This window comes from Nocardia sp. NPDC057668, from assembly GCF_042799795.1.
In the GTDB taxonomy this organism is placed as follows: Bacteria; Actinomycetota; Actinomycetes; order Mycobacteriales; family Mycobacteriaceae; genus Nocardia.
The window spans coordinates 2021156-2136498 of record NZ_JBHVIC010000001.1 but is presented as its reverse complement, the minus strand read 5'-3'; the positions used below and the strand labels follow the sequence as shown (position 1 = coordinate 2136498).

105 protein-coding genes, 2 tRNA genes and 1 riboswitch (2 of these 108 running past the window's edge) are annotated in these 115343 nt (G+C 69.5%); of the genes, 68 read left to right on the top strand and 39 right to left on the bottom strand.

Going from position 1 to position 115343, the window contains the following annotated elements:
* Positions 1-774: the 3' portion of a 3-isopropylmalate dehydrogenase gene (locus ACFVBH_RS09850; RefSeq protein WP_354988509.1), read on the top strand. Its footprint begins 234 nt before the window's first position; 774 of the gene's 1008 nt are visible here — the last part of the coding sequence; its start codon lies off the left edge, out of view; it ends in the stop codon at positions 772-774.
* A 431-nt stretch (positions 775-1205) separates the two neighbouring features.
* Here the strand turns inward: ACFVBH_RS09850 and ACFVBH_RS09845 are convergent, their stop codons facing one another.
* The gene (locus ACFVBH_RS09845; RefSeq protein ID WP_354988508.1) at positions 1206-2384 is read right to left on the bottom strand and encodes an MFS transporter; all 1179 of its coding nucleotides are present in this window, start codon (positions 2382-2384) and stop codon (positions 1206-1208) included.
* 327 nt (positions 2385-2711) lie between these two features.
* Between ACFVBH_RS09845 and ACFVBH_RS09840 the strand changes: the two genes are divergently transcribed.
* The 4 genes from ACFVBH_RS09840 to ACFVBH_RS09825 all read left to right on the top strand — a co-directional run bounded on the left by ACFVBH_RS09840 (position 2712) and on the right by ACFVBH_RS09825 (position 5328).
* Entirely contained in the window at positions 2712-3485 is a 774-nt protein-coding gene (locus ACFVBH_RS09840; protein ID WP_354988507.1) for a fumarylacetoacetate hydrolase family protein, read from the top strand.
* A gap of 13 nt (positions 3486-3498) precedes the next feature.
* Positions 3499-4971 carry a glutamate--tRNA ligase gene (gltX, locus tag ACFVBH_RS09835; RefSeq protein WP_379001071.1) on the top strand — a complete coding sequence of 491 codons (1473 nt, stop codon included), beginning with the start codon at positions 3499-3501 and terminating at the stop codon, positions 4969-4971.
* 137 nt (positions 4972-5108) lie between these two features.
* Positions 5109-5180: transfer RNA gene (locus ACFVBH_RS09830), tRNA-Gln, on the top strand.
* 75 nt (positions 5181-5255) lie between these two features.
* Positions 5256-5328, top strand: a tRNA-Glu gene (locus tag ACFVBH_RS09825).
* 86 nt (positions 5329-5414) lie between these two features.
* Here the strand turns inward: ACFVBH_RS09825 and ACFVBH_RS09820 are convergent.
* Positions 5415-5915 carry a PPOX class F420-dependent oxidoreductase gene (locus tag ACFVBH_RS09820; protein ID WP_379001070.1) on the bottom strand — a complete coding sequence of 167 codons (501 nt, stop codon included), beginning with the start codon at positions 5913-5915 and terminating at the stop codon, positions 5415-5417.
* A gap of 203 nt (positions 5916-6118) precedes the next feature.
* Positions 6119-6820, bottom strand: coding sequence for an IclR family transcriptional regulator (locus ACFVBH_RS09815; protein WP_354990302.1), 702 nt, complete (start codon positions 6818-6820; stop codon positions 6119-6121).
* Between the two features lie 163 nt (positions 6821-6983).
* On the opposite strand from ACFVBH_RS09815, the gene leuC reads away from it, so the two are divergent.
* The 3 genes from leuC (at position 6984) to ACFVBH_RS09800 (ending at position 9898) form a co-directional block, all read left to right on the top strand.
* The gene (gene leuC, locus ACFVBH_RS09810) at positions 6984-8408 is read left to right on the top strand and encodes a 3-isopropylmalate dehydratase large subunit (protein WP_354990301.1); all 1425 of its coding nucleotides are present in this window, start codon (positions 6984-6986) and stop codon (positions 8406-8408) included.
* Between the two features lie 77 nt (positions 8409-8485).
* Positions 8486-9094: a 3-isopropylmalate dehydratase small subunit gene (gene leuD / locus ACFVBH_RS09805; protein ID WP_354990300.1), complete on the top strand. Its 609-nt coding sequence runs from the start codon at positions 8486-8488 to the stop codon at positions 9092-9094.
* A 156-nt stretch (positions 9095-9250) separates the two neighbouring features.
* A complete protein-coding gene (locus tag ACFVBH_RS09800) occupies positions 9251-9898 on the top strand; it encodes an HU family DNA-binding protein (RefSeq protein ID WP_354990299.1) in 648 nt (215 codons plus the stop codon).
* A 326-nt stretch (positions 9899-10224) separates the two neighbouring features.
* On the opposite strand, the gene ACFVBH_RS09795 is transcribed toward ACFVBH_RS09800, so the two are convergent.
* The 3 genes from ACFVBH_RS09795 to cofC all read right to left on the bottom strand — a co-directional run bounded on the left by ACFVBH_RS09795 (position 10225) and on the right by cofC (position 14113).
* Positions 10225-11181 carry an NUDIX domain-containing protein gene (locus tag ACFVBH_RS09795; RefSeq protein WP_379001069.1) on the bottom strand — a complete coding sequence of 319 codons (957 nt, stop codon included), beginning with the start codon at positions 11179-11181 and terminating at the stop codon, positions 10225-10227.
* Positions 11178-13358 (bottom strand): RNA degradosome polyphosphate kinase, encoded by a 2181-nt coding sequence (locus tag ACFVBH_RS09790; protein WP_354990297.1) that lies wholly within the window; start codon positions 13356-13358, stop codon positions 11178-11180. The genes ACFVBH_RS09795 and ACFVBH_RS09790 overlap by 4 nt, the downstream gene beginning before the upstream one ends.
* A 62-nt stretch (positions 13359-13420) precedes the next feature.
* Positions 13421-14113, bottom strand: coding sequence for a 2-phospho-L-lactate guanylyltransferase (cofC, locus tag ACFVBH_RS09785; protein ID WP_354990296.1), 693 nt, complete (start codon positions 14111-14113; stop codon positions 13421-13423).
* A gap of 238 nt (positions 14114-14351) precedes the next feature.
* Between cofC and ACFVBH_RS09780 the strand changes: the two genes are divergently transcribed.
* From ACFVBH_RS09780 to ACFVBH_RS09770, 3 genes are all read left to right on the top strand, one after another.
* Positions 14352-15347, top strand: coding sequence for an NAD(P)H-dependent glycerol-3-phosphate dehydrogenase (locus ACFVBH_RS09780; RefSeq protein ID WP_354990295.1), 996 nt, complete (start codon positions 14352-14354; stop codon positions 15345-15347).
* A 65-nt stretch (positions 15348-15412) separates the two neighbouring features.
* Complete coding sequence (locus ACFVBH_RS09775) at positions 15413-16513, top strand: D-alanine--D-alanine ligase family protein (protein ID WP_354990294.1); 1101 nt, start codon at positions 15413-15415, stop codon at positions 16511-16513.
* 102 nt (positions 16514-16615) lie between these two features.
* Positions 16616-16954: a DUF6191 domain-containing protein gene (locus ACFVBH_RS09770; RefSeq protein WP_379001067.1), complete on the top strand. Its 339-nt coding sequence runs from the start codon at positions 16616-16618 to the stop codon at positions 16952-16954.
* Between the two features lie 9 nt (positions 16955-16963).
* Here the strand turns inward: ACFVBH_RS09770 and ACFVBH_RS09765 are convergent, their stop codons facing one another.
* On the bottom strand, positions 16964-17590 hold the full coding sequence (locus ACFVBH_RS09765) for a DUF3515 domain-containing protein (RefSeq protein ID WP_379001677.1): 627 nt from the start codon (positions 17588-17590) through the stop codon (positions 16964-16966).
* Between the two features lie 308 nt (positions 17591-17898).
* Here ACFVBH_RS09765 and ACFVBH_RS09760 point away from each other — a divergent pair, with 308 nt between their 5' ends.
* The 3 genes from ACFVBH_RS09760 to ACFVBH_RS09750 are packed head-to-tail and all read left to right on the top strand — an operon-like array spanning position 17899 to position 19961.
* Positions 17899-18918 carry a thiamine-phosphate kinase gene (locus tag ACFVBH_RS09760; RefSeq protein ID WP_379001675.1) on the top strand — a complete coding sequence of 340 codons (1020 nt, stop codon included), beginning with the start codon at positions 17899-17901 and terminating at the stop codon, positions 18916-18918.
* A gap of 47 nt (positions 18919-18965) precedes the next feature.
* On the top strand, positions 18966-19643 hold the full coding sequence (locus tag ACFVBH_RS09755; protein ID WP_354990291.1) for a uracil-DNA glycosylase: 678 nt from the start codon (positions 18966-18968) through the stop codon (positions 19641-19643).
* Positions 19644-19700: 57 nt separating this feature from the next.
* Positions 19701-19961 (top strand): hypothetical protein, encoded by a 261-nt coding sequence (locus ACFVBH_RS09750; RefSeq protein WP_354990290.1) that lies wholly within the window; start codon positions 19701-19703, stop codon positions 19959-19961.
* A 4-nt stretch (positions 19962-19965) separates the two neighbouring features.
* On the opposite strand, the gene ACFVBH_RS09745 is transcribed toward ACFVBH_RS09750, so the two are convergent.
* Together ACFVBH_RS09745 and rpmB are read right to left on the bottom strand one after the other, a co-directional pair.
* Positions 19966-20475, bottom strand: a complete 510-nt coding sequence (locus ACFVBH_RS09745; RefSeq protein ID WP_354990289.1) for a GNAT family N-acetyltransferase — start codon at positions 20473-20475, stop codon at positions 19966-19968.
* Between the two features lie 121 nt (positions 20476-20596).
* Positions 20597-20788 carry a 50S ribosomal protein L28 gene (gene rpmB / locus ACFVBH_RS09740; protein WP_354990288.1) on the bottom strand — a complete coding sequence of 64 codons (192 nt, stop codon included), beginning with the start codon at positions 20786-20788 and terminating at the stop codon, positions 20597-20599.
* Positions 20789-21057: 269 nt separating this feature from the next.
* Here rpmB and ACFVBH_RS09735 point away from each other — a divergent pair, with 269 nt between their 5' ends.
* Entirely contained in the window at positions 21058-22869 is a 1812-nt protein-coding gene (locus ACFVBH_RS09735; RefSeq protein WP_379001066.1) for a DAK2 domain-containing protein, read from the top strand.
* Positions 22870-25152, top strand: a complete 2283-nt coding sequence (recG, locus tag ACFVBH_RS09730; protein ID WP_379001065.1) for an ATP-dependent DNA helicase RecG — start codon at positions 22870-22872, stop codon at positions 25150-25152.
* Positions 25153-25373: 221 nt separating this feature from the next.
* Here recG and ACFVBH_RS09725 read toward each other — a convergent pair whose 3' ends face one another.
* Complete coding sequence (locus tag ACFVBH_RS09725; RefSeq protein ID WP_354990285.1) at positions 25374-26795, bottom strand: short-chain fatty acyl-CoA regulator family protein; 1422 nt, start codon at positions 26793-26795, stop codon at positions 25374-25376.
* Positions 26796-27054: 259 nt separating this feature from the next.
* On the opposite strand from ACFVBH_RS09725, the gene ACFVBH_RS09720 reads away from it, so the two are divergent.
* Positions 27055-27957 (top strand): helix-turn-helix domain-containing protein, encoded by a 903-nt coding sequence (locus tag ACFVBH_RS09720; protein ID WP_354990284.1) that lies wholly within the window; start codon positions 27055-27057, stop codon positions 27955-27957.
* Positions 27958-27967: 10 nt separating this feature from the next.
* Here the strand turns inward: ACFVBH_RS09720 and ACFVBH_RS09715 are convergent, their stop codons facing one another.
* The 4 genes from ACFVBH_RS09715 to metE all read right to left on the bottom strand — a co-directional run bounded on the left by ACFVBH_RS09715 (position 27968) and on the right by metE (position 31921).
* Positions 27968-28138 carry a DUF1737 domain-containing protein gene (locus ACFVBH_RS09715; protein ID WP_354990283.1) on the bottom strand — a complete coding sequence of 57 codons (171 nt, stop codon included), beginning with the start codon at positions 28136-28138 and terminating at the stop codon, positions 27968-27970.
* 9 nt (positions 28139-28147) lie between these two features.
* Positions 28148-28708 carry a hypothetical protein gene (locus tag ACFVBH_RS09710; RefSeq protein ID WP_379001064.1) on the bottom strand — a complete coding sequence of 187 codons (561 nt, stop codon included), beginning with the start codon at positions 28706-28708 and terminating at the stop codon, positions 28148-28150.
* A complete protein-coding gene (locus ACFVBH_RS09705; RefSeq protein WP_379001063.1) occupies positions 28705-29271 on the bottom strand; it encodes a TetR/AcrR family transcriptional regulator in 567 nt (188 codons plus the stop codon). The genes ACFVBH_RS09710 and ACFVBH_RS09705 overlap by 4 nt, the downstream gene beginning before the upstream one ends.
* A 388-nt stretch (positions 29272-29659) precedes the next feature.
* Positions 29660-31921, bottom strand: a complete 2262-nt coding sequence (metE, locus tag ACFVBH_RS09700; RefSeq protein WP_379001062.1) for a 5-methyltetrahydropteroyltriglutamate--homocysteine S-methyltransferase — start codon at positions 31919-31921, stop codon at positions 29660-29662.
* A gap of 142 nt (positions 31922-32063) precedes the next feature.
* A riboswitch (cobalamin riboswitch) is annotated at positions 32064-32261 on the bottom strand.
* 268 nt (positions 32262-32529) lie between these two features.
* On the opposite strand from metE, the gene ACFVBH_RS09695 reads away from it, so the two are divergent.
* The 3 genes from ACFVBH_RS09695 (at position 32530) to coaD (ending at position 37223) form a co-directional block, all read left to right on the top strand.
* Positions 32530-35934 (top strand): pyruvate carboxylase, encoded by a 3405-nt coding sequence (locus tag ACFVBH_RS09695; RefSeq protein WP_379001061.1) that lies wholly within the window; start codon positions 32530-32532, stop codon positions 35932-35934.
* A complete protein-coding gene (gene rsmD / locus ACFVBH_RS09690) occupies positions 35931-36515 on the top strand; it encodes a 16S rRNA (guanine(966)-N(2))-methyltransferase RsmD (protein WP_379001060.1) in 585 nt (194 codons plus the stop codon). The genes ACFVBH_RS09695 and rsmD overlap by 4 nt, the downstream gene beginning before the upstream one ends.
* Before the next feature lie 216 nt (positions 36516-36731).
* Complete coding sequence (gene coaD / locus ACFVBH_RS09685; protein WP_379001059.1) at positions 36732-37223, top strand: pantetheine-phosphate adenylyltransferase; 492 nt, start codon at positions 36732-36734, stop codon at positions 37221-37223.
* 70 nt (positions 37224-37293) lie between these two features.
* Here coaD and ACFVBH_RS09680 read toward each other — a convergent pair whose 3' ends face one another.
* On the bottom strand, positions 37294-38250 hold the full coding sequence (locus ACFVBH_RS09680) for a hypothetical protein (protein WP_379001057.1): 957 nt from the start codon (positions 38248-38250) through the stop codon (positions 37294-37296).
* Between the two features lie 292 nt (positions 38251-38542).
* The gene (locus ACFVBH_RS09675) at positions 38543-39061 is read right to left on the bottom strand and encodes a GtrA family protein (RefSeq protein WP_379001056.1); all 519 of its coding nucleotides are present in this window, start codon (positions 39059-39061) and stop codon (positions 38543-38545) included.
* A 316-nt stretch (positions 39062-39377) separates the two neighbouring features.
* On the opposite strand from ACFVBH_RS09675, the gene ACFVBH_RS09670 reads away from it, so the two are divergent.
* The 7 genes from ACFVBH_RS09670 to ACFVBH_RS09640 all read left to right on the top strand — a co-directional run bounded on the left by ACFVBH_RS09670 (position 39378) and on the right by ACFVBH_RS09640 (position 44278).
* A complete protein-coding gene (locus tag ACFVBH_RS09670) occupies positions 39378-40133 on the top strand; it encodes a DivIVA domain-containing protein (RefSeq protein WP_354989854.1) in 756 nt (251 codons plus the stop codon).
* Positions 40134-40220: 87 nt separating this feature from the next.
* Complete coding sequence (locus ACFVBH_RS09665; RefSeq protein WP_354989855.1) at positions 40221-40820, top strand: DUF177 domain-containing protein; 600 nt, start codon at positions 40221-40223, stop codon at positions 40818-40820.
* A gap of 108 nt (positions 40821-40928) precedes the next feature.
* Positions 40929-41111 carry a 50S ribosomal protein L32 gene (rpmF, locus tag ACFVBH_RS09660; protein ID WP_354989856.1) on the top strand — a complete coding sequence of 61 codons (183 nt, stop codon included), beginning with the start codon at positions 40929-40931 and terminating at the stop codon, positions 41109-41111.
* A gap of 19 nt (positions 41112-41130) precedes the next feature.
* Positions 41131-41901, top strand: a complete 771-nt coding sequence (gene rnc, locus ACFVBH_RS09655; protein WP_379001055.1) for a ribonuclease III — start codon at positions 41131-41133, stop codon at positions 41899-41901.
* A gap of 24 nt (positions 41902-41925) precedes the next feature.
* Positions 41926-42783, top strand: coding sequence for a bifunctional DNA-formamidopyrimidine glycosylase/DNA-(apurinic or apyrimidinic site) lyase (gene mutM, locus ACFVBH_RS09650; RefSeq protein ID WP_379001054.1), 858 nt, complete (start codon positions 41926-41928; stop codon positions 42781-42783).
* Between the two features lie 149 nt (positions 42784-42932).
* Entirely contained in the window at positions 42933-43514 is a 582-nt protein-coding gene (locus ACFVBH_RS09645; protein ID WP_379001053.1) for a dihydrofolate reductase family protein, read from the top strand.
* A gap of 26 nt (positions 43515-43540) precedes the next feature.
* Entirely contained in the window at positions 43541-44278 is a 738-nt protein-coding gene (locus ACFVBH_RS09640; RefSeq protein WP_379001052.1) for a helix-turn-helix domain-containing protein, read from the top strand.
* On the opposite strand, the gene ACFVBH_RS09635 is transcribed toward ACFVBH_RS09640, so the two are convergent.
* Both ACFVBH_RS09635 and ACFVBH_RS09630 read right to left on the bottom strand, forming a co-directional pair.
* On the bottom strand, positions 44233-44808 hold the full coding sequence (locus ACFVBH_RS09635) for a dihydrofolate reductase family protein (protein WP_379001051.1): 576 nt from the start codon (positions 44806-44808) through the stop codon (positions 44233-44235). The two genes, ACFVBH_RS09640 and ACFVBH_RS09635, sit on opposite strands and share 46 nt — an antisense overlap.
* Before the next feature lie 302 nt (positions 44809-45110).
* Complete coding sequence (locus ACFVBH_RS09630; RefSeq protein ID WP_379001050.1) at positions 45111-46124, bottom strand: Rpn family recombination-promoting nuclease/putative transposase; 1014 nt, start codon at positions 46122-46124, stop codon at positions 45111-45113.
* Positions 46125-46518: 394 nt separating this feature from the next.
* Between ACFVBH_RS09630 and ACFVBH_RS09625 the strand changes: the two genes are divergently transcribed.
* Positions 46519-46908 (top strand): hypothetical protein, encoded by a 390-nt coding sequence (locus ACFVBH_RS09625; protein ID WP_379001049.1) that lies wholly within the window; start codon positions 46519-46521, stop codon positions 46906-46908.
* On the top strand, positions 46905-47450 hold the full coding sequence (locus tag ACFVBH_RS09620) for a hypothetical protein (protein ID WP_379001048.1): 546 nt from the start codon (positions 46905-46907) through the stop codon (positions 47448-47450). Before ACFVBH_RS09625 ends, ACFVBH_RS09620 begins: the two co-directional genes overlap by 4 nt.
* On the opposite strand, the gene ACFVBH_RS09615 is transcribed toward ACFVBH_RS09620, so the two are convergent.
* From ACFVBH_RS09615 to ACFVBH_RS09590, 6 genes are all read right to left on the bottom strand, one after another.
* The gene (locus ACFVBH_RS09615) at positions 47451-47903 is read right to left on the bottom strand and encodes a DUF350 domain-containing protein (RefSeq protein WP_379001047.1); all 453 of its coding nucleotides are present in this window, start codon (positions 47901-47903) and stop codon (positions 47451-47453) included.
* A 19-nt stretch (positions 47904-47922) separates the two neighbouring features.
* Positions 47923-49089, bottom strand: a complete 1167-nt coding sequence (locus ACFVBH_RS09610) for a glutathionylspermidine synthase family protein (protein ID WP_379001046.1) — start codon at positions 49087-49089, stop codon at positions 47923-47925.
* A complete protein-coding gene (locus ACFVBH_RS09605) occupies positions 49089-50624 on the bottom strand; it encodes a hypothetical protein (protein WP_379001045.1) in 1536 nt (511 codons plus the stop codon). Before ACFVBH_RS09605 ends, ACFVBH_RS09610 begins: the two co-directional genes overlap by 1 nt.
* Positions 50625-50651: 27 nt before the next feature.
* Positions 50652-50927 carry an acylphosphatase gene (locus tag ACFVBH_RS09600; protein WP_354989866.1) on the bottom strand — a complete coding sequence of 92 codons (276 nt, stop codon included), beginning with the start codon at positions 50925-50927 and terminating at the stop codon, positions 50652-50654.
* Complete coding sequence (locus ACFVBH_RS09595; RefSeq protein WP_354989867.1) at positions 50924-51388, bottom strand: OsmC family protein; 465 nt, start codon at positions 51386-51388, stop codon at positions 50924-50926. Before ACFVBH_RS09595 ends, ACFVBH_RS09600 begins: the two co-directional genes overlap by 4 nt.
* Positions 51389-51595: 207 nt before the next feature.
* Entirely contained in the window at positions 51596-52270 is a 675-nt protein-coding gene (locus ACFVBH_RS09590; RefSeq protein ID WP_379001044.1) for an HAD family hydrolase, read from the bottom strand.
* Positions 52271-52452: 182 nt separating this feature from the next.
* On the opposite strand from ACFVBH_RS09590, the gene ACFVBH_RS09585 reads away from it, so the two are divergent.
* The gene (locus ACFVBH_RS09585; protein ID WP_379001043.1) at positions 52453-53646 is read left to right on the top strand and encodes a cytochrome P450; all 1194 of its coding nucleotides are present in this window, start codon (positions 52453-52455) and stop codon (positions 53644-53646) included.
* A 115-nt stretch (positions 53647-53761) separates the two neighbouring features.
* On the opposite strand, the gene ACFVBH_RS09580 is transcribed toward ACFVBH_RS09585, so the two are convergent.
* The 5 genes from ACFVBH_RS09580 to ACFVBH_RS09560 all read right to left on the bottom strand — a co-directional run bounded on the left by ACFVBH_RS09580 (position 53762) and on the right by ACFVBH_RS09560 (position 59202).
* Positions 53762-54925 carry a cytochrome P450 gene (locus ACFVBH_RS09580; protein WP_379001041.1) on the bottom strand — a complete coding sequence of 388 codons (1164 nt, stop codon included), beginning with the start codon at positions 54923-54925 and terminating at the stop codon, positions 53762-53764.
* 46 nt (positions 54926-54971) lie between these two features.
* On the bottom strand, positions 54972-55673 hold the full coding sequence (locus tag ACFVBH_RS09575; protein ID WP_354989871.1) for a response regulator: 702 nt from the start codon (positions 55671-55673) through the stop codon (positions 54972-54974).
* Positions 55670-58231, bottom strand: a complete 2562-nt coding sequence (locus tag ACFVBH_RS09570; protein ID WP_379001040.1) for an ATP-binding protein — start codon at positions 58229-58231, stop codon at positions 55670-55672. The genes ACFVBH_RS09575 and ACFVBH_RS09570 overlap by 4 nt, the downstream gene beginning before the upstream one ends.
* Positions 58228-58380, bottom strand: coding sequence for a hypothetical protein (locus tag ACFVBH_RS09565; RefSeq protein WP_354989873.1), 153 nt, complete (start codon positions 58378-58380; stop codon positions 58228-58230). The genes ACFVBH_RS09570 and ACFVBH_RS09565 overlap by 4 nt, the downstream gene beginning before the upstream one ends.
* 114 nt (positions 58381-58494) lie before the next feature.
* Positions 58495-59202: a hypothetical protein gene (locus tag ACFVBH_RS09560; protein WP_379001038.1), complete on the bottom strand. Its 708-nt coding sequence runs from the start codon at positions 59200-59202 to the stop codon at positions 58495-58497.
* Between the two features lie 209 nt (positions 59203-59411).
* Here ACFVBH_RS09560 and kdpF point away from each other — a divergent pair, with 209 nt between their 5' ends.
* Genes kdpF through ACFVBH_RS09540 form a run of 4 tightly spaced genes read left to right on the top strand, consistent with a single transcriptional unit; the run spans position 59412 to position 64309 of the window.
* The gene (kdpF, locus tag ACFVBH_RS09555; RefSeq protein ID WP_379001037.1) at positions 59412-59609 is read left to right on the top strand and encodes a K(+)-transporting ATPase subunit F; all 198 of its coding nucleotides are present in this window, start codon (positions 59412-59414) and stop codon (positions 59607-59609) included.
* Positions 59610-61280, top strand: a complete 1671-nt coding sequence (kdpA, locus tag ACFVBH_RS09550; RefSeq protein ID WP_379001035.1) for a potassium-transporting ATPase subunit KdpA — start codon at positions 59610-59612, stop codon at positions 61278-61280.
* Position 61281: 1 nt separating this feature from the next.
* The gene (gene kdpB, locus ACFVBH_RS09545; RefSeq protein ID WP_379001034.1) at positions 61282-63429 is read left to right on the top strand and encodes a potassium-transporting ATPase subunit KdpB; all 2148 of its coding nucleotides are present in this window, start codon (positions 61282-61284) and stop codon (positions 63427-63429) included.
* A 1-nt stretch (position 63430) separates the two neighbouring features.
* On the top strand, positions 63431-64309 hold the full coding sequence (locus ACFVBH_RS09540) for a potassium-transporting ATPase subunit C (RefSeq protein ID WP_379001033.1): 879 nt from the start codon (positions 63431-63433) through the stop codon (positions 64307-64309).
* 73 nt (positions 64310-64382) lie between these two features.
* Here the strand turns inward: ACFVBH_RS09540 and ACFVBH_RS09535 are convergent, their stop codons facing one another.
* Complete coding sequence (locus ACFVBH_RS09535) at positions 64383-65918, bottom strand: PstS family phosphate ABC transporter substrate-binding protein (protein WP_379001032.1); 1536 nt, start codon at positions 65916-65918, stop codon at positions 64383-64385.
* A 133-nt stretch (positions 65919-66051) separates the two neighbouring features.
* Positions 66052-68148 (bottom strand): acyltransferase family protein, encoded by a 2097-nt coding sequence (locus ACFVBH_RS09530; RefSeq protein WP_379001031.1) that lies wholly within the window; start codon positions 68146-68148, stop codon positions 66052-66054.
* 391 nt (positions 68149-68539) lie between these two features.
* Between ACFVBH_RS09530 and ACFVBH_RS09525 the strand changes: the two genes are divergently transcribed.
* On the top strand, positions 68540-69100 hold the full coding sequence (locus tag ACFVBH_RS09525; RefSeq protein ID WP_379001030.1) for an AAA family ATPase: 561 nt from the start codon (positions 68540-68542) through the stop codon (positions 69098-69100).
* Between the two features lie 206 nt (positions 69101-69306).
* On the opposite strand, the gene ACFVBH_RS09520 is transcribed toward ACFVBH_RS09525, so the two are convergent.
* The 3 genes from ACFVBH_RS09520 to ACFVBH_RS09510 all read right to left on the bottom strand — a co-directional run bounded on the left by ACFVBH_RS09520 (position 69307) and on the right by ACFVBH_RS09510 (position 72315).
* Positions 69307-69744, bottom strand: coding sequence for a carboxymuconolactone decarboxylase family protein (locus ACFVBH_RS09520; protein WP_354989881.1), 438 nt, complete (start codon positions 69742-69744; stop codon positions 69307-69309).
* 211 nt (positions 69745-69955) lie between these two features.
* Entirely contained in the window at positions 69956-71080 is a 1125-nt protein-coding gene (locus ACFVBH_RS09515) for an acyl-CoA dehydrogenase family protein (protein WP_379001029.1), read from the bottom strand.
* 2 nt (positions 71081-71082) lie between these two features.
* Complete coding sequence (locus ACFVBH_RS09510; protein ID WP_354987378.1) at positions 71083-72315, bottom strand: acyl-CoA dehydrogenase family protein; 1233 nt, start codon at positions 72313-72315, stop codon at positions 71083-71085.
* Positions 72316-72481: 166 nt separating this feature from the next.
* Here ACFVBH_RS09510 and ACFVBH_RS09505 point away from each other — a divergent pair, with 166 nt between their 5' ends.
* Complete coding sequence (locus tag ACFVBH_RS09505; protein WP_379001028.1) at positions 72482-72910, top strand: DUF1707 domain-containing protein; 429 nt, start codon at positions 72482-72484, stop codon at positions 72908-72910.
* Positions 72911-73008: 98 nt separating this feature from the next.
* Here the strand turns inward: ACFVBH_RS09505 and ACFVBH_RS09500 are convergent, their stop codons facing one another.
* A complete protein-coding gene (locus ACFVBH_RS09500) occupies positions 73009-73212 on the bottom strand; it encodes a cold-shock protein (protein WP_354987380.1) in 204 nt (67 codons plus the stop codon).
* A gap of 292 nt (positions 73213-73504) precedes the next feature.
* On the opposite strand from ACFVBH_RS09500, the gene smc reads away from it, so the two are divergent.
* Both smc and ACFVBH_RS09490 read left to right on the top strand, forming a co-directional pair.
* Positions 73505-77113, top strand: coding sequence for a chromosome segregation protein SMC (gene smc / locus ACFVBH_RS09495; protein ID WP_379001027.1), 3609 nt, complete (start codon positions 73505-73507; stop codon positions 77111-77113).
* A 90-nt stretch (positions 77114-77203) separates the two neighbouring features.
* Entirely contained in the window at positions 77204-77866 is a 663-nt protein-coding gene (locus ACFVBH_RS09490; protein WP_354987382.1) for an HAD family acid phosphatase, read from the top strand.
* Between the two features lie 95 nt (positions 77867-77961).
* Here the strand turns inward: ACFVBH_RS09490 and ACFVBH_RS09485 are convergent, their stop codons facing one another.
* A complete protein-coding gene (locus ACFVBH_RS09485) occupies positions 77962-78861 on the bottom strand; it encodes an NmrA family NAD(P)-binding protein (RefSeq protein ID WP_379001026.1) in 900 nt (299 codons plus the stop codon).
* A 104-nt stretch (positions 78862-78965) separates the two neighbouring features.
* Here ACFVBH_RS09485 and ACFVBH_RS09480 point away from each other — a divergent pair, with 104 nt between their 5' ends.
* Together ACFVBH_RS09480 and ACFVBH_RS09475 are read left to right on the top strand one after the other, a co-directional pair.
* Positions 78966-80015, top strand: a complete 1050-nt coding sequence (locus tag ACFVBH_RS09480) for a TetR/AcrR family transcriptional regulator (protein ID WP_379001025.1) — start codon at positions 78966-78968, stop codon at positions 80013-80015.
* A 108-nt stretch (positions 80016-80123) separates the two neighbouring features.
* The gene (locus ACFVBH_RS09475; RefSeq protein WP_354987386.1) at positions 80124-81029 is read left to right on the top strand and encodes a hypothetical protein; all 906 of its coding nucleotides are present in this window, start codon (positions 80124-80126) and stop codon (positions 81027-81029) included.
* Positions 81030-81038: 9 nt separating this feature from the next.
* Here the strand turns inward: ACFVBH_RS09475 and ACFVBH_RS09470 are convergent, their stop codons facing one another.
* The gene (locus ACFVBH_RS09470; protein ID WP_379001024.1) at positions 81039-81617 is read right to left on the bottom strand and encodes a TetR/AcrR family transcriptional regulator; all 579 of its coding nucleotides are present in this window, start codon (positions 81615-81617) and stop codon (positions 81039-81041) included.
* 95 nt (positions 81618-81712) lie between these two features.
* Here ACFVBH_RS09470 and ACFVBH_RS09465 point away from each other — a divergent pair, with 95 nt between their 5' ends.
* The gene (locus ACFVBH_RS09465; protein ID WP_379001023.1) at positions 81713-82813 is read left to right on the top strand and encodes an FAD-dependent monooxygenase; all 1101 of its coding nucleotides are present in this window, start codon (positions 81713-81715) and stop codon (positions 82811-82813) included.
* A 54-nt stretch (positions 82814-82867) separates the two neighbouring features.
* On the opposite strand, the gene ACFVBH_RS09460 is transcribed toward ACFVBH_RS09465, so the two are convergent.
* Entirely contained in the window at positions 82868-83257 is a 390-nt protein-coding gene (locus ACFVBH_RS09460; RefSeq protein WP_354987389.1) for a DUF2237 domain-containing protein, read from the bottom strand.
* 215 nt (positions 83258-83472) lie between these two features.
* Between ACFVBH_RS09460 and ftsY the strand changes: the two genes are divergently transcribed.
* The 6 genes from ftsY to ffh all read left to right on the top strand — a co-directional run bounded on the left by ftsY (position 83473) and on the right by ffh (position 91786).
* Positions 83473-85125 carry a signal recognition particle-docking protein FtsY gene (gene ftsY / locus ACFVBH_RS09455; protein ID WP_379001022.1) on the top strand — a complete coding sequence of 551 codons (1653 nt, stop codon included), beginning with the start codon at positions 83473-83475 and terminating at the stop codon, positions 85123-85125.
* Between the two features lie 264 nt (positions 85126-85389).
* Entirely contained in the window at positions 85390-86700 is a 1311-nt protein-coding gene (locus tag ACFVBH_RS09450; protein WP_354987444.1) for an ammonium transporter, read from the top strand.
* Positions 86701-86703: 3 nt separating this feature from the next.
* Positions 86704-87042 (top strand): P-II family nitrogen regulator, encoded by a 339-nt coding sequence (locus ACFVBH_RS09445; RefSeq protein WP_067827260.1) that lies wholly within the window; start codon positions 86704-86706, stop codon positions 87040-87042.
* A 168-nt stretch (positions 87043-87210) separates the two neighbouring features.
* Complete coding sequence (locus ACFVBH_RS09440) at positions 87211-89679, top strand: [protein-PII] uridylyltransferase (RefSeq protein WP_354987391.1); 2469 nt, start codon at positions 87211-87213, stop codon at positions 89677-89679.
* 198 nt (positions 89680-89877) lie between these two features.
* Positions 89878-90153 (top strand): hypothetical protein, encoded by a 276-nt coding sequence (locus ACFVBH_RS09435; RefSeq protein ID WP_354987392.1) that lies wholly within the window; start codon positions 89878-89880, stop codon positions 90151-90153.
* Positions 90154-90217: 64 nt separating this feature from the next.
* Positions 90218-91786: a signal recognition particle protein gene (gene ffh / locus ACFVBH_RS09430; RefSeq protein ID WP_354987393.1), complete on the top strand. Its 1569-nt coding sequence runs from the start codon at positions 90218-90220 to the stop codon at positions 91784-91786.
* A 75-nt stretch (positions 91787-91861) separates the two neighbouring features.
* Here the strand turns inward: ffh and ACFVBH_RS09425 are convergent, their stop codons facing one another.
* Positions 91862-92575 (bottom strand): GntR family transcriptional regulator, encoded by a 714-nt coding sequence (locus tag ACFVBH_RS09425; RefSeq protein ID WP_379001021.1) that lies wholly within the window; start codon positions 92573-92575, stop codon positions 91862-91864.
* 116 nt (positions 92576-92691) lie between these two features.
* On the opposite strand from ACFVBH_RS09425, the gene ACFVBH_RS09420 reads away from it, so the two are divergent.
* The 21 genes from ACFVBH_RS09420 to dprA all read left to right on the top strand — a co-directional run.
* Complete coding sequence (locus ACFVBH_RS09420) at positions 92692-94545, top strand: ABC transporter ATP-binding protein (protein WP_379001019.1); 1854 nt, start codon at positions 92692-92694, stop codon at positions 94543-94545.
* Positions 94546-94787: 242 nt separating this feature from the next.
* Positions 94788-95843: an ABC transporter permease gene (locus ACFVBH_RS09415; protein WP_379001018.1), complete on the top strand. Its 1056-nt coding sequence runs from the start codon at positions 94788-94790 to the stop codon at positions 95841-95843.
* On the top strand, positions 95840-96760 hold the full coding sequence (locus tag ACFVBH_RS09410) for an ABC transporter permease (RefSeq protein ID WP_379001017.1): 921 nt from the start codon (positions 95840-95842) through the stop codon (positions 96758-96760). Before ACFVBH_RS09415 ends, ACFVBH_RS09410 begins: the two co-directional genes overlap by 4 nt.
* Positions 96760-97731 (top strand): ornithine cyclodeaminase family protein, encoded by a 972-nt coding sequence (locus ACFVBH_RS09405; protein WP_379001016.1) that lies wholly within the window; start codon positions 96760-96762, stop codon positions 97729-97731. Before ACFVBH_RS09410 ends, ACFVBH_RS09405 begins: the two co-directional genes overlap by 1 nt.
* A 46-nt stretch (positions 97732-97777) precedes the next feature.
* Entirely contained in the window at positions 97778-98755 is a 978-nt protein-coding gene (locus ACFVBH_RS09400; protein ID WP_379001015.1) for a BMP family ABC transporter substrate-binding protein, read from the top strand.
* A 111-nt stretch (positions 98756-98866) separates the two neighbouring features.
* A complete protein-coding gene (locus ACFVBH_RS09395; protein WP_379001013.1) occupies positions 98867-99967 on the top strand; it encodes an amidohydrolase family protein in 1101 nt (366 codons plus the stop codon).
* A gap of 502 nt (positions 99968-100469) precedes the next feature.
* Positions 100470-100916 carry a 30S ribosomal protein S16 gene (gene rpsP, locus ACFVBH_RS09390; protein ID WP_354987402.1) on the top strand — a complete coding sequence of 149 codons (447 nt, stop codon included), beginning with the start codon at positions 100470-100472 and terminating at the stop codon, positions 100914-100916.
* The gene (locus tag ACFVBH_RS09385) at positions 100916-101158 is read left to right on the top strand and encodes an RNA-binding protein (RefSeq protein WP_354987403.1); all 243 of its coding nucleotides are present in this window, start codon (positions 100916-100918) and stop codon (positions 101156-101158) included. Before rpsP ends, ACFVBH_RS09385 begins: the two co-directional genes overlap by 1 nt.
* A complete protein-coding gene (gene rimM, locus ACFVBH_RS09380) occupies positions 101159-101695 on the top strand; it encodes a ribosome maturation factor RimM (RefSeq protein ID WP_379001012.1) in 537 nt (178 codons plus the stop codon).
* 3 nt (positions 101696-101698) lie between these two features.
* Entirely contained in the window at positions 101699-102388 is a 690-nt protein-coding gene (trmD, locus tag ACFVBH_RS09375; RefSeq protein ID WP_379001011.1) for a tRNA (guanosine(37)-N1)-methyltransferase TrmD, read from the top strand.
* Between the two features lie 185 nt (positions 102389-102573).
* Positions 102574-104922, top strand: coding sequence for a Tex family protein (locus ACFVBH_RS09370; RefSeq protein ID WP_379001010.1), 2349 nt, complete (start codon positions 102574-102576; stop codon positions 104920-104922).
* 432 nt (positions 104923-105354) lie between these two features.
* Positions 105355-106185: a hypothetical protein gene (locus ACFVBH_RS09365; protein WP_379001673.1), complete on the top strand. Its 831-nt coding sequence runs from the start codon at positions 105355-105357 to the stop codon at positions 106183-106185.
* A gap of 42 nt (positions 106186-106227) precedes the next feature.
* Positions 106228-107895 carry an alpha-keto acid decarboxylase family protein gene (locus tag ACFVBH_RS09360; protein WP_379001009.1) on the top strand — a complete coding sequence of 556 codons (1668 nt, stop codon included), beginning with the start codon at positions 106228-106230 and terminating at the stop codon, positions 107893-107895.
* Between the two features lie 176 nt (positions 107896-108071).
* On the top strand, positions 108072-108413 hold the full coding sequence (rplS, locus tag ACFVBH_RS09355; RefSeq protein ID WP_354987409.1) for a 50S ribosomal protein L19: 342 nt from the start codon (positions 108072-108074) through the stop codon (positions 108411-108413).
* A 143-nt stretch (positions 108414-108556) separates the two neighbouring features.
* Positions 108557-110374 (top strand): transposase, encoded by a 1818-nt coding sequence (locus ACFVBH_RS09350; RefSeq protein WP_379001008.1) that lies wholly within the window; start codon positions 108557-108559, stop codon positions 110372-110374.
* Positions 110375-110391: 17 nt separating this feature from the next.
* Positions 110392-111213, top strand: a complete 822-nt coding sequence (lepB, locus tag ACFVBH_RS09345; protein ID WP_379001007.1) for a signal peptidase I — start codon at positions 110392-110394, stop codon at positions 111211-111213.
* Positions 111214-111249: 36 nt separating this feature from the next.
* Entirely contained in the window at positions 111250-111999 is a 750-nt protein-coding gene (locus ACFVBH_RS09340; protein ID WP_354987410.1) for a ribonuclease HII, read from the top strand.
* Between the two features lie 43 nt (positions 112000-112042).
* Positions 112043-112348, top strand: a complete 306-nt coding sequence (locus ACFVBH_RS09335; RefSeq protein WP_067514125.1) for a DUF2469 domain-containing protein — start codon at positions 112043-112045, stop codon at positions 112346-112348.
* Positions 112349-112434: 86 nt separating this feature from the next.
* Positions 112435-112794, top strand: coding sequence for a YraN family protein (locus ACFVBH_RS09330; RefSeq protein WP_354987411.1), 360 nt, complete (start codon positions 112435-112437; stop codon positions 112792-112794).
* Positions 112794-114302, top strand: a complete 1509-nt coding sequence (locus tag ACFVBH_RS09325; protein ID WP_354987412.1) for a YifB family Mg chelatase-like AAA ATPase — start codon at positions 112794-112796, stop codon at positions 114300-114302. Before ACFVBH_RS09330 ends, ACFVBH_RS09325 begins: the two co-directional genes overlap by 1 nt.
* 941 nt (positions 114303-115243) lie before the next feature.
* Positions 115244-115343, top strand: partial view of a DNA-processing protein DprA gene (gene dprA, locus ACFVBH_RS09320; RefSeq protein WP_379001006.1) — the start only. The gene runs 953 nt beyond the window's last position; only the first 100 of its 1053 coding nucleotides appear in the window; the start codon lies at positions 115244-115246; its stop codon lies beyond the right edge, outside the window.

Below are 115343 nucleotides of genomic sequence, written 5' to 3'. Positions count from 1 at the left end.
GAGCGCGGGCTGCTGCTGCGCACCCGCTTCGAGCTCGACCACCATGTGAACCTGCGCCCGTCGCGGCTGTACTCCGGTGTCACCAGCCCGCTGGCGGGCAACCCGGACATCGACTTCGTGGTCGTGCGCGAGGGCACCGAGGGCCCGTACACCGGAACCGGTGGTGCGATCCGGGTGAACACCCCGCACGAGGTCGCCACCGAGGTCTCCACCAACACCCGCTTCGGCGTCGAGCGCGTGGTGCGCTACGCCTTCGAGAAGGCCCGTGCGCGCCGCAAGCACCTGACCCTGGTGCACAAGAACAACGTGCTCGCCTTCGCCGGCTCGCTGTGGACCCGCACCGTGGCCGAGGTCGCCACCGAGTACCCGGACATCGAAACCGCCTACCAGCACATCGATGCCGCCACCATCCACATGGTCACCGACCCGGGCCGCTTCGACGTGATCGTCACCGACAACCTGTTCGGCGACATCATCACCGACCTGGCGGCCGCGGTCTCCGGCGGCATCGGCCTGGCCGCCTCGGGCAACATCGACGCCTCGGGCGCCAACCCGTCCATGTTCGAGCCCGTGCACGGCAGCGCCCCGGATATCGCGGGCCAGTCCAAGGCCGACCCGACCGCCGCCATCCTGTCGGTGTCGCTGCTGCTGAACCACCTCGGCAACGCCGAGGCCGCCGCGCGCATCGAGACCGCCGTCGCCAAGGATCTGGCCTCGCGCACCGCGCCGGCCTCGACCGTCGCGGTCGGCGATCGCATCGCCGCCGCTCTCTGACACCGGCTTTCGCCGTTTCGGCCCCGCTCCCGAGTCCCGGGGAGCGGGGCCGAACTCTGCGCCGGGCGCGTTCGGGGCGCATGATGGGGGAGTACGGGCGCGCAGGGGCGTCTCGAACGCTCGAACCGTGCTCAATCCGGCTGCCGCACAGGGCGACAAAGGCGGCAAAAGGCTCAGAATTTCCAAACCTACTGTGCCAGTGAGCTATATCGCATTCATGCATTCGGATGCGAAAACGTAACGGGCGCAGACATTCCTGATTTGCGGGAAATCCGCGAAAGGGACGCGACGGCTCCGGGGAGCCCCGAAGATAACGGCGCCGAGCCGCCCGCCGGGGTGCGGCGGGCGGCCCGGAACCGGGTGTTCCAGTGCCTCGGAACCGCCGGTTCGGTGCTTCGGAACCGGCGGTTCAGTGCTATGGAACCGGCGGTTCAGTGCGCCGTGCGCGGCACCAATGGGACTGCGGCCACGGCGATCACGGCCGTCAGCGCGTAGGTGACGGGGAACCCGGCGACGGTGATCAGCGCGCCGAAGGTGGGCGCCAGCGCCGCCATGACCAGGTTCTGCCCGGTGTTCTGGATGCCCAGCCCGCGCCCGGACCAGTACGGTCCCGCGATCTCGGCCACCGCCGTGAAGGCCAGGCCGTTGTCGGTCACGGTGATGACCGAGGCCACGATCAGAATCGGAATCGCCAGCCACCACCACTGCACCCAGGCCGCGAAGGCCAAGGCGGCCATGGAGATTGCGGCCGCGACGGCGATCGTGCGCAGCGGTCCCAGCCTGCTCGCGACCCGGTCGGACCAGATGCCCGCGCCGATACGCCCACCCGCACCCAGGATCTGGGTGACCGTGACCAGCACGCCCGCCGCCGCCAGCGACCAGCCGACATCGGTGTGCAGCCACAGCAGGGCGAAGGTCCACAGCGTGCCCTGCGGAATGGCCAGCAGGATCGAGACCAGATGGATGCGCCACAGGGTGGAATCGCCCCGGTACGGATTGGCGGGACGACCTGTCTCGCTGGTGGATTCGGGGCGCGGCGGGTCGATGATCCCGAACAGGCAGGCCACCGCCGCCAGGCCGGCCATGACGGCGGGCACCAGGATCGCGGTCGAGAACCCGTGCGCCGCAGCGACGGCGGGAATGCTCAGGGCGCCGATGCCCACGCCCAGCGGCTGGGCGGTCTGGCGAATCCCCATGGCCAGCCCGCGTTTATCGGGCGGGAACCAGCCGACGATGACCCGCCCGCTCGCGCCGTTGGTGCTGGCCGCGCCCATTCCGCCCAGAAACAGCAGAATGCCCAGTGCCACATAGTTGGTCACGGTGGCCGCGGCCACGCCCGCGATCAGCATCAGCGCCGGACCGGCGACCAGCACCTTGTGCTCCCCGATGCGATCCACCACGTAGCCCCAGGCGATCAGCGTGCAGACCAGCCCGACCGTCGGCATGGAGACCAGCAGGCCGGCGGTCGCCAGTGACATCCCGCGCCCGGTCAGCGCGGGCAGCAGGAAGGGCGTGCCGTGTACGAAGACCGCGCTCGAGCTCTGCGCGAAGACGCCGAGGGCCAGCATGCTCCACCGTTTGGCCGAACTCAGCTGTGTCACGGTGGCCATGACCCTCACCTCACGTCTCACTATGTGGAACTGATATCTTATTCCTTGAACATCGGGTCTCACGGTACACCTGATGCAGCTGAGTATTTCCGGGGCACGCTGTCTGTTTGCTCACACCTCCGGGAGGTCCGTCGCGGGCCCGTCCTCGGGGGCGAGTTGTCTTGCGTGCAAGCTCTTTACACATTCCCGGCAGCCCGGATCTCAGGTGGATGCCGCGCGCGTCCCCGGCCGGTCCCGCCCGCCCGCCCCGCGGCCGTCCCGGGTCCGTCCGTGCCCCGTGGTCGGGCGCGTTCGGGCAGGTGGCGACCGGTCGATAGGATGCGGTTCATGCGCCTAGGTCGAGTTGCCAGCCCAGATGGTGTCGCTTTCGTCAGCGTGGAAGGAGACGGCGGTGACGCCGTCGTCCGTGAGATCGCCGAACACCCGTTCGGCACGCCGACGTTCACCGGCCGCAGCTGGCCGCTGGCGGACGTGCGGCTCCTCGCTCCGATCCTCGCCAGCAAAGTGATCTGCATCGGTAAGAATTACGCCGCTCACGCCGCGGAAATGGGTGGGCCCGCGCCCGCCGAACCGGTCATCTTCATGAAGCCCAATACCGCCATCATCGGCCCCAACGTGCCGATTGTGTTGCCGCCCAGTTCCTCTCAGGTGGACTACGAGGGCGAGCTGGCCATCGTCATCGGCCGCCCCTGCAAGGACGTGCCCGCCGCCCGGGCGCACGAGGTCATCCTGGGCTACACCGTCGCCAACGACGTCACCGCCCGCGACCAGCAGAAGATCGACGGCCAGTGGACCCGCGCCAAGGGGTACGACACGTTCTGCCCGCTCGGACCGTGGATCGAGACCGCCCTGGACCCATCGGATCTGGAGATCAGCACCGAGCTCGACGGCGAGGTCAAGCAGCGCAGTCGCACTTCACTTCTGCTGCACGATATTCCGAAGCTGATCGAATGGGTCACCACCGTGATGACGCTGCTGCCCGGCGACGTCATCCTGACCGGCACCCCCGAGGGCGTCGGGCCGGTGCAGGCCGGTCAGAACGTGTCGGTGACCGTCCAGGGCATCGGCACCCTCACCAATCCCGTTGCCGCCAAGCGCTGATCGAGAGAGAGACATGACAGACGTCCGGGTCCGATTCTGCCCCTCACCCACCGGCACACCGCATGTCGGGCTGGTGCGGACCGCCCTGTTCAACTGGGCCTACGCGCGCCACCACGGCGGGAAATTCGTCTTCCGCATCGAAGACACCGACGCCGCACGCGATTCCGAGGAGTCGTATCAGGCGATTCTGGACGCGCTGCACTGGCTCGGGCTGACCTGGGACGAGGGCCCGGAGGTCGGCGGCCCCTACGGCCCCTACCGGCAGTCCCAGCGCCGTGAGCTTCATCTCGATGTCGTGCGCAAGCTATTGGCAGCGGGGGAGGCCTACGAATCCTTCTCCACCCCTGAAGAAGTCGAAGCCCGGCACAAGGCCGCCGGCCGCGATCCGAAATTGGGGTACGACAACTTCGATCGGGACCTGACGCCCGAGCAGATCGCCGCCTACAAGGCCGAGGGGCGCCCGGCGGTCATCCGCCTGCGGATGCCCGACGAGGATCTGTCCTGGGTCGATCTGGTGCGCGGGGAGACCACCTTCCGCGCGGGCGTCGTGCCGGACTTCGCGCTCACCCGCGGTAATGGCGATCCGCTCTATACCCTGGTCAATCCCGTCGACGACGCGTTGATGAAGATCACCCACGTATTGCGCGGTGAGGATCTGCTGTCCTCCACGCCGCGCCAGCTCGCGCTTTATGCGGCGATGCGCCGAATCGGCGTCGCCGAGCACACCCCGGAGTTCGGGCATCTGCCGTTCGTCATGGGCCAGGGCAACAAGAAGTTGTCCAAGCGGGATCCGGAGTCCAATCTCTTCCTGCATCGGGACCGAGGCTTCATTCCCGAGGGTTTGCTGAATTATCTGGCGCTCCTCGGCTGGAGCATCGCCGATGATCGTGACCTGTTCTCCATGGCCGAGATGGTCGCGGCGTTCGATATTTCGTCCGTTAATTCGAATCCGGCGCGTTTCGACCAGAAGAAGGCCGACGCCCTGAACGGCGAACATATTCGGCGGCTGGAGTCCGGTGATTTCGCTCACCGGTTGCGGGAGTATCTCACCCTGCACGGGCATATCGGCGCCGAGATCGACGAGAAGCTGTTCGCCACGGCCGCAGATTTGGTGCAGACCCGCATCGTCGTTCTGGGTGATGCATGGGATCTATTGAAGTTCCTGTTCGTGCCCGCCGCGGAGTTCACCGTGGACGAGGCGGCGGCGCAAAAGAATCTGGGTGCGGACGCGGCGCCGGTATTGGAAGCGTCCATTACCGCGCTCGAGGGTGTTTCGGCCTGGACAGCGCCCGCGATCGAGGAGGCGCTCAAAACCGCGCTCATCGATGAACTGGGTCTGAAGCCGCGCAAGGCGTTCGGCCCGGTGCGCGTGGCCGTCACCGGTTCGCACATCAGCCCGCCGCTGTACGAGTCCCTCGAGCTGCTGGACCGCGATACCGCCATGGATCGCCTGCGGGCGGCCCTGACGGCGGCCTCCGCGCGCTGACCGGCATCGGAAAAGGGTACAAAACCGGCCTCTGACCAGCCGATTTGTATAACCCCGGCATCGGCCTGCTAATCTCTTCTCGGCTCGGAAAGCGGCTGGGAAGTCCCCACAAGGGACAGGCCGAATGCCCAGGTCAATGGGGTATGGTGTAATTGGCAACACAGCTGATTCTGGTTCAGCCATTCTAGGTTCGAGTCCTGGTACCCCAGCTGAGAGAGCCCTCGGGCTCTCGAAACAGTTGGAGATTCGGTGGTCCGGCCACCAAGGTAATCGCCAACAATCCTGGTCCCGTCGTCTAGCGGCCTAGGACGCCGCCCTCTCAAGGCGGTAGCGCGGGTTCAAATCCCGTCGGGACTACAAAGCGAAGGCCCCCAGCCCAACGGCTGGGGGCCTTCGCTTTTCCCGTGTACCGGGCGCCGGGGTTTTCGGCCCCGGCGCGGATTTCAGTCCAGCGCCCCGGCGGTGCTGCCGCCCAGCGGGATCGCGGGCATCCCGAGTTTGCGGTGGTCCCAGCTGCGCACGCGTTCGGGGACGATGCGAATCGCGATGCGCTTGTTCAGCATCTGTTCGACGAACGGCTTCATCTCTTCGCTGTACGGGCCGGTGTACCGCTCCCACACGCTGATACCCACCTGGAACAGGGCGTCGGCATCGTCGATGATCTCCGCGCGGCCCTCGATGGACACCCCGCGCAACTGGTCGTAGGTATCGCCGGCCTCGACCAGGACGGTCACCCGTGGATCACGCCGCAGATTCACCGCCTTCTGCGATTTGGCCTTGGTCTCGAACCAGATCTCGCCGTTGATCAGCCCGAACCACATGGCGGTCAGATGCGGGGTGCCCGCGGGACCGAGGGTGGCGAGGGTGGCGATTCGGCTGCGCTGCAGGAATTCCGCGATCTCCGGGTCGGACATCGTGATCTGAGCGCGTTGATTAACTCCCATGGGCCGACTGTAATTTACGCCGTATGAGGCGGGTCACAGTGCCCGTCCGGCACCGCCGTACCCGATCCCGCCGAACGCCGATACGGCTGATCCGCGCTGAACGCCGCCGTGCCCGATCCCGCTGAACGCCGCTGTGCGGCCCGAAAACGCCGACGCCCCCACCGGATTCCCGGCGGGGGCGTCGAAAGCGCTGTGCGGGCCCGTCAGAGGCGCTTGTGCAGGGCGTCGGCGGCGGCCACGAGGTCCGCGGCCCAGCGGGCGCCCGGGCGCCGGCCCATGCGATCGATCGGGCCGGAGACCGACACCGCCGCGATGACCGCGCCCCCGGTGTCGCGCACCGGCGCCGAGACGCTGGCCACGCCCGCCGCGCGCTCGGCCGCGCTCTGGGCCCAGCCGCGCCGCCGCACCTCGGCCAGCGCGCGCTCGCCGAATACCGCCTCCGGCAGCACGGTCCGCTGAAGTTCGGGATCGGCCCAGGCCAGCAGCACCTTCGCGGCCGAGCCGGCGGTCATCGGCATGCGCGCGCCGACCGGCACGGTGTCGCGCAGTCCCGAGGCCGGTTCCATCGAGGCGACGCAGACGCGGGCGTTGCCGTCGCGCCGATACAGCTGCACGCTCTCGCCGGTGATCTCGCGCAGGCGCGGCAGGATGCCCGCGGCGGCGTCGAGCAGCGGGTCGCTGGCGGTGGTAGCCAGCTCCGACAGGGCCGGGCCCGGACGCCACAGTCCCTGGCTGTCGCGGGCCAGCATGCGATGGGTCTCCAGGCCCACGGCCAGGCGATGCGCGGTCGCGCGGGGCAGGCCGGTGCGGGCGCAGAGCTCGTTGAGGCCGCAGGGTTGCTCGGCGACGGCGTGCAGGACCGCCATGGCTTTGTCCAGAACACCGATACCGCTATGCTGTCTCATAGAACGATATTAGCGTCTCGCATGTTGGGAATGCCAAATCGCGGATCGCAGCGTGCGAACGCATATGGGCATCTTCGGCATCAGGGCTCACCGGCCCGCGCGGCGCGTTCCCCGCGTCACCAGCCCGGGCGTGGGTTATGTCCTATCGAGAGGTGATGCAGTTATGGCCGTTCGGCCACGCACTCTGGCGGAGAAGGTCTGGGACCAGCACGTCGTCGTGAAAGGCGAAGGTGAGGGCGCGAACCGCGAACCCGATCTCATCTACATCGATCTGCACCTGGTCCACGAGGTCACCAGCCCCCAGGCCTTCGACGGCCTGCGCGCGGCCGGGCGCCCGGTCCGCCGCCCCGATCTCACCATCGCGACCGAGGATCACAACGTCCCGACGATCGACATCGATCAGCCGATCGCCGATCCGGTGTCCCGCCTGCAGGTCGAGACGCTGCGCAAGAACTGCGCGGAGTTCGGGATCCGCCTGCACCCCATGGGTGATCTGGACCAGGGCATCGTGCACGTCGTCGGACCGCAGCTGGGCCTGACCCAGCCCGGCACCACGGTGGTCTGCGGTGACTCGCACACCTCCACCCACGGCGCATTCGGCGCGCTCGCAATGGGTATCGGCACCAGCGAGGTGGAACACGTGCTGGCGACGCAGACTTTGTCGCTGCGCCCCTTCAAGACCATGGCCATCAACATCGAGGGCGCGCTGCCCGAGGGCGTGACGTCCAAGGACGTGATCCTCGCGGTCATCGCCGAGATCGGCACCGGCGGCGGTCAGGGCTACGTGCTCGAGTACCGGGGCGAGGCCGTGCGGGCCATGTCCATGGAGGCCCGGATGACCATGTGCAACATGTCGATCGAGGCCGGTGCGCGCGCCGGGATGGTCGGCCCGGACGCGATCACCTACGAGTTCCTGAAGGGCCGCCCGCACGCCCCCGAGGGCGCGGACTGGGATGCCGCCGTGGCGGCCTGGGACGAGCTGAACGGCGACCCGGACGCGGTTTTCGACGCCGAGGTCACCATCGACGCCACCGCGCTGACCCCCTTCGTCACCTGGGGCACCAACCCGGGACAGGGCCTGCCCCTGGGCGCTTCGGTGCCCGACCCGGAGCAGATCCACGACGAGAACGAGCGCGCGGCCGCGGAGAAGGCGCTGCAGTACATGGGCCTGGAGCCGGGCACCCCGCTGCGAGACGTCACCGTGGACACCGTTTTCGTGGGGTCCTGCACCAACGGCCGGATCGAGGATCTGCGTGCGGTGGCAGGCATTCTGGACGGCCGCAAGGTCGCAGCCGGTGTGCGGATGCTGATCGTGCCGGGCTCGATGCGGGTCCGCCTGCAGGCGGAAAACGAGGGTCTGGGCGAGATTTTCACCGCCGCGGGCGCGGAATGGCGGCAGGCGGGCTGCTCGATGTGCCTGGGCATGAACCCCGATCAGCTTTCGCCCGGTCAGCGTTGTGCCTCCACCTCGAACCGGAACTTCGAAGGGCGACAGGGCAAGGGCGGTCGCACGCACCTGGTCTCGCCGCTGGTCGCGGCGGCCACGGCCGTGCGCGGAACCCTGTCCTCACCTGCGGATCTCGGCTGATTCCAGCTGATCGATCCCCGGCGGGCCGGACGACCCGCCGGCGCCGGGCAACTCACACAGACTCGAGGAGAAACACGATGGAAGCCTTCAAGGTCCACAAGGGGATCGGCGTTCCGCTGCGCCGATCCAATGTCGACACCGACCAGATCATCCCGGCCGTCTATCTGAAGCGCGTAACCCGAACGGGTTTCGAGGACGGCTTGTTCGCGGGCTGGCGAACGGATCCGAACTTCATTCTCAACGTCGAGCCCTACAACCGCGCCAGTGTGCTGGTGGCCGGTCCGGATTTCGGTACCGGTTCCTCACGCGAGCACGCCGTTTGGGCGCTCAAGGACTACGGCTTCCGGGTCGTGATCTCCTCGCGCTTCGCGGACATCTTCCGGGGCAACGCCGGTAAGGACGGTCTGCTGACCGCCCGGATGGCCCAGAGCGATGTGGAATTGCTCTGGAAACTCATCGAGGAACAGCCCGGTTTGGAATTGACGGTGGACCTCGAGACACGCACTGTCGCCGCCGGAACCGTTGTGTTGCCGTTCGATATTGACGACTACACCCGGTGGCGTCTGCTGGAAGGGCTGGACGACATCGGCCTCACGTTGCGCCGGTGCGACGACATCGACGCCTTCGAAAACGCAAGGCCGAGTTGGAAACCCGCCACCATTCCGGCTCGTATTTCGCAGACGTAATCATTGGGGGGCGTTAGCTGAACGCCCCCTAACGCGGTTGCTGGGCGTGTGCGGTGTCTCATCAAAATGGGTGTGGCAGATAGACTCTTGCCCAAAGAAGGTTTACCGTGGTACCTAGTCGGTCCGACGACGGGCCATTAGTCTGCGGAGGATTCAATGAACAAGGCGGAACTGATCGATGTTCTGACCGAGAAGTTGGGTACTGACAGGCGCACGGCAACCGCTGCGGTTGAGCAGATGGTCGACACCATCGTGCGCGCTGTGAACAAAGGTCAGAGCGTCACCATCACCGGGTTCGGCGTCTTCGAACAGCGCAAGCGCGCCGCTCGTGTCGCCCGTAACCCGCGCACCGGCGAAACCGTCAAGGTGAAGCCGACTTCGGTGCCCGCATTCCGTCCCGGCGCTCAGTTCAAGGCGATCATTGCGGGTAAGCAGAAGATCGCCTCGAGCGGCCCGGCCGTGAAACGCGGTGTGGCTGCTCCGGTGTCGGGCAAGCCGGGTGCGAAGAAGACCACGGCCAAGAAGACGGCCAAGAAGGCCGCCACCAAGGCGCCGGCCAAGACCACGGCGAAGAAGGCCGCCACCAAGGCCCCCGCCAAGAAGGCCGCCGTCAAGAAGGCAGTCGCGAAGAAGACGGTCGCCGCCAAGAAGGCGCCGGCCAAGACCACCGCCAAGAAGACCGCGGCCAAGAAGACCGTCGTCAAGGCCACCGCGGCGAAGAAGACCACGGCTGCCAAGAAGACGACCGCCGCCAAGAAGGCGCCGGCCAAGAAGGCCGCCGCCAAGCGCACCGCCCGTCGCTGACGGGTCGAACCGCCCGTCACTGACGGGTTTTCGGCGCAGTACGACATGTGAGACGGCCCGGCTCCGCCGGGCCGTTTCGCATGTGGACCCCAACAAATGCACTCGCGCCCCGGCCGTTCCCGGCCGGGGCGCGATTTGCTGTCCGGAAGTTCCCGTGCCCCTTACCAACCCGGCCAATCCCACCGTGGGGGCCGGGTCCGCCCCCGCGGACCCCGCGGCGTTTCGGTTCGGAAAAGGCTTGCGGCGCCAGCAAAATGCGCCTCTGACCGGCCGAACGTGAATTACCGCAATGGTTTGATGCTAATTCGGCACGACTGCGAAATGTCCTACTGCTGAATGTCCACCGGCGTCAGCGCCCGGTCGAGGTGGTCGGCGGCCACGAGTCGATCTTTGTGCACCGACAGCACCCAAACGCTGCCCTTGCGATTACGGGCCGCGGGCAGGGTGATCCCGTCCCGGTCGGCCCACCAGCCGAGCAGATCCGGAATCACCTTGCCCTGACTGCAGATCACCGGCACCGAATCGGCGGCGACGAGCTTGCGGGCCCGTTTCCGGGCCGCCTCGATCGCCGTCTCGTAGCCCGAATCGCTGAACAAAGGCTCCAGTTCGATGTCCACGCCGAGCTTTTCCGCCAGCGGGGTAACGGTTTGGACACAGCGCAGCGGTGGGGCGGAGTGGATTTCGGTCGCGCCGAAGGCGAGCAGATTCGCCGCCAGCGCCTGAGCCTGTGCGCGACCGGCCTTTTCGAGCGGGCGCTCGTCGTCGGGGCCGGTGTAGCGCTCGCGCCGGCCCGCCTTGCCGTGCCGCACCAGCAGCAGCGTCTCGGTATCGGCCGGTAGACGCAGGAAATTGCGGATGATGTGGCGATCCATGGGGTAGGACAGCGCGTCCATCAGCCCCTCGATCCGATGCCACACCAGCACATCGACTTCGGAGTTGGACTCGAACGCCCCGGCTACCGCCTGGGCCGCCCAGTAGTCCACCCGCTTGAGTTTGCGGTGCCCGGGTATCGGATAGGTCACGTGGCCCAGATAGCGCCCCAGGCGGCAATGTACGCCCGTTTCCTCGGTCACCTCGCGCACGGCCGTGATGACGGGCGTCTCACCGGGATCCAGCTTGCCCTTGGGCAGCGACCAGTCGTCGTACTTGGGCCGGTGCACCATGGCGATCTCCAGCTCGCCGCCCGGACCGTGGCGCCACAGCACCGCGCCGGCCGCCGGGATGTTCGGCTTGACGCGGGGATCGGAGAATTGGGCCTGGTGCGCGGATTTACCCGCGCTCATCGGCGGTCCGGACGGCGCAGTCGCATGAGGTATTCCTGGTGATCGCGGATCTCTTCGCCGGGGACGTCGCCGCCGGGCTGTGCGTCCCAGCTGCCGTCCGGGCGCAGTACCCAGCAGCGGGTGTTGGGGTAGAGGGCGGAATCGAACATCTGTCCCAATCGCTCGGACAGGCGCGGATCCTTCACCTGCGCCAGCACTTCCACGCGCCGGTCCAGATTGCGGTGCATCATGTCCGCGCTGCCGATCCAGTACTCGTTCTGCGCCTGGAAATGCAGCACCCGCGAATGTTCCAGGTACCGGCCGAGAATCGAGCGCACCTCGATGTTCTCGCTCATGCCGGGCACGCCCGGGCGCAGCCCGCAGATGCCGCGGACCACGATCTGCACCGGGACGCCCGCCTGCGAGGCGCGGTAGAGCGCGTCGATGATCTGCTCGTCGACGATGGCATTGGCCTTCAGCCGGATTCGCGCCTCCTTGCCCTCGGCGGCGAGTTCGACCTCGCGTTCGATGCGCTCGACGATGCCCTGGCGCACCCCGCTCGGGGCCACCAACAGGTTGCGGTAGCTGGCTTTTCGGGAGTACCCGGTCAGCGAGTTGAACAGGTCGGTCAGGTCGGCGCCGATCTCCGGTGCGGCAGTGAGCAATCCGACGTCCTCGTACAGGCGCGCGGTCTTGGGGTTGTAATTGCCGGTGCCGATGTGGCAGTAGCGGCGAATGGTGGCGCCCTCGCGGCGCACTACCAGGCAGGTCTTGCAATGGGTTTTGAGGCCGACGAGGCCGTAGACCACGTGCACCCCCGCCTGTTCCAGCTGGCGCGCCCACTTGATGTTGGCCTGCTCGTCGAAGCGGGCCTTGATCTCGACCAGCGCCACCACCTGCTTGCCCGCCTCGGCGGCGTCGATCAGGGCGTTGACGATGGGGGAGTCGCCCGAGGTGCGGTACAGGGTCTGCTTGATCGCCAGCACCTGCGGGTCGGCGGCGGCCTGTTCGATGAAGCGCTGCACGCTGGTGGAGAAGGAGTCGTACGGGTGGTGCACCAGCACGTCGCCCTCGCGCAGGGCGGCGAAAACGTTTCGGGGCGTTTCGCGTTCGCCGAACGCCGGCGGGGTGGCGGGGACGTAGGGCGCGTCCTTGAGCACGGGCCGGTCCACGCCGTACACCTGCCACAGGCAGGACAGGTCGAGCAGGCCCGGCACCTGGATGACGTCGCCGGGGTCGACGTCGAGTTCGCGCAACAGCAGATCGAGCATGTGCTCGGTCATGTCGTCGGAGACCTCCAGGCGCACCGGGGATCCGAAGCGGCGGCGGGCGAGTTCGCGTTCCAGGGCCTGCAGCAGGTCCTCGTCGCGATCCTCCTCGACCTCGAGGTCGGCGTTGCGGGTGATGCGGAACGAATGGTGTTCCACCACTTCCATTCCCGGGAACAGCTGATCGAGGTGAGCGGCGATCAACTCCTCCATGGGCAGGAAGGGCGCCAGGGGCGAGCTCGCGCCGGAGTCGCGGCCCGAGGGCGAGCGGCGCACCCGGACGAAGCGATCGACGTTGTCCGGCACCTTGACTCGGGCGAAGTGCTCGCCGCCGGTCACCGAATCCTTAACCGTCACGGCGAGATTGAGACTCAGGCCGCTGATGTACGGGAACGGGTGCGCGGGATCCACGGCCAGCGGGGTCAGCACCGGGAAGACCTGATCCTGGAAATGCTGGGACAGGCGCTGGCGCTCACCCTCGTCGAGGTCGGCCCAGCGGATGATGGCGATGCCCTCGTCGGTCAGCGCGGGCAGCACCTGATCGAGGAAGACCCGCGCGTGCCGGGCCGCGATCTCCTGGGTGCGGGCGGCGATCATCTCCAGCTGTTCGGTGGGTGAGAGCCCGTCCGCGGACCGGACCGACAGGCCGGTCTCGGCACGGCGTTTGAGACCGGCCACGCGCACCATGTAGAACTCGTCCAGATTGGACGCGAAGATCGCCAGGAACTTCGCCCGCTCGAGCAGCGGCTGGGAGGTGTCCTCGGCCAGCGCCAGGACGCGGGCGTTGAAATCGAGCCAGCTGAGCTCTCGATTCACGTATCGATCGGCGGGCAGCCGGGCGGGGGTGGGCGGTGGGGTGGCCGCGGGCGGCGCCGCGGGTAGTAGCGGCGGTTGCTTGACGGTATCCGTATCGCTCACTCTCACGATCATTCCTTATGTCGCGGGTGGGGGCCTGATCTGACACTGCCCATTGCAGCGCAGATCACGCCCGGTCAGCACAGTGAAGAACGGGCCCGGTGTACTTGTTCCGCTCCTCGACACGCGTGAGACACGCCGATTTCACGCAGTAGCGCGGTGGTGGCCGCGCCGACACCGAGCGCGGCCGCCCGGTCGAGATCGGCGGTGGTGTCCACGTCCTGTCGTAAACCCGGCCACTCCCCGAGGAGTTCCACCGCACCGGCGGATATATGCCTGCGCGCGGAATCGGGCCCGAAGAGCGGATCGAGCTCGTTGCGGCGGCCGCGCACCAGCAGGGCGACGGTGCCGCTGCCTTCGTGATCGGTCACCACCGTGCGGGGCCGGGTGGCCACGCGGAGCACCCCGGACAGTTCATCCGGGCGGAGCGCGGGCAGATCCGCTTGCAGGGCAAGCAGATCTACCGGGCCGTGCCGGCGGCGGACGGCGGCGGCCCCGGCCGCCAGCGCCGCGTTCAGTCCGCCCGTGCCGCGGGCGGGTTCGGGTTGGACGTGCGCGCCCAGTTCGCGCACCAGTTCGGTGACCACCGGATCCGGCGTCACCACCGTCACCGAGGCGATCCCCGGCGTGACCACCGCGGCGGTCACCGTGTCGGTCAGCATGGCCAGCACCAGCCGCGGCCGATCCTGCGGGCGCAATCCATCGGCGAGCCGGCTCTTGGCGAGCCCGAGACTCTTCACGGCGATAACCGTGTGCACGGACGGGCGCATGTCCGAATCCTCCCACTCGAATCCGAAGGCCGCGCGCGCGGCCATCCGGGTGCAGCGAGATCGGGCGGCCGGGGTATTCCGCGGGCGCCCCGGATGCCGGTCTGCTACGGCTGCGCACGACCTTCAGTGTGCGTGCCCGAGCCGGTGTGTCGCGACGGGTCACGGGGGTTTGCATGCTCAGCCGGTGTGCCGTGGCGCGCTCGGCGTGGTGGGTTGCGGCGCCGCATATATTGGGCTGATGGCGAGGGCAGCAGTACTGGGAGCGGGTTCTTGGGGGACCGCGTTCGCGAAGGTGTTGGCAGAGGCGGGGACCGAGGTCACCATGTGGGCCCGGCGGCCGGAGGTGGCCAAGGTGCTGGCCGACGAACACCGCAACCCCTGGTATCTCCCCGAGGTCGAACTGCCGCCCATCGCGGCCACCCATGATCACCGCGTCGCGCTGGCGGGGGCCGACATCGTGGTGCTGGCGGTGCCGTCGCAGACGCTGCGGATCAATCTCGCCGAATGGCGCGACGACATTCCGGCCGAGGCCACCCTGCTGAGCCTGGCCAAGGGCATCGAGACCGGCACGCTGCTGCGCATGAGTCAGGTGATCGCCGAGGTGAGCGGCGCGGATCCGAGCCGGGTCGCGGTGCTCTCGGGCCCCAACCTCGCGCACGAGGTCGCCGCGCGCCAGCCGACCGCGACCGTGGTCGCCTGCACCGACACCGCTCGCGCGGAGGCGGTGCAGCACGCCAGCGCCACCGGTTACTTCCGGCCGTACACCAACAGCGACGTCGTCGGCTGCGAGATCGGCGGTGCGTGCAAGAACGTCATCGCCCTGGCCTGCGGCATCGCGTCGGGAATGGGATTGGGCGACAACTCCATTGCCAGTCTCATCACCCGCGGGCTGGCCGAGATCATCCGCCTCGGCGTGGCCGTGGGGGCCGAACCGGTCACCCTGGCGGGCCTGGCCGGGGTCGGCGATCTCGTCGCGACCTGCACCTCGCCGCTGTCGCGCAACCGGTCCTTCGGGTTCGCGCTGGGCCGGGGCGGCAGCATGGAGACCGCGCAGCGCGCCACCAATGGCCAGGTGGCCGAAGGTGTGAAGTCCTGCACATCGGTGCGGGCACTGGCCGCCGCGCACGGGGTCGAGATGCCGCTGACCAATGCCATGCATCAGGTCTGTCACGAGGGTCTGCCCACCTCCGAGGCCGTCGGGCAGTTGCTCGGGCGCCGTTTGAAATCGGAATGAAGCAGGTCCGAGTCGAGCCGACCGCGTAACACGATCGCCACCGCCGACCCGCTAGGGTTCCGGGCATGACCAACAGGATCCGGGTGGCGGTGGTTTTCGGCGGCCGCAGCAATGAGCACGGCGTCTCGTGCGTGTCGGCTCGCACTGTGCTGAGCAGCCTCGATCCGCAACGGTACGAGGCGGTTCCGATCGGCATCACCCGCGACGGCACCTGGGTGCTCAGTGCCGCGGACTCTGCGGTGCTGACCGCGGACGCCGGACGGGAACTGCCCTCGGTCGGCGTCGAGGGCACCACCCTGACCCTGGCCGCGGATCCCAGCCGCTCCGGCAGCCTGGTGCCGCTCGACGGCGCGGACGCGGTGCTGGACAGCGTGGACGTGGTATTCCCGGTGCTGCACGGCGCTTTCGGTGAGGACGGCACGCTCCAGGGCCTGCTCGAGCTGGCGGGACTGCCGTACGTGGGGCCGGGCGTGCTGGCCAGCGCGGCCGGCATGGACAAGGAGTTCACCAAGAAACTCCTTGCCGCCGAGGGGCTTCCGATCGGCACCCAGGTGGTGCTGCGCCCGGGCGTGCCGACGGTGAGCGAGGCCGACCGGGCCCGGCTGGGCCTGCCGGTGTTCGTCAAGCCCGCACGCGGCGGATCCTCCATCGGCATCACCAAGGTCGACAGTTGGGACCGCCTCGACGAGGCCATCTCCGCCGCGCGCCTGCACGATCCGAAGGTGATCGTGGAGGCCGGGATCGTCGGCCGCGAAGTCGAGTGCGGCGTACTGGAATTCCCGGACGGCCGGGTGGAAGCCAGTGTGGTGGCGGAGATCCGCATGCCCGAGGAAACCCCGGAGGGCCCCGAGTTCTACGACTTCGACACCAAGTACCTCGACGACGTGTGCGAGTTCGACGTGCCGGCCAAGCTGGACGACGATGTGGCACAGCAGATCCGCGAGACCGCGGTGGCCGCGTTCAAGGCACTGGACTGCCAGGGGCTGGCTCGGGTCGACTTCTTCGTGACCGCGGACGGGCCGGTCATCAACGAGATCAACACGATGCCCGGGTTCACGGCCATCTCCATGTACCCGAAGATGTGGGAGGCCACCGGGCTGGACCGGCAGACGCTGGTGAGCACGCTGGTCGAGACCGCGCTGGCGCGGGGCACCGGCCTGCGCTGATTGCTGTCCGGGGCGCCGAATTCTCGCAAGGCGCCGAATTCTCGCAACGGGCCGTGCCGCGTGGCGGCGCGGCCCGAGGTGTGTCCGTAGTACCGCTGGGGGATGGCGGCGGCCGCCGCGCTGGGTACCCTCGACGGGGTGATCATGGCGATGACGATCCCGGGCCTGGCCATCCTGATAATCGCGGTGGCGTTCGCCGAAGTGGCCTACCGCAGGGTCACCGGCCGCACCGGGCTGCCGTGGATGCGCGGGGACGAGGACGAGCAGCGCAGCGCCGCCGCCATCGGGTTCGAGCAGTTCGACGCCATCTTCAGCAACGGCAAGCGCGCCGAGTTCGAACAGCGCCAGTCCGTGCTCATGCACCGGGAGAACCCGGGCGACGGCACCGACGGCTTCGCCGTGGATCTCACCTCGGGCACCGCGAAACTACGCCGGGCCTGACCGTCCGGCTCAGTTGGGGAGGGGGTTCGGGTCCAACGGCTGCTGGGGGATCGTCTTCGTGATCGCGTCCGAAACCTCTTGCAGGGGAGTGGGTCCCGCCGTGTTCGGCATCGTCAGGGCGATGTAGGTGCCGCGGTCCACGGCGAACCAGGTGCCGGAGGTCGCGCCGCTGGTCTCGTCGCGGACCTCGAACCAGTTCACGCCGTTCACCACCTGTAGCGGGGAGGCGCGGTTGAACTCCAGGGGGCGGTCCAGGCCGCAGCGCAGGACCAGGGGCTCGCCGCCGTCGGGGAGCTGCCACGCCTTGGTGGCCTGCGGTGCGGGCTCGACCAGTTCGGCGGTCGTGTAGTCGCCGATGGTCTGCGGCAGTTCGGGGAGCAGCGCCGTGCACTGCGGGCCCGGCGCGCCCGGCGCGGGGACCGAGCCGAGGGCCAGGGGCTCGCGGGCCGGATTGCGGTTGGCGATGACGCCTGCGACGAGCACGCCCACCACGAGCGCTACCGGCAGCGCGACGGCCGTCGCGATCAGCGCGGGGGAGCGGCGGGTTTCGTAGTCGGCCTCGTTGTCGGCCTCGGCTTCGGTGGTATCGCCGGGATCGGCCGGGGCCGCGCTCTTTCCGGAGGTGCGTTTGCCCAATTCGGGCTTGGATACGGCCGAATCGCCCGCGTCGGTCTCGGGCTTCGCCGGGGTGGCCGGAACAGGGGTGGCCGGATCGGCGGCGGCGTCCGGCGTGGTGCCGTGGGCTTCCGTGCCGCTGGTGTCGTTGCTCATCCGGTCGTCGGTCCCCGATCGTGCCGTGCCGGGCACAGCGCGTCCCGGCTGGTGGTCGTCGATTGCGTGTCCGAGGGTACCGTCGATGCGTCCGCCGCCCGCAGCCACTCACCCGCGAGGAGACCCCCATCACCACCAGCAGCAATTCGCCCGCGGGCGCCGGCGACGCGCGGTTGTCCGCTCCGGGCGCGGAGACCTCGGCGACCGGCCGTGATCCGCGCACGGTGCGCGACGCCGGGGAGTTCGCGCTGATCGAGGCGATCAACGCCGGGCGCGTGCAGGCCCCGGGTGTGCTGCTCGGTCCGGGGGACGACGCGGCGGTGCTGGCCGCGCCCGCCGGGCGCTACGTGGTGACCACCGACATGCTGGTGCAGGACCGGCATTTCCGGCTGGACTGGTCCGGGCCGCGGGACATCGGGCGCAAGGCCATCGCGCAGAACGCGGCCGACGTGGTGGCCATGGGCGCGGCCCCGAGCGCGTTCGTGGTGTCGCTGGGCTGTCCGTCGGACACCCCGGTCGACTTCATCACCGAACTGGCCGACGGCATGTGGGCCGAGGCCGCGCGCGCGGGCGCCTCCATCGCGGGTGGCGATTTCGTGCGCAGCCCGCTGCTGGTGATCTCGGTGACCGCGTTCGGGGATCCCGTTGCGCGGGAACCGATTCTGCGTTCGGGTGCGCGGCCGGGGAATGTGGTCGCCGTGGCCGGGCTGCTCGGCTGGTCCGGTGCGGGACTGGCGGTGCTGTCGGCCGGAGGGCACCCCGAATCGGTGGATCCGGCCGCAGCCGACGCCGGTCTGCTCGCCGATGCCGTTGCCGTGCACAGGGTTCCGCAGCCGCCGTACGACGCGGTGCTCGGACTGCCGGGCGATGCGGGCATCACCGCCATGACCGATGTGTCGGACGGACTGCTCGCCGATCTCGGCCACATCGCCCAATCCTCGGGCGTCGCCATCGATCTCGACTCCGCGTCGCTGGGCGATCCGGCGCTCGACATCATCGCGAAAACGCTCGGCGGGGACGCGCTGGAGTGGATTCTCGCTGGTGGGGAGGACCACGCGTTCGCCGCGACGTTCGCCGATGCCGCCGCGGTGCCGCCCGGCTGGCTGGTCGTCGGGCGGGTGCTCGCCGGGGCGGGCGTGACGGTGGACGGCGCGGTGCGAACCGGACCCACCGGTTGGGAATCCTTCACATAGCCGGGTGCCATTCCGCCGGGATTCCGGGCACGATATGTTCTCCCGACATGGGCAACAAACCACTTTCGGAAGTCGTGGATTCGGGTTGGGCGGAGGCCCTCGAACCGGTGGCCGACAACATCGCCGCGATGGGCGAATTCCTTCGCACCGAAAACGCCGAGGGGCGTGGCTATCTCCCCAAGGGGGACGATGTGCTGCGCGCGTTCCAGCGGCCTTTCGACAAGGTGCGGGTGCTCATCGTCGGCCAGGATCCCTATCCGACCCCGGGCCATGCCATGGGGCTGAGTTTCTCTGTGGCGCCGGATGTTTCGCCGGTGCCGCGGAGTTTGAGCAATATTTTCTCCGAGTACACCAAGGATCTCGACCTCCCCACCCCGTCCAACGGCGATCTGTCGCCGTGGTCGGATCAGGGCGTCCTCATGCTGAACCGAGTGCTCACCGTGCAGCCGGGCCAGGCGGCCTCGCATCGCGGTAAGGGCTGGGAGAAGGTGACCGAGCAGGCGATTCGCGCGCTCGTCGCCCGCGATCAGCCGCTGGTGGCGATTCTGTGGGGCCGGGACGCCTCCACCCTCAAGCCGATGCTGGGCGGCACCCCGTATCTCGAATCCGCCCATCCCTCACCGTTGTCCGCTTCGCGCGGATTCTTCGGATCTCGTCCGTTCTCCCGCGCCAACGAATTGCTCGGTACATTGGGTGCCGCGCCGGTGGACTGGCGACTGCCGTAACGGCATTCGCCGGGTCCATTGATTCGGCGGGGATTCGATAGCAATAGGAGCTTGCGTATGCAGAACAAGACCGCCCGTGGTGTTTTCGTCACGCTCGTCGCGGGTGCGGCCCTCGCCGTCCCGGCGGCGGCCAATGCCGCGCCGCTGACCCTGGAGCCCGCGGCTCCGGCGGCCACGACCACCACCAACACCACGCCGGTGGCCAGCCTGTTCGACACCAACAGCGCGACGACCGCCTCCTCGGGCGTGACCTCGCGGGTGGCGTGCATCTTCCAGTCGCTGAGCCAGCAGCTGGACTGCTTCACGGGTCACAACTAGAGCCTCATCGGCTCGCGCGGCGCACCATGCGTACTTCGATTGCGGGAGTGAAGGCTTCGACCCGGCGTTCGCCGTCGAGCCGGAAACCGCAGGTGCGGTAGAAGGCCAGGGCGCGCGGATTCTCCTCGAACACCCAGAGGTAGGTATCGGCGTCCTCGGCCAGCACCGCGCGCATCAGATCGTGGGACACACCGGTCCCGTACCACCGGGCACGCACGTACATGGCGCTCAGTTCGTGTGCGGCGACCGGTGACTCGTCTCTGGCGGGGCCGGTGCTCGCGAAACCGATGACGGTATCCCCGTGCACGGGATCGGTGTGCACCGCGACCATGATCCGGAGGATGCCCGCGGCGCGGGTTCGCTCCCATCGCGCCGCCCCGCGCCGCACGTCGAAGGCGGCCAGCACGTGCGCGGGCACGAGTTCCCGGTACGCCTCGCGCCAGCACGCGATATGGCATTCGGCCAGGCTGTCGACGTGCTCGGGACCGAGCGGTACAACGCGCCATTCGTTCATCGGGCGGCTTTCATCGGGCCGGGAGCGATCGTCGCGGGTGGCGCGGGCGCTCGATGCCGGGGACAACAAAAACCCCGATCATCCGAAGGCTCGAATGATCGGGGTTCTCGAAAGCTGGAAATCAGCCGCGGACGACCTTGCCCGCCTTGAGGCAGGAGGTGCACACGTTCATGCGCTTGGTGTTGCCGGGGGCAGCCAGGGCGCGCACGGTCTGAATGTTCGGGTTCCAGCGACGGTTGGTGCGCCGGTGCGAGTGCGAAACCGACTTACCGAAGCCGGGGCCCTTGGCGCAAACGTCGCAGACGGCAGCCATAGTCGCGAGCTCCTTCATGTCATGTGAGGACCCACTGCGATAGCGTGTCCGGAATCTAATGTCTTGGTACGTGCCTGCCAGCGATCCGCTGGCGAACGCGTTTCTGAGACCTGAGAGGTTCAGTGCCCGCGTCGGGCAACCGCACAAGACTAACGTCCCCTCGCCCGGCGTGTCCAATTGCCCCCCGCGTACGCCCGTGGGAACACAGACGAACGGCAGGTGAGCGCCGGGTGTCGGCATCGCGGACTAGGCTGGCTGCCGGGGTGGACATGGACACGACGTGTGGTGGAAGGACGGTGCCGGTGCCCGGGGTAGGGGACGCGCTCGACGGATCTGCGCTGCTGCTGTGGGGCCGGCGCTGCCTGGAAAGTCTGGAACGCCATCGCGACGAGATCAACGCCCTGAATGTGTTCCCGGTCCCGGATTCCGATACCGGCACCAATCTGTTCAGCACGATGCGCGCCGCGGTGCGCGCGGCGAACGAACTCGCCCCGCCCGAACTCGCGCGGAGCGTGATCGCGGGTGAGCGCGCGGACGGCCCCGGCGCGGCCACCATGCCCGGCACTGCCGACCGGCTCGGCATCGGTGACATCGCGGATGTCCGGGCGACCGGCCGGCACACCGCGCCGGCGGCGTGGGAGGTGGCCGGTGCGATGGCTCGCGCGGCGACCATCGGGGCGCGCGGGAACTCCGGGATCATCCTGTCGCAGGTGCTGCGCGGGGTGGCCGACGCGGTGCGCGAGGGTCCGCTCACCGCGATGAGTCTGCGGGTCGCGCTGCGCCGGGGCGCGTTCCTGGTGCGGGAGGCGCTGAGCTCGCCGGTCGAGGGCACGATGCTCACCGTGCTCGATCGGGCGGCCGAATGTGCGCAGCAGTGCCCGCAGCCGAGTCTGGCGGCGGTGGCGCTGGCGGCGGCGGACGGTGCGGCCGAGGCGCTGGGCGAGACGCCGGCGCAATTGGGTGTGCTGCGCCAGGCCGGGGTGGTCGATGCCGGAGCGCGCGGGCTGCTGGTGCTGCTGGACGAACTCGTCGCCGTGAGCGGCGGGCAGGCCACGGCTCGCCCGCGGTACGTACGTGATACTGCCGGGGCCGCCGCGGTGGAATCGTCGCGGGACGGTGCCGCGAGCATCGCCGGAAGCGTCGCGGCCGGAGCTGCCCCGGGGTGGGCCGGCTCGCTCGGCCTCGCTCCCCAGTACGAGGTCATGTATCTGCTGCGCGATTCCGACGCCGAACGCATCCGGGTATTGCGGGACCGGCTCGGGGAACTGGGCGATTCGGTCGTCGTGGTGGGCGGCGGCGACGATATGTGGTCCGCGCACGTGCACTGCGCCGACGCGGGCGCGGCCGTGGAGGCGGGCCTGGAAGCCGGGCGGCTCAGCGGGATCCGTGTCGAGACGCTCGAGACCTCCGCGCACGCGCGGACCGGTCCGGTGGACCGCGCGATTCTGGTGGTGGCCTCCGGCGCGGGCACGGTGCGCCTGTTCGAGCAGGCGGGCGCGGAGGTGCTCGAGGGCGAGGTGACCGTGGCCGCGCTGCTCGCCGCGATCCGCAAACTGCCGCATCGGGAGGTGCTGGTGCTGCCCAACGGCGCGCTGCCCGCGCCCGAACTGGTGGCGGTGAGCGTGGCCGCGCGGGACGGGGTGCGCGAGGTGCTCATGCTGCCCAGCGGTTCCATGGTGCAGGGCCTGGCGGCGCTGTCCATGCACGACAGCGGCCGCAAGGCGGTCGACGACGCGTTCGCCATGTCCGAGGCAGCGGCCGGAACCCGTTGGGGCGCTGTGCGAATCGCGCCGCAGCGCGCACTCACCATGGTCGGCACCTGCGAGGCGGGCGACGGCCTCGGGCTGGTCGGCCACGACGTGGTGGTGATCGATCGCGACGTGCGCGCCACCGGTCGCATCCTGCTGGACCGAATGCTCGGTCTCGGTGGGGAATTGGTCACCATGCTCATGGGAGCCGATGCGCCGCAAGGACTTTCCGAAGAATTGACCGAGCACATCGCCGGGGCCTTCCCGGGCGTCGAGGTGGTGGTCTATCCCGGCGGGCAAGCCCGGGATCTGGTGCAGATCGGGGTGGAATAGATGGCGACACTGGGTGATCGGCTCGACCACGTGCTCGGGGTCAAGGCCGCCGAACCGCTGCTCGAATCCTTCGACATGCACACCGTCGAGGATCTGCTGCGGCACTACCCGCTGCGCTACGCCACCCAGGGCCAGCCCCTCACCGAGGAGGCCCCCGAGGAGGGGCAGCACATCACCGTCATGGGCCGGGTGACCAAAACCGAACTGCGCCCGATGAAGAACCGGCGCGGCAGCCTGCTCAAGGTGAACCTGGACACCGGTTCGGCCCGCCCGATCGAGGTGACCTTCTTCAACGGCGACAAGGTGCGCTACCTGGTGAAGGAGGGGGGGCGCGCCATGATGTCGGGCACCGTGCACTGGTGGCGTCCCGATCGCTGGAACCTCTCGCACCCGGACTACCTGATCCTGCCCGACAAGGGCGACGGCTCCCTGGAGAGTTTGACCAGCGTGCGCGGCGGCGGGGCGCTGCGCGGACTCGCGCAGAGCGCGAAGGGCGCGGGCGGGGTGGACGTCTCGTTCTTCGAGCGCGAGTTCATCCCGGTGTACCCGGCCACCGCCAAGGTGCAGAGCTGGGATCTGCTGCGCTGCGTGCGGCAGGTGCTCGATCAGCTCGATCCCATCGAGGATCCGCTGCCGCAGGAGCTGCGCGACGAACACGGGCTGCTCGGGGTGTCCGAGGCGCTGCGGCTCATTCATCTGCCCGAGAGCAAGACCGATATCGAACAGGCCCGGGGGCGACTGCGTTTCGACGAGGCCCTGGCCCTGCAACTGGTGCTGGCCGAACGGCGGCACCGGACCGAGGGGCGCGCCGCCAAACCCAGCCCGCCGCGCAGCGACGGCATCGCCGCCGCGTTCGACAAGCGCCTGCCCTTCGAACTGACCGAGGGACAGCGCACGGTCATCGAGGAGATCTCCGCGGATCTGTCCCGCACCCACCCCATGCACCGGCTGCTGCAGGGCGAGGTCGGCTCGGGCAAGACGATCGTCGCGCTGGAGGCGATGCTGCAGGTGGTGGACAACGGTCAGCAGTGCGCGCTGCTCGCGCCGACCGAAGTTCTTGCCGCACAGCACTATCGCTCGCTGAAGAACATGCTCGGTGATCTCGGCAACGCCGGGGAACTCGGCGCCGAGGACAACGCCACCAAGCTGGTGCTGGTCACCGGTTCCATGTCCGTCGCGCAGAAGCGCGCGGCGCTGCTGGACGCGGTCACCGGCGACGCGGGCATCCTCATCGGCACGCACGCGCTCATCCAGGAGTCGGTGGAGTTCTTCGATCTGGGCATGGTGGTGGTCGACGAACAGCACCGCTTCGGCGTCGAACAGCGGGACGCGTTGCGCGCCAAGGCCAAGAACGGCATCAGCCCGCACCTGCTGGTGATGACCGCGACCCCGATCCCGCGCACCATCGCCATGACCACCCTCGGCGACCTGGAGACCTCCACCCTCACCCAGCTGCCGCGCGGGCGCTCACCCATCACTTCGAAGGTGGTGCCCGCCAAGATGAAACCGGCCTGGGTGGACCGGGCGTGGGAGCGGATCCACGAGGAAGTGGGCGCCGGCCGGCAGGCATACGTGGTGTGCTCGCGCATCGGCGACGAAGAGGAGAAGGACGCCACGGGCGGAAAGACCAAGGCGCGCAAGGCCAAGGACGAACCGGAGAAGGAGGGGCCGACCACGCATTCGGCCGTGGACATCTACGAGATGCTGCGGACCGGGGCGCTGGCGGATCTGCGGGTCGGGCTGCTGCACGGCCGGCTGCCCACCGACGAGAAGGACCGGGTCATGCGGGCCTTCAACGACGCCGAGATCGACGTGCTGGTGTGCACCACGGTCGTCGAGGTCGGCGTGGACGTGCCCAACGCCACGGTGATGGCGATTCTGGACGCCGACCGGTTCGGCGTCAGCCAGCTGCATCAGCTGCGCGGGCGCGTGGGCCGAGGCAAACACGCGGGACTGTGCCTGCTCATCACCGAGACCAATCCGGTCGGCACCGCCATGGCGCGCCTGGAGGCGGTAGCCGCCACCACCGACGGTTTCGAACTGGCGGTCCTGGATCTGCGCCAGCGCCGCGAGGGCGACGTGCTCGGTTCGGCGCAGTCCGGCACCGCCCGCAGCCTGCGCCTGCTCTCGCTGCTGGACGACCTCGAAGTCATCACCGCCGCACAGCAGTTGGCGCGCGAGGTGGTGGCGTCCGATCCGGGCCTGACCGAGCATCAGGGGCTGGCGAGAATGATGCGGGCCGCGGTCGACGGTGAGCGGCTGGAGTACCTGGCCAAGTCCTGAACGCCCGGTGAGCGTTCGGTGCACTCGGCCGGGTTCGCGCTCGCGTGCGTGTGCCCCGCGGCCGCGATCGGGCGTGAGCGAGCGGTGGGCGGCCGCGAACTGGCGCGCGGCGCCGATCGCACGACCGCTGTCGAATCGTTCGGTCGCGATGTGATCTCTTGTGCCCGAGTGTGTTCCACGGGACGGCGGATGCCCGCCGCCGATGCGGCAACGTGCGGTGGTCAGCGCGGTATTCGCGGGTACGGGAGATCGGTGCTGGTGTTCTCGGTGATCGCCAGCGGGCGGCCGATCTGCGGGAAGGCGCGCTGGGTGCACTGGGCGCGCTCGCAGACCTTGCAGCCCGCGCCGATGGGGGTGGCGGCGGCCGGGTCCTCCAGCGGCAGGCCCGTCGAATAGGACAGCCGGTCGGCGTATTCGATGTCACAGCCCAGGCCGATGACGAAATCTTTTCCGGCGGAACCGAATCCGGTCGGGGTGGGAGTGGTGGTCCGCGCTATCCAGAGATAGCGGCGGCCGTCCGGCATGACCGCGATCTGGGTGAGCATGCGGCCCGGATGGGCGAAGGCGTCGTGCACCACCCAGAGCGGGCAGCTGCCCCCGACGCGGGAGAAGTGAAAGGCGGTGGCGGACTGGCGTTTGGAGATGTTGCCCGCGCGATCCGCACGGATCAGGAAGAACGGCACCCCGCGCTGGCCCTGGCGCTGCAGCGTACTCAGGCGGTGGCACACGGTTTCGAAGCCGACTTCGAAACGTAGGCTCAGCAGGTCGATGTCGTACCGCAATTCCTCGGCCGAGCGCAGGAACTTGCTGTAGGGCAGCACCAGCGCGCCGGCGAAGTAGTTGGCCAGGCCCACCCGGGCCAGGGTGCGCGATTCGCCGGTGAGGGTGGGGGTTTCGTCGAGCACCTCGTCCAGCAGATTGCCGTGCAGCAGGAACGCCAGGGTGGTGGCGATCTGGAAGGCGCGCTGTCCGGGCCGGAGTCTTCGGGCCAGGGTCAGGGTCCGGGTCTCCGGATCGTAGTGGCGTTTGGGCACATTCGGGTCCGCGCCGTCGCCGCGCACCAGCACGGTGACGCCCGCGCGTTCCTCGGCCACCCGGGCGAGCTGGCGGTCCAGCGAGCCGATGGTGAGTCCGCAGTCCTCGAACAGGCGCTCGGCGGCCAGGTCGAGCTGGGCTATGTGGTTGTGATGGTCGTAGAAGAAGTCGCGCACGTCCTCGTACGGCATCGGCACGCCCGGCGCGCCGGCCGGGGTGGCGACCTTCGCGGAGAGGAGGTCGAGTTGATCGGTGGCCGCGCGTAGTCGGCGATGCATGGCCACAACGATTTTCGCGACCTCGGGCATGCGGGTGGCGAGATCCTCCACCTCGGCCACGGGGGCCGCGTTGCCGCCCGCGGCCTCGACCAGGATCTCGTGTAGGTCCGAGACGAGGCGAGCGTCGGAGTCGGCGGCGAAGAACTGAACATCCAGATCGAACGTCGAGTTCAGCTTCAGGAGCACCGGAATGGTGAGGGGCCGCTGGTCACGCTCGAGCTGGTTGAGGTAGCTGGGGGACAGATCCAGGGATTTGGCCAAGGCCGCCTGGGTCATCCGCCGTTCCTCGCGCAACCGCCGTAGTCGAGCACCCGCATACATCTTGCGCACAGTGCAGGATCGTACCGATCCTGCTTCGCAAACATCGCAGTATTGGCCGGACTGCCTATTACTTCTTATTCCTGCGAGCGGTTTCCCGTCCCCAGCGCGGCTGCGTAGCATGCGAATTCGGTGTTTGGGCACCATGCTCACTGGGCACTCATCGTACGCGGGGCGTACGTTCGCCGTGGCCGAACCGGGCGTCGAAAACCGACCGGCATCACCCCAGCAGCGGAGTGACCTGAAGTTCGCCGACGACTAGGAGACCCGCGTGCCCGCTGGCAAGACGGCCGACAGCTCCCCACCCACCCAGCGCGTGATCTCGATCGTGGAACTGCTCGCCGCCCGGCACGGGCCGCTGACCTCCGCCGAGATCGCGGACCGGCTGGAGCTGAATCGTTCCACGGCCGGGGCGATTCTGGCCGCGCTGGTCGAACGCGGCTGGGCGCGGCGGCGGCCCGACCTCGGGTACGAGCTGGGCCCGGCGCTGGCCGCGCTCGGGTTGCGCGCGGCCGATTCGCGCCGGGATCGCGCGTGGCTGAACGCCGAACTGGAACGGCTGGCCGAGCGCATCGACTGCGGCGCGGCGCTGACGGCCCTCGACGGCGAGTACCTGGAATTCCTGGCGGTCACCCGGGACCGGGTGACGGTCGGCATCGAATCCGGGGCCCGGATTCCGCTGCTGGCCCCCGCGGGCGCGGGCATCATCGCGCACGCCAGTGGTGTGCGACAGCGGGATTGGCTCGGCACCCGCGGGCCCGAACGCCGCGAGGAGTTCCTGGCCGTGCTGGACACGGTGCGCGAGAGCGGGCACTGCGCCTGGCGGCTGGAGGCGGACAGCATGCCCGCGGTCCGGGTCCTCACCGAGGTGGTCGACCACCTCGCCGAAATCCCCACCAGCAGTGAACTGCGCGGTCGTGTCCTGGCGCAGCTGGCCACCATCATCGGCAGCGCCTACGACCAGCCCACCCTCGACCGCGACATCCCCCTGCCGGTGAGCTACATCAGCGCCCCGGTCTTCGACGCCGCCGGCCGCGCCGTCATGGAGCTCCAGATCGGGCCGCTGCGCGTGGCGGTGACCCGCGCCGAGCGCCGTCGCTATCTCACCGAACTCGCGGACACGGCGGGCCGGATCGGCGCGGGCCTCGAACACCATCGACTGCCCCGCGGCTGATTCGCGGCGATCATTCCCCGGGGAGAACCACGGCCTGGGCGGCGATCACGCGGGCGCCGTCGAAGGTGATCGCGGGCGATCCGTGCAGGTGATAGCCCTCGGCGAGGAGAGCGCTGACGCGCTCGCAGAAGGTCGCGTCATCGGGGCCGGTGACGAGTCGGTAGCGCAGTGGCTCGGTCATGGCCCGAGCCTAGGCGGCGGCCGGGGCCGGCGACCCGGGGAGCGGATGCGGGTCCACCGGGAGCAGATGCGCCAGTAGCAGTTTGATCAGCAGGACCGGGGCGAACCAGGCCAGCGCCTGCGGGACCGTGAGCAGGGCGGTCACGCAGACCAGAGCGAAGGTCGTGACGGCGAATGCGCTGGGGCGGCGCAGGTTCGGGGGCGAGGAGGTGATCAGGAGGGCGCAGCACAGGGCCGTGGCGTAGATGGCGGCCGCGGTGGCCCAGGTGAAGCCGGGGGTGACCCAGGCCAGCAGGAAGGGCTGGACGTGGATGGCCACGAAGCCCAGGCGGTGGCGCGCGGTGCGGGAGTCGCGGTGGAAGTGGTGTTTGGCGGAGGTGGTGGCGTTCACGACCGCGCCGCCGAACATGTCGAAGGCGACGAAGGTGATCACCGCGATGGTGAGCGCCGTGTACCCGGCGTGCACCGCGAGCGCGAAAGCCGCTGCCGCGCCGAGGAATGCGGCTCCCAGGGCGAGGCCGGTCTCACCCCGGGTGGCGCCGGGGGCGATGAGGTGGTCGGTGATGGTCATCCGCGTATTCCTTCCACGCAGAGCTGGACCAGCGGGGTGGCCAGATCGTTCAGGTCGAGTTCGGGGTCGAGCAGGGTCTGAATGAGGCAGCCCTCGATCGCGCCGACGATCACGGCCGCGTGCGCCGAATCGATCCCGGCGCGCAGGGCGCCTTCCGCCCGTGCGCGCGTGAGCAATTCGGCGATGATCGCGCGGTAGTCGCGGTACATGGCCGTCATGTCCAGGGGCGGGTTGGCCCACACGTCCAGCAGCACCCGGGCGTGATCCGGGTGGGCGGCCAGCAGCTCGACGGTGCCGCGCACCAGGCGCTCCAGCTGATCCAGCGCGTGGCCGTCGCCCAGATCCGCGAGGGTCTCCGCGGAACGGGCGGCGTAACTGTCGAATACGCCGGTCAGGAGTTCGTCTCGACTGCCGAAATACAGGTACACGCTGCCCTTGGCGATACCGGCCGCGGCCGCCACGTCCTCGATGCGTGAGGCGGCGAAACCCTTGCGGGCGAACACCTTCGCTGCGGCATCGAGGATCTGTTCCCGTCGTGCGGCCTTGTCGACCATCTTCGGCATGCTCTGATTATGAATGACCGGTCAGTCATAAACAACCCCTCGCGCCGGGTTCGCGTGGCGCGTTCGGATGCGGCCTGCCCGTGCGGCGTCGGCTGTCGAGTCGTGAAACATGCTGCGGCACAGATGAATATCGAAACGCGAAAGGCCCGCAGTCGAGACTGCGGGCCTTTCCCGTTCACTCGGCGGCCGAGCGGCCGCGACTGCCGGACGGGCCTCGTGCGACCCGCCCGATCGGCAGCGCGCTGGCCGGTCCGCCGGCGATCACCGGACCGGCTCCGGCCCGCGCGTACCGGCCGGGACCAGCGCACGGGTCCCGTGCGACCCACCCGATCGGCATTCCAGCGGCCGGTCCGCCCGCGATCACCGAACCGGCGCGTACCGGCCGGGGCTAGCGCACCGCCTGTGCCGCCGCGACCATGTTGCGCAGCGACTCCTCCACCTCGGCCGGTCCGCGGGTCTTCAGGCCGCAGTCCGGGTTCACCCAGAGCCGTTCGGCCGGAACGGCTTCCAGCGCCTCGCGCAGCGAGGTGGTGATCTCCTCGACGCTCGGGACGCGGGGGGAGTGGATGTCGTACACGCCCGGCCCGACGCCGAGCGCGAAGCCCGCCGCGTTGAGGTCGTCCAGCACCTCCATGTGCGAGCGCGCCGCCTCGATCGAGGTCACGTCCGCGTCCAACTCGGCGATCGCCCCGATGACCTCGCCGAACTCGGAGTAGCACAGGTGCGTGTGGATCTGGGTGGCGTCGGAGACGCCCGCGGTGGACAGCCGGAACGCCGACACCGCCCACTCCAGGTAGTTCGCCTTGTCTTCCGCGCGCAGCGGCAGCAGCTCGCGCAGGGCGGGCTCGTCCACCTGGATGACCCGGATGCCCGCGGCCTGCAGATCCACCGTTTCGTCCCGGATCGCCAGCGCGACCTGGCGCGCGGTGTCCTCGATCGGCTGATCGTCGCGCACGAACGACCACGCCAGAATCGTCACCGGCCCGGTCAGCATGCCCTTGACCGGCTTGTCGGTGAGCGACTGCGCGTACTCGATCCATTCGACCGTCATCGGCCGGGTGCGGGTGACGTCGCCGAACAGGATCGGCGGGCGCACACAGCGGGTGCCGTAGGACTGCACCCACGCGTTGGCGGTGGAGTGGAAGCCGTGCAGCTGCTCGGCGAAGTACTGCACCATGTCGTTGCGCTCGGGCTCACCGTGCACCAGCACGTCGATGCCCAGCTTCTCCTGCAGCGCGATCACATCGGCGATCTCCGCGCGCATGCGCTCGCGGTACTGCTCCGGGGTGATGTCGCCCTTGACCAGCGCGGCGCGCTCCTTGCGGATCGCCGGGGTCTGCGGGTACGAGCCGATCGTGGTGGTCGGCAGCAGCGGCAGCGGCAGCCGCTCGGCCTGCAGCACCCGGCGCTCGGCCGCGGGGGAGCGGCGGGTCGCCGACTCGCCCAGCGCGGACAGCCGCGCGCGCACGGTGTCGTCGCGCAGGCGCGGATCGGCGGCGCGCGAGGCCAGCGCGGCGCGCGCGGTCGCCAAATCCGCTGCGACGACGGCGGTCCCCTCATGGAGCGCCGTCGCCAGCAGTCGAACCTCGGCGATCTTCTCCGCGCCGAAAGCCAGCCACGACCGCAGCGTGGGGTCGATATCGGATTCCGCGTCCAGCGAATACGGCACGTGCAGCAGCGAACTGGAGGTCGAGACCACCAGCGCGCCGGTGCTGCCCAGCAGCGTGGCCAGGGTGCCCAGCGCCTTGTCCGGGTCCGCCCGCCACACGTTGCGGCCGTCGACCACCCCGGCCACCAGGACCTTGGTTCCGAGGGTGGTCACCGCGGCGACCTCGTCGACGGTCGTACCGGCGACGAAGTCCACGGCGATGCCCTCGACCTCGGTGGAGGCCAGCACCGGAAGTGCCGCGCCCGGGGTGCCGAAGTAGGTCGCCACCAGGATCTTCGGACGGTCCGCCGCGGCGGACAGCTCGCTGTAGACGCGCCCGGCCAGTGCCAGCTCGTCCGCGCTCAGGTCGGTGACCAGCACCGGCTCGTCGAGTTGCACCCAGCCCGCGCCCGCGGTCGCGAGCTGCCGGAGCAGTTCCACGTAGTGCGGCAGCAGCGCGTCGACGCGGGCCAGCGGATCACCCGCGGCGTCCTTGGCCAGCTTCAGGAAGGTCAGCGGCCCGATGACCACCGGGCGCGCGGGCACCCCGAGCTGGATGGCCTCGGCCAGTTCGGTCAGCAGCTTGTCCGGGTGCAGGGAGAACTCGGTCTCGGCGCCCAGCTCCGGAACCAGGTAGTGGTAGTTGGTGTCGAACCACTTGGTCATCTCCAGCGGTTCGACCGTCGCGTTGCCGCGCGCGGCGGCGAAGTACGCGTCCAGCGGATCGTCGATGCCGGCCACCCGGGGCGGCAGCGCACCGAAGAGCACGGCGGTGTCGAGCATCTGGTCGTAGTAGGAGAAGGTGCCGACCGGCACCGAGTCCAACCCGGCCTCGACCGCGGCGGTCAGCTGAGCGGTGCGCAGATCGCGCGCGACGCGCCGCAGCTCGCCGGCGTCGACGCGTCCCGCCCAGTAGGACTCGACGGCCTTCTTGAGTTCACGCTTGGGCCCGATGCGCGGTAGCCCGAGAACCGTTGCGGTGAACGGTGCAGTGCTGGTCACAGGTGTGTCTCCAGTGTTGGAAAGCCACTGGCCACCGCCGCGGGTAGGAATCGAACCCGGGCATCCGAGAGCACGCCGGTACACGGCGTGCGGGAACCGCCGGTCCGTCCACCCAATCCACGAGGCGGAGACCGCCGGATACGGCGTATCCGGCGCATTCGGCAGGTCTTCGGACTCGCGGGCACCGGCCGAATCGGCCGACCTACTGGCCGTCGCTTCCCAGGAGGCTTCCCAGTGCTCATGACGGCGGTCGTTCCTGCATACCGCTGCGGGACAGTCCCGGATTCTCACCGGGTTCCCTCTCACCGAGCCGCCCGAGATCGAGAGGTTCGGCTTCGACGCCGGCCGCGATCGCTGGATCGCACCCGGCGAACCGATTGCCCCGCGAGCATATCGGCACCTCGGGGCCGGTCGGTGCGGGGCGGTCGTTCACTGCCTCGGGTTAGCAAGTCGGCGAATCCGGCGGACCGCGGCGCGCGGACCTCACGATCGGCTATGTGTCCAGGTGATGAACACAAATTCGCAACCGACCGGTATGTGACTGTGAAGATTGCTGCGAACCGTACTTCGATGCTCGTTCGGCTTGCCGGGGCAGGTACCTTAGGCGAATGTTCTCCAAAGTCCTGGTCGCCAACCGCGGCGAGATCGCCATTCGCGCCTTCCGCGCGGCCTACGAACTCGGCATCGGCACCGTCGCGGTATTCCCCTATGAGGACCGCAACTCGGTGCACCGGTTGAAGGCCGACGAGGCCTATCAGATCGGCGAGCCGGGTCATCCGGTGCGCGCGTACCTGTCGATCGAGGAGATCATCAAGGCGGCCAAGACTTCCGGCGCCGACGCGATCTACCCGGGTTACGGTTTTCTTTCCGAGAACCCGGATCTCGCGGCCGCGTGCGCCCGCGAGGGCATCACCTTCATCGGGCCGTCGGCGGAGATCCTCGAATGGACCGGTAACAAGGCCACGGCCATCGCCGCGGCCAAGGCAGCCGGACTGCCCGTGCTGGCCTCGAGCAAGCCGTCCGCGGACGTGGACGAGCTCCTGAAGGCGTCGGAGTCCATGGAGTTCCCGGTCTTCGTCAAGGCCGTGGCCGGCGGCGGCGGGCGCGGCATGCGCCGGGTCGGGGACCCCGCGCAGTTGCGCGAGGCCATCGAAGCGGCTGCGCGCGAAGCGGAGTCGGCGTTCGGCGATCCCACGGTGTTCCTCGAGCAGGCGGTCATCAACCCCCGCCACATCGAGGTGCAGATCCTGGGCGATCAGCAGGGCAACGTCATTCACCTCTACGAGCGCGACTGTTCGCTGCAGCGCCGCCACCAGAAGGTGATCGAGATGGCGCCCGCCCCGAACCTGGATCCCGCATTGCGGGACAAGATCTGCGCCGACGCCGTCGCGTTCGCGAAGCAGATCGGGTACAGCTGCGCGGGCACGGTGGAGTTCCTGCTCGACGAGCGCGGCAACCACGTGTTCATCGAGATGAATCCGCGTATCCAGGTGGAGCACACGGTGACCGAGGAGATCACCGATGTGGATCTGGTGCAGTCGCAGATGCGGATCGCCGCCGGTGAATCGCTGGAAGATCTCGGCCTGAGCCAGGAGTCGATCGTCATCCGGGGCGCGGCGCTGCAGTGCCGCATCACCACCGAGGATCCCGCCAACGGCTTCCGGCCGGACACCGGCCGCATCACCGGCTACCGCTCACCCGGTGGCGCGGGCGTGCGCCTGGACGGCGGCACCAACGTCGGCGCGGAGGTCGGCGCGTACTTCGACTCCATGCTGGTCAAGCTCACCTGCCGGGGCCGGGATTTCCAGACCGCGATGGCGCGCTCGCGCCGCGCGGTCGCCGAGTTCCGCATCCGTGGCGTGACGACCAACATCCCGTTCCTGCTGGCTGTGCTGGACGATCCGGATTTCCGGGCGGGCCGGGTCACCACCTCGTTCATCGACGAGCGCCCGCAGCTGCTCACCCTCAAGAGCTCCGCCGACCGCGGCACGAAGATCCTGAACTACCTGGCCGACGTCACGGTCAACAAGCCGCACGGCTCCCGGCCCACCGCCGTCTACCCGCACGACAAGCTGCCCGCCCTGGACATGACCGTGGCGCCGCCCGCCGGTTCGCGCGATCGGCTCCTGGAGCTCGGGCCCGAGGGGTTCGCGCGGGCGCTGCGCGAGCAGAAGGCCCTCGCCGTCACCGACACGACGTTCCGCGACGCGCACCAGTCGCTGCTCGCCACGCGCGTGCGCACCAACGGCCTGCTCGATGTCGCGGGGCACGTGGCGCGCATGACGCCGGAGCTGCTGTCCATCGAATGCTGGGGCGGCGCAACCTATGACGTGGCGCTGCGGTTCCTGTACGAGGACCCGTGGGAGCGGTTGGCCGCGCTGCGCGAGGCCGTACCGAACATCAACCTGCAGATGCTGCTGCGCGGGCGCAACACCGTCGGCTACACGCCGTACCCCGAAAAGGTAACGCGCGCTTTCGTTTCCGAGGCCACCGCGACCGGCATCGACATCTTCCGCATCTTCGACGCGCTCAACAACGTCGATCAGATGCGCCCGGCGATCGACGCCGTTCGCGAAACCGGTACTGCCCTGGCCGAAGTCGCGCTCTCCTACACCGGCGACCTCTCGAACCCGGACGAGGATCTGTACACCCTCGACTACTACCTGAAGCTGGCCGAGCAGATCGTGGAAGCCGGTGCGCACGTCATCGGCATCAAGGACATGGCCGGTCTGCTGCGCGCTCCGGCCGCGACCACTTTGGTGACCGCGCTGCGCCGCGAGTTCGATCTGCCCGTGCACGTGCACACCCACGACACCCCCGGCGGCCAGCTCGCGACCTACCTCGCCGCCTGGCAGGCCGGAGCCGACGCGGTCGACGGTGCGAGTGCGCCCATGGCGGGAACCACCAGCCAGCCCGCGCTGTCGGCGATCGTCGCCGCGACCGCGAACTCCCCGCACGACACCGGTCTGAACCTGCAGAACGTGTGCGACCTCGAGCCGTACTGGGAGGCGCTGCGCAAGGTGTACGGGCCGTTCGAGTCCGGGCTGCCCGGCCCGACGGGTCGCGTGTACACCCACGAGATTCCGGGTGGTCAGCTCTCGAATCTGCGGCAGCAGGCCATCGCGCTGGGTCTGGGTGATCAGTTCGAGCAGGTCGAGGCGAAATACGCCGCAGCGGATCGACTTCTGGGCCGGCTGGTCAAGGTCACCCCGTCCTCGAAGGTCGTCGGCGATCTCGCCCTCGCCCTCGTCGGCACGGGCGTGGACGTCGAGGACTTCGCCACCGATCCGGGCCGCTACGACATCCCGGATTCGGTGATCGGTTTCCTGCGCGGGGAACTCGGCACCCCGGCGGGCGGCTGGCCCGAGCCCTTCCGCAGCCGGGCCCTGGCCGGGCGCGGCCCGGCCAAGCCGGAGACCCGGCTCACCGCCGAGGACGAGGCCGGTCTGAACGGCAGTTCCGAGGAGCGCCGCGCCACCCTCAACAACCTGCTGTTCCCTGGGCCCACCTCCGAATTCCTCGCGCACCGCGAGAAGTACGGCGACACCACCAACCTGTCCGCGAACCAGTTCTTCTACGGCCTGCGCCACGACGAAGAGCATCACGTGCAGCTGGACAAGGGCGTCACCCTGCTCATCGGGCTCGAAGCGATCTCCGAGCCGGACGAGCGCGGCATGCGCACCGTGATGTGCATCCTCAACGGCCAGCTGCGCCCGATCACCGTGCGCGACAGGTCCATTGCCAGCGAGGTGCCCACCGCGGAGAAGGCCGACAAGAACAACGCCGGTCATATCGCAGCGCCGTTCGCCGGCGTGGTCACCCTCGCCGTGGGCGAGGGCGACACGGTGGCCGCGGGCGACACCATCGGCACCATCGAGGCCATGAAGATGGAGGCCGCCATCACCGCGCCGCGCTCGGGCCGGGTGCGCCGGGTCGCCATCGGCAAGGTGCAGCAGGTGGAAGGCGGCGATCTGCTGGTGGAGGTCAGTCTCACCGAGGCCGCGGCCGAGTGACCCGCATCGTCGCGGGCACCGCGGGCGGACGCCGGTTGCGCGTTCCGCCCGCGGGCACCCGCCCCACCTCCGATCGGGTCCGCGAGGCGCTGTTCAATCTCGTCTTCTCGCGCATGGACTTCGACGGCCTGCGGGTGCTGGACCTGTACGCCGGATCCGGCGCGCTGGGCCTGGAAGCGCTGTCCCGCGGCGCATCCCACGCCCTGCTGGTCGAAGCCGACCGCAAGGCCGCCGCGGTGATTCGCGGCAATATCGACGACCTCGCCCTGCCGGGGGCGGACCTGCGCATGAACAGCGTCGCCGCCGTCGTCGGCAGGCCGGGCCACGTCGCCACCCCGCCCGGCGGGCCCTACGATCTCGTGTTCTCCGACCCGCCGTACGACGTGGACGTGGCCGAGGTGCAGGCAGATGTCCGGGCACTGGCGGAGGGCGCGTGGCTGACCCCCGGTGCGCTCCTGGTCATCGAACGTTCCACCCGGTCACCGCAGGTGAGCTGGCCCGCCGGTTTCACCCCCGAGAAGTCCCGCAAGTACGGCGAAACCCGTTTGGACATAGCCGAATACACCCCGGGTACCGACTAGCGCGACGCCGTGGGCGGGCAGCGCCGCGAGACGTTCCCGAATGCCGGTGTGGCGATCAAGGCTTCCGGGCGGCCCCCGAAAAGCGGTGCCGATGTGCGCCGTCGCCGGGACGCGCGAGCCGCGATGTCGTGCGGCGGTGCGAACTTCGCGGCCGGGCGGGCCGCCGGGCACGGGCCGTGCCCGAACCGGCGATGCGGTCTGCGGTAGCGTGCGGCCATGGCTGGAGCATTGTGCCCGGGTTCGTTCGACCCGGTGACCAACGGACATCTCGACGTGTTCAACCGGGTGGCCGAGCAATTCGACGACGTCGTGGTGACGGTGGTGATCAACCCCAACAAGCAGGGGATGTTCACCGTCGAGGAGCGGATGGATCTCATTCGCGAGGTCACCGCGCACCTGCCCAACGTACGGGTGGAATCCTGGCGCGGCCTGCTGGTGGACTTCGCCAAGGAGCAGGGGATCAGCGCCATCGTGAAGGGCCTGCGGGACGCCACCGACTTCGGGTACGAGCAGCAGATGGCCCAGATGAACCGCAAGCTCACCGGGGTCGACACCTATTTCATCGCCACCAACCCGCTCTACGGGTTCGTCTCCAGTTCCCTGGTGAAGGAGGTCGCCACCCTCGGCGGCGACGTCACCGACCTGCTCCCGCCCGCGGTGCACAAGGCCCTGCTCGCGCGTATCGCCGAACGACAAGCGGCCAAGTAGCTCGGCAGCGCGCGAGCCGCCCTCCCGGACCCGCACGAGCGTTGCTCCCGGCGCTCGTGCGGGGACGACCTCACAGCGGGTGCAGCGTTGTTCGCCGGGGCTCCGGGACGGCGGCGGGCTCGATCCGGCCGTCGAAACGGTGCGTGCCGGGGCGTGCGAGGGCCGCGCACAGGCGGTGCGCGGGACCGCTGCCCGCCAGGTCGGCCCACGTCCAGCGGACCACGCGCACACCGAGCGCCCGCAGGTAATGCTCGCGAATCATCTCCCGCCGCACCACCTCCGGGACGTCGTCGCCGTGGCGTAGCCGCCGCCCGTACCGGACCGGGCCGTCGAATTCGCAGACCACGCCGGTGTTCTCGTAATAGAACCCGACCCGCGCCACGAAGCGGCCGTCGGCGGTCAGCACGTTGCCGCGGGTACGCGGGACCGGTAGCGCCATCCGGCGCAGCATGATTCGGCTCAGCGACTCGCCCGCGCCGCCGCTGCGGCCGTCCAGGAAGGCCACCACATCCTTGGCCTGGGCGATGCCGTGCCTGCCCCCGGCCAGGGCGAGCTCCCGCGCCAGTTCACCGCCGCCGATGCCGAACATGCCCACCAGGGCGTCGCCCGCCACCACCGCGGACTCGAACGGCAGACTCAGCGCCAGGTCGACGACCGTGCGCGCGGGCGGGGTCAGCAGCAGCCCGTGCCAGCGCACGGCCGCGTGCAGGGGCGAGCCGTGCACGCGGGTCAGCGGCCGAGTTCTGCCCCCGCCCCGGCGATTTCGCGTGACGCACACCCGATCCAGGGGCGTGCGCCACAGCGGCGCGCCGTACAGCAGCGCCGCGGACTGATGGCTCACCACCGTCTCCCCGGCCATGTCCGGCAGCACCGCTTCGATCAGCATCCGGTGCCGCGCCCGCGAATCGGGCACGGTGGTGTGCGGGCCCCGGCCCTGCGGCCGCCACCCGAGTCCCCTTGTCGCGCAAGCGCCCGCTCCCGCGTGCACCACGTCACCGTCCGCGCCGTCCGGGCGCCGGGACCTCATTCCCCCTCCTCTTTCCGCGGCCGTCCCGGCCGTCGATGGTGTCGCACACAGCAATCGCGTTCCCGGCCCACCGGCCGCCACGGACCAGGTCCGTGCGCGTCCCGCCGTCCGCCGAGGCATCCGTGCCCGTGCCGCATAGCGAAAACCCCTCTCGTAGGTCGATGCTGGTTTTGACGCAGCACCGATCGAGACGGTTCCACCGGCCCCGGAAATGCCGAATCCCCGTACCACTTGCCGGATTTCGACCGGATCGTGGTGACGGGGATTCGTGTGTCGGACGCGGGGGAGGGTGTCAGAAGACCCAGAGTCGCAGGGTCAGGAAGCGCATGGTGCCGACTGCGGCGGTGATCGCCAGGACCGCGCCGGCCTGGGCGAAGCCGCCGAGTCCGGGGGCGGTGTTCTGCAGGATCGCCAGCCCGCCCGCGGTGATGGCGAGCCCGGCCAGGGCCAGCCCGCCGCCCTCGAGCTGCGCGGTGAACCAGCGCACCCGGCCGGCCGCGTGGAAGGTCAGGCGGCGGTGCAGTTCGTTGGCGACGGCGGTGCTCACGATGGATCCGGCCAGATTGGCCAGCTGCGGCCCGCCGCCGTAGAAGGCGAGGAACAGCAGTAGGTAGCCGATATTGCTCAGCCCGCCGACCGCGGCGAAGCGCACCAGCTGGGCCAGGGCGTGATCGCTGCGGATCCAGGCGCCGAACTGTCCGGTCCAGCGTGCCCCGACGCCGCGCACGACGTCGGCGCCGTACGCATAGGTATCGATCAGGGTGGGCACGGGCAACATGGGGGCCCGCTGCGGGATGTCCAGGACAGCCATTGTCTTTTCCCATCGAACACGTCGGGCCCGGCCCGGCGGAGTGTCCCTCTACGCTTCAAACACTCGGTACTATGTGTTCAGTATCGACTGAACAAAACGAACAGTCAATGCCCCGGGGCTCCGCTGCCCCGCCAACACTTTCTTGCTCAATGAATGTAACACCAACTGGAGGCGTTTCCTCCACTTCTTTTTGTGGTCTATGAAACAGCAACGCGACACGCCGTGTCGCACGTGTTGACAGCCGCTCGGCAGGCAGACTGGCAAGAACGGAGAACCTCGCCGTGGGAGTCCTGGCAGGAAAGAGGGGATAGCAGGCATGTACCGGGTATTCGAAGCGCTCGACGAGCTCGTGGCCATCATCGAGGAGGCGCGGGGCATCCCCCCGACCCGAAACTGCATCGTGCCGCGCGGTGAGGTGCTCGAACTACTCGACGACGTCCGCGAGGCCCTGCCCGGCGAGCTGGACGACGCCCAGGACGTGCTCGATCATCGCGACAAGATCGTCACCGACGCCCGCGACGCCGCCGAGACCGCCGTGACCGGCGCGAACGAGCAGGCGCACAACACCATCACCGGCGCCCGGGACGAAGCCGACCGCATCCTCGCCGATGCCAAGGCCCACGCCGACCGCATGGTCGCCGAGGCTCGGGCGCACGCCGAGCACCTGGTCAGCGACGCCGAGGCCGAAGCCGAACGGGTCGTCACCGAGGGCAACCAGGAATACGAGATGGTCACCGGCCGCGCCCGCAGCGAAGCCGACCGCATGACCGCCGCCGGCCAGGCCTCCTTCGATCGGTCGGTCGCCGACGGCAAGGCCGAACAGGAACGCCTGGTCTCGGCCACCGAGGTGGTCCGGGCCGCGCACGTGGAGTCCGCGCGGCTCATCGACTCCGCCCAGGCCGACTCCGATCGGCTGCGGATCGAATGCGACGAATACGTCGACGGCAAGCTCGCCTCCTTCGAGGAGACCCTGAGCAACACCCTGCGCATCATCGGCAAGGGGCGCAGCCAGGTTCGCCCGCCCGCGCCGACCTCGCACATCCCCGACTACGCCGCTGAGTTCGGCCGCTGATCGGCCGCACCCCGATTGGGCCCTGAGCGTGCGCTTCGGTATTGTGGGGTGGTTGCCCATTCCACACCCGAAGGTGAGTGAACCCTGATGTCCGCCGATTCCGGTTCCACGCATCGTCACCGTCGTACGACGGCCGACGACGCGGGCTTCAATCTGGATACGCGACGTCTGGGCCGCAAGCCCGGATCGATCCTGCCCGTGCGGCGAACCTTCGCCACCGGCGATCGCATCGGCCTGGAAATGGTCGGCATCCCGGCGGGCGCCGAGGTCGAACTCGACGTCAACCTGCAGTCGGTGTCCGAGGGCGTCCTGCTCATGGGCACCCTGCGCGCACCCGTCGAGGGCGAATGCTCGCGGTGCCTCGAATCGTTCACCGATTCGATCGAACTGCAGCTCACCGAACTGTTCGCCTACCCGGACAGCGCGACCGAGCAGACCACCGAGGAAGACGAGATCCATCGCCTGGTGGACGACATGATCGAGCTCGAACCGGTCGTCATCGACGCCGTCGGGCTGGAACTGTCGCTGCAGCCGGTGTGCGAGCCCGATTGCCCGGGATTGTGCGCCGAATGCGGCGTCCGGCTGGCGATTGCGGAATCCGGCCATGGTCATGAGATACTTGACCCTCGCTGGGCCGGGCTCGCGAAACTCGACGTCACGGATGGCGACAAACCGTCCATGAATTAGCCCCTCGGCTGCGGTGTCCTCGCACATCGCGCCGAACCCATCAAGCACAGATTTCACCCTTGCGGACCACGGTGGTTCCGTGAGTATGAGGACAGAGGAGAAGTAGTCGTGGCCGTTCCGAAGCGCCGGATGTCCCGTTCCAACACCCACTCGCGCCGGAGCCAGTGGAAGGCCAGCGCGCCTACCCTGATCACCTGCCCGAACCGCGCCTGCGGCCAGGCCACCCTGCCGCACATCGCGTGCCCCTCCTGCGGCACCTACAAGGGCCGTCAGATCACCGCCGCGGTCTGATTCTCTGATCCAGCCGATCGTGACCGCCAGCAAGGACGCGGCGGAGGCGCCCGCCGTGGGTGACTCCGCCGACCATTCCAGCCTGCTCGAAGCGCTCGGCGTCGGCCTGCGACCGGACCTGTTGCGCCTCGCGCTCACCCACCGGTCGTACGCCTACGAGAACGGCGGGCTGCCGACGAACGAGCGCCTGGAGTTTCTGGGCGACTCGGTGCTCGGCCTGAGCATCACCGAACGCCTGTACCTGGAGCATCCGGATAAATCCGAGGGCGAACTCGCCAAGCTGCGCGCAAGTGTGGTCAACATGCATGCGCTCGCGGAGGTGGCTCGCACCCTCGGCGCCGGTGGTCTGGGCCGGCATCTGTTGCTCGGTAAGGGCGAAGAGCTCACCGGTGGCCGGGACAAGCCCAGCATTCTCGCCGACGGTATGGAGTCGCTGCTCGGGGCAGTACACCTCGAGCACGGAATCGATACCGCGCGGACCGTGGTGCTGCGGCTGTTCGCCGAGCTGCTCGAGCGCGGCCCCCGCATGGGCGCCGGACTCGACTGGAAGACGAGCCTGCAGGAGCTGACCGCCGAGCGTGGCATCGGCGTCCCCAGCTACGAAATCACCTCTACCGGACCGGATCACGACAAGGAGTTCACCGCGACAGCGGTGATCGGTGGCCGGTCGTACGGACAGGGCGTGGGGCGTTCCAAGAAGGAAGCCGAACAGAAGGCCGCGGGCGCCGCGTACCAGGCTCTGAATGATCAGAACGCCGAAAACGGTACCGCCGCCGACGGTTCGGCGTAATCGGGTCGGGACTATCATTCTCCCGTGCCCGAGCTGCCCGAAGTAGAAGTCGTACGGCGCGGTCTCACCGAACACGTGGTGGGCCGCGTCGTCACCGCTGTCACGGTCCGCCATCTGCGTTCGGTCCGGCGGCACCTGCCCGGGGGCGATGATCTCGCCGCCCGGTTGACCGGCCTGCGGGTCGAATCCGCGCAGCGGCGCGGCAAATTCCTGTGGCTCACCTTCGACGAGCCCGACACCTCGCTCGTCGTCCATCTCGGCATGAGCGGGCAGATGCTGGTGCAGGCCGCCGATTCCCCGCGGGAGAAGCACGCGCACATCATCGCGACCCTCGATTCGGGGGACGAACTGCGGTTCGTCGATCAGCGCACCTTCGGCGGCTGGCAGCTGGCCGATCTGGTCGAGGTGGACGGGACGCTGGTGCCCGAGCCGGTCGCGCACATCGCGCGCGACCCCCTGGATCCACTCTTCGACGGCGACGCGGTCGTCAAACGCTTGCGCGCCAAGCATTCCGAGATCAAGCGACTGCTGCTGGATCAGACCGTGGTCTCCGGCATCGGGAACATCTACGCCGACGAGGCGTTGTGGCGGGCCGGAATCCACGGCGAGCGGGTCGCGGCCAAGCTGACCCGCCCGGCGCTCAATACCCTTCTGACCGAAGCGAGTTCGGTCATGAGCGATGCGCTGCTGGCCGGGGGGACCTCGTTCGACGCGCTCTACGTGAACGTCAACGGGCAGTCCGGCTACTTCGAGCGATCGCTCAATGCCTATGGCCGCGAACATGAACCGTGCCGGCGCTGCGGTGCGCCGATGGCGCGGGAGAAGTTCATGAACCGCTCGTCGTTCTCCTGCCCGCGCTGCCAGCCGCGGCCGCGCGGCTGACGGTCCGCGACACTCATCGCCACCGCATCGACGGTCCGCGCCCCGCTGGGGTCGCTGACCGTCCGCTCTTCGGAAGAGCGTCCCCGCGCGCGCCTGTGAAGCGCTACCGTTTTCAGTAGCGGCACGCGTGGTGTCGGCTGGAGGGATCAATGCGCAAACTGACCTACTATGTGGCGGCCACCATCGACGGTTTCATCGCGTCGGAAGACGGTGCGGTCGACTTCTTCCCCGTCGGGGGTGATCACGGTCCCGCGATCACCGCCCAGTATCCCGAGACCCTGCCCACCAAGGTGCGGGAGGCGCTGGGCGTCGCACACCGCAGCACCACCTTCGACACGGTGATCATGGGCCGCAAGACCCACGATTTCGGGGTTCGTACCGGCACCTCCAGCCCGTACTCCCACCTACGCCAATTCGTGGTCTCGCAGGCCCTGCCCGAGAGCCCGGATCCCGACATCGAACTGATCTCCGGCGACCCGCTGGCCCGGGTGCGCGAGCTCAAGCGGGAGAAGGGGCTCGGCATCTGGCTGTGCGGCGGCGGCGAGCTGGCGCAGACGCTGCTGCCCGAGATCGATCAGGTGTTCCTCAAGCTGTACCCGATCGTCCTGGGCCGGGGCAGGCCGCTGTTCGGGGCGGGAGCGCGGCTGCCGGAGGCGACCCGCTTCCGGGTGCTCACCAGCCGCGTGTTCGAGGACGGCGTGGCGTTCCTGAAGTACAGCCGTATTCGCTGAACGCCGTCCGCACTAGGATTGCGGCGGTGGGATTGTCGTTCGAGACCCGTGAGTCGGATTCACCCTGGATCGACATCGTGTGGACCTGCCGCAGCGAGGAGGTCACGGAGATGACCTCCGTGGCCTCGGAGACCGTCGGCCTGGTGTTCTGGGAGCAGCGGGGCGTGGCGTACGCGAGTGTGACCGGGCCCGAGAACAAATGCGGCACCGCGCCCGTGCCCGAGGGCGCGCATTTCGTGGGGATCCAGTTCGCGGTCGGCACCGCGCTGCGCATGGTGGCCACGCCGGAACTGGTGAACGGCGGTGTGCTGCTACCGGATGTCGGCAGCCGCACCTTCGCCCTGGACGGCGAGCATCGGGAGACCCCGGCCGCCGATGACGCCGAGGCGCTGGTGCGGCGGCTGGTGCGCGACGGTGTGCTGGTGCGCGATCCGCTGGTGGCCGATCTGCTGCGCGGGCGTCGGCCGGCGGCCGCCGAGCGCACGCTGGAGCGGCGTTTCCGGGCGGCGACGGGGTTGACGCAGGGCGCGGTGCGCCAGATCGGCCGCGCGCGCACGGCCGCGGTGCTGCTCGCCGGCGGGGAGACGGCGAGCGCGGTGGTGGACAAGCTCGAGTACTACGACGAACCCCATCTGGCCCGCGCGCTGCGCAAGTACGTCGGGCGTACCGCGCAGCAGTTGCGGACCGGCGGTGGCGGGGACATCGCGCTCGACCCGGATCAGCGCACGACCTCGTACACCAGCTTGTTGACGCCGTTGGAGTAGCTCGCGGATTCGCGCAGGCGCAGTTGCTGCTTGTCCCGGTCCGAGTGGCTGAACAGGCTCTTGCCCGCGCCCAGCAGTACCGGGAAGACGAGCAGGTTGTAGCGGTCGATCAGGTCGGCGTCGGCGAGGTTGCGCGCGAGTTCGGCGCTGCCGTGGATGAAGATCGCGCCGCCCTCGGTCTCCTTGAGCTTGGCGACGTCCTCGACCGAGCGCAGGATCGTGGTCGGGCCCCAGCCGTCGAGCAGATCGTCCTCGCCGAGTCCGGTGGAGAGCACGTACTTGGGCAGGTCCTTGTACGCGGCGTGGTCCTCGGACTCGCGCCAGAACGGCGCGAACGCCTCGTAGCTGCGCCGCCCGAACAGCAGCGCGGTGGTGTCGGCGAGCTCCTCGCCCTTGAGCGAGTACGCCTCGGGCACGAACTCGGTCTCCATCACCCACCCGCCGCTGCGGTGCCCCTCGACCTTGCCGCCGGGCGAGTCCACGACGCCGTCCAGCGACATGAACCCGGTGTAGACCAATTCGCGTGCCATGTTGTCCTCCTGAGGTCCGGGGCGGAATGTCCGCCGCCGTGCTTGTGATGATCAGCCTAGGAGGGCGGCACACCCGGAGTCTTGGACGAAACCGGCACGGTTTGTATGCCGTGTTCCGGGCCGGGCCGGGCCGGGCCGGGCCGAGCCGTGGACAGCCGCGTGAAGGGCTTGTAGTTGCCTGCAGACGCACGATGCCGAGATTGCGCAGCACTCGTCGTGCAATGGTCGATGGCGGTGTCCACGACCCCGGCGGGGGTGCTCTCGAAGACCCCCACGCGCTCGCCGATGGAACAGCCGACCGGCTATTCGGCGATTACCTCATCCAAGCTGGCCGCGGTAAGGACGCGGCGACCCATCTCCTGCAACCGCACCGAACTCTGCGCACGAATCGCGTCGGCCACAGCAGTCGGCACGGGCCCGAACCGCTGCGACAACAGCTCGATCAACATCTCGGCCCGGCCTGCGGTGCGGCCCTCGGCAAGGCCCTGGACGCGGCCCTCGACCCGGCCTTCGACGCGGAGCCGATCTGCGGTCGTCACGAATGCCTCCTTGATTTCAGGTCCGAGCTGATCGATGACAGGCAGTAGATCGCCCACAACAGTATCGCTCACCACCAGGATGTACTCCAGCACACGATCGACCTCCGCCGAGGTCAGAGTGATCAGGTCCGCGATCAACGCCGACAAGTCCCGTTCGAGATGCTGGTTTCCCGGCGCGCTCTTGAGCAGCATCAACACCACTCGAACCCGCGCCGGACGTCGGGCCAGCAGCGCGGCCGCGTCGACCGTGGCCAGATCATCGAGCAGAAACCCCATCCGCGGCAACACCCCGGACAGCGCCGCCGCCATCGCGGGCTCGACATCGATCAAATCCGCCACCTCGACCGAGTGACTCCACGGCTTCCCATCGGTGCCCGCGTGCACCACTACCGGTATCACTGCAGGCAGTCGCTTCTCGTCGGGGTTCGTTTCCAGGTGCCGCTCCCAGATCCGCACCACGTACGCCAGCATCCGGAAGGCCATGAGGGGATCGGACCTGCGCTGATGCTCGAGCAGCACGTATACCAACGCGTCCCGGCCCGCCCAACGGGTCGCGAACAGGACATCACTGAACCGAGCCCGCAGTTCCGCCGAGACGAAACTGCACGACTGCGGCTGCATCCACGTCCAATCAATCTGCGCGGCAACCTCTTCCGGTAGCACCGCCCGCAACTCCCCGGCGACGGCATCGGGATGAGACATCATCTGCCGGAACAGTGCATCGTGCGGTTTGTCCGGTCGCTTCGGATCCCCCGACCCCTTCGGCGTCTTGGCCATGGCGGGAAACTACCCGCAAACAGGCACCCGCACAGGCGGTTACATCGAAGCGGCAACCCTCGCTGAGCATTCGGGCGCGTCGAGCGAATCGGCGATCTGTCGGTTGTTGAGGGGCCATCGGACCCGCTTCGGCACAGTGACTACCGGATGATCACTCCGCCTCAGCTCTCGACGCCACGGACCAACCCCGGGGGCGCATCAGCTGTTCCTGAGAGTGGCCTGAGCTTTTGGCTTGTGGCGCAACCTGATTCGGTCTTCGATCGTTGAAGGAGTAGCAGCCGGTCGTGGTGGACCGGGCGGAGCGGGGGAGACGCCGATGGTCAGGGCCGACCAGACTTCGCGTTCGAGCGGACTACTCGAACGAATCCGTAGCGACCTTGCCCTCGTCAGGTTCGTGTGCACGAACCCGGTGCGGCGGGCGCTGTTCGACGTGCGTGCGGCCACCCCCGAAATGTTTCGCGGGCAGACGGTGGCGGGCCTGCGTGAGATATTCCTGTTGATGCGTGCCGGCTGCGGGGAGCAGGTGGACGGGAGCGAAATCCGCTGTGGCGGTGCGGTGTTGAGCGACGCCGAGCTGGCCGTGACCGCGGCGGCGTATTACCGTGCCCGATCCTGCGCACCGGGGGAGGACCGGCACGGCGGGTTCGACCACGACCGGCGGGGCGACATCGGGTACATCACCGGATATCTGGAACGGCTCAACGCCGGGCGGGAGGTCACGCCGCGGGCATCGCCGGGGCGATCGCGGAGCGCATCGGCGGGCGGTTCGAGCAGCGCCCCGTGAAGATTCCGGCGGCGGGATTTCTCAAGGCCGTGGGCAAACTGAACGGGGACCCGACGCGGGTGCTCGATCTGGCGGGGGTGCGGATCGTGCATCGGGATCGGTCCGCGCTCTACCGGGCGGTCGGGGAACTGCTGGCCGATCCGCACCTGCGCGTGGTGCGATACGTGGACCGGTTCGCCGCGCCCGAGGTGATCGCTGCGGTGGGCGCGCCCGCGAACGGGCCGGATGCCTGGGGTCCCAAGAGTAATGGTTACCGCGACCTCATCCTCATCTGCCGCTGGGTGCGCGATGAGCCGGCGGCAGCGCCGGTGCTCGAGTTCTTCGAAGTGCAGCTCGTAACCGAACGCGTTGCCGCCATCATGGTTCGGGAGCATCCGCTCTACGCGTGGCGGCGGCTGATCATCGCCGAGATCACCCGGCGGGGACGGCCCGCGCGCGAGTGCGACCGGGCGTTTCTGCGTGCGTGCGAGGAGTGGAGCCGCCGGTGGTACGCGTGCGACGACGCGCCGATCGGGTGCGCCGACCGGCACGTCGCGTCGTGATCAGAGAATGGCCACCGCGACCACCAGGCCCAGGGCGAAGTGGGCGGCGGCCACCACCAGGGCCTCGGTGGTGAAGGACGGCTTGTGCAGGACCTCACCGATGTTGATGCCGAAGGCGTGTTCGAGGATCCGGACCGAGATCACCTGGGCGATGATGCCGACCAGGCCGTAGATCGCGGCCGCGATCAGGCCCTCGGAGAGCTTGCCCGCCGAAGAGTAGATGGCCAGCACCACGATGAACGCCATGCTGAGCATGCCGGCGGCGCTGACCACCACGGCGTTGGGCAGACCCTGCGCGACCAGGGCGCGCAGCGAGCCGGGGGTGGTGAGGTCGACGGCGTAGAAGCCGATGAGCATGAGTACCAGGCCGACCAGGGCGTAGAGCAGGATGGCGCCTACGCCACGGCCGAGGGAACTCCAGTACCCGGCTTCGAGCGCGAGAGTGGTCGTCATCTGCGGGTCCTCCGGGGAGTCAGGGTTGGGGGATGCGGTGCGGGACGAAGGCGGCGCCGTCGTCGGTGATCAGGCCCGCGGTCTCGCGAATGCCGAGGCCCGCGGATTCGTCGCCGACCATCCACGCGCCCAGGACTGGGCGCATGTCGTCGAATACCGGGAGCGGGTCGAGCAATTGGTAGACATAGCCCTCCTCGCCGTAGACGCCGCCGGTCGCGGTCTCCATGCCCGCGCCCACGATCGTCATGTTCGCGCCCTCGCGCCCGAGCTTGGGTTTGCGGATGTACTCGGTGAGCTCGTGTGGATCGTCGAGGTAGGTGGGCAGCAGGTTCGGGTGGCCGGGGTACATCTCCCACAGCACCGCCAGCATGGCCTTGTTCGACAGCAGCGACTTCCACAGCGGTTCCAGCCACATGGTGCCGGGCAGTGAGCCCGTCACGCGCTGTCCGAACTGGTCGCCGAGCACCCATTCCCAGGGGTAGAGCTTGAAGATCGATTGAATCGGCGCTTCGGCCAGGTCCACGAAGCGTTCGAGTTCGGTGTCGAAACCTATGTCCTCCACCGGAAGTGCGATGGTGTCGAACCCGGCCTCGGCCGCGGTCTCCTGCAGGTAGGCGGTGGTGACGTTGTCCTCGCCGGAGGCGTCCGCGCCGGACCACGAGAAGTGCAGCTCGGTGCTGGGCAGCAGCTCGCGCAGCTCGCCCCAGCGCTCGACGAGCTTCTCGTGCAGGGAATTCCACTGGTCGTCGTCGGGGTGGGTGTCGGTGAGCCAGTGCCACTGCACGATTGCCGCTTCGACCAGGGAGGTGGGCGTATCGGCGTTGTACTCCAGCAGTTTCGCCGGGCCGCGGCCGTCATAGCGCAGGTCGAAGCGGCCGTAGATGTGCGGGTCGGACCGCTTCCAGGAGGCCGCGATCGGCTCCCAACTCCATTGCGGCAGACCGAAATCGGCGAAGCGCTCGGTCAGGATGATGTTCTCCACGGCGTGCAGGCACATGGTGTGCAGCACCTCGACCTGGGCCTCGAGGGCCAGGATCTCGTCCATGTCGAACTCGTAGTGCACCGATTCGTCCCAGTACGGGCGGGGTGCGCCCTGGGCGTCGCGGCCGGGCTTGCCGTAGACCAGGCCCTGGCTCTCGACGATCCGCTCCCAGCCCGGGCGCGGTGTGCCGCGCATACGGCGCATTACGATCCGCTCCCGCCGCTGCTCTTGGAACCGAGCCCGCCGCGCTGAATGCTGGTGCCGCTCTTGGTGGTGATGGTCGCGCCCTTGGGTTTGACGGTGGTGCCGCCGGTCGGCGCCTTGCCCACGGTCTGGTTCTTGCCGCCGTAGTAGTAGCGGTACTGGTTGCCGTTGAGGATGAAGATGCCCGCGGCCCCGCCGTGCCCGCCGCCGGTGGCGCGATCGGCGTCGTCGCAGTCCTTGTCCGGGATGACGATTTCCTGGTTGTCCTGGGTGGCGGTGACGGTCTGGCCGTTGCCGAGCGAGACGACCTGCCCCTTCTTGGCGATGATCGTGCAGTAGGCGGTGACCTCCGGGGAGGTCAGCGCGCTGTAGGCCAGGTAGCCGCCGCCGATCAGACCCGCGACGCCGACCACGGCGGCACCGCCGATGAGCAGCTTCTTGCGCTTCTTGCGCTTGGCCTCGGTCGCGTCGGCTTCGGCCTGCGCCGCCTGCGCGGCCCGCTCACGTGCCTTGTCCCGGGCGCGCGCCTCGGCCACCGTGGGCGGTCGCGGGGTGGTGACCCCGGCTTCCTGACGGGCCACCTTGCCACGCCGAGGACCCTGCGCGGCAGCGGGTTCCGCCGGTGCGGCGGGCGGCCACGCCGGGGGCACGTGTGCGCCACCGGATTCCGGGGTACCGGGCGGTGGCCAGGGCGGCGGGACCGCGGAGCCCGCGGCGAACGGTGTCGTCGCGCCTGCGGCGAACGGTTCGGTCGGCGCGGTCGCGGCGGGCGGCGGCCACGGCGGCGGAGTGTGCGAGACGGTGGGGTCGGTGGCTCCGGTCTCGCCGGGTGCAGCGGCGGCTGGCGGCCACGCCGGGGGCACGTGCGCGCCGCCGGGTTCCGGGCTGCCCGGGGACGGCCACGGCGGGGGTGCCTGTGGCGCACCGGTTTCCGGCGACAGGGGCAGCTGAGGTGCCGACGGCGGCGGGTACACCGGCTGTCCGGAGGGCGCGCTCGGGTCCGGCTGCGCCGCCGTGTCACCGGGTTCGCCGTCCCGCGACTTCGGCTGCAACGGCCGTCCGCCCGCGCCGAAGACCGTGGGCGCGTCGTCGGCGGAGCCGCCGCCGGGCGTGAGCGGCCGGCCACCGGAGCCGTAGACCGGCGCCGGGTCCGGTTCGCCCGCAGCGGATCCGGGCGAAGGGTCGTCGGTATCCCGTGAAGTCGGTTGCAGTGGACGCCCGCCCGAGCCGTACACGGGCGTCGATTCGGTGTCGGGGGACGACGGGGTCAGGGGACGGCCGCCGGAGCCGTAGACCGGTGTCCGATCGGGTTCGGGCGTCGAAGAACCGGGGGTTTCGGTGGATTCGCCCGACTTGGGTTGCAGGGGACGGCCGCCGGAGCCGTACACCGGGGGCCGGTCGTCCGCGTCGGCCGGGGGCGTGCCGCCCCGGGGGGTGAGGGGGCGGCCGCCGGAGCCGTAGACGGGGGGTTGGGTGGAATCCGGTTCGTCCGTGGGGGATTCGTCGGGGGTGTCGCCTGGGCGTTCAGTGGCCAACTATCGACTCCTTGAACTCCGCGCGCACTAGCGCTCCTCGAAACCGGACATGCCTCCTTGGGGGGCGCCCCAGTCTTCCACAACCAGATCCACCCGGCCAGGCGTATCGCCCGAACGTAGCAGGTCGAGCAGCGCTTCGCAGTCGGCGCGCGGACCTTCGGCCACCACGTGTACCCGGCCGTCGCGGTGATTGCGGGCGTAGCCGGTCAGGCCCAGTTCCAGTGCGCGCGAACGGGTCCACCAGCGGAACCCGACGCCCTGGACCCGACCGTGCGCCCAGGCGCTGAGCCGGGCCGGGTTCACTCGTCGACGCGGAAGGTCAGATTGACGGTGGTGCCCGCCTTGAGCGTGCGGCCCACGGTGCAGACCTTGTCGATGGCGCGCTGGGCCGCGACCATCACGCGCTGGCGGGTCTCCTCGTCGAGTTCGCTCAGGTCTAGTTCGAAGCTCTCGTTGAGTTCGGGGTAGGTCTCGTTCTCGCGGTCGGCGTCGCCGGAGACGCGCACGGTGGCGTCGAAGTTCTCGCCGAGCTTGCGGGCGAGGGTGAAATCGGCGCTGAGGCCGGTGCAGCCCGCGAGGGCGATCTTGAGCAGCTCACCCGGGGTGAACGCGCCGGGGACGCCCGCCGAGGCGATGAGCACCTCGCCGCCGCGGTTGTTGCGGCCGGTGTAGGCGCGGGTGCCGGTGCGCTCGGCCCACAACTCCACCGGTTCTACGGTCTGGGTGCCGGCGGCGGTCTGCGGTGCGGCGGTCTGTTCAGCCATGTCAAGATCCTCCCATTCGTCCCGCGCACGCCGCGCGAGCCCTCACCCGGATGTGACACACGGCCCATCCGGATCATGCGGAACGCGGGAGCCGGCCCCCGAATTCCGCCGGCCGAGCCGCGTGGCAAGACGGGGCGGCGCGTTCCCCCGAGGGGTACGAGCAGCGGTTGCCTTCCGGACTCGGCCCGGATCCGGACAACCCGGAGGCTATGCGGTGCGGCGGGGAAGGGAGTCGATCAGTTCGGGGGTCAGGGAAGGCAGGCCGTCGGTCACCACGTGGGCGGCCAGGGCGAGGGCGTCGGGGGCCGGGGGATAGCGGGGGTGGGGGACGGCGATCACCGTCATGCCCGCGGCGGCGGCCGAGCGCAGACCGTTGGAGGAATCCTCGATGGCGACGCAGTCGCGCGGGTCGACGCCGAGTCCGGCGGCCGCGGCCAGGTAGCCGTCGGGGGCGGGCTTGCCGCGCTCGACCTCCTCGGTGGAGACGGTCGTGTGGAACAGGTCGGTGACGCCCATATGGGCCAGGACCACGTCGATCAGGCGGCGCGGGGAGGAGCTGGCCAGGCCCAGGGTGTAGCGGGCGGCGAAGCGGCGCACGGTCTCGGCGGCGTCGGGCATGAGCGGCAGGTGCTCGGCGTAGCGGGCGCTCATGCGGTCGATGACGTCGGTGGCGACCTGTTCGGGCGTGCGGCTGCCGTCGATCAGGTCCCTACTGATGTATTCGGACCATTCGGCGGTGCTCATACCCATGAACCGCTCCTGGGTGTCGGGCAGCATGCGCCCGCCGAGCTCCTCGATGTAGGCGGTGCGGACTTCTTCCCAGATGGGCTCGGTATCGATGAGCACGCCATCCATGTCGAAGACGATTGCGGCGACAGACATGGCTCCCATGGTTGTGCATCGCGGGACCGGCGCGCGCTCCGGGGTACGGCCCGAACCCGATGCGGCCGCCACCGATGTCCACTGACTGGGATCGGGGACCCGAACCCGGCCGTCCGGTTCGCCCCCGTGGTTACCGTCCGAAGGGAAAGACGAACACCCGCAAGCGAATACCGAGGTGGGCCGTGAGCACGGTCAAGGACATCTACGACCCGCAGCTGTACGTGGACGGGCCGATTCACGAGATCTTCGCCGAGCTGCGGCGCACCGAGCCGGTGTACCGGCAGGACATGCCCGGCGAGCCCGGTTACTGGGCCGTTCTGACCCATGCCGGGGTCTCGCACGTGGCGCGCAATCCCGGGCTCTTCTCGGCCGAGATCGGTGGGGTGGTGCTGGAGAACCAGCCGCCCGAGCGGCTCGAGACCACCCGCAACATGCTGCTCATGATGGACCCGCCCCGGCACACCGACTACCGCAAACCCCTTGCCGAGCATTTCAAGTCGCGGGTCATCGGCGAACTGGAGGATCGCGTCCGTGCCCTGACCCGGCAGCTGCTCGACGGCGTCGAGGGCGACGTGGAATTCGTGCACGACGTGGCGGGGGTGCTGCCGAGCCAGGTGGTGGGCGGCCTGTTCGGCATCCCCGAGGCCGATTGGCCCGATATCCGGCAGTGGGCCGAACAGTCCACCAGCCAGCAGGATCCGGAACTGATCGGCGATTTCGACACCACCGCCGACCTGACCAAGATGGCCGTCTACGCGATCCAGTTCGCGATGGCCCGCCGCGCCGGGGCGCCCGAGGCCGATCTCACCTCGCTGATCCTGGACGGCGAGTTCGGCGGAAAGACCATGTCGGAGCTGGAGTTCGGCAGCTTTTTCACCCAGCTGGTGATCGCCGGGAACGACACCACCAAGACCATGCTGTCCTCCGGATTGCAGCTGCTGCTGGACCATCCGGATCAACTGGCCGCCCTGCGCGCGGATCCCGCGCTGATTCCCGGTGCGGTGGAGGAGATCCTGCGCTACGCCAACCCGCTGCACTACTTCCGGCGCACCGCCACGGCCGACACCGAAATCGCCGGGGTCCCCATTCGTTCCGGCGACAAGGTCGCCATGTGCTACACCTCGGCCAACCGCGACGAGGCGGTCTTCGCCGAGCCGCAGCGCTTCGACATCCGCCGAAACCCCAACCCGCACCTGTCCTTCGGGCTCGCCCAGCACTTCTGCCTCGGGGTGCACCTGGCCCGCATGGAGGGCCGGGTGTTCTTCGAGGAGCTGCTCGCCCGGTTCCCGGTGATCGAGCAGACCGGCGCGAGCCGCCGCATCCGGTCCAACCTGAACAACGGCCTCAAGTCGCTGCCGATTCGCCTGTCGCGCTGAGGTTTACGGAGGCGAACCCGGACCGCCGGGTCGACCGCACGAGCGCCGGCCGGGTCCGCGCCTACCGCCCGCGGGTGCCGTGTGTGCGGCCGGGTACGCCCGCCATCGCGCGCGACTACACCGCGACGATCAGATCCCGCAGTTCGTACCCCGAGATCTCCGGCTTCATCGTCACGCGCGGCGGATTCTCCATCCGGAGGCCGTCGAGCGCGAACAGCTTGCCCAGGAAGATCTCCGACTCCTGCAGCGCGATGTGCGCCCCCGGGCATTTGTGCGGCCCGTCGCCGAAGGACAGCACCGCGGCCCCCGCGCCGCCGGACAGCGCGCGCCCGGGGCATACGTCCAGGGGCTGGTCCCCGACGACGCCGGGATCCACGTTGGCCACGCTGACCGCGACGTCGACCAGCTCACCCGCCGGAATCGTGGCCCCGCTGGGCAGCACCACCTCGGATACGGTGCGCCGCTTCAGATCGCTGATGACCGGTTCCAGGCGCAGCAGTTCCTGCAGCAGCGCCAGGCGCTCGGCCTCGCTCCCGGCCCGGAAGCGGGTGCGCAACGCGTCGTCGGTGAACAGGTGCCACGCCGCGAGATTGATGAACTCGCGCGTGGTGACCATGCCCGCCGCGGCGAAAGTCAGGCATTCGCCCAGGATCTCGCCGTCGGCGCAGCCCTCGTCGATCAGATGCGAGATGAGGTCGTCACGGCGGGCCTTGCGCCGCACGCGCACCGCCGGGCGCACGTCGTCGAAATAGATCGCGCCCCAGGCCCGCATCTGCCGCACATAGCCCAGCAGCCCGGCGATGCTGGTGAATCCGGGCTCGCTGAACTTCTCCGGGAAGAACACCTCGAGCCGCCGGTCGGTGCCGGGCTTGCTGTCGGTGAGCCCGACGACGGCCTTGGTCACGTCCACCGCCAGGCGAAAACTCATCTGCGACAGATTGGCCCGGCCCTGCGCGCGCAGCAGCGCGATCTCCCGATCGGCGATCTCGTGCATCAGCTCGCGATAGTGCTCGTCCACCCGTTTGGGTGTGAAGTACCGGGCCGTCTGCCGGCGGTGCTCGCGATGCTCCTCACCATCGCGGTACAGCACGGGGCGGCGCAGCCGGGCGGGCAGCTTCTCCACCGTCTCCACCCCGAGCCCGGCCTGCACCGTCTCGGTGCTGCGCAGCAGCGCCCGCCCGTCGGCGTAGCCGCGAATCTGCCAGGTGCCCGCGGCATCCCGGTGCACCGGGCAGGCGGCGTCGGTGTCACCGCGGTCTATCTTGCGCGCTCCAGCCATGCGTCAGTTGTAGCGCACAAGCGTTGGCGCAGCAGCGCATTCGGCCTCAGGGCTGGAATCGGTAGCCCATGCCCGCCTCGGTCAACAGGTGTTTGGGCTGTGCGGGGTCGTCCTCGAGCTTGCGCCGCAGCTGTGCGAGATACACGCGCAGGTAGTGGGTTTCGGTGGCATAGGAGGGACCCCAGACCTCGCGCAGGATCTCCTTGCGGCCCACCAGCTTGCCGCGATTGCGCACCAGCATCTCCAGCATGCCCCATTCGGTGGGGGTCAGGTGCACGTCGCGTCCGGCCTTGGTGACCTTCTTGGCCGCGAGATCGACCGTGAAGGAGGCGGTTTCGACGATGGGCTCGACCGCGTCGGTCCCGGTGGCCGAGCGCCGGACCGCGGCGCGCAACCGCGCCAGCAACTCGTCCATGCCGAAGGGCTTGGTGACGTAGTCGTCAGCGCCCGCGTCCAGGGCCTCGACCTTGTCGGAGGAGTCGGTGCGGGCCGAGAGCACGATCACCGGCGTGCTGGTCCAGCCGCGCAGTCCGGCCAGCACCTCGATACCGTCCATGTCCGGCAGGCCCAGATCCAGGATCACCACGTCCGGATGCTTCTCCGCGGCCGCCCGCAGGGCCGCGGCTCCGGTGGCCGCGGTGGTCACCTCGTAGCCGCGGACCGACAGGTTGATGCGCAGGGCGCGCAGGATCTGTGGTTCGTCGTCGACCACCAGAACCTTGGTCGGCGCGGGCGCCGCGTTCGTCACTCGTTCTCCTGTTCGTCGCAGGCGGCCAGTTCGACGACCATCGTCAGGCCGCCGCCGGGGGTGGGTTCGGCGTGCACGGTCCCGCCCATGGCGTCCACGAAACCGCGCACCACCGACAGTCCCAGTCCGACGCCGGTGGAATTGTCGCGGTCGCCGAGGCGCTGGAACGGCTCGAAGAGCTGATCCTCCAGCCCGCTGGGCACGCCGGGCCCGCTGTCGGACACGGTGATCGCGACCCGGCCGCCGGTGTGCTCGGCGACCACGCGGACGGGTGCGGCGTCGGGGGAGTAGCGCACCGCGTTGTCGATGAGATTGGCCAGCACCCGCTCGAGCAGTCCGGCGTCGGCGCGCACGCAGACCGAATCCACCGCCACCTCGACGCGATTCATCGATGTGCGGCGCATGCCCCGGGTGCCCATGCTCATCAGCGCGTGATGCACGGCCTCGTCCAGGTAGACCCGGCGCAGTCGCGGCCGGACGACCCCGGCGGCCAGGCGCGAGGAGTCGAGCAGATTGCCCACCAGCGTGGTGAGCTGATCCACCGATTCCTCGATGGTCTCGAGGAGTTCGGCGGTGTCCTCGGGGGAGAATTCCACGTCGTGACTGCGCAGGCTCGACACCGACGCCTTGGCCGCGGCCAAGGGGGTGCGCAGGTCATGGCTGACGGCCGAGAGCAGCGCGCGCCGCAGCTTGTCCGCCTCCAGGACCGCCTGGGCCGCACCGGCTTCGGCCTGCAACCGCTGGCGCTGCACCAGGCCCGCGGCCTGATCGGCGACCGCGCCGAGCACGAGCCGATCGCCCGCGGTCACCGGCCGGCCGCGCAGCAGCAGGCTGTGCGTGTCGTCGCCGGCCTCCACCAGGGTCTCGCCGTCGGCCGCGACGCGCGGCGGATTCTCGCCCACCGACGCCACGATCCACGGTTCGAGGCCGCCGGGCGCGTTCGCGCCCGGGTCACGGGCTTCGGCCTCGTGCACGGCCCCCGCGTCCTCGATCAAACTGACGGCGTCTTGCCGGAAGGTTTCGCGCACCCGCTCGAGCAGCGCGGGCAGATCCGCCCCGCGCAGCACCGAGCCCGCGAACAGGGTCAGCAGTTCGGCCTGCCGGGAAGCCCTGCGCGCCTCGCGACTTCGCTTGGCCGCCACATCGACCAGCGCCGAGACCGCGACCGCCACCACCAGCAGCACCACGATCGTCAGGAAGTTGTCCAGCTCGGCGACGGTGAGACTGTGCCGCGGCGTGGTGAAGAACCAGTTCAGCAGTAGTCCGGACAGCAGCGCCGACAGCACCGCCGGGGCGATGCCGCCGAACAGCGCCACCGCCACGACGCCGATGAAGAACACCGCGCTCTCCCCGCCCAGGGCCAGCCAGCGGTCGAGCCACAGCGCGGTGAGACCGCAGATGATCCACGGCACGCCGATCGCGGCGATCCAGGCGCTGAGGGCGCCTTCGCGGCGGGTGGGCGGGCGCAGCCGGAACCCGCGCGAGGCCTCCTCGTGGGTGACCATGTGCACGTCGATCTTTCCGGACCGCTGCACCACCCGGGCGCCGATGCCCTCGTCGAGTGCGCGGGCCCAGCGTGAGCGCCGCGAGGTGCCCAGTACCAGCTGGGTGGCGTTGATCTGCCGGGCGAAGTCCAGCAGCGCGCCGGGCACGTCGTCCCCGGTGACGGTGTGCAGGGCGGTGTCCAGGCCGGTCGCCAGGTCCCGCAACCGGGTCAGTCGCTGCGGGGAGACCCCGGCCAGGCCGTCGCCCCGGACCACGTGCACGACAACGAGTTCCGCGCTGGATTTGGCCGCGATGCGGCTGGCGCGCCGGACCAGGGTCTCCGATTCCGGACCGCCGGTCACCGCGACCACCAGGCGTTCGCGGGCCTCCCAGGTATCGGTGATCCGGTGGTCCGCACGGTATTTGGCCAGCGCCGCGTCCACCTGATCGGCCAGCCACAGCAGCGCCAGCTCACGCAGCGCGGTCAGGTTGCCGGGACGGAAATAATTGCGCAGTGCGGCATCGACTTTGGTCGCGGCGTAGACGTTGCCGTGGGAGAGCCTGCGCCGCAGCGCTTCCGGGGTGATGTCGACCAGCTCGACCTGATCGGCGCCGCGCACCACCCGGTCGGGCACCGTCTCGCGCTGTACCACGCCGGTGATCTGCTCGACGACGTCGTTGAGGCTCTCGAGGTGCTGCACGTTGACCGTGGACACGACGTCGATGCCCGCCTCGAGCAGTTCTTCGACGTCCTGCCAGCGCTTTTCGTTCTTGCTGCCGGGCACGTTGGTGTGCGCGAGTTCGTCGACCAGCACGACCGCCGGGGCGCGCCGCAACACCGCGGGCACATCCAATTCCGGCATGGCGGCGCCGCGGTAGTCGATCAGCCGCGGTGGCACGCGTTCGATGCCGTCGAGCAGTTCCGCGGTCTTCGAGCGGCCGTGCGTCTCCACGACCGCGGCCACCACATCGCGGCCCCGCTCCAGCCGCCGGTGCGCTTCGGAGAGCATGGCGAAGGTCTTGCCCACACCGGGCGCCGCGCCGAGATAGATGCGAAGTTGGCCGCGCTTCACTTGTCGAGCACGGCGCGGTGCGCGGATAGCTCCGGGCGGCCCGCGCGCACGCGTGCCGGGCGCTGCCCGGCGGTGGCCAGGGCGCGCAGGATCAGTGCGGCGGTCAGAAAACCGAAGATCACCAGCATGGCGTAAGCGATGTCCGGCACAGTCTCTCCTCGCGAGTGTTCAGTTCGGCCCGGACCGAGCCGATGTCCGGATTCGGCCCGGGCTCTCCCTGTTTACCGGCGTCCGGCGCGCGGACGGCGGTCCTGACGATTTCTTTACGCCCGCGCCCCCGATGTTGACGGAATCTCCCCGGCCGGGGCGAGCAGGGTGGCTTCGGTCCAGTTCGCGGGAGCGGGACCGAATGTCTTGCGCGAGTTGGCGATAACGGCCCGGCCCAGGGCGTGGTTGCCGACGCCGCCGATCACCGCGCCGATGCCGGCGGGCAGCACCTTGCCGAACATGAGCACGCCGCGTTTGACGATGAAGCCCGCGATGAACCGGCGCGCCATCGCGTTGTCGATGTTGCGCACGATCGGGAGCTTGTCGGCCACGGTCGAGGCCCAGTCGCGGGCGGATTGGCTCGCGCTCTTGCCGAGCATCTCCGCGCCGCCCTCGCCCAGGACGACACCGACCACGAGCGTGCGGCGCTGCTTGGGCTGCAACTTGTCCATGCCGTGCACCGCGCCCACCGAGGCGGCGTAGAGCGCGGAAGCCTCCAGGAAGAACACCGATTCCACGCCGCTGACCGCCAGCCCGACGAGCGTGCCCACCCCGGGGACGGCGGCGCTGAGCCCCGCCAGGGTGCCGCTGGTGGTGACCAGCGCGAGGTAGCGCCAGCGCAGGCCCTGCTCGATCTCCTCGGGGGAGCGGCTCGGATGCTTGCGCCGCAGCCTGCCGACGTACCTGGCCGCCAGCGGAACCTGGATGCCGGTGCCGCCGCGGACCGCCAATTCCATGGACTTCTGCACAGCGCGTTCGAACATCGCGGTCCCTTCGTCACGGCTCGCACCGGAGCGCGCGAGCCTGGTCCTGACGGCTTCCTTACGGTTTCACGCCGGATGTCGACAGTTCCCTCCGACACTCCGGGCAAACCTGTAAACGGAGCGTCAAGGCGTCCGCGCACGCCGCAAAGAAGTCGTAAGGAACCTCATCCGCCCGGTCGCGGGGCGCTTGACTCGCTGCGTCGCATCTCGTGGTGCGTCATCTAGAGAGAGGTTTCGATCATGTCCGTCGTGGTGTTCACGGTGCTGACGGTGGCGATTTTCGCCCTGCTCGGCCTGATCCAGCGCGGGGTGGAACGGCTGTGACCCAGAACATTATCGGTCTCGTTCTGGCCGTCGGCATCGCCGTCTTCCTGATCGCGGCGCTGTTGTTTCCGGAGAGGTTCTGAGTGAGCACGACTACAGCGGGGATCGTCTTCGCGGCGTCTCTGGTCATAGCGCTGGCTCTCGTACATGTGCCGCTGGGCGACTACATGTTCCGGGTGTACAGCGGCACCAAGCACTCGCGCGCCGAGCGCGGCATCTACCGTGCCATCGGCGTGCAGCCCGGGGTCGAGCAGACCTGGGCCGTCTACGCGCGCAGCGTGCTCGCCTTCTCCGCGGTGAGCATCCTGTTCCTGTTCTTCTTCCAGTTGCTCCAGGGCAAACTGCCACTGCATCTGAACGACCCCGCGACCGAGATGACCCCGGCCCTGGCCTGGAACACCGCGGTCAGCTTCGTCACCAACACCAACTGGCAGAACTACTCCGGCGAATCGACCCAGGGTCACCTGGTGCAGATGGCCGGACTCGCGGTGCAGAACTTCGTTTCCTCGGCGGTCGGCATCGCCGTCGCGATGGCGCTCGTGCGCGGCTTCGCGCGCAGGCACACCGGCGATCTCGGCAACTTCTGGGTGGATCTTGTGAGGGGAACCATCCGGATTCTGCTGCCGCTCGCCTTCGTGTTCGCGATCGTGCTGGTCGCCGGCGGAGTGATCCAGAACTTCGAGTTGCACGACGAGGTGGCATCGACCGTCGCCGGTGGGTCGCAGACCATTCCGGGCGGACCGGTCGCGAGCCAGGAGGTCATCAAGGAGCTCGGCACCAACGGCGGCGGGTTCTACAACGCGAACTCCGCGCATCCGTTCGAGAATCCGAACGCCTGGACCAACTGGCTGGAGGTCTTCCTGCTGCTGGTGATCTCCTTCTCGCTGCCGCGCACCTTCGGTCGCATGGTCGGCAGCAAGAAGCAGGGTTTCGCGATCGTGGCCGTCATGGGCGCCATCGCCCTGGGCAGCACGTTCCTGACCAACCTGTTCCAGCTGCAGCACCACGGCACCGTGCCCACGGCCATCGGGTCCTCGCTCGAGGGCGTGGAAACCCGCTTCGGCGTATCGAATTCGGCGACCTTCGCCGCGTCGACGACGCTGACCTCCACCGGCGCGGTGGACTCGTTCCACGATTCGTACACCAGCCTCGGCGGCATGATGACCATGTTCAACATGCAGCTCGGCGAGGTCGCGCCGGGCGGCACCGGTTCGGGTCTGTACGGCATGCTGATCCTGGCGATCATCACGGTCTTCGTCGCCGGGCTCATGGTCGGCCGCACCCCGGAGTATCTGGGCAAGAAGATCACCCCGCGCGAGATCAAGCTGGCCGCGAGCTACTTCCTGATCAGCCCGCTCCTCGTGCTGGTCGGCACCGCCGTCGCCATGGCCATGCCGGGGCAACGGGCGAGTATGGCCAACTCCGGACCGCACGGGCTCTCGGAAGTGCTCTACGCCTTCACCTCCGCCGCCAACAACAACGGTTCGGCTTTCGCCGGGCTGTCGGGCAATACCGAGTGGTACAACACCGCGCTCGGACTGGCCATGGTGTTCGGCCGCTTCCTGCCCATCATCTTCGTTCTCGCACTGGCCGGTTCGCTGGCACAGCAGGGCACGACCCCCGAATCGATCGGCACGCTCCCGACCCATCGGCCGCAGTTCGTGGGCATGGTCGTCGGCGTGACCCTCATCCTGGTCGCCCTGACCTTCCTGCCCGCGCTCGCGCTCGGGCCGCTCGCCGAAGGAATCCACTGACATGTCTGCTCCCACTATCGAACCGGGAACGACGGCCGCGGCCGAACCGCCCCAGGGACGGGTCTCCAGCGGACTGTTCGATCCGCAACTGCTGCTGAAGTCGTTGCCGGACGCCTTCCGCAAACTGGATCCGCGCACCCTGTGGCGCAATCCCGTCATGCTGATCGTCGAGATCGGCGCGGCGTACTCCACGGTGCTGGCCATCGCCGATCCATCGTTCTTCGGCTGGGCCATCGTCGTATGGCTCTGGGCGACGGTGCTTTTCGCCAATCTCGCCGAGGCCGTCGCCGAGGGCCGGGGCAAGGCGCAGGCCGACACCCTGCGCAAGGCCAAGACCGACACCGTCGCGCGCCGGCTGGCGAACTGGTCGCCGGGCGCGCGGGTGGTCGAGGAGCGGGTGGCCGCTGTCGATCTGCAGCGCGGTGACTTCGTGGTCGTGGAAGCCGGTCAGGTCATCCCGGGCGACGGCGACGTCGTGGAAGGCATTGCCTCGGTGGACGAATCGGCCATCACCGGCGAATCCGCGCCGGTGATCCGGGAGTCCGGCGGCGACCGTTCCGCGGTCACCGGCGGCACCACCGTGCTGTCCGACCGGGTGGTCGTCAAGATCACCCAGGAACCGGGTAGGAGCTTCATCGACAAGATGATCGCGCTCGTGGAGGGCGCGAGCCGGCAGAAGACGCCGAACGAGATCGCGCTGAACATCCTGCTCGCGGCGCTCACGATCATCTTCGTGTTCGCCGTGGTCACCCTGCAGCCGCTGGCCATCTACTCCAAGACGAGCCTGCCCGGCGTGCCGGACAGCATCGCCATCGACGGTAACGGCATCAGCGGCATAGTCATGGTCTCGCTGCTGGTCTGCCTGATCCCGACCACCATCGGCGCGCTGCTCTCGGCCATCGGCATCGCCGGTATGGACCGGCTGGTGCAGCGCAATGTGCTCGCCATGTCCGGCCGCGCGGTCGAGGCCGCGGGCGACGTGAACACCCTGCTGCTGGACAAGACCGGCACCATCACCCTGGGCAATCGCCAGGCGTCCGCCTTCGTGGCCATGCCGGGCGTGAGCGCGGACGAGATCGCCGACGCGGCACAGCTTTCCAGCCTCGCCGACGAGACGCCCGAGGGCCGCTCCATCGTGGTGTACGCCAAGACCGCGTACAACAAGCGCGAGCGCACCCCCGGTGAACTGACCGGAGCCACCTGGGTGGAATTCACCGCCCAGACCCGCATGTCGGGCGTGGACCTGGCGGACAAGCACCAGCTGCGCAAGGGTGCGGCCGCCGCGGTCACCGAGTGGGTGCGCCTGCACGACGGTTCGGTTCCGGCCGAACTCGGGCAGGCCGTCGACGGCGTCTCGGCCTCGGGCGGTACGCCGCTGGTGGTCGCGGAGGTCAAGGACGGTACCGCCAGACTGCTGGGCGTCATCCACCTCAAGGATGTGGTCAAGCAGGGCATGCGCGAGCGGTTCGACGAGATGCGCCGCATGGGCATCCGCACCGTCATGATCACCGGCGACAATCCCCTGACCGCCAAGGCGATCGCCGACGAGGCGGGCGTGGACGACTTCCTCGCCGAAGCCACGCCGGAGGACAAGCTGGCGCTGATCAAGCAGGAGCAGGCTGGCGGCCGCCTGGTCGCCATGACCGGCGACGGCACCAACGACGCGCCCGCGCTCGCCCAGGCGGACGTCGGCGTGGCCATGAACACCGGGACCTCGGCCGCCAAAGAGGCGGGCAACATGGTCGATCTGGACTCGGATCCGACCAAGCTCATCGAGATCGTCGAGATCGGCAAACAGCTGCTCATCACGCGCGGGGCACTGACGACCTTCTCGATCGCCAATGACATCGCCAAGTACTTCGCGATCATTCCCGCGCTGTTCGTGCCACTGTTCCCGGGCCTGGATCTGCTCAATGTCATGCGGCTGTCGAGCCCGCAGTCCGCGATCCTGTCCGCGGTCGTCTTCAACGCGATCGTCATCGTGCTGTTGATTCCGCTGGCGCTGCGCGGAGTGGCCTACCGGCCCGCCGCGGCCTCGAAACTGTTGAGCCGCAACCTCGCCGTGTACGGGGTGGGCGGCATCATCGCCCCGTTCATCGGCATCAAGCTGATCGACCTCCTCGTCCAATTCCTCCCCGGGATGTCCTGATATGCGTATGTCAACCTGGATCCGGCAGCACGTCGCCGCGCTGCGCGCACTGCTCGTGCTCACGGCGATCACCGGAATCGTCTATCCGCTGGCGGTTTTCGCGGTCGCGCAGCTGCCCGGACTGAAGAACAACGCGGACGGCTCGCTCATCGAGCGGGAGGGGAAGACCGTCGGCTCGAGCCTCATCGGCCAGCGGTTCACCGACGCCGACGGCAATGTGCTCACCCGGTACTTCCAGAGCCGGCCGTCCATGGCCGGAGACGGGTACGACCCGCTCTCCACCGCCGCGAGCAACGCCGGTCCGGAGAGCATCGTGGACAGCGCGCCCGATTCCACCGGACTGCTGACCACGGTCTGCGCGCGGAGCAAGGCGGTCGCCGAACTCGAAGGCGTGGACGGGAATCGGCCGTTCTGCACCCCCGGCGGCGTCGGGGCGGTGCTCTCGGTCATCGGCCCGCGCGCGGCCGACGGCGAGGTCGACCACCCCACGAAGGTGGTGAGCGTCAACGAGTTCTGCTCGGTGACCACCGTCCCGTTCGTGGCGGAATACAAGGGCGTGAAGGTCGAATGTGCCGCCGACGGCGCGGATTACTCCGTCGGCCGCATCGTCCCGATTCGGGGTGACGCGCCCGATCGCTCGGCCGTGCCGCCGGACGCCGTCACCGCCGGTGGCAGTGGCCTGGATCCGCACATCTCTCCGGAGTACGCGGCCATCCAGATCGACCGCGTGGCACGGGTTCGCGGGGTCTCGGCCGAGCAGGTGCGCGCCCTCGTCGATGAGCACACCGCGGGCCGCACCCTGGGCTTCCTGGGCGAGCCGCGGGTCAATGTGGTCGAGCTCAACCTCGACCTCGACGGTAGGTACCCGTTCCGGAGCTGAACGATTCCGGCGCCGGCCGGGACGCGCGCCACGGTTGCCTCGCGAGCGAGGTCGACCGTGGCGCGCGGGCGTTTCACCGTTCGGGCATACACCCGGTCGGATCAGGTAATTCGGAACAGGGCGTATTGCCGTGCGCGCGCAGTACGTCCTTGCCGACGCCGTCGGTGAGAAAGCGCAGGAAGGCGGCCGCCGGGGAATCGGCGGGCACCTCGCCGTAGGAGTAGGCGTACTCGACGGCCCAGAACGGGTAGCGGCCCGCCAGCACGTCCTCGCGAGTCGGCGCGCGCCCGCCCAGGGTCACCGTCCGAACACCGGAAGCCTGTGCCGCATCGGCGTATTCGCTGTAGCCGATGGCGCCCGGCAGTTCCGCGACGGTCTCGAGCATGTCCCGGGTGACCGGGACCTCGCAGAACGCGGGTCCCGGCGGGTTCGTGGCCAGGACCGCACGGCAGCCGGTGGCGGGCGGCGCAGGGGGCTGCTCGCCACCGAGCACCCGGCTCCGGAAGGCTTCGCGCGTCCCCGAACCCAGTGCGCGCTGCACCACCCGGACCGGCAGATCCGCACCGCCCAGCACCCGCCAGTTGTCGATCCGGCCGGCGTAGAGATCCCGGACCTGTTGTACGGACAGATCTTTCACATTCACCCCCGGGTGGGTGACCATCGCGAACTGGGACAGCGCCAGCGCCCGGGGCAGCAGCTTCGGGTACCCCTCGCCCTTGGGGCCGTCGGTGATGGCCAGCAGCGCGGAATTGTCGCGCCCCTCTTTGTCCAGGCGGGTCAGTCCGCGTTCGCTGCCGTCGAACTCGAGCGTGAAATCCGCTCCGGAGCACCGTTTCCGGTAGGCCGCGACCGCGTCGCGCAGCGCCGGTTCGAACGCGGACGAGCCGACCACGGTGAGACCGCCGCGCGCGCAGTCCGCGGCCGGCGGCGCATCGGCCGTGCCCAGGTCCACCGCGAACTGAACCGCGATCACGACGACCAGGAACCCGATCAGCGCCAGCAGACGCGGCGAAATCCCGGTGCTGCTGCGGGATTCCACGGCCCGGCCGCCCCGGATACGGGACTGCACGGTCGGCGGCGGATAGTCTCCGGCTCCGGCGCTGCGCTGCAGAATCGCCAGGATCTTGTAGTGATCGCCGCGATTCATCGGCACCTTGGGCAGGTCGATGATGCCCACCCGGCGTGCCGCGTCCTCGCGCGCGCCGATGCCGGTTCCCGGGCGCAGGCAATCGCCCATGGCCGGATCGCTGAGTTCGGTGACGGCCATGCCGATCACGCGCCGGTGCGGGAAGCTGATGTGCACCCCGACCCGTTCCCCTTCGGGCCCCGCGTAATCCGCGATGTCGATGGTGGTCGCGCCGTTGTTCTCGATGCGCATCAGCACCACCGACAGGTCGTGCAGATCCGGGGCCGCCGCGCCGCCGTCGGGCCGCAATTGCGGCAGCACGCCCGGGAACACCGATTCGATCTCACCGGTGACCGGGGTGTCCATCTGCACCCGGTAGCCCAGGCGACGCCGCCCCACGAACACGAACTCCCAGACGAACGCCATGATCGGCACCGCGATACCGATGAGCGCCAGCACGATCTCGATCGGAAAACCGCCCACTGCAACGCCTCCCCCGGACGCCCGCGCCCGGCTCCGGTGCCGCGCGCACGCGGCGGGGACGCCGAGCCGATGCCGGGTGTACCCCCGAATTACCCGTTGCGCACGATATCAGTTGCCGGGCAGGGGAGTTCGGTCACCACCAGCCCAGAATGGGCTGCAATTGCCGTTCGAGTTCGGGGGCCAGGGAACGGGCGTAGCTGGCGGTGAGGTGGTGTTCGTCGTGGTAGACCAGCACATTGCCCTCCACCACCGCGCAGACCTCGGGCTCGCAGATCGCGTCGTTGAGATCGAGGGTGAAGACCTCGGGGTATTTCTCGGCGGGCGCGGCGGCCGGATTCACCGGCGAAATGGCGTCCGGCCGTTTCATGCCGCAGTCCACCCGATTTCCGCCCGAGGCCAGGCAATCGATGGCGCGGTAGCGAATTCCGTCGCGGCGCAGCCACGGCGTATCGCGCATGGCCAGCACGTGCAGGCCGCGTTTATTGAGCGCGGACCACACATCCAGATAATCCTGCGGGGTCTCGTCGCCGCCGCTGTCCGCGGGCCGGGTGCCGGTGGTGAAAACCCAGTCCGGGCGTTGTTCGCCGAGCCGTTCGATGACCTCGTGCGACCAATCACGGCAGTCCGGATTGCGCTGGCCCTTGTACATGGGTTCTTCGGCGACGGTGAGCGGGCAGCCCATCTTCAGATACACGGTGAGCCGGAAATGATAGCGCTCGGCCAGTACCTGCAGTGCCGGAATCCAGTGTTCGGCATGGGAATTGCCGGCCACCGCGATGGTGCGCTGTGCGTTCGGATCACCGTAGGAACAGGTGATGACCGATCGGGTGTCGAAATCGGCGATACAGCCGTCCCGGGTGGGATAGGCGATATCGGCGGGCGCTTCCTGAATGGTGGGGCGCATGGGCGCGCGCGGCACCAGGACTCGTTCGGTCAGCGCCAGCGCGCCCGGGTATTTGGCGGGATCGAGATGCCCAACGGCCTGGGCTTTGGCGCCGTTGGTCCACTGCCAGGTGATGGTGGAGGCCAGCAGCAGCACCCCGATCGTGGAGACGGCCGCGCCGATCAGCAGGCGCGGGCGCGCCCCGATGGTCGGCTGGGCGCGCACCCGCAGCGGCTCCTCCACGAAGCGCTGGGTCAGGTAGGCCAGGGCGAGCGAGACCACGATGATGGCCAGACCGCCGAGCGGGCCGGCTTCGCGTTCGTGCCGTTCGCCGAGGTAGAAGATGAGAATCGGCCAGTGCCACAGGTAGAGCGCGTACGCGAACGCGCCCAGCCGGACCGCGGGCGCGGTGGCCAGCATCCGGTTGACCCACGGCTGGGTCGCGGTGTTCAGGCCGGCCCCGGCCAGCACCAGCGCGACCGTCGCGGTCACCGGCAGCAACGCCGCGGGACCGGGGAACTGCGCCGAGCCGTTCACCAGCCAGCCGCACGCCACGATGGCGGCGATACCGGTCCACGCGAAGATCTCGCGGACCACGCGCGGCAGGCGCAGCAACGGTGCGGTTATCGCCAGCAGCGCACCGGTGAGCGGCTCCCACGCGCGGGCGAAGGTGTCGTAGTAGTTCCAGCCCTGCTGGGTCACAACCCCTTCGGCGGCGTACCAGAACGACGCGATCCCCGCCGCGGCGAAGATCACGGCCAGCACCGTGCGCATGCGGCCCTCGTGCCCGATCCGGCGGCACGACCACGTCACCAGCGCGATCGCCAGCAGCAGGGCCAGATAGCACTGACCCTGCACCGACATCGACCACAGGTGCTGCAGCGGGCTCACCGAGGGGTCCGCGGCCAGATAGTCCGACCAGGACATCGCCAGATACCAGTTCTGGTAATAGCCCAGCGAGGCCAGCGTCTGCGCGCCGAGATCGGACCAGCGGGTGTGCGGGAGCAGGACGACGGTGGCGATCACCACCGCCGCGAGCACCACGACCATGGCGGGCAGCAGCCTGCGCAGCGTGCGGCGCAGCGTCGTGACGACACCGATGCCGCCGGTGTCGCCGCGACGCAGCAACATTCCGGTGAAGAAGAATCCGGACAGCACCAGGAAGACGTCCACGCCCCCGGACACCCGCCCGAACCAGATGTGGAAGACCACGACCAGGGCGATGGCCACCCCGCGCAGTCCGTCCAGATCCAGTCGATAGCCGCCGGTACCGTGCGCCGTGGGCGCGGCGTCCGCGGGCCGCTCCGGCGTTGTCGATGAGGATTGATCAGTACTGGATATGGACATGGCGGCGACCATTGTCGTATCGGATGCGCCAAAACTCCCAATCGCCACACGGAACTTGATCCGAATGTGGCCTTGATCCCGGATTCCGGCGAGCACGCATGATTGCGCGCGATCGGGGTATGGAGAGAGCGCGAACCGGCACGGTGGCGCGCTCGGCCACCGCCCGCCGCCGTGCCGGGCTCGTCGGATCCGGCCCGGCGCCCCAGCAGCCGGACAGCATTCGGATTCGCACGGTCGGCGCCATCTCATCGATATTCCCCGCCCGGCGTCCGAGTATGCGCGCGATTCGGATCCGCCGGGCAATCCCGCATTCCCCGCGGCGGAATATCGCCGCCTCGAATGCGCTTGTGCGCGCGAAACTCACCGCCGCACCTGTAATAGGCTCGAGCGGGTGCGGCGGATTCTGGTGTCGGGTATTTCAGGTGCGGGAAAGACCACCCTCGCCACCGAGTTATCGGCCCTGCTGGGGGTGCCCCGTCACGAACTCGACGCATTGCACCACGGTCCCGGCTGGGTGCGGCGGCCCGAATTCGAAAGCGATGTCGCGGGATTCGCGGGCGACGACCGCTGGGTCACCGAGGACCAGTACGTCGCCCTGGTGGGCGCGCTGCTGTGGGCGCGGGCGGACACCCTGATCTGGCTGGATCTGCCGCGCCCGACGGTCATGCGCCGGGTGGTGTCCCGTTCGTTCGGGCGCGCGCTGTTCCGCCGGGAGCTGTGGAACGGCAATCGCGAAACGTTCCGGAACTGGCTCGACGCCGATCATCCGATCCGCTGGGCCTGGTCCCGGCACGCCTACCGCAGGCAGCGCACCGCGGACCGGATCGCGGAGTTCCCGCACCTGCGCGTGGTGCGCTTGCGCACCGCCGCCGCGGCCGATCGCTGGCTGGCCGAGTTGCGCGCCGACGTCGCGGGCCAGAAGCGGTCGGAAGGCCCCGGCCGCGAACGGTGAGGCTTCGGCCGCGGGCGGTGACATGTTTCCGGCCGCGAGTGGCGATACCGCCTCGGCCTCACGAGGTTTGATCGACACGGCTCGGCGGCGAGTAGTGCTGACGACCCGGCGGCGACCTGTCACCTCGTCGCCAGAGGTGACACGGGTCCCGGCGACCGGGCCCGGGCCGTGCCCGGAACCGGCTGCGCGGGAATCGTTCTCGGTGGTCAGGAGCCTTCGTACAGGCGCAGCGGGACGCCCAGGCGGTTCCACATGTTGATCTGGGCGGTGATCGCCACCAGGCCCGCGCGCTGCCCCTCGTCGAAATTCTTCTCGACCTGTTCCCAGATCTCGTCGCCGACCCCGTGCACCCCGAGTTCGGTTGCGGCCTCGGCGTATTCGAGGGCGGCGCGTTCGGGGGCGGTGAACAGGTCGGACTCGCGCCAGGCGGGCAGGTGGTTGATGCGGCGCTCGGTCTCACCCTCCTTGCGCGCCTCGGTGGTGTGCATCTCGATGCAGAACAGGCATCGATTGATCTGGGACACCCGGATCTTCACCAGTTCGCGGACCACGGCGTCGAGCGGCCCGCGGCGAATCGCGGCCTCGGCGGCCAGCCAGCCCTTGTAGACCTCGGGAGCGACTTCGAACATATTCAGACGTGACATGGCTCGTTCCTTCGCTGCTGTTCCGGTCGGTACAACTCTTGGACGAGACGGGCGGCCCCGGCGTGACGGGACGCGCGTGTGTGACCGCTCACAGTCTTCCCGGCCGCGCGCAACGCACAACGGCCGGGTTCGGCGGGCAGCGACGCCCCTCCGAACCCGGCCGCGGCGGCCCCACCCCCGGGGCCGCGGTCGATAACCGTGGTTCGAGCGGTTACGACCGGGTCAGTGCCGCATAGCGGGCGGTGTGGTGCGCGGTGGTGCCGTACTCGTACTGCACCGCGGTGAGCCGCTTGAAGAAGTGGCCGATCGCCAGTTCCTCGGTCATACCCATGGCACCGTGCAACTGCACCGCCTCCTGGCCGATCAGGCGCGCGGCCCGGCCGATGGTGGCCTTGGCGGCCGCGGCGGCCTTGGCCCGCTCGGCCGGCTCCGCGGTCAGCTTCAGGGTCACCAGGTACGTCGCGGCGATCGCCTGCTCGAGTTCCAGGTGCATGTTCACCATGCGGTGCTGCAGCGCCTGGAAGCTGGCGATCGGAACGCCGAACTGCTGGCGGGACTTGGTGTACTCGACGGTCTCGGCCAGCACCCGGCGCATCGCGCCCACGGTTTCGGCGCAGACCGCGGCGATCGCCTCGTCGATGGTGGCCGCGATCGCCTCGTCGGCGCGCTCGAGCAGCAGGGCGTCGGCGGGCAGGCGCAACTCCTCGAAGGTCAGGTCGGCGGCCTGGCGCTCGTCGATGGTGCGGAAGGACTGCGCGCGCAGCCCGGCGGGCGGGGCGGCCGGATCGACATCGACCACGAACAGTGCGTTCTCGCCGTCCAGCTGGGCGGTCACCAGCAGGTGGGTGGCCAGCGGGGCCGAGGTCACCACCGTCTTGACGCCGGTCAGCACCCAGCCGTCGCCGTCGCGCCGCGCGACGGTGGCGACCTTGGCGTAGTCGTAGCCCGAATGCGCTTCCAGCGCCGCGAATCCGGTGATGACCGCGCCCTCGGCGATGCCGGAGAGCAGGTCCTCGGCCCGCTTGCCGGTGGCCCGGCTCAGCAGGCCGCCACCCACCACCACGGTGTCGACGTACGGCTCCACGACCTGCGCCGCGCCCAAAGCCTCAGCGATGACCATGATTTCGACCGGCCCGCCGCCGATGCCGCCCACCGATTCCGGCAGCGCGGCGCCCAGGATGCCGACCTCCTCGGCCAGCGAGCGCCACAGTTCGGGCTGCCAGCCGGCGCCCAGTCGCGCCGCGGCCCGGCTGGATTCGAGTTGATAACGCGCCGTGAGGAATTCCGTGACGGTGTCGCGGAGCAGTTCTTGTTCGGCGGTGAAAGAGAAGTCCATGGCTACAGTCCCAGGGTGGCTTTGGCGATGATATTGCGCTGAATCTCGTTGCTGCCGGCGTAGATCGATCCGGCGCGGTCGTTGAAGTAGCGCAGCGGGGCGACCGCCTGCCACTCGTCGCCGCTCACGAAACCGTCTGCGGGCGGCGTGAAATCGGCGATCGGACCACCGGGCATGGTGGCGTGCGGCTGGTAGGCCCGCCCGCGCGGACCCGCGGCCTCCAGGGCCAGCTCGGTGAGGGCCTGGCTCAGCTCGGTGCCCAGTATCTTGATGGTGGAAGCGGCCGGACCCGGATCCTTGCCGCTGGAAACCAGTGCGAGCGTGCGGTATTCGAGAATCTCCAGCACATCCGCGCGCAGCCGGGCGTCGGCGAGCTTGGCGGCGAACGCCGGATCATCGATCAGCACACCGCCGTCCGGGCCGACCTGGGTCTTGGCGGCCTGCGCGAGCTCCTCGGCCATGACCTGCAGGGCCGGGGCCGCCGCGCCGCCGCCGCGCTCGAAGTTGAGCAGGAACTTGGCCACGGTCCAGCCGTCGTCGATGCGGCCCAGCACATTCGCCTTGGGCACTCGCACCTGATCGAAGAACACCTGGTTCTGCACCTGCTCGCCGGATGTCATGACCAGCGGGCGGATCTGGATGCCGGGCGCGTCCATCTCCATCAGCACGAAGGTGATGCCCTGCTGCTTCCTGGCCTGCTTGGAGGTGCGCACGAGCGCGAAGATCCAATTGGCCTCGCCGGCGTGCGTGGTCCAGATCTTGGAGCCGGTGACCACGAGATCCTCGCCGTCCTCGACGGCCGCCATGGACAGCGAGGCCAGGTCGGAGCCGGCCTCGGGCTCGGAGTACCCCTGGCAGAAGAAGACCTCGCCGGTGAGGATGCGCGGCAGGAAGAAGTCCTTCTGCTCGGCGGTGCCGAAGGCCATGATGGCGTGCGACACCATGCGAATTCCCATGGGGGACAGGTTCGGCGCCCCCGCCAGGGTGCATTCGCGCCCGAAGATGTAGTGCTGGGTCAGGCTCCAGTCGCAGCCGCCGTACTTCACGGGCCACGCCGGCGCGGCCCACCCGCGCTCGTGCAGGATGTGCTGCCACTCCATGCTGGCCTCGTGGTCCGGGTAGACGCTGGTGGCCAGGCGTCCGGCGCGGCGTAGTTCCGGGGTCAGATTCTCATCGAGGAAGTGGCGCACCTCATCGCGAAACGCCAGATCACCGGTCGACCAGTCGAGGTCCACGAATACTCCTTGTGCGAAGAACTGAACCCCACCATCTCATTGCGTCACCCCTGCTGGCAAATGTGCTGGCACCCGCCTTCACTTGCGGGTATTGACATTCCATTGTGGAGGAATATCCTGGACTTATTCACGTTCCATTGTGGAACATGATCGGGAGGATTCAGAGATGGACATCACCGCCGGAACCCGCGCCTCCGACGCCGAGCGCGCCGAAGTGGCCGAACTGCTGGGTCGTCACATGAGCCAGGGCCGGCTGGACCCGGCCGAATACAACGAACGACTGGGCCTGGTCTACGGAACCGCCACCCGGGAAGATCTGCGCCTGGTGCTCAGCGACCTGCCCGCGCTGTCCGCGCCGCCGCGGCCGGGTGCGAAGGTCACCGGCCTGCCGATCTGGCAGCGCATCGAGGGCGGCGCCTGGCTCGGGGTGAGCGTGCTCGTCCTGCTGATCTGGGCCGCGATCTCGATCGGGACGGGTGAGCCGGCCTACTTCTGGCCGGTGTGGGTCATCGGCCCGTGGGGTGCGGTGCTCATCTTCCGCGTCCTCACCGGCTGGGAGGCCGGGGCCTGGAAGCGGCACCACTGGGCCCGGTGAATCCGGGCAAGAGGGTGAAACAAGAAGAACGGCGTCCCGATGAACACGGGACGCCGTTCTGGCACTTCGCCGGCTGAGTGAACAGCCACGCTCGCGAATTACAGCGAGGTGATGTTCTCCGCCTGCGGGCCCTTCTGGCCCTGCGCGATGTCGAACGAGACCTTCTGGCCCTCGGTCAGCTCGCGGAAGCCGGTGGCGGCAATGTTCGAGTAGTGGGCGAAGACGTCGGGGCCGCCACCGTCCTGCTCGATGAAGCCGAAGCCCTTTTCAGTGTTGAACCACTTGACGGTACCGGTAGCCACGATGGACTCTCCTCTTTGTTTGGTGCGATCCACACTTTGCGGATCTGATGTCGCTGTAATGATTCCCCATGGAATCACTGGAAACACAAATGCGCGCCTGCGTCATGGTCAGCAGGCGCGTACTGAAGTCTGTGAGAACCAAAAGTTGCAACGCCACGAGGCTACCTGATCTTTCAATGATCCGACGAATTGGCCCCGCGGGCCGAGTGTCGGCCGAACCGCCGGGCGGAGAACCGGACGCGTTCCCGGCATACTCGGGGCAATCGCGATCGAGCGGGTAGCCTGGGCGGCTGTGCATCTGAAGAGTCTGACGCTGAAGGGTTTCAAGTCCTTCGCGTCCGCGACGACGCTGCGGTTCGAACCCGGCATCACCTGCGTGGTCGGCCCCAACGGCTCCGGCAAATCGAATGTCGTGGACGCCCTGACCTGGGTCATGGGTGAGCAGGGGGCCAAGGCGCTGCGCGGCGGGAAGATGCAGGACGTCATCTTTGCCGGGACGGCGGGACGTGCGCCACTCGGGCGCGCGGAAGTGACGTTGACCATCGACAACTCGGACGGCGTGCTGCCGATCGACTACTCCGAGGTCTCCATCACCCGGCGCATGTTCCGCGACGGCGCGGGCGAGTACGAGATCAACGGCAGCACCTGCCGACTGATGGACGTGCAGGAACTGCTCAGCGACTCCGGCATCGGCCGGGAGATGCACGTCATCGTCGGGCAGGGCCAGCTCTCGGCGATCCTGGAATCGCGGCCCGAGGACCGGCGCGCGTTCATCGAGGAAGCCGCGGGCGTCCTCAAGCACCGCCGCCGCAAGGAGAAGGCGGTCCGCAAGCTGGACGCCATGCAGGCGAACCTCGCGCGCCTGACCGACCTCACCACCGAACTGCGCCGCCAGCTCAAGCCGCTGGGCCGCCAGGCCGAGGTGGCCCGGCGCGCGGCGACCGTGCAGTCCGAATTGCGCGACTCACGCCTGCGCCTGGCCGCCGACGATCTGGTGAGCCGCCGCCGCGAACTGGAGAGCCAGCAGAGCAAGGAGTCCTACGCGCGCGAGCAGCAGGTCACCGTCCACGCCGAACTCGACGCCGCCAACGCCGCACTCGCCCAGCAGGAATTCGAGCTGTCGCGGCTCACCCCCGGCGCCGAGGCCGCGGCGCAGACCTGGTTCCAGCTCTCGGCGCTGGCCGAACGCGTCAACGCGACCATCCGTATCGCGCGCGACCGCGCGCGCAACCTCGCCATCGAGCAGCCCACCGGCGCCGGGCGCGACCCCGATCAGCTCGAGCGCGAGGCCGAACGCGTCGAACTCGAGGAAGCCGAACTGCTCGCGGCGGTCGAGATCGCCACCGAGACGCTGGAATCCGCGCGCGAGGCGCTGTACGAGCGGGAACAGGCGGCCAAGGCCGCCGAACAGGCGCACCTGGCGGCCGTGCGCGCCATCGCCGATCGCCGCGAGGGACTGGCCCGGCTCTCCGGTCAGGTCGACACGCTACGGTCGCGTGCGCAATCGGTGGACGGCGAGATCACCCGCATCTCGGCCTCCATCGCCGAGGCCCGCCAGCGCGGCGCGACCGCCGACACCGAATTCGAGTCCGTCCAGGAGGAATTGGGCGAACTCGACGCCGGCGAGGCCGGACTGGACGCCCAGTACGAACACGCGGCCGAAGCGTTGAAACTGGCCGACGAACGAGTCGACGAACTGCGCGAGCGTGATCGCGAGGCGGGCAAGCGCGTGGCCTCGCTGTCCGCGCGCATCGAGGCGCTCACCATGGGCTTGGCCCGGCGGGACGGCGCGGCGTGGCTGCTCGAACATCGCTCCGACGGGCTGCTCGGGCCGCTCTCGGGCCTGCTGCGCGTGCACGGCGGGTTCGAAGCCGCCGTCGCGGCGGCACTCGGGCCGCTCGCCGACGCGGTGGCCGCCGACACCGGACCGTCCGCGCACGCGGCGGTGCACGCGCTCAAGGAGGCCGACGGCGGACGCGCCGCGCTGGTGTACGCCGGCGCCGCGGCACCGGACTCGCGCGCACACGGCGAACTGCCGGGTGCGGCGCGCTGGCTGGCCGAGGTCGTGGACTGCCCGGACCACATGCGCGGCGCCATCACCGCGCTCACCACCGGCATCGCCGTCGCCGCGGATCTCGACGCCGCCGAACAGGTGCTGCGCGCCCGTCCCGAACTGCGCGTGGTGACCCGCGACGGCGACCTCACCGGCGCGGGCTGGGTGCTCGGCGGCTCCGATCGAGCGCCGAGTCAGCTCGAGATCCAGGCCGAGATCGACGCCGCCACCGGCGAACTCGCCACCTGGCAGCGCACCGCCGAGGAACTCGAGGCCACCCTCGCGGGTGCGCTCGCCGAACAGACCGACCGCAAGGACGCGGTCGAGCACGCGCTGCTGGCGCTGCACGAGTCCGATCAGAACCTGGTCGCCATCTACGACCGGCTCGGCCGGCTCGGGCAGACCGCGCGCACCGCACAGCGCGAATGCGAGCGGCTCATCGCCCAGCGCGCCGAGACCGAGGCCGGACGCACCGAGACCCTCGCCAAGCTCGAGGAACTCGAGTCGCGGCTGCGGCACGCCGAGGACGAGCAGTCCGAGCTGGGTAGTGAATCCGCGGGCACCGAGACCGCGGGCTACGCCCGGGAGGAAGCGGCCGCCGCTCTCGCCGAGGCCCGCACCATGGAAGTGGAGGCCCGCCTGAGCGTGCGCACCGCCGAGGAACGCGCGGAATCGGTGCGCGGCAAGGCCGACGGCCTGCGCCGGGCCGCGCGCGCCGAACGCGAGAACCGGGCGCGGGCCGAACGCCAGCACGCCGCCCGCACCCGCGCCGCCGAGGTCGCCGCCGTGGTCGCCGACTCCGCCGAGCGGATCGCCGCCCAGCTCGAGAAGGTGGTGGCCGAGGCCGCCGCCCGCCGCGACGAATTGGTGCGCCGCCGTACCGAATTCGCCGCGCAGGTGGATCAGACCAAGGAGCGCGCCCGCGCGCTCACCACCCAGCTCGCCCAGCTCACCGACACCGTGCACCGCGACGAGGTCGCGCGCGCCCAGGCCGCGCTGCGCATCGAACAGCTGGAAACCACCATCTCCGAACAGTTCTCGCTGGCACTGGACGATCTCATCGGCGAGTACGGCCCGGACACCCTCACCCCGCCCTCGGCCATCGAGATGATCGAGTACGAGCAGGCCCGCGAACGCGGCGAGGCGGTCACCGAACCGCAGCCCATGCCGTTCGACCGGCCCACCCAGGAACGCCGGGCCAAGCGCGCGGAGAAGGACCTGGTCACCCTGGGCAAGGTCAATCCCCTCGCGCTGGAGGAGTTCGCGGCCCTGGAGGAGCGGTACAACTTCCTGGCCACCCAGCTCGAGGACGTCAAGAAGGCGCGCCAGGATCTGCTGGACGTGGTGGCCGAGGTCGACGCCCGCATCCTGCAGGTCTTCACCGAGGCATGGGAGGACGTGGAGCGCGAGTTCGTCGGCGTCTTCGCCAAGCTCTTCCCCGGCGGCGAGGGCAGGCTGCTGCTGACCGATCCCGCCAATATGCTCACCACCGGCATCGAGGTCGAGGCCCGGCCGCCGGGCAAGAAGGTCAAGCGGCTCTCGCTGCTGTCCGGCGGTGAGAAGTCGCTGACCGCGGTGGCGCTGCTGGTGGCCATCTTCCGGTCGCGGCCGTCCCCGTTCTACGTCATGGACGAGGTCGAGGCGGCGCTCGACGACACCAACCTGCGCCGGCTGATTACACTCTTCGAACAGTTGCGGGAGAAGAGCCAGCTCATCGTGATCACCCACCAGAAGCCGACCATGGAGATCGCGGACGCGCTCTACGGGGTCAGCATGCGCGGTGACGGCATCACGCAGGTCATCTCGCAGCGCATGCGCGGGGAGAACCTGGTCGGGGCGGCAACCTGAATCCCGCTGAACGGGAGTGAAATACCCGACAGTGCGGGTATCTGAAACATGATCACCCACCACTGGGACGGCGAATACTGTCCGGTGACCATGAAGCGTTCTATTGCAGGTATCGCCCTCGGTGTCGCAGCCGCCCTTGCTGTTCCGGTCCCCGCGGCGCTGGCCGACACGGGTTCCTCGTCGCTGTCGGGTGGCGCCGGATCGTCGTCGCTGTCCGGTGGCACGGGCTCGTCCTCGCTGTCGGGCAACGGCGGCACCAAACCCAGCTACGCCCAGTGGATCGCGGACGTCACCGTGGTGGCCAACGAGGCGCAGGCGTACCTGAGCACCCGGCTGCCCGCCGCGGGCAAGCCCGCCATCGTCTTCGACATCGACAACACCACGCTCGAGACCACCTACAACGCCGCGCCCATCACCCCGGCCATCCCGCCGATGCTGGCCCTGGCCCAGTGGGCGAAGTCCCAGGGGGCCGCGCTGATCTTCGTGACCGGGCGGCCCGCGCTCATGGGCATCTACACCCAGGCCAATCTGCAGGCGGTCGGCTACACCGTGGAGCGGCTGTACGGCACCCAGCCGCAGACGCTTTCGGCCGGTTCGGCCGGGCTGGAGGCGTACAAGACCGCCAGCCGCATCGACATCGAGTCCAAGGGCTACACGATCGTGGCCAACATCGGCAACAGCGCCTCGGACCTGGCGGGCGGGCACGCCGAACGCACCTTCAAGCTGCCGGATTACGACGGCGCGCTGAACTGAGCCCGGTGCCCGCGGCGAACGCGGGAGCCCGTGCCGAATAGTGCCGACGCCCCGGGGATTTCATCCCCGGGGCGCATCGGGCGCGGACCTCCGGGTCAGCCCGCCAGGCGCGCCTTCACCAGCGCCGCACCGGTTTCGGTCAGCCAGTCGTCGAAAGTGCGCAGGCCCGGGTGGATTTCGCGCACCGCGGCGATGTCGGCGTGCCAGCCCTTGCCCTCGTGCGCGGTGAGCCAGACATTGGTCACCTCGGGGCCGATCGCGCGCGCCTCGGCCTCGGTGACCTCCTCGTATCTGACGGTGTGCCCGGTGCTTTCGGTGATGCGGGCGGCCGCCGCGTCCGGAGTGAGGTCGTCACCGGCCAGTTCCAGGACGCGGCCGTGGAATCGGTCCGGATCGGTGAGGGCCAGCACCGCGACCGCGCCCACGTCGGCCAGGGCGATCGTCTGCAGCGGGGCGTCGGCCACGAACAGGTGCCGGTGCACCCCGTCGTCGGTGAGGCCGTCCACCGGCGAGTTCCGCAGCAGGTAGTTCTCCATGAAGCGCACCGGGCGCAGAATGGTCCACCGCAATCCGCTGGCGCGCAGTGCGTCTTCGATGCGCCGCTTGCCGTGCGCGCCCCACGGGCCCTCCTCCTTCAATCCGGCGACGCCGGTGAACACGAGGTGGTCGAGACCGGCGGATTGCGCGGCCGCGACGAATGCTTCACCGCGTCCCGCCTCCAGGTCGGTGTCCCAGCCGCCCGCGGTGAATGTGGCGGGTGGCACGAGCAGCGCCGCCCGCACTCCCGCGAGCGCGGGGGCGAGGGTGGCCGGGTCGTCGAAGTCGCCGACGGCCAGTTCCGCGCCCGCCGTGGCGAGTGCGCGCGCCGCGGGCGCGTCCGGGTCACGCACCAGCGCGCGCACCGGAATTCCGATATGCAGCAAATGTCGGGCTGTCGCTCCACCCTGCTGGCCGGTGGCCCCGGTGATGAGGATCGGATCGTGCTGAACAGACATGAAGTCGCGTCTCCTGGTTAGTATTCGGGTCGAGCAACCCGTATTCGGACGCTACGTCCGCCCCGACGCCCCCGCCCACCCCCGCGACGAGAGCCCGTAACGAAATGACCGCCCACCCCGCCTCCCCGCCCGGCTCCGCTTCCGCCCCGCGTGCGTCCGCGTCCCGCGATGTCGGCCACGATCCCTACGGCCTGTCCACCCGCTCCGCGCCCGGCGCACGGGCCGACCTCGAGGCCGACCCGCGGCAACGGACCCGCCCCGGTTACGGCTCGGGGACACCGGTTTCCGGGCTCGGCGGCGGTCCCGGCTCCGGCAGCAGTTCCGGTGCCCGCCGCAGCGCGGGGACCGATCGCGGTCCGGGTGCGGCGGTGTCCGCCCGTCCGGACGCGGGGGCCGGTGGCGCGGGGGCCGGCGCCAACACCAGGGCCGACGCGCGGCGTAACCGGGCGCTGGTGCTGGCGGCCGCGCAGCGGGCGTTCGCCACCGACGGGGTGGAGGTGTCGCTGGCCGAGATCGCGCGGCGGGCCGGGGTGGGTGCGGGGACCGTGCATCGGCATTTTCCGGCGAAGGCCGAACTGCTCGAAGCCGTACTGCAGCAGCGGATCGACCGGCTCACCGCCCTGGCCATCGGTTCTCGGGACGCGGCGGATCCGGGGAGCGCGTTCTTCGCGTTCTGCACCGAAGTGGTGGTCTCGACCCCGGGTAACCAGGCGCTGTGCGACGTCACCGCCAAGGACGGCTGGCCGAGCCCGCTGCTGCGGCAGGCGGGGGAGCGGTTCCACGCCGCGCTGAGCACCCTGCTGGCCAACGCGCACGCGCGCCGGGCCGTCCGTCCCGACCTCACCCTCGAGGACGTGCTGGCCCTGTTCACCGGATGCGTTGCCATCCAGCACCTCTCGCCCGGTCGGCGCACCCTGGCGCGGGGCGCGGCCCTGGTGCTCGAGACCATGCGGCCGCGTCCCGGAGCCGACGTCACGAAACCCGAAACTCGCGTCCGGCCACGTAACGAAACAGGGGTGCGTAACGAAACTCGGCACTGCCCGATCTGCGTCGCACCCCTGCCCGCGGGCGGCGCGGGGCGTCCCGCACGGTACTGCTCACCGGCGTGCAGGCAGAAAGCGCACCGCCGCCGGCGTTCGCTCGAAAACTGCTGACGCACCGGACATCCGCTTTCCCGTCACGTGAAAGTGACTGATGTGCATACCAATTCGTGACCAGCGGAGGCGACCGAAATGCCCCGGTCCGGCAGTAGGCTTCGCTGCGTGGTTTGGGTGTCGGCGATCGCTTTCGGCGTCGCGTGGTGGCTCGGTTGGTATCTCTTGGCTCGCGATTCGCGGAAGCCGGTGTTACGCCGGGCCGGAATCGGATTGCTCGCGTACGCGGCGGCGGTTGTCGCCGATCGGCTGGTGGGCGGGGAACCCTGGTTCGACGGATTACACGTGGTGCTGGTGAGCCTGCCCGCGGTGGCCTGGAGCGGCGTCTTCATCACGCTCCTGCCCGAGCGCTGGACCGCGCGCGCGGACCGGCTCTGGCGGCTGGTCTTCCTGCCGATCTGCGGCTTCGCGGCGATGCCGGGCGCGGCCGGGTTGATGCCCGCGGCCTACCTGCTGGGCACCCTGGCCATCATGGCGTTGCTGGGCACGATGCTGGCGGTGCTCGGCCGCCAATGCGACTGGGCCGAGGACTCGCGCCGTTCGGTCGCGAGCCTGTTCACCGCCGGCGCGCTCATGTTCGGGCTCACCGCGTCGTTCATCCTGCTCGGCTTCAATGTGCTGCCGCACAGCGGCATGCTCGCCGCGCTGGCGGTGGACCTGGTGCTGCTCGGCGTGGGCGTGGCGGTGCTCGACGCCTTCGAGGAGGACGAGGAGCTGTACGCGGATATGGCGCACTCCCTGCTGATCTCGGCCGCGACCGCCGTGGTCTTCGGCGGTCAGGCCGCCGTCGTGCTCCTGCTGCTGGGGGAGCGGACCGCGCTGGTGGTGCTGTTCTTCGGCACGATCGCGGTCGCCGTGCTCATGCGGGTGCTCGAAGCCCCGGTGCACGCCGGCATCGACCGCCTCGCCTTCGCGTCCAGACCGCGCCTGCGCGCGATCCGCACCGAACTGCGCACCACCGCGAAGTCCCTGCCCCGCAAGAGTTCCGGCACCGAGCCCTGCGCGGTGCACTGACGCCGGGCGTCACCGCGCCGAATACCCCGGCGGCCGAAGGCCGTCCAGCACCACCGCCAGCACCCGCCGCACCGCATCCGCGTAGGACTCGGCGTCGCGCACGTAGATCTGCAGGGTCATCAGCACCGCGATGTCCCCGGGCCCGGCATCGGCGCGCAGCTCACCGTCGCGGTGCGCCCGCTCGGTCAAATCGGTGATGTGCCCGACGATCGAGTCGCGCACCCCGGTCAGTCGCGGATCGTGCTGGATCGCCCGATGCGCGGCCGGTTCGATGGCCGAAGACAGTGCGCCGAGCCGCATCTCGGCGCACTCGCGCAGGAAACGGCCCAGTCCGAGCCAGGCGGTCGCCTCCTCGCGCCCGGCGGTCGCGACCATATCGGCCAGCCGCCGCAGATGCGCGTCGGCGACCGCGGTGACCAGTGCGTCGCGATCGGGGAAGCGGCGGTAGAGCGTGCCCACCCCGACCCCGGCCCGGTCGGCGATCTCCTTCATGGGCACCTCGGTGCCGCGCTCGCGGAACACCGCCAGCGCCGCGCTCAGGATTTGATCCCGGTTGCCCTGCGCGTCGGCGCGCAAGTGCTCGGTCATGGCACTCGATTCGTAAGTGGACGAAATTCTTCCGGTTACCGTACCATCGGATAAGTGGACGAAATTCGTCCACTTATCGAACGGGGTTGATACTCATGGGCACTTCGGTTCTGATCTCGGGCGCCGGCATCGGCGGGTCGGCCCTGGCGTACCTACTCGGGCGTGCGGGTTTCCGGGTGACGGTGGTCGAGCGCGCGGCCGGAACGCGCTCGAGCGGAAACCCGGTCGATGTGCGCGGGCCGGCCGTCGCGGTCGTCGAGGAGATGGGCCTGCTGCCGGCGCTGCGCGCGGCGGCGACGGGCGCCGACCGACTCGTCTTCGTCGATGCCGCCGGGCGCGCCCGAACCTCGATCCGCACCGGCGGCCGGGACGGTGCGCTCGAGGTGCCGCGCGCCCGGCTGGCGGACATCCTGCTCGGCGCGGCCCGCGAGCACGCCGAGGTGCGCCGGCGGGATTCGATCACCGCTCTGACGCAGGACGACTCGGGCGTGACGGTCACCTTCGAGCGCGGCGCGCCCGCGACCTACGACTACGTGGTCGGCGCGGACGGCCTGCATTCGACCGTGCGCGGCCTGGTCTTCGGGCCGGAACGGGATCTGGTGCGGCACATGGGAATGTACGTCGCGACCGTGCCCGCCGGCCGGTCCTACGGTGCGGGCGGCGATGTCCTGATGTACAACTCACCCGGCCGCGCCGTCTCGGTCCACCCCGGCGGGGGAAGTCCGCTGGCCGCCTTCATGTTCCGGAGCCCGGTCATTTCCGGCCTCGGCCACCACGACCTCGATCGGCACCGCGACCTGATTCGTTCCGCGTTCGGCGGGAACGCCGGAATCTTCGGCGAGGTGCTCGACCGGGTGCGCACCGCCGACGACCTGTACTTCGACTCGGTGAGCCGAGTGCGCCTGCCGCACTGGTCGATCGGGCGCGTGACCCTGCTCGGCGACGCGGCCTCGAGCGTCTCGCTCTTCGGCGACGGTTCCAGTCTCGCCATCGCCGCCGCCCGCACGCTGGCGGACGAACTCACCGGCGCGCCCGGGGATCCCGGGGGCGCGCTGGGCCGCTACGAACGACGGCACCGGTCACTGACCGGACCCGTCCACCGCAGGGCGCGGCTCGGCGCGACCTTCCTGGTACCCGGGACGCGGGCGGGAATCACGGTGCGCGACACAGCGCTCCGGGCCTTCTCCCCGCGATGATCGGCGTCGCCCCCGCCGCTGTCCGGTGTGTTCGCGCTGGTGGGTGCCCGCGGTTCAGAGCAGATCGCTGACGTCGTTGGGCACGTCGACGGCGTACTTGCGCAGCGTCTCCATGGGCACCACCTCGAGGGCGTTCTCATGGGTGGCCGCCAGCACGACCGGCGCTGCCACGCCGTCCTCGTGCGCGTGCAGCCAGCGCACCGCCACCACACACCAGCGATCACCCGGTTGCAGGCCCGGGAAATTGTTCTCCGGGCGCGGCGTCACGAGGTCGTTGCCGATCGACTTCTGGTGATCCAGGAATTCAGCGGTCACCACGGTGCAGACGGTGTGGCTGCCGAGATCTTCGGGCCCGGTGCTGCAGCAGCCGTCCCGGTAAAAGCCGGTGAGAGGATCGGTGCCACACTCCTCCAGCGGTCCCCCAAGCACATTTCGATCGGTCACGTCGCCGATCCTATTGTCTCGGTGTCGCATTCGCCGCCCCTTCCGAAGTGTGGTGCGTTGTCAAGCAGACCGGTCGGTCGTAGGTTTGCCATAAGGCGTGTCTGTCGGCGTGTCGATAGCGCCCGCGTACCGATGTGTGCTAGATGACACACCCCGTGAACTCGTCGGTAGGTGCGTGAATCGGGCAACACCCAACCCTCTGAGAGGATGACGGCGTGACTGCACAAGCCTGGATCCTCATCGCCGCTATCGCCGCGGTCCTGCTGGTGGCGTTCGTCTCGGGATTCGTCCTCGCCAAACGACGGCGCATCTCGCTGACCCCGGCCGAGGAGGCGAAACCGGAGCTGACCGACAAGTCGGGCGGCTATACGGCCTCGTCCGGATTCAGTTTCAGTCAAGGCGGCGGGACGGCGACCCTGCCGAAGCCCGCCCCCGAGCCGCTGCCGCGGTCGACCCCGGAACCGGAGCGGGTCGAGCGCACCGACACCGAGGGGCAACCCCAGATCGGCGACGACGCGGCCGTGCCGCGCGACTCCGGCCGCCGCGGGATCCAGGACATTCGCCTGCCCGAACCGGTTCAGGGGCCCGAACGCGCACCCGAGGACGCGGCGACCGCCGAATCCGCACCGGTGGCCGAGGACACCGCACCGGCGACCGCCGAGACTGCGCCCCCGGTCGAGGAGACCGTGCCTTCGGTCGCCGAGACCGCGCCCGCCGCGCAGCCGGACACGGCCGTCACGCCCGCGGACGTCACCGCACCGGAAGCCCCCGCGACGCCCGCGGCCCCGGTCACCCCCGAGCAGTCCGCCCCCGCACAGCCCGAGGTCGCCGCCCCCGAACCCGCGGTCCTCGACAAGGTCGCACCCCCCGCCGAAGCCGCGGCTCCCACCGCACCGGCTCCCACCGCCCCGGCGGTTCCCGAGCCGGAAATCCTCGTCCCCGAGATCGAGCCCACCGCGGGCCGCCTGACCCGCCTGCGCGGGCGCCTGTCCCGCTCGCAGAACGCCGTCGGCAAATCCCTGCTCGGCCTGCTCGGCGGCGGCGACCTGGACGAGGATTCCTGGGAGGAGATCGAGGACACCCTGGTCATGGCCGACCTGGGTACCGCGGTCACCGCCACCATCGTGCAGCGCCTGCGCGAGGAGATGGCCCGCAGCACGGTCCGCACCGCCGACGACGCCCGCGCGGTGCTGCGCCAGGTGCTGATCGAGGCCCTGCGCCCCGAGCTGGACCGTTCCATTCGCGCCCTACCGCACGACGATCACCCGTCGGTGCTGCTGGTGGTCGGCGTCAACGGCACCGGAAAGACCACCACCACCGGCAAACTCGCGCGGGTGCTGGTGGCCGACGGCCGCCGCGTGCTGCTCGGCGCGGCCGACACCTTCCGCGCCGCCGCGGCCGATCAGCTGCAGACCTGGGGTGAGCGCGTCGGCGCGGAGACCGTGCGTGGCAAGGAGGCCGCCGATCCGGCCGCCGTGGCCTTCGACGCGGTGAGCGCCGGCATCGACCGCGGCGTGGACGTGGTCCTGGTCGACACCGCGGGCCGCCTGCACACCAAGACCGGTCTCATGGACGAGCTGGGCAAGGTCAAGCGCGTGGTGGAGAAGAAGGCCGCCGTGGACGAGGTGCTGCTGGTGCTCGACGCCACGGTGGGCCAGAACGGGCTCATGCAGGCGCGTGTCTTCGCCGAGGTCGTCGACATCACCGGTGTTGCCCTGACGAAGCTGGACGGTACGGCCAAGGGCGGCATCGTCTTCCAGGTGCAACATGAACTCGGCGTCCCGGTCAAACTGGTCGGTTTGGGCGAGGGTGCGGACGATCTCGCACCCTTCGAACCCGGGGCTTTCGTCGACGCGCTGCTGGGCTGACCGGCCCGGACCCACGCGCATCAGGGGAAACACCGACATCCTCACAGCACCCGCGTAACAGCGGTGCGACGTTGGAAACCTGACCGCAACAGTGCAATCTCATCCGTTCACCTAGGCGAAACGCCGCAGGATCACGGAGGAAACACCAACTGAGGAACCTCATTGCAGGCTCGATTTGCCGGATTCGGCAGAGCCCGAGATGAGGAGGAACTAGAGGTGGCGTTTCCGTTAACCGGTGCACCTGACGCCGGAGACACCGCATGGATGCTGGCCAGCGCCGCACTCGTGCTGCTGATGACCCCGGGTCTGGCATTCTTCTACGGCGGCATGGTCCGTGCGAAGAACGTGCTGAACATGATCATGATGAGCATCAGCGCCATGGGCGTGATCGCCGTCCTATGGGTGCTGTACGGCTTCTCGATGGCCTTCGGTGAAGACAAGGGCAATCTCCTCGGAGATCCGACCCAGTACTTCGGCCTGAAGGGCCTGATCGGCGGCACCTACCTGGCCAGCACCGGTGAGGACGGTGTGACCACGGCGGCCTCGATCCCGCTGGCCGGCACCATCCCGCTCACGGTCTTCGTGGCCTTCCAGGCCATGTTCGCGATCATCACCGTCGCCCTCATCTCGGGTGCGGTCGCCGACCGCCTGAAGTTCGGCGCCTGGCTGCTCTTCGCCGCGGTCTGGGCCACCGTCGTCTACTTCCCGGTCGCGCACTGGGTCTTCGCCTTCGACGGCGTCACCGCCGAGCACGGCGGCTGGATCGCCACCAAGCTCAAGGCCATCGACTTCGCCGGCGGCACCGCGGTCCACATCAACGCCGGTATCGCCGCGCTGGTCCTGGTCCTGGTGCTGGGCAAGCGCAAGGGCTGGCCGCAGACCCCCATGCGCCCGCACAACCTGCCGTTCGTGATGCTCGGCGCGGGTCTGCTGTGGTTCGGCTGGTACGGCTTCAACGCCGGTTCGGCCGTGGGCTCCAACGGCATCGCCGGCGCCACCTTCGTCACCACCACCGTGGCCACCGCCGCCGCCATGCTCGCCTGGCTCCTGGTGGAGAAGATTCGCGACGGCAAGCCCACCTCGCTCGGCGCCGCCTCGGGCATCGTGGCCGGTCTGGTCGCCATCACCCCGTCCTGCTCCTCGGTGAACGTGCTCGGCGCGCTCGCCATCGGCGTCATCGCCGGTGTGCTCTGCGCCCTGGCCGTGGGCCTGAAGTACAAGTTCGGTTTCGACGACTCGCTCGACGTGGTCGGCGTTCACCTCGTCGGCGGCATCGTCGGCACGCTGCTGGTCGGTCTGTTCGCCGCGCCCGAGGCGCCCGCGGCTGTCGCCGGTCTTTTCTACGGCGGCGGCTTCGATCAGCTGATCAAGCAGGCCGTGGGAGCCGGTGCGGTGCTTGCCTACTCGGGCATCGCCACCCTGATCATCGCCCTCGCCATCAAGTTCACGATCGGGCTGCGGGCCGATGAAGAATCCGAGTTCGTCGGCATGGACGAGTCGGAGCACGCGGAATCGGCATACGATTTCGCTGCTGTGGGTGGCACGGCACGTTCCACCGCCGTCAAGGAGGCATGACGCATGAAACTGGTAACCGCAATCGTCAAACCGTTCACGCTCGAGGATGTGAAGTCCGGTCTGGAGCAGGCGGGCGTGCTCGGCATGACCGTCAGCGAAGTCCAGGGCTACGGCCGCCAGAAGGGCCACACCGAGGTTTACCGCGGTGCGGAGTACTCGGTGGATTTCGTCCCGAAGGTTCGGGTCGAGGTCGTCGTGGACGACGCGTCGGTCGAGAAGGTCGTCGAGGTCATCGTCGAGGCCGCCCGCACCGGCAAGATCGGTGACGGCAAGGTCTGGGTCACCCCCGTCGAGGGTGTCATCCGGGTCCGCACCGGCGAGCGTGGGTCCGACGCTCTCTGAGCGAACACAGATCTAGCTCGCTGAGCACTGCAGATCATTGAGCGGCGGCCCCGCTCCCGCCCGGCTCACACCGGCCGGGACGGGGCCGCCTCCGTGCTTTCGCCGGGCGCCAGGTTCCGGACCGCGCACGACGCGCCCGGGACGCCGAACTGAACGAGGTGGGTAGTTGTGGGTTTCGAGCAGGCACGTGACGAGCAGGCTTCCGACGCGAAGTCCAACGGGGCATCGGATCTGGTCCGGGCCCGCACCCAATTGCTCGCCGAGCATTCGGCCCACGGGCGCAGTTCCCGGCTCGACCCCGAGGCCCTGCGCCAGGCACTGGTCGATCTCTTCGAATTGTGGCTGACCACAAAGGCTTCCGAGGTCGGCATCACCGCGGACAGCGGGCTGGCCATCGTGGCCGTGGGCGGCCTGGGCCGCCGCGAGATGCTGCCCTATTCGGATCTGGATCTGGTGCTGCTCTACGACGGCGTCGATCCCAAGCGCGTGGCCGAGGTGGCCGACCAGCTCTGGTATCCGCTGTGGGACGCCCACATCAAACTCGATCACAGCGTGCGCACCGTCCCGCAGGCGCTGCGGGTGGCCGCCGACGATCTGACCGCGGCCCTGGGCATGCTCGAGGCCCGGCACATCGTGGGTGACGAGGGCCTGAGCAATCTGCTGATCAGCGGCGTCCGCCGCGATTGGCGCACCGGAATCCGTTCGCGCTTCGACGCTTTGATCGCCCAGGCCGAAACCCGCTGGCGGCGCAGCGGCGAGATCGCGCACCGCGCCGAACCCGACCTCAAGAACGGGCGCGGCGGCCTGCGCGACATCCAGCTGCTGGACGCGCTGGCCATCGCGCAGTTGACCGACGCCATGCCGGGACTCGGTCCCGATGTGCCCGGTGGCGGTCTGCTGCAGGCGCATCGTCGCCTGCTCGACGTGCGCACCGAACTGCACCGGGTCGCGGGCCGCGCCCGGGATCAGCTGCGCGCCCAGGACGCCGACGAGATCGGCGCGGCGCTGCGCATCGGCGACCGCTTCGATCTCGCCCGCACGCTCAGTGACGCGGCGCGCACGGTCAGCTACTCCGCCGACGTCGGGCTGCGCACCGCCGCCAACGCCCTGCCCCGGCGCGGGTTGGCCCGGCTGCGCCGCATGCCGGTGCGCCGCCCGCTCGACGAGGGCGTGGTCGAGCATTCGGGCGAGGTGGTGCTCGCGCGTGACGCGCGCCCGCAGCGCGATCCCGGCCTGATCCTGCGGGTGGCCGCGGCCTCGGCGCAGACCGGGCTGCCGATGTCCGCGACCACGCTGAACCGGCTCTCCGAGGACGCGCCCGAACTGCGCGAACCGTGGCCCAAGGAAGCGCTCAACGATCTGCTGGTGCTGCTGGGCGCGGGCCGCGGGGCCATCGAGTCCATCGAGGCGCTGGATCGAACGGGACTGTGGGGCAGGCTCTTTCCGGAATGGGGCGTGGTGCGCGATCTGCCGCCGCGCGACGCCATGCACACCTGGACCGTGGATCGTCATCTGATGGAGGCGGTGTCGCAGGCCGGGGCGCTGGCCACCCGGGTGGCGCGCCCGGACCTGCTGCTCATCGGCGCGCTGCTGCACGATATCGGCAAGGGGCGCACCGAGGATCACAGTGTGGTCGGCGCGGAACTGGCGACCTCGATCGGCCGCCGGCTGGGCCTGTGGCCCTCGGATGTGCGCACGCTCTCGGCCATGGTGCGTCACCATCTGCTGTTGCCGGACACCGCGACCCGCCGCGATCTGGCCGATCCGGACACCGTGAAGATGGTGGTCGAGGCGCTGGACGGCGATTCGCAACTGCTCGAACTCCTGCACGCGCTGGCCGAAGCCGATTCCCTGGCCACCGGTCCCGGGGTCTGGAACGACTGGAAGGCCTCGCTCATCGGGGATCTGGTGCGCCGGTGCCGGCTCGCCATGGCGGGGGAGGACCTGCCCAAACCCGAACCGATCCCGGACGAGCTGCGCGAGCGCGCCGAAAAGGGCGGCGTGCACGTGGAATTGAAGCCGGGGCAGGGTCGGTACACCCATATCGTCACCGTGGTGGCCCCGGATCATCCCGGGCTGCTCTCCGATGCCGCCGGGGTGCTGGCGTTGCATTCGCTGCGGGTGCTCTCGGCGAGTTTGGACAGTATCGGCGAATCGGCGATCGATACCTTCGCGGTCGCGCCGCGATTCGGCGATCCGCCGGAGCCGGGTCTGCTGCGCCAGGAATTGATCAGGGCGATCAACGGCGATTTGGATTTGGCCGCGGTGCTCGCGCGCAAGGAACGTGAGGCGGGCGGTACCCAGCCCAGTCCTTATGCGCAGGCGAAACCGCGCGTGCTCTGGTTCGAGACCGCCGAACCGGGGCGGGTGTTGCTGGAATTGCGCGCCGAGGACCGGATCGGTCTGCTGAGCCGGCTGGCCGCCGCGCTCGCGGAATCGGGCGCGAATGTGTGCTGGGCCAAGGTCAGCACCATGGGCGCGGCGGTCGTCGACTCGTTCTGCCTGGATCTGGGCGCGGCCGACACGCCGGAACGCAGAGCCGAGATCGAGGCCGCTGTACTGGCGGTGGTACCTCCGCAACAACCGAAGAAATCGCCCGAATCGGACACTGAAAACGATTCAACCTCGGTTTTCTGAACGGTTGCCAGGAAGCTGTATTAACTGGCAAACCGGGTGTTTGCCAGTTAATCCGATTGTTGCACGCAATTAGCTGAAATGCGGATAGCGTGATCCCCGGCACACCCTAATATCGCCTCATCCCGAGCTGTGACAAGCCATTGAGGGGAGCAGTTGGTGGCAATCGAAGTTGTTTCCGCGTCGACTATGACGAGTGATATGACCACACACATTGCCCGCTGTGTCGGAGGTGATCGCTGGGTCGTGTCGTGGCTGCCCGGGCGCACCCTGACGGGTCCGCAGGCGGTGACGGCCATGACGATCGCCGCGACTGTCACCGATCCACAGGAACCCAGCAGGGCGCAATGGGCCATGCTCGACGGCCTGGCGCTCCAGCTGGGATTGACCGCGCGTGAGGCCGTCGGCATGGTCGCCGTCGAGCGTCACGACCTCCATCGTCCGCTCACTCTGCCACGACCCCGCTCCCTGGAATAACGGCCCGCCGCGTTCCCCACTACCCTGGTATCTCGAGTGACGTCCCTCGAGATCAGGAGCATCGGTGTTCGAATCCCTTTCCGACCGGTTGGCCGGTGCCCTCAAGGATCTGCGTGGAAAGGGGCGCCTGTCCCCGGCCGATATCGATGCGACCGCGCGGGAGATCCGGCTCGCGCTGCTCGAGGCAGACGTCGCGCTGCCCGTGGTGCGCGGCTTCATCGCCAAGATCAAGGAACGCGCCAAGGGCGCGGAGGTCTCCGCGGCGCTGAATCCGGCGCAGCAGGTCGTCAAGATCGTCAACGAGGAACTCGTCGGCATCCTGGGCGGCGAGACCCGCCGGCTGCAGTACGCCAAGAACCCGCCGACGGTCATCATGCTGGCCGGTCTGCAGGGCGCGGGTAAGACCACGCTCGCGGGCAAGCTCGCCAAATGGCTCAAGGGGCAGGGGCATCAGCCGCTGCTGGTCGCCTGCGACCTTCAGCGACCCGGCGCGGTCACCCAGCTCCAGGTGGTCGGCGAGCGGGCCGGGGTGCCGGTGTTCGCGCCGAACCCGGGCACCTCCATCGGCGGCGGCGAGAACCCGCTGGGCGTCTCGGCCGCGGATCCGGTGCTGGTCGCGCGCCAGGGCATCGAAGAGGCCCGAAGCAAGCAGTACGACATCGTGATCGTCGACACCGCGGGCCGCCTCGGCATCGACGCCGAGCTGATGTCCCAGGCCGCCGGCATCCGCGACGCGGTGAATCCGGACGAGATCCTGTTCGTGCTCGACTCCATGATCGGCCAGGACGCCGTCACCACCGCCCAGGCGTTCCAGGACGGCGTCGGCTTCACCGGCGTCGTGCTCACCAAGCTGGACGGCGACGCCCGCGGTGGCGCGGCGCTGTCGGTGCGCGAGATCACCGGCAAGCCCATCCTTTTCGCCTCCACCGGTGAGAAGCTCGAGGACTTCGACGTCTTCCACCCCGACCGCATGGCCAGCCGCATCCTCGGCATGGGCGATCTGCTCTCGCTCATCGAGCAGGCCGAACAGGTCTACGACGCCAAGCAGGCCGAAGAGGCCGCGCGCAAGATCGGCTCCGGCGAGCTGACCCTGGAAGACTTCCTCGAGCAGATGCTGGCCATCCGCAAGATGGGTCCCATCGGCAACCTGCTCGGCATGCTGCCGGGCGCGGGTCAGATGAAAGACGTACTGGCGCAGGTCGATGACAAGCAGCTGGACCGCGTGCAGGCCATCATCCGCGGCATGACCCGGGCCGAGCGCGACAACCCGAAGATCATCAACGCTTCCCGCCGGCTGCGCATCGCCAACGGCTCGGGCGTCACCGTCTCCGAGGTCAACCAGTTGGTCGACCGCTTCTTCGAAGCCAAGAAGATGATGGGCGCGATGAGCCGCCAGTTCGGCCTGCCGGGCGCGCGCGGCGGCAACAACAAGAAGGGCAAGGGCAAGAAGGGCAAGAAGGGCGGGCGCGGCCCGACGCCGCCGAAGCTGCGCGGCGGCTTCCCGGGGATGCCGGGCCTCCCGGGGATGCCCGGCGGGATGCCGGATCTGGGCAACCTGCCCGCCGGTTTGAACGAGTTGCCCCCGGGTCTGGACGGTTTCGACCTCTCGAAGCTGAACTTCCCGAAGAAGTAGTAGTCGCGCCGCTGAATCGTGGTCCGGCCCCGTCGAAATCGACGGGGCCGGAGCTGTTTTCAGATGTGCGCTGCGCTAGTGCGCGGTCGGCTCCGCGCGGCGTCTGCGGCGGGCGCGGGCGATCTGCTCGGGGTCCACGTCGGACTGGGACCAGGCCTCGGCGAAGGCCAGGCTGGGGGCGCGGCCGGCGGCTATGTGGGCGAAGGCGCTGGCAGCCGCGCCTGACTCGTCGCGCGCGGCGATGCGGTCGAACAGGGCCTGGTGTTCCGAGCATTGTTCGGCGGCATCGCGATCGGCGGTGAGGCGGAAGAGCCATTCGGTGCGGGCGGCCAGGGGGTGCATCTGCGAACTGAGCAGGGGATTGCCCGCCAGTTCGATGATTTCGGCGTGGAACGCGGCGTTGGCCGGTGCGATGCGCTGCGGGTCGCCGGCGTGCGTGGCCGAGATCGCTTCGGCGAGAACGGCTTCGAGTGGCCGGAGGCGATCGGGGGTGGCGTTGGCGGCGGCCAGGCGGGCCGCCAGCGATTCGAGCACCTCGCGGACGTCGAACAGATGATTCACGTCGGCGGGGGTGAAAGGCGCTACCAGCGCGCCTTTTCCGGGTACCAGTAGCACCAGGCCCTCCGAGGCCAGCATGCGCAGCGCCTCGCGCAGTGGGATGCGCGAGACCTCGAGCTCGGTGGCCAGGTCGCGTTCGACCAGGCGCTGGCCGGGGCGTAGTTCCACGCCGACGATGCGCGCCTTGATGGACTCGTAGGCGCGGTGGCGCAGCGAACCTGGTTCCGTCACGACTCTCCACAGTATCGGGGTCCGGGATGGGTTTTCCGGACCGAAACATGAGCGGAACGTTCGCGCCACACCCGAGACCGACAGTTAACGGTATACCACTAACTGGAGGTTCGATCGTGGACACGGCCCTGGAGCTGACCGGCGTCGGCAAGAGTTTCGGTGCCGTGCGGGCACTGTCGGACATCGATCTCACGATCGCGCTCGGCGAGGTGCACTGCGTGCTCGGCGAGAACGGCGCGGGGAAATCGACCCTGTGCAATCTCGTGTACGGCGGCGCGGCCCCCGATACGGGTGAGATGCGACTGTTCGGTGAGCGGTACCGGCCCCGGCGTCCCGCCGACGCGCTCGGTCACGGCATCGCCATGGTGCATCAGCACTTCAGCCTGATCCCGACGCTCACGGTGGGGGAGAACCTGCTGCTGGGATCCGGTGCGGGCCTGCGTCTCCCGCGCCGCGAGCTCGCCGCGCGCCTGGCCCGCATCGAGGACGAGTTCGGGTTGCGGGCGCCGCTGGCGACGCGGGCCGAGGAGCTTTCGGTCGGCGCGCGCCAGCAGGTCGAGATCGTGAAATGCCTGCTGCGCGAACCACGCCTGGTGCTGCTCGACGAACCCACCGCGGTCCTGGGTCCCGCCGAGATCGATGCCCTGCTGGCGACCTGCCGCCGCATCGCGGACTCCGGCCGGGCGGTGGTCCTGGTCACCCACAAACTCGGCGAGATCGAACAGGCCGGGGACGCGGCGACGGTGCTGCGCGGCGGCCGGGTCGCGGGTTCCGGTCCGCTGCACTCGTTCACGCGCGCGGAGCTGGTCGAGCTGATGGTCGGCCGCGCCCTCGGCGACCTGGATCAGGCGCTGCTGGGCGGCGGGCCGCTGCCCGCGGCGGTAGTGCCGGGGGTCGATGCGCCCGCCGCGTTGGGACAGGGCGCTACCGCTACGACCGGCCCGGGATCGCCCGGGGCCGTGGACCTCTCGCGGTTCGATGATGTGGGTCTGGAGTCCGGTGGTGCGGCTACTTCGGAGTCTGGCGGTGGGGACGGTCCAGAGTCCGGCGTTGCGGCCATCTCGGAGTTCGGTGGTAGGGGCGATCCGGAGTCCGATCGTGCGGCTACCTCGGAGCGCCGTGGCGTGACCGTTCGGGATGTCGGCGTTGCCGTCGCGCTGGACTCCGACGGTGCCTCGGCGGGTGAGATATCCATCCGAACAAGGGATTTCGCCGCGATCGCGCCGGTCCTGCGTACCTCCGGGTTGCGTCTCGCCCGTCCCGACGGCGGCTCGGCCCTGGACGGGGTCGACCTGGAACTGCGGCCGGGTGAGATCACCGGGATCGCGGGGGTGGAGGGCAACGGGCAGAGTGAGCTGGTCGCGGTGCTGAGCGGTGCGCGTCGTCCCGATGCGGGGCAATTCCACCTGGCCGCAACCGATCTCACAGACGCCACGCCCGCGGCTCGCACCGCGCACGGCTTGGGCGTGATTCCGGAGGACCGCCACCACGAAGGTTGCGTGCCCGCCATGACCGTCGCCGAGAACCTCACCCTCGGCCGCCTCGCCGAGTTCCGCCGCTACGGCCTGCTCGACCGCAAAGCGATAGACGCGACCGCCGCCGAGGTGATCGAGCGCCACCGCATCAAGGCCCCCGGCCCCCGCGCACCCATGCGCACCCTGTCGGGCGGCAACCAGCAAAAGGTGGTGGTGGCGCGCGAATTGGCCCTCCCCGGCCTGCGCTGCCTCATCGCGGCCCAGCCGACCCGCGGCCTCGACCTCGGTGCGGTGGACGCGGTCCTGACCCAACTCCGCGCAGCGGCAGCCGCCGGGTGCGCGGTCCTGCTGATCTCCCACGAGCTCCCCGAGCTCCTCACCCTCTGCGACCGGATCCTGGTCGCCTACCGCGGCCGCCTCCTCGGCCCGGTAACCCCCGCCGATCCCCACGCCCGAGAAAAGATCGCCAACCTCATGCTCGGAACAGTCGCATGACCGGCAATGCCCGCCGCCGTCCCCCCGCCGCGTCCGCACCCTCAACCCCTGCCGAATCCACAATCTCTGCTGCCGCGTCTGCAAACCCGGCCGCGCCCGCAACCTCGTCGGTAACCTCCGCCCGACCCGGGCCACCCTCCGCGCCCGAGGATCTCGCGGCGTCCACTGATCACTGTTCGTCACCGCCCGCGGGCGACGCGGCCGGGGCGCGGTCCGTCGGCGCGGGACGTGTGCGGGCCGTCTTGGAACGGCTTTCCCCGCAGCGGTTCACGCGTGACCTCGCCGTCTACGGCGGGGCGGTGGCGGCCGCGCTGATCGTCGGGCTGGGGTTGGTGCTGGGTGGGGGCGCGTCGCCGGCGAAGGCCGCGGACGCGTTGTGGGAGGGCATGTTCGGGACGCCGTACGCGTTCGGGAGCGCGCTGAACATGGCGGCCGTGCTCGCGTTGATCGGGACCGGGTTCACGGTCGCGCATCGGGCGGGACTGGTCAACGTGGGCGGTGAGGGGCAGCTCGCGCTGGGCGGGATCGCGGCCGCGGCCGTCGGGTTGTGGCTGCCCGCCGGAGCGCCCGCGGCGGTGGGAGTTCCGCTGGTGCTGGGCGCCGGGTTCGTGGCGGGTGCGGCGTGGGCGGGCATCGCGGCGGGGCTGCGGGTGTGGCGGGGGACCAGCGAGGTGATCACCACCCTGCTGCTGAATTTCGTCGGACTCGGACTGGTGACGCTCGTGGTGCACGAGGCGGGGCTGCTGCGGCAGCCGATCACCTCGTCGGAGACGCTGCCGCAGTCCGCGCCGCTGCCCGAGGGCGCGCGGCTGCCGCTGCTCGGCATCGAGGGCTCGCCCGCGACCGTCGTGGTCGCGGTGGCGGCGCTCGCGGCCGTGCTCACCGCGATCGTGCTGCGGCGCACCGCCACCGGCACGCGCCTCACCGCGGTCGGGCTGTCCGAGGCCGCCTCGGCCCGGCTCGGCCTGGGCGTGCACCGGCTGCGTTTCGGCGCGCTCGCGGTGGCGGGCGGGCTGGCCGGGGTGGCGGGCGCGGGGCTGGTCGCCACCGTGCCCTATGTGCTCGCCGAGCACTTCACCTCCGGCTACGGCTTCGCGGGTCTGGTGGTGGGCCTGCTGGCCCGCGGCTCGCTGACCGCCGTCGCCGGAATCTCGCTGGCGTTCGGCCTGCTCGCGTCCGGCGGCATCAATCTGCAACTGGCGGCGTCGGTTCCGGCTTCCTCGATTCAGGTGGTGCAGAGCGTGCTGATCATCTTCGTCGCCGGTGCGGTGCTGCTGCGAAAGGAGAACGGGCGATGAGCGCGATCGGTGAACTGCTCGACGGCGGTGTGCGACTGGCGATTCCGCTGGCGGTGGCCTCGGCGGGCGAACTCGTCAGCGAGCGCGCGGGCGTGCTCAACCTCAGCGTCGACGGCATGATGCTGACCGCCGCCTTCGCGGGAGCGGTCGGCACGCACACGACCGGCAGCGCGGTCGCCGGTGTGCTGTGCGCGCTGGTGGCCGCCCTGCTGGTGGCGTTGATCCAGGCGGTGCTGAGCGTGACGCTGCGCGCCGATCAGATCGTCACCGGCATCGCGGCCAACGCGCTCGCCCTCGGCGCGACCACCTACGGCGCGCGCCTGTATTTCACCGAGGGCCGGGCGGTTCCGGGCTTCGACCGGCTCGCCATCCCGGTACTCAGCGATATTCCGGTGGTCGGCCGCGCCCTGTTCGCCCAGACCGCGCTCGGCTACCTGGCCGTCGCGCTGGCCGTTCTGCTGGCCGTGGTGTTCTCCCATCGCACGGGCTGGGGCCTGGCGATCAGCGCGATCGGTGAGGACGCGCTCACCGCCGACCGATCCGGCCTGCCGGTCAAGGCGTTTCGCTACGCCGCGGTGCTGATCACCGGTGCGGCCTCCGGTCTGGCGGGTGCGCACCTGGCGCTGGCCGACGTGCACGCCTTCACCGACAACATCACCGCGGGCGCGGGCTATCTGGCCGTGGTCGCGGTGATCGCCGGCAAGTGGCGGCCGTGGCCGACCCTGCTCGCCTGTCTGCTCTTCGGCATCGCCCAGGCGCTGCAATTCGCGGCGCCCGCGCTCGGCATCCACGTGCCGACCGCGGTCCTGGTCATGTCGCCGTATCTGCTCGCGGTGCTGGCGGTGAGCGGGCTGGTCGGCGCGAGCCGCGCGCCCGCCGGGCTCACCCAGCCCTTCCTCCGAGAGGCCAAAGCCTGATGACCCTGATCCTGACGCGCTCCGACGTACTGGCGATGATCACGCTGCCGGAGGTCTTCGCCGCGGTGCGCGGTGCGCACGCGGAGCTGGCCCGGGGCGCGGCGGTGCTGCCCGCGCCGCCCGCCATGCGCCTGCCCGGATCGGACGCGGCGTTCCTGGTCATGGCCGCGGCGTCCCGCGGCGCCGGGATGGCGGCGGTGAAGCTGCTGGCCGACGTGCCCGCCAACCGGGATCGCGGTCTGCCGGTGCAGCGTTCGGCGATTCTGACGGTGAACACCGAGGACGGCGCGTGCGCGGCGCTGATCGACGGCGGCGCTGTCACCAGGTTCCGCACCGCCGCCGCGTCCGCGGTGGCGACCGCGGCGCTCGCACGCCCCGAGAGCCGGGTGCTGGGGCTGATCGGCGCGGGAGCGTTGGCCCGCACCCATGTCGAGGCGCTCACCGCGGTGCTGCCGTTCGAGCGAATCGTGGTGTGGAGCCGCACCGATGCCACCGCGCGGGCGTTCGCCGCCGCCACCGGAGCCGAAACCGCGCGCACCCCGGCGGATGTGGTGGCGGCGGCCGATGTGCTGTGCACCCTGACCCCCTCGAAGGACCCGGTGGTGCTGGGCGAGTGGTTCCGTCCCGGCCTGCATGTGAATGCCGTTGGCGCGCCGCCTCGTCCGGATCATCGCGAGATCGACAGCGAGGGCATGCGCCGCGCCCGCGTGGTGGTGGACAGCCGCCTGTCCGCGCTGCACGAGTCCGGCGATGTGCTGATCCCGTTGCGCGCGGGCGTCTTCGGGGCCGAACACGTGGCGGACGAGCTGGGCGAGGTGCTCATCGGCGCCAAACCCGGCCGCACCGATCCCGCGCAGATCACCCTGTTCAACTCCCTCGGCGTCGGCCTGCAGGACCTGGCCACCGCGCGCCTGCTGGTCGACCTCGCCCGGCGTCGCGGCATCGGCACCGACATCGACCTGGCCGCATGACCCATCGGCCCGAACGCTTCCGCCCCAACCCCTCGAAGGAAGAACCATGAAGAAGATCGCAGTCGCCCTGCTGACCCTGGCCGTCGGCGCGTCCGTCGCCGCCTGCGGCGGTAGCTCCGAGAACACCGGATCCACGGTGCGGGTCGGGGTGATGTTCCCCGGATCCATCTCCGACGACGGCTTCATGCAGTCGGGCTACGAGGGCTATCAGCGCCTGGAAAGCACACTGGGCGACAAGGTTTCGCTCACCAAGGTCGAACAGGTCGCGACCGCCGACTATCAGCAGGTGCTGACCCGGCTGGCCTCGACCACCGACGTGGTCGTCTCCTTCGGCGGCCAGACCGATTCGGTGCTGCGCCAGGTCGCGCCGTCGTTCCCGAAGGTCAAGTTCGTCGAGATCGGCGGCCCCGCCGACGCGGCCCCGCTGACCAACCTCGCCTACTACGACCCGGTGCAGGCCGACGGCGGCTTCCTGGCCGGCGCGTTCGCGGCGCTGACCACCAGGTCCGGCAAGGTGGCGTTCCTGGGCGGCATGGAACTGCCCGCGATCGTCAAGACCGCCCGGGCCTTCGAACAGGGCGCGAAGCTGGCCAAACCCGATGTGACGGTGCTGCCCCCGCAGTACATCGGCGATTTCAACGATGTCGCCAAGGCGAAGCAGGCCACCCAGGCCGGAATCGGCGCGGGCGCCGACGTTTTCGGCCAGCAGCTGAACCTCGGCCACCAGGGCCTGGCCCAGGCGGCCAAGGAGTCCGGCGCGACCCTGGTCGGCGGCCCCCTGGTGAAGCCGTGCGGGTCCGAGCCCGCCTACGCCGCCTACGCGAAGCAGGACACCGGCGCCGAGCTCGAATACGCGGTGAACGCGGTCCTGAACGGCACGTTCGCCGCGGAACAGGTCCGCTTCGGCATCGCCTCGGGCACAGGCGCTTCCGATCTGGTTGTTTGCGCCGCCGATCCGTCGGTCGTGACCGCCATGGACAAGATCGAGAAGGATCTCGCGGACGGGGCCGTCGTCATCAAGTGAGGCGCGGGGCAACCCGATTCGGCCCGGCGCGTCCGCGGTGCACACCCGGGCGCGCTGTCCGCGTGCCGGTGGCCTCTACGATGTGGACAGGCCGAGACCAGGAGGTCGGACATGCGTCTGCATTTTCGCGGGGCGGTATTGCCCACCGGGGAATTCGTCGATCTGTGGGTGCACGACGGGGTGATCTCGTTCGAGCCCGTCGCCGACGCCGAGACCATTCACGCCTCGGGCTGGATCGTGCCGGGGCTGGTCGACGCGCACTGCCACGTGGGGATCAAATACGGTGGCGGGCACGAGGATTCGGCCGGAGCCATCGCGCAGGCGGAGGTCGAGCGCGACGCCGGGGTGCTACTGCTGCGCGATGCCGGATCGCCGATCGACACGCGGTTCGCCGACGACCGCCCGGATCTGCCGCGGATCGTGCGGGCGGGGCGGCACATCGCGCGGCCCAAGCGGTACATCCGCGAACTGGGCATCGACCTGGACGATGAACGAGACCTGCCGGCGATCGTGGCCGAGCAGGCCCGGCGCGGCGACGGGTGGGTGAAGATCGTCGGCGACTGGATCGACCGGGCGGTGGGCGATCTGTGCCCGCTCTGGTCCGACGCGGTGCTGAAGGAGGCCATCGACGCCGCGCATCGCGAAGGCGCGCGCGTGACGGCCCACGTGTTCGGCGAGGATGCCCTGCCGGGCCTGCTGAACGCGGGCATCGACTGCATCGAGCACGGCACCGGCCTGACCGACGACACCATCGACTTCATGGCCCGCCACCGCGTCGCCCTGGTGCCGACGCTGATCAATATCGATACCTTCCCCGAAATCGCCGCCGGCGCAGGCAAATTCCCGGTCTACGCCGCCCACATGCGCGACCTGCACGCCCGCTCCCGCGACACCATCGGCAAGGCGCACGAGGCGGGCGTTCCGATCTACACCGGCACCGACGCCGGCGGCTCGATCACCCACGGCCGGATCGCCGACGAGATCATCGCCCTGACCGGCGCCGGCTTCACCCCCCACGACGCCCTCGGCGCCTCCTCCTGGAACGCCCGCACCTGGCTGAACCACCCGTCGATCGAACCCGGCGCCCCCGCCGACTTCGTCGTCTACCAGCAGGACCCCCGCGAGAACCTGGCAGCCCTCGCCACCCCGTCCTGGGTGGTCCTGCGCGGCCACGTCTACGACCGCCGCGACCCGGTCACCGCCTACCGCTGACCCGCTCGTATCCCGGCCAGCGGGCAATCTGGTGATTCCGGTCGCCCCGGGAGTGTGAATGGGTCATGCTTCACACGTTCTGGAGTTCGACCTGATGAGGAGACCTGCTGTGGGTTCCGTGGAGACCGTGATCGCCGGTCTGATCGCTAGCATTGCCGCGAAGTTGTTTCTCGGGAGCGTCGATTCGCTCAGCTCGTCGATCAGCGCCCGATAGCGCCCTATACGACAGCGGCCCGCCCGGCGTCCTCGGACCCGGCGGGCCGAGTCGTTTCCGGGGGTCGTCCGGGCCGTCTCCGGTGAGGGCGATTTCTCCGGTCCCGGACCGATCTGGCAGAATGGCCGATCGTCCTCATCGAGGACAAGTGCAGCCCGTCTCCGGATACGTTCCGCGCGGCGGTCACACACTCAACGCAAAACCGGGCCCACCCCGCGTGGGTTGCTGAATTGCGCCGTGACCAACCGGGCTGCCCTTCGGGGCGGCCACCATCGAAAGGCACAGCTAATGGCTGTCAAGATCAAGCTGACCCGTCTGGGCAAGATCCGCAACCCCCAGTACCGCATCGTCGTCGCCGATGCGCGCACCCGTCGTGACGGCCGCGCCATCGAGTCCATCGGCATCTACCAGCCGAAGGAAGAGCCCTCGCTGATCGAGGTCAACTCCGAGCGCGCGCAGTACTGGCTGGGCGTCGGCGCGCAGCCGACCGAGGCCGTGCAGCGTCTGCTGGAGATCACCGGCGACTGGCAGAAGTTCAAGGGCCTGCCGGGCGCCGAGGGCACCCTCAAGACCAAGGCCGCCAAGCCGTCCAAGCTGGACCTGTTCAACGCCGCGCTGGCCGCCGCCGACAGCGAGCCCACCGCCGAGGCCGTCACCCCGAAGAAGAAGGCCGCCAAGAAGGAAGAGGCCGCCGAGGCCGCTTCCGAGGCCGCCGAGACCCCGGCCGCCGAGTAATGACGGCCGTCGTCGCCGATGCCGTCGAACATCTCGTTCGCGGCATCGTCGCCAATCCGGATGACGTCAGCGTCGAGCTGATCACCAGTCGTCGTGGCCGGACCGTCGAGGTGCACGTGCATCCCGACGACCTGGGCAAGGTGATCGGTCGCGGTGGCCGTACGGCGACCGCGCTGCGCACGCTCGTCGCCGGCATCGGCGGTAAGGGCATTCGCGTCGACGTGGTCGACACGGATCAATAGATGGAACTCGTCGTCGGGCGGGTCGCCAAGTCGCACGGTGTGCGCGGCGAACTCGTCGTAGAGGTCCGCACCGACGAGCCCGATCTGCGTTTCGCGCCCGGCGCCACCCTCGTGGGCCGGCTGCCGCGCGCGAAGCAGACGCAGCAGTACGTAGTGGAGTCGGCCCGGGAGCACTCGGGCCGGCTTCTCGTGCGTCTGGAAGGGCTCGTCCAGCGTGAAGCCGCGGATGCGTTGCGCGGCATGCTTTTCGTGATCGACTCCGCCGATCTGCCGCCCTCGCAGGATCCGGACGAGTACTACGACCACGAACTCGAAGGTCTCACCGTGCAATTGGGCGACGGCACCGTTGTGGGCACGGTCAAGGAAGTACTGCATTCGGCCGCGGGCGAACTGCTTTCGATCACGGCCGCCGAGGGCTTCCCCCCGGTGGGCCGAGAGATCCTGGTGCCCTTCGTGAATGCGATCGTGCCGACCGTCTCGATCGCGGACTCGCTGATCGTCATCGATCCGCCGCAGGGTCTGCTGGACCCGGAGTAACCGATGCGCATCGACGTCGTCACCATCTTCCCCGAATACCTCGAACCCATGCGAACGGCCTTGCTGGGCAAGGCGATCGACAAGGGCATCCTCGAGGTCGGGGTGCGCGATCTGCGCGACTGGACGCACGACGTGCACAAGGCCGTGGACGACACCCCGTACGGCGGGGGACCGGGCATGGTCATGAAGCCGACCATCTGGGGCGACGCCCTCGATCAGGTGTGCCCCGATGACGCCCTGCTGGTGGTCCCGACCCCGGCGGGGGTCCCCTTCACCCAGGCCACGGCCGAACGCTGGTCGGCCGAGCGGCACATCGTATTCGCCTGCGGCCGTTACGAAGGCATCGACCAGCGGGTCTTCGACGATGCCGCGAAGCGGGTGCGCGTCGAAGAGGTCAGCATCGGCGACTACGTGCTCATCGGCGGCGAGGCGGCGGTGCTGGTCATGACCGAGGCGTTCGTCCGGCTCATTCCCGGAGTGCTCGGCAATCAGCAGTCGCACCAACAGGATTCGTTCTCCGACGGTCTGCTGGAGGGCCCGAGCTACACGCGGCCGGTGTCCTGGCGCGATCTGGATGTCCCGGACATCCTGCTCTCGGGCAATCACGCGAAGATAGCCGCCTGGCGGCACGAGCAGTCGCTCGAGCGCACTCGCGCGCGGCGCCCGGATCTGCTGCCGCCCACCGGAGAATAGCCAAAAGTTCGCTCCGCAAACCGAACGACTACGACGTTCCGGACAGTTCGGTGCGGCACTGTTCGGGCTTGTCCCCCGACGCCGGTAGTGTCTGCCGAGTGACGACAGCCTCCGAAACCGTCAGCGCAGACAGTGCCACTGCTCCGAGCGCGGCCCCGACCGCCGGGACCGTTCGCCTAGCCAGTGTGGGTCGGCGTATCGCCGACGAACTCGGCGTGCGGGAGGAGCAGGTGCGCGCCGCCGTCGAACTACTCGACGCCGGATCGACCGTGCCCTTCGTGGCCCGCTACCGCAAGGAGGTCACCGGCGGCCTCGACGACGCGCAGCTGCGCACCCTCGACGAGCGCCTGCACTACCTGCGCGAACTCGACGAGCGCCGCGGTTCGATCATCGAATCCATTCGCACCCAGGGCAAACTGGACGACGCGCTGCACGCGCAGATCATGCTCGCGGACACCAAGGCCCGCCTCGAGGACATCTACCTGCCGTTCAAGCCCAAGCGGCGCACCAAGGCCCAGATCGCGCGCGAGGCCGGGCACGAGCCCGTCGCCGACGCCCTGATCGGGGATCCGACCACCGATCCCGCGCAGTACGACGCCGAACAGCTCGACGGCGCGCGCGCCATCCTGGTCGAACGCTTCGCCGAGGACGCCGACCTCGTCGGCGAACTGCGCGAACTCATGTGGAACCGCGGCCAGGTCAGCTCCACCGTCCGCGCGGGCAAGGAAGAAGCCGGCGCGAAGTTCGCCGACTACTTCGAGTTCAGCGAGCCGTTCAGCAAGCTGCCCTCGCATCGCATCCTGGCGCTGCTGCGCGGTGAGAAGGAAGAGGTGCTCACCCTGCACCTCGAACCCGACACCGAGGAACTCGAACCCGGCGAGCGCAGCGTCTACGAGGGCCGCATCGCCCACAAGTTCGACATCGCCGCCCGCGGCCGCGCCGCCGACACCTGGCTGCTCGACACCGTGCGCTGGGCCTGGCGCACCAAGCTGCAGGTCAGCCTGGGCATCGACACCCGCATGCGGCTGCGCCAGTCCGCCGAACGCGACGCCGTCGACGTGTTCGCCATGAACCTGCGCGACCTGCTGCTGGCCGCGCCCGCCGGCACCCGCACCACCATGGGCCTGGACCCGGGCTTCCGCACCGGCGTTAAGGTCGCCGTGGTCGACGCCACCGGCAAGGCCGTCGCCACCGAGGTCATCTACCCGCACACCGGGCAGACCGAGAAGTCCCTGGCCGTGCTGGGCGCGCTGGTCGCGCGGTTCAAGGTCGAGCTCATCGCCATCGGCAACGGCACCGCCTCGCGCGAGACCGACGCCCTTGCCGCCGAACTCATCTCGCGCATTCCCGAGAACAAGCCCACCAAGATCGTGGTCTCCGAGGCGGGCGCCTCGGTGTACTCGGCCTCGGCCTACGCCTCGGTCGAACTGCCCGACATGGACGTGTCCCTGCGCGGCGCGGTCTCCATCGCCCGCCGCCTGCAGGACCCGCTCGCCGAGCTCGTCAAGATCGACCCCAAGTCCATCGGCGTCGGCCAGTACCAGCACGACATCTCCGAAACCCTGCTGGCCCGCTCGCTCGGCGCGGTCGTCGAGGACGCGGTGAACGCGGTCGGCGTCGACGTCAACACCGCCTCGGTGCCGCTGCTGTCCCGGGTCTCGGGCATCACCGGCTCGGTCGCGGAAAGCATTGTGGCGCACCGCGACGCCAACGGCCCGTTCCGCAGCCGCTCCGCGCTGCTGACCGTGCCGCGCCTGGGCCCCAAGGCGTTCGAGCAGTGCGCGGGCTTCCTGCGTATCCGCAACGGTGACGATCCCCTCGACTTCTCCTCGGTGCACCCCGAGGCGTACCCCGTGGTCCGCCGCATGCTCGACGCCAGCGGCCGCACCGTCGGCGAGCTCATCGGCAACACCACCGCGCTGCGCGCGCTGCGCCCCGCCGACTTCACCGACGAACGCTTCGGCGTTCCGACCGTCACCGACATCATCGCCGAGCTCGAGAAGCCCGGCCTCGACCCCCGCCCGGAGTTCAAGACCGCCGAGTTCGCCGCGGGCATCGAGAAGGTCGCCGACCTCGAACCCGGCATGGTCCTGGAGGGCGTGGTCACCAATGTCGCGGCCTTCGGCGCCTTCATCGACATCGGCGTCCACCAGGACGGCCTGGTCCACGTCTCGGCCATGTCCCACAACTTCGTCAAGGATCCCCGCGAGGTCGTGAAGTCCGGCGACGTGGTGAAGGTCAAGGTCATGGAGGTGGACGTCCAGCGCCAGCGCATCGGCCTGTCCCTGCGCCTGGACGACGAACCCGGCGCCGCCAAACCCGAACGCGGCGAAGGCCGTCCGCGCGGCGGCCAGGGCAATCGCCCCGGCGGCGACAACCGCCAGCGCCAGGGCGGTCAGGGCGGCGGCCGCCAGGGCGGCAACCCCCGCCAGGGCAACCAGTCCGGCGGTAATCGCCAGGGCGGCAACCGCCCCCAGCCGGCGGCCTCCGGCTCCATGGCCGACGCCCTGCGCCGCGCGGGATTCGGCAAGTAGTACCCGCGTCTCTCGCTGGGCGGCACCGCGATCGCGGTGCCGCCCAGCGGTGTCGGCAGCGTGCACAGCCGCGGTACACGGAGTCACCGGGTGGGTGGGCGCGCATCCGTCCGCCCGCCCGCCGAGTCGGCTTGCGGCGCGCCGGGATTGGAGATTCCGGACCCGCCCCATCGGCCGGCGGTGGTCGCTTGCCGGCGTCGAGGGCACGGTGAGAAAGGGGCGCACTCGAGCGCCGACCCACGGTCGGCCGGGTGCCGGGCGTTCGCCGTTCCCCTGTCGTTCGCGGCGATGTCGCGGGTGGTTGGGGCTGGTGAGCGGCGGGATTTGCTGGGGGTTTGTGGGGGAGGGGTACCGTCGGGGATCCAGCGGCGAGTGGCCGGGCGACCGGCGGGCGAGTGCGGAGGCGATGCGAGTATGGCGTTTCGGCGGTGGATGGAAGACACCGTGATCGCTGACGGGCGACTGCCGCTGGCCTGCCTGCTCCTGGGATTCATCATCGGGTTCGTGCTCATCCGGATCAGCGTGCGGCTCATCCGCAAGCAGGTGCGCTGGTGGCCGGGCAACGTGCGGGCCGGGGACGTGCACATCCACCACATGGTGTTCGGGGTGATCCTGGTGCTCAGCACGGGCGCGGGGCTCATCACGATGTACGAGAGCAGCGTGGGGGTGATCAGCGTGCTCGCGGCCTTCTTCGGGGTCGGCGCGGCGCTGGTGCTAGACGAGTTCGCGCTCATCTACTACCTGCGCGATGTGTACTGGGAGGAGCAGGGGCGGACCTCGGTGGACGCGGTGTTCGTCGCGGTCGCCGTGACGGGATTGCTGCTGATGGGTTTTCATCCGCTGTGGCTGCTGGACATCAACGATTTCCGCAGTCAGTCCAATCCCGCCGAGCGCTGGGTGATCGCGCTGTTCTCGGTGGTGAACCTGCTGCTGGCCGCGATCGTCATTGCCAAGGGCAAGATTTGGACGGGTCTGTTCGGCATGTTCTTCCCGCCGCTGCTGTTCGTCGGCGCGCTGCGGCTGAGCCGTCCGGGCGCACCGTGGGCGCGCTGGCGCTACGGCGAACGGCCCGGAACCATGCGCCGGGCCATGCGCCGTGAACGCCGCTACCGCCGTCCGGTGATCGCCGCCAAGATCTTCGTCCAGGACCTGGTCGCGGGGAAGCCGGACGTCGATCACGTGCGCCGCGCGGCGGAGGAAGAATTGGCGCGCACCGTGATCGCGGCTCCGCCCGCCCCGCATTCGACGCACCGAAACGGTTAGCTAGAAGATTGCTGAATCACGGTCGCCGTGCGAGGGTGTGGCATGGCCTACGTTGTCGGCGATTACCTGCTCGATCGGCTGCACGAACTCGGTGTCACCGAGATCTTCGGCGTACCCGGTGATTTCAACCTGCAATTCCTCGATCACGTGGTCGCGCACCCCGGTCTGCGCTGGGTCGGCAGCGCCAACGAACTCAACGCCGGGTACGCCGCCGACGGCTACGCCCGCCTGCGCGGCATCGGCGCCGTCGTCACCACCTACGGCGTCGGCGAACTGAGCGCGGTCAACGCCATCGCGGGCAGCTATGCCGAACACGTGCCGGTCGTCCACATCGTCGGCGTGCCCGCCAAGGACATTCAGGCCAATCACCGCGTCATCCACCACACCCTGGGCGACGGCGACTTTCATCACTTCCGCCGCATCGCCGCCGAAGTCACCTGCGCCCAGGCCGATCTCGGCGCGGCCGACGCCTGTCAGGAAATCGACCGGGTCCTGAATTCGGTTCGCGTGCACCGCCGTCCGGGCTACCTCATGCTCGCCACCGACGTCGCGCGCCTCGAGGCCGCGCCCCCGGCCGCCCCGCTCGCTCCCGCCGCCGACTTCAGCAGCGACGGCGCGCGACTGGCGTTCGCCCGCGCGGCCCGCGAATTCCTGGCCGACCGCCAGGTCACCGTGCTGGCCGACGTCTTCGTCGACCGCGTCGGCGCGACCGACGAACTCCGCGCCCTGCTGGCCATCGGCGAGGTCCCGCACGCCACCCTGGCCTGGGGCAAGACGGTCGTGGACGAGTCCGCGCCGCATTTCGTGGGCGTCTACACCGGCGCGGCCTCGCCCGAACCGGTTCGGGCCGCGGTCGAGGACGCCGAACGGCTGATCACCGTCGGCGTGCAGTACACCGATAGCATCACCGCGGGCTTCAGCCACCGCATCGACCCGCGCAGGACCCTGGAGATCGGCCCCGAGCGCAGCGTCATCGCCGGGGTGGACGCCTTCGCGCCGCTCTCGCTGCCCGCCGCGCTCGAGGTGCTCGCCGAGATCTCCGCGGACTTCGCGCCGACGCACGTCGCCCCCGTCGTCCCCGATCCGGAACCGGTCGATCGCGCACCCGCCGATACCCCGCTCACCCAGGCCGCGCTGTGGCCGCTCATCGCCGGGGCGCTGGGCAACAGCAATATCGTTGTCGCGGATCAGGGTTCGGCCTTCTTCGGACTGGCCACCCTGCGCATGCCCGCGGGCATCACGTTCCTGGGCCAGCCGCTGTGGGGTTCGATCGGCTACGCGCTGCCCGCCGCCCTCGGCGCGGGCCTGGCCTGCCCGGATCGGCGGGCGGTGCTGGTCATCGGCGACGGCGCGGCCCAGCTCTCCATCCAGGAACTCGGCACCTGGATCCGCGAACGCCTGACCGGGGTCATCATCCTGGTCGACAACAACGGCTACGCGATCGAGCGCGCGATCCATGGCCCGCAGGCGCCCTACAACGACATCGCGCCCTGGCGCTGGTCCGAACTCCCGCACGCGTTCGGCGGGGACGAGAATTCGGTGCTGACCCTGCGCGCGGCTACGGTGGGTGAACTCCGCGAATGCCTGGAGGTTGCCACCCAGGCCCAGGACTGCCTGGTCTTCCTCCAGGTGGTCACCGGCACGACCGACTATCCGCCGCTGGTCGCCGACATCGCGGCCGCGCTCACCCGGGCCAATTCCCGGTCCTAGCGCCCGGGCGGGGGCCGATTAACCGGCACACCCCGTCATCTGGCATGATGCTTGGGTTGCCTAGGGCGGATCATGCGCCCGGGCACCGCCCAATTATCCGGAGCACGAACCGGTAGAGCACCTGCACCAGGTAGCCGCCAGGTTCCTCTGTTCGCGCGAATCCAATAAGGACGGAAATGAACACCCTCGACTTCGTCGACGAAAAGTCGCTGCGTAGCGATGTCCCGGACTTCCGCCCGGGTGACACGGTCAACGTGCACGTGAAGGTTATCGAAGGCAACAAGGAACGCGTCCAGGTCTTCAAGGGCGCGGTCATCCGTCGCCAGGGTGGCGGCGTTCGCGAGACCTTCACGGTCCGCAAGGTCTCCTTCGGCGTCGGCGTGGAGCGCACCTTCCCGGTGCACAGCCCCAACATCGACAAGCTCGAAGTTGTGACCCGCGGTGACGTTCGTCGCGCCAAGCTGTACTACCTGCGCGATCTGCGCGGCAAGAAGGCCAAGATCAAGGAAAAGCGCTGAAGTAGCTTTTCGCTCTGATCCCCGAGTAGCCCGGCACCGCGTGACATCATGCGGTGCCGGGCTACTCGTTTTGGTCGTCGATCTCCGCATTCCAGAACATGTTTCGATGCATGCGGCACTATGTTCGGTGATAGCGTTCGGGCATGAATTCGGGCGCTGCGCTCGAAGTCGCCGACAGTATGACGCGACAGGTCTCGTTCACTACCCGGGCGCATGTAGCCGTGGATGAGGACACCGGGGAGTCGGTCGGCCTCGAGGAGATCGATGAGAGGTTTGGCTGGTTACTCAACCTGATTGGCGCTGCGGAAGCCGATCTGATCGAACGACTCTGGAAGCCGGCATCGTTCACGATGCTGTCGGAGGGGCGCGATTGCCAAGGTCGAAGACTTCCCGTGCAAGGCCACGTCGCCGCGGCTCGATTGGGATGGCATCCGCGCTATCCGGCAGACGCCTATGTGCCGTCGCGAGTGACCCGCGTGGTGACCGCCCAGGTGATGGCAACACTTCGCGCCCTGACTTTCCGGGATGCTGCGATCGCTGCGGTCACAACCCGATTCGATACCGACAGCGGGCGGTTCGATCCGCCCGCTGATTCCGAGGCGCGTGTGCCGCCCGGCTTCCTGCGAGGGGTGGAACGTCAGGTTCGCGCGCACCTTCGGCGCACGGATGGGCCGATTGTGGACCTGCGCATCACCGATCTCCAGGGCCCGCCTCGGATGGCCGCGGTCGCTCGTTTGTCCGCTGCCGATCGCCAGCTCGCGCAGCTCTCGGTCGCCGGTCGAGAGCTGGTGCTGATCGTGAAGCTGCCGATCTGTCCGGTACCGACGATCCGAGCGCAATGGCGGCGTGTGCGACTCGTCGCCGCTATTCCCGCCCACCTGCACGAGCGTGCTGTAACCGCTTGGCACCTGCCCACCGTGGTGCTCGACAGCAGAGGGTTGCTGTGGCGCTGCGCGGCAACAGAAATGGTGCCCGCCGCAGATTTCGACGCCGCGACCGTCGCAGTAGGCGTGGACTGGTCTCCGGCCACGCTCGGCGCTGCGTCCCGTGTCAAAGCTGAGGCGGGCGGATTGTTCTCGGACTACCGGGGTTGGACCTACGATGACCGCGGCCTAGGAGTGAAGCTTGCTCGCCTGCAAACCGAAGGCGAACTCTTGCAGCGCAAAGGGGCGCGGTTGCGGCGGCTCGCTACCGCTGCGCCGACGGATGTCCGGCTAGGACTCGAGAAGAAGATCGAAGTGCTCGAGAGGCATCGTGCCGCGGCCGGGGTCAAGCGCGGAAAGATCAATCGAGAGTTGGCGTTCCACTTTGCCCGGCAGGTCACCGACTACGCCGCATCATCGCGCGCACAAGTGATCGCAGTCGAAGATCTCACCACTTTCGAACCCCGCGATCGCGGGCGGATCAACAACAACAGGGCAGCCCAATCCGCGCGCCGCCGGGCAGTTGACGCCCTCATCCATACCGCGGCCGGTGCGGCCATCGCCGTTGTCACGGTGCCCGCTCGTGGTTCCTCGGCCTTGTGCCCGAGTTGCGACCTGCCGCTTTCTCGACCGCACGGATACCATTCCGCGTGGTGCGAACGCTGCCGTGTGGGTGGCAACCGCGATCACATCGCCGGCGTGAACCTGGGGAAACGCGCTCTGCTCGGAAAGCTCGCCGTTGTCCGGCGGCGTGGGCGTCCGATCGCGATTCGGCGGACGGAGCACGCACCTGTGCGCCGCTGCCGGGACAAGTTCGCTCCGACACCGCGCAGGCCCCGGCATCGGCGAGTGCGAGGGAGCACCCCCACCCTGGTGGGAGCCGAGGGGGTGAATTCGAACCCCGGGTTTCCTGCGCCAACAGCGTCGGTGTGGGACACGGTCGAACTTTCGGCGCCGAACGGCGAAGTCGGTAGCCGTGAAATACATTCGCCCACGCGGTCTGCCACTGCGGTGACAGGCGGTGTGGGGTCTACGTAGACGCTACTCTGTCTTCCGTGGCAGACGAGAACGAGTCGACAGCGGTGTCCGGTCCGGGCGACGACGGTGTCAGCGAGGACGCGAAGGCGGCCCCCGCCAAGAAGAAGCAGCGCCCGTTCTGGCAGGAACTGCCGATGCTCATCGGTATCGCGGCGGTCATCACCGCGCTGGTCGTGACCTTCATCGGACGCCCGTACGTGATCCCCTCGCAGTCGATGGAACCGACCCTGCACGGGTGCGCGGGCTGCACCGGCGACCGGATCTACGTGCAGAAGCTGAGCTACTACTTCAGCGATCCGAAGCCGGGTGACGTGGTGGTGTTCGTCGGCCCGACCGACTCCTGGAACCGCCACTACCGGTCCATTCGCTCGACCAACACCGCCGTGCGCGGCGTGCAGAACTTCCTCTCGTTCTTCGGCCTGGTGCCGCCGGACGAGAACGACCTGGTCAAGCGCGTGATCGCCACCGGCGGGCAGACCGTGAAGTGCTGTGACGAGCAGGGTCGCATCCTGGTGCTGGACGACGAGCCCGGCGCGACCTGGCAGCCCCTGGACGAGCCGTACATCCAGACCTCGAACCCGGATCGCAACAACCCGTTCAACCCCGAGCGCCCGGACATCCCGTTCAACGCCGGCGGCCGTGCGTTCGGCCCGGTCAAGGTGCCCGCGGGCAACCTGTGGGTGATGGGCGACAACCGCCGCGAATCCGCCGACTCCCGGTACCACATGGACGACGAGTACCAGGGCACCGTGCCGATCTCCGACGTGCGCGGCAAGGCGGTCTTCAAGATCTGGCCGCTGGGCCGGATCGGGTTCGTGCGGTCCGAGGACCCCCAATAGCACTCGGCACTACGAGATAATCGACCGGTGGGGACGATGGCGAATACCCCGAAGCAGCGGGGCGGCAAGAAGATACAGCCGATCGAACGCGGTGACTGGCCGCCGCGCGTCGTCATGCGGCGCGCGGGCGGGCTACGCACGCTCGAGGCCGCCCTGATTCGCAGCGGGCTCGGCCCGGTCGCGGGCGTGGACGAGGCCGGTCGCGGGCCCAGCGCGGGTCCGCTGGTCGTGGCGGCGTGCCTGCTCGCGCCCAAGGCGTACACCTCCCTCGCCGGGCTCGACGACTCCAAACGGCTCACCGAGGACGCCCGCGAAGAGCTGTTCCCGATCATCAAACGCGTGGCCCTGGCCTGGTCGGTGATCGTGATCCCGGCCTGGGAGATCGACGCCATCGGCATCCACGTGGCCAATATCGAGGGCATGCGGCGTGCGGTGGCCGGGCTGGACCCGGTTCCGGGGTACGTTCTGACCGACGGTTTCCGGGTGCCGGGCATACCCGTTCCGTCACTGCCGGTGATCGGCGGTGACGCCACGGCGGCCTGTATCGCCGCGGCGAGCGTGCTCGCCAAGGTGACCCGCGACCGGATGATGGTTGGGCTGGACGAGCAATTCCCCGGCTACGGATTCGCCGGTCACAAGGGCTACAACACGCCCGAACATAACGAGGCGCTGCACCGCTTGGGCGTCACGAGTGAACATCGCCGGTCCTGGCGCAATGTGCGGGAGATCGCGGTGCGGTCGCCCGGGACCGGCCGAGTCGCTACCGACACCGCGTATGCGGGATGATGTCTCTACACCCAGTTGGGCGATAAGGAGGACGTTCCACCCGATGAGCGCCGAGGATCTCGAGAAATACGAAACCGAGATGGAACTCTCGCTGTATCGCGAGTACAAGGACATCGTCGGCCAGTTTTCGTACGTGGTGGAGACCGAGCGCCGCTTCTACCTGGCCAATACGGTTGAACTGCGGCCGCAGAACGCCGACGGCGAAGTGTACTTCGAGGTGCGGATGTCCGATGCGTGGGTTTGGGATATGTACCGGCCCGCGCGCTTCGTGAAGCACGTTCGCGTCATCACGTTCAAGGACGTGAACATCGAGGAGTTGGAGAAGCCCGACCTGCGGCTGCCCGAGTAGTCCACAGGCTCTCCGCCATCCACAGGCATTGAGTTTTCCCAGGTCGGCATGGCCGGGTCCGCAGCGGACCCGGCCATGCTGGCGTTATGGCACAGCATCTCGCGCTCGGCGCACAGGGGGAGGAGCTGGCGGCGCGCTTTCTGCGTGACGCCGGGATGGAGATCGTCGCCCGCAACTGGCGGTGCAGATACGGCGAGCTCGATCTGATCGGCCGCGACGCCGCGGGCGTCACCGTGTTCGTGGAGGTAAAGACCCGCAGCGGGCTCGCGTTCGGGCCGCCCGCCGAGGCGGTGTCGTTCCTCAAACAGCAGCGGATCCGCCGGCTGGCGCTGCTCTGGCTGCATGAGCGGTCCGGCCCGTGGTCGCGGGTGCGGTTCGACGTGGTGTCGGTGCTGATGCGCCCCGGGAGCCACCCGGAGATCACCCATCTGCGGGCGGCGTTCTGATGCCGCTCGGGCGCGCGCATTCGGTGGCGGTGGCCGGGGTGGACGGGCAGTTGGTGGAGATCGAGGCCGACATCGGGCAGGGGCTGCCGTCGGTGCACCTGGTCGGGCGGCCGGACACGACCCTGCAGGAGTCGCGGGATCGGGTGCGGGCGGCGGTCACCAACTCGGGGGAGAAGTGGCCGGACGGCAGGGTGATCCTGGCGCTGTCGCCCGCGACCCTGCCCAAGGTGGGCAGCGTGTACGACCTGGCGCTCGCGGCCGCGGTGCTCGACGCGGCGGGCTCGATTCCGGTGCACCGGCTCGCCGAGGCGGTCCTGCTCGGCGAACTCGCGCTGGACGGGCGGGTGCGCCGGGTGCGGGGCATCCTGCCCGCGGTGCTCGCGGCGCGCACCGCCGGGCGCAAGCTGGTCATCGTGCCCACCGCGGCGCTGGCCGAGGCGGGCCTGGTGGATGGGATCCGGGTGCTCGGGGCCGCGACGCTGAGCGAACTGGTGGATTGGCTGCGCGGGGCCGGTGAGCTCACCCCGCCCGAGCCGATGGTCCCGGCCGAGGTGCGGGCGCACGGGGATCTCAGCGAGGTCGTCGGCCAGGAGGAGGCGCGCTGGGCGCTGGAGGTCGCCGCGGCGGGCGGGCATCACCTGCTGCTGACCGGGCCGCCGGGTATCGGCAAAACGATGCTCGCCCAGCGCCTTCCGAGCCTGCTACCGGCCCTGCGTGAGCGGGAGTCGCTGGAGGTCACGGCGATTCACTCGGTGGCGGGCACCCTGTCCGACGATCATCCGCTCATCCACCTGCCGCCCTTCGTGGCGCCGCATCATTCCTCGTCGGTGACGGCGATGATCGGCGGAGGTTCCGGTTCGGCGCGTCCGGGTGCGGCCAGTTGCGCGCACCGGGGCGTGCTGTTCCTCGACGAATGCGCCGAGATCGGCACCAAGGTGCTGGAGGCGCTGCGAACTCCCCTGGAAGAGGGCGAGGTTCGCATCGCCCGCCGTGACGGCGTCGCCCGCTATCCCGCCCGCTTCCAGCTGGTCCTGGCCGCCAACCCCTGTCCCTGCGCACCCGCCCGCGATATCGACTGCATCTGCGCGCCCCTCGCGCGCCGCCGCTATCTCGGCAAACTCTCCGGCCCGCTGCTGGACCGGATCGATCTCTCGGTCCGCATGCACGCGCAGTCCGCCGGTGCCCTCAGCGGTGAGGAAACCGAATCCAGCGAGGCGGTCCGGGCCCGGGTCGCCTTGGCCCGCAATGCCGCCGCGGCCCGCTGGGCGACGCTGAACCTGACGACCAACGCCGAGGTTCCCGGTCACGTGCTCCGCCAGCAGTTCCGCCTCCCACGCGAATCCCTCGCCCCGGTGGAGAACGCCCTCAAACACGGCCGCATGTCCGCCCGCGGCGCCGACCGAGCCCTGCGCGTCGCCTGGACGGTGTGCGACCTGCGCGGCGGCGAAGTCCCCACCGCCCAGGATGTCCTGCAGGCCCTGGCCTTTCGCCACCGAGGTGGAGCATGAATCCGCGCCCGGCCCGTGCGATGTCCCCCACGCCGGAGGGCGCTTCGCCCCCCGCCGCCCCTTGCTCGCCCACCGTCTCCGACGACGAAGTGTCGCCGGTGCATCCTTTCCCGTGCGCAGCGGATCTGGCGGGAACCGGGTGCACAGGTACGGATGCCTGCGCCCTACCCGACGGTGCGAGCATCGACGAGCTGCGGGCGGCAAGCACCCTTTTCGACGATGCGGACGAGTCCCGGGCCCCGTGCCTCCCGCCATCGGGCGTCCCCGCGACGACCACGGTCGACGTCGGCTCGCGAGCCGATTGCGCGGCGAGCGACACTCGGCTCAGTGCGCGAACCGGTGGTGATCGAAATCCCTCCGACACAGCCGATTCGGGTCCGCGCGGGGCGGACGATCCAGAGAGTCCAGGCCTCTCGGTCCCGGCTGCGGTCGATGCCCCGCTGCCCGGCGAGTTCGCTGCGACGACCACGGCGGAGGTCGGTTCCGCTACGGACCACGACGGCGGGGCGGGCCGCGACGTGGACGGCAGCCGAATCGACCGGGATCGAAGCCTGTTCCCCGCAGCCGATTCGAGGCACGAGGCCGTGGGGGAGGTTAGGCCCCGGAGGGGCTCGCGACCGCACGGCCCCGAGGGCTCGGGTGATTCCGGGGGCTCGGGTGGTTCCGGAGGACCGGGTGGTTCCGGAGGACCGGGTGGGGCCGGGGGATCGGGTGGTGGTGGGGCGGACGAGAGGCGGCTGGCGTGGGTGTATTTGTCGCGGGTGGTGGAGGGGCCGTGTGCGGCGTTGTCGGCTTTGATCGGGTCGGTGGGGGTGGTTGAGGCGGCGCGGGCGGTTCGGGAATGTGCGTTGCCGGAGGTTTTGCGCGGGGCCACGGAAGCTCGGCGGGGAGTGGAGTGGGCAGAGCGGGACCTCGGGGTGATGGAAAGGGTTGGGGGGAGGGTGATTACGCCGGATGACGTCGAGTGGCCGGCCTGGCGGCTGCTCGGGTTGGGGCAGTTGGATCCGGCGCAGGATGAGGCGGGGGCGGTGCCGCTGGTGC

Bases quoted from the DNA above. Each gene is read 5' to 3' on its own strand.
- coaD (WP_379001059.1), top strand. From the start codon at position 36,732: ATGGCTGGAGCATTGTGCCCGGGTTCGTTCGACCCGGTGACCAACGGA.
- ACFVBH_RS09670 (WP_354989854.1), top strand. From the start codon at position 39,378: ATGTACCGGGTATTCGAAGCGCTCGACGAGCTCGTGGCCATCATCGAG.
- ACFVBH_RS09515 (WP_379001029.1), bottom strand. From the start codon at position 71,080: ATGGACTTCTCTTTCACCGCCGAACAAGAACTGCTCCGCGACACCGTC.
- gltX (WP_379001071.1), top strand. From the start codon at position 3,499: ATGACAGACGTCCGGGTCCGATTCTGCCCCTCACCCACCGGCACACCG.
- ACFVBH_RS09365 (WP_379001673.1), top strand. From the start codon at position 105,355: ATGGAAGACACCGTGATCGCTGACGGGCGACTGCCGCTGGCCTGCCTG.
- ACFVBH_RS09560 (WP_379001038.1), bottom strand. From the start codon at position 59,202: ATGTTCGAACGCGCTGTGCAGAAGTCCATGGAATTGGCGGTCCGCGGC.
- ACFVBH_RS09695 (WP_379001061.1), top strand. From the start codon at position 32,530: ATGTTCTCCAAAGTCCTGGTCGCCAACCGCGGCGAGATCGCCATTCGC.
- ACFVBH_RS09710 (WP_379001064.1), bottom strand. From the start codon at position 28,708: ATGACCATCACCGACCACCTCATCGCCCCCGGCGCCACCCGGGGTGAG.
- ACFVBH_RS09395 (WP_379001013.1), top strand. From the start codon at position 98,867: ATGCGTCTGCATTTTCGCGGGGCGGTATTGCCCACCGGGGAATTCGTC.
- ACFVBH_RS09635 (WP_379001051.1), bottom strand. From the start codon at position 44,808: ATGGCACGCGAATTGGTCTACACCGGGTTCATGTCGCTGGACGGCGTC.
- ACFVBH_RS09735 (WP_379001066.1), top strand. From the start codon at position 21,058: ATGGACACGACGTGTGGTGGAAGGACGGTGCCGGTGCCCGGGGTAGGG.
- ACFVBH_RS09360 (WP_379001009.1), top strand. From the start codon at position 106,228: ATGGCCTACGTTGTCGGCGATTACCTGCTCGATCGGCTGCACGAACTC.
- ACFVBH_RS09485 (WP_379001026.1), bottom strand. From the start codon at position 78,861: ATGTCTGTTCAGCACGATCCGATCCTCATCACCGGGGCCACCGGCCAG.
- ACFVBH_RS09465 (WP_379001023.1), top strand. From the start codon at position 81,713: ATGGGCACTTCGGTTCTGATCTCGGGCGCCGGCATCGGCGGGTCGGCC.
- ACFVBH_RS09845 (WP_354988508.1), bottom strand. From the start codon at position 2,384: ATGGCCACCGTGACACAGCTGAGTTCGGCCAAACGGTGGAGCATGCTG.
- ACFVBH_RS09450 (WP_354987444.1), top strand. From the start codon at position 85,390: ATGCTGGCCAGCGCCGCACTCGTGCTGCTGATGACCCCGGGTCTGGCA.
- ACFVBH_RS09750 (WP_354990290.1), top strand. From the start codon at position 19,701: ATGCAGAACAAGACCGCCCGTGGTGTTTTCGTCACGCTCGTCGCGGGT.
- ACFVBH_RS09405 (WP_379001016.1), top strand. From the start codon at position 96,760: ATGACCCTGATCCTGACGCGCTCCGACGTACTGGCGATGATCACGCTG.
- rpmB (WP_354990288.1), bottom strand. From the start codon at position 20,788: ATGGCTGCCGTCTGCGACGTTTGCGCCAAGGGCCCCGGCTTCGGTAAG.
- ACFVBH_RS09540 (WP_379001033.1), top strand. From the start codon at position 63,431: ATGCGTATGTCAACCTGGATCCGGCAGCACGTCGCCGCGCTGCGCGCA.
- ACFVBH_RS09480 (WP_379001025.1), top strand. From the start codon at position 78,966: ATGACCGCCCACCCCGCCTCCCCGCCCGGCTCCGCTTCCGCCCCGCGT.
- ACFVBH_RS09800 (WP_354990299.1), top strand. From the start codon at position 9,251: ATGAACAAGGCGGAACTGATCGATGTTCTGACCGAGAAGTTGGGTACT.
- ACFVBH_RS09610 (WP_379001046.1), bottom strand. From the start codon at position 49,089: ATGCGCCGTATGCGCGGCACACCGCGCCCGGGCTGGGAGCGGATCGTC.
- ACFVBH_RS09330 (WP_354987411.1), top strand. From the start codon at position 112,435: ATGGCACAGCATCTCGCGCTCGGCGCACAGGGGGAGGAGCTGGCGGCG.
- ACFVBH_RS09350 (WP_379001008.1), top strand. From the start codon at position 108,557: ATGAATTCGGGCGCTGCGCTCGAAGTCGCCGACAGTATGACGCGACAG.
- leuC (WP_354990301.1), top strand. From the start codon at position 6,984: ATGGCCGTTCGGCCACGCACTCTGGCGGAGAAGGTCTGGGACCAGCAC.
- ACFVBH_RS09530 (WP_379001031.1), bottom strand. From the start codon at position 68,148: ATGTCCATATCCAGTACTGATCAATCCTCATCGACAACGCCGGAGCGG.
- ACFVBH_RS09335 (WP_067514125.1), top strand. From the start codon at position 112,043: ATGAGCGCCGAGGATCTCGAGAAATACGAAACCGAGATGGAACTCTCG.
- cofC (WP_354990296.1), bottom strand. From the start codon at position 14,113: ATGCGCCCGTCCGTGCACACGGTTATCGCCGTGAAGAGTCTCGGGCTC.
- rimM (WP_379001012.1), top strand. From the start codon at position 101,159: ATGGAACTCGTCGTCGGGCGGGTCGCCAAGTCGCACGGTGTGCGCGGC.
- ACFVBH_RS09820 (WP_379001070.1), bottom strand. From the start codon at position 5,915: ATGGGAGTTAATCAACGCGCTCAGATCACGATGTCCGACCCGGAGATC.
- ACFVBH_RS09340 (WP_354987410.1), top strand. From the start codon at position 111,250: ATGGCGAATACCCCGAAGCAGCGGGGCGGCAAGAAGATACAGCCGATC.
- ACFVBH_RS09715 (WP_354990283.1), bottom strand. From the start codon at position 28,138: ATGACCGAGCCACTGCGCTACCGACTCGTCACCGGCCCCGATGACGCG.
- kdpB (WP_379001034.1), top strand. From the start codon at position 61,282: ATGTCTGCTCCCACTATCGAACCGGGAACGACGGCCGCGGCCGAACCG.
- ACFVBH_RS09400 (WP_379001015.1), top strand. From the start codon at position 97,778: ATGAAGAAGATCGCAGTCGCCCTGCTGACCCTGGCCGTCGGCGCGTCC.
- ACFVBH_RS09840 (WP_354988507.1), top strand. From the start codon at position 2,712: ATGCGCCTAGGTCGAGTTGCCAGCCCAGATGGTGTCGCTTTCGTCAGC.
- trmD (WP_379001011.1), top strand. From the start codon at position 101,699: ATGCGCATCGACGTCGTCACCATCTTCCCCGAATACCTCGAACCCATG.
- ACFVBH_RS09680 (WP_379001057.1), bottom strand. From the start codon at position 38,250: ATGAGGTCCCGGCGCCCGGACGGCGCGGACGGTGACGTGGTGCACGCG.
- ACFVBH_RS09520 (WP_354989881.1), bottom strand. From the start codon at position 69,744: ATGTCACGTCTGAATATGTTCGAAGTCGCTCCCGAGGTCTACAAGGGC.
- ACFVBH_RS09745 (WP_354990289.1), bottom strand. From the start codon at position 20,475: ATGAACGAATGGCGCGTTGTACCGCTCGGTCCCGAGCACGTCGACAGC.
- ACFVBH_RS09325 (WP_354987412.1), top strand. From the start codon at position 112,794: ATGCCGCTCGGGCGCGCGCATTCGGTGGCGGTGGCCGGGGTGGACGGG.
- ACFVBH_RS09780 (WP_354990295.1), top strand. From the start codon at position 14,352: ATGGCGAGGGCAGCAGTACTGGGAGCGGGTTCTTGGGGGACCGCGTTC.
- ACFVBH_RS09795 (WP_379001069.1), bottom strand. From the start codon at position 11,181: ATGAGCGCGGGTAAATCCGCGCACCAGGCCCAATTCTCCGATCCCCGC.
- ACFVBH_RS09775 (WP_354990294.1), top strand. From the start codon at position 15,413: ATGACCAACAGGATCCGGGTGGCGGTGGTTTTCGGCGGCCGCAGCAAT.
- ACFVBH_RS09470 (WP_379001024.1), bottom strand. From the start codon at position 81,617: ATGACCGAGCACTTGCGCGCCGACGCGCAGGGCAACCGGGATCAAATC.
- ACFVBH_RS09665 (WP_354989855.1), top strand. From the start codon at position 40,221: ATGTCCGCCGATTCCGGTTCCACGCATCGTCACCGTCGTACGACGGCC.
- ACFVBH_RS09705 (WP_379001063.1), bottom strand. From the start codon at position 29,271: ATGCCGAAGATGGTCGACAAGGCCGCACGACGGGAACAGATCCTCGAT.
- ACFVBH_RS09595 (WP_354989867.1), bottom strand. From the start codon at position 51,388: ATGGCTGAACAGACCGCCGCACCGCAGACCGCCGCCGGCACCCAGACC.
- ACFVBH_RS09445 (WP_067827260.1), top strand. From the start codon at position 86,704: ATGAAACTGGTAACCGCAATCGTCAAACCGTTCACGCTCGAGGATGTG.
- ACFVBH_RS09790 (WP_354990297.1), bottom strand. From the start codon at position 13,358: ATGATCGTGAGAGTGAGCGATACGGATACCGTCAAGCAACCGCCGCTA.
- ACFVBH_RS09580 (WP_379001041.1), bottom strand. From the start codon at position 54,925: ATGGCTGGAGCGCGCAAGATAGACCGCGGTGACACCGACGCCGCCTGC.
- recG (WP_379001065.1), top strand. From the start codon at position 22,870: ATGGCGACACTGGGTGATCGGCTCGACCACGTGCTCGGGGTCAAGGCC.
- ACFVBH_RS09490 (WP_354987382.1), top strand. From the start codon at position 77,204: ATGAAGCGTTCTATTGCAGGTATCGCCCTCGGTGTCGCAGCCGCCCTT.
- ACFVBH_RS09385 (WP_354987403.1), top strand. From the start codon at position 100,916: ATGACGGCCGTCGTCGCCGATGCCGTCGAACATCTCGTTCGCGGCATC.
- ACFVBH_RS09755 (WP_354990291.1), top strand. From the start codon at position 18,966: ATGGGCAACAAACCACTTTCGGAAGTCGTGGATTCGGGTTGGGCGGAG.
- rpsP (WP_354987402.1), top strand. From the start codon at position 100,470: ATGGCTGTCAAGATCAAGCTGACCCGTCTGGGCAAGATCCGCAACCCC.
- ACFVBH_RS09675 (WP_379001056.1), bottom strand. From the start codon at position 39,061: ATGGCTGTCCTGGACATCCCGCAGCGGGCCCCCATGTTGCCCGTGCCC.
- ACFVBH_RS09645 (WP_379001053.1), top strand. From the start codon at position 42,933: ATGCGCAAACTGACCTACTATGTGGCGGCCACCATCGACGGTTTCATC.
- ACFVBH_RS09630 (WP_379001050.1), bottom strand. From the start codon at position 46,124: ATGGCCAAGACGCCGAAGGGGTCGGGGGATCCGAAGCGACCGGACAAA.
- ACFVBH_RS09770 (WP_379001067.1), top strand. From the start codon at position 16,616: ATGGCGGCGGCCGCCGCGCTGGGTACCCTCGACGGGGTGATCATGGCG.
- ACFVBH_RS09505 (WP_379001028.1), top strand. From the start codon at position 72,482: ATGGACATCACCGCCGGAACCCGCGCCTCCGACGCCGAGCGCGCCGAA.
- ACFVBH_RS09410 (WP_379001017.1), top strand. From the start codon at position 95,840: ATGAGCGCGATCGGTGAACTGCTCGACGGCGGTGTGCGACTGGCGATT.
- ACFVBH_RS09615 (WP_379001047.1), bottom strand. From the start codon at position 47,903: ATGACGACCACTCTCGCGCTCGAAGCCGGGTACTGGAGTTCCCTCGGC.
- ACFVBH_RS09815 (WP_354990302.1), bottom strand. From the start codon at position 6,820: ATGAGACAGCATAGCGGTATCGGTGTTCTGGACAAAGCCATGGCGGTC.
- leuD (WP_354990300.1), top strand. From the start codon at position 8,486: ATGGAAGCCTTCAAGGTCCACAAGGGGATCGGCGTTCCGCTGCGCCGA.
- ACFVBH_RS09435 (WP_354987392.1), top strand. From the start codon at position 89,878: ATGACCACACACATTGCCCGCTGTGTCGGAGGTGATCGCTGGGTCGTG.
- rplS (WP_354987409.1), top strand. From the start codon at position 108,072: ATGAACACCCTCGACTTCGTCGACGAAAAGTCGCTGCGTAGCGATGTC.
- ACFVBH_RS09590 (WP_379001044.1), bottom strand. From the start codon at position 52,270: ATGTCTGTCGCCGCAATCGTCTTCGACATGGATGGCGTGCTCATCGAT.